84 protein-coding genes and 1 riboswitch (1 of these 85 only partly in view) are annotated in these 105,286 nt (G+C 43.9%); of the genes, 48 read left to right on the top strand and 36 right to left on the bottom strand.

Going from position 1 to position 105,286, the window contains the following annotated elements; translation table 11 throughout:
* The coding region (locus tag FTW16_RS02985; protein ID WP_146489992.1) for an Ig-like domain-containing protein at positions 1 to 1,195 on the bottom strand (1,195 nt) is incomplete at its 3' end.
* Positions 1,196 to 1,640: 445 nt separating this feature from the next.
* Between FTW16_RS02985 and FTW16_RS02980 the strand changes: the two genes are divergently transcribed.
* The 4 genes from FTW16_RS02980 (at position 1,641) to FTW16_RS02965 (ending at position 6,200) form a co-directional block, all read left to right on the top strand.
* Entirely contained in the window at positions 1,641 to 2,906 is a 1,266-nt protein-coding gene (locus FTW16_RS02980; RefSeq protein WP_146490002.1) for a TolC family outer membrane protein, read from the top strand.
* Positions 2,906 to 3,523 carry an OmpA family protein gene (locus FTW16_RS02975; protein ID WP_019824717.1) on the top strand — a complete coding sequence of 206 codons (618 nt, stop codon included), beginning with the start codon at positions 2,906 to 2,908 and terminating at the stop codon, positions 3,521 to 3,523. The genes FTW16_RS02980 and FTW16_RS02975 overlap by 1 nt, the downstream gene beginning before the upstream one ends.
* Before the next feature lie 136 nt (positions 3,524 to 3,659).
* The gene (locus tag FTW16_RS02970) at positions 3,660 to 4,010 is read left to right on the top strand and encodes a DUF2750 domain-containing protein (protein ID WP_017062305.1); all 351 of its coding nucleotides are present in this window, start codon (positions 3,660 to 3,662) and stop codon (positions 4,008 to 4,010) included.
* 162 nt (positions 4,011 to 4,172) lie between these two features.
* A complete protein-coding gene (locus FTW16_RS02965; RefSeq protein ID WP_146489991.1) occupies positions 4,173 to 6,200 on the top strand; it encodes a diguanylate cyclase in 2,028 nt (675 codons plus the stop codon).
* Here FTW16_RS02965 and queC read toward each other — a convergent pair.
* Positions 6,160 to 6,855, bottom strand: coding sequence for a 7-cyano-7-deazaguanine synthase QueC (gene queC, locus FTW16_RS02960; protein WP_146489990.1), 696 nt, complete (start codon positions 6,853 to 6,855; stop codon positions 6,160 to 6,162). The two genes, FTW16_RS02965 and queC, sit on opposite strands and share 41 nt — an antisense overlap.
* A gap of 58 nt (positions 6,856 to 6,913) precedes the next feature.
* On the bottom strand, positions 6,914 to 7,582 hold the full coding sequence (gene queE, locus FTW16_RS02955) for a 7-carboxy-7-deazaguanine synthase QueE (RefSeq protein ID WP_315897538.1): 669 nt from the start codon (positions 7,580 to 7,582) through the stop codon (positions 6,914 to 6,916).
* 185 nt (positions 7,583 to 7,767) lie between these two features.
* On the opposite strand from queE, the gene FTW16_RS02950 reads away from it, so the two are divergent.
* Positions 7,768 to 8,577, top strand: coding sequence for a Cof-type HAD-IIB family hydrolase (locus FTW16_RS02950; RefSeq protein WP_146489988.1), 810 nt, complete (start codon positions 7,768 to 7,770; stop codon positions 8,575 to 8,577).
* A 100-nt stretch (positions 8,578 to 8,677) separates the two neighbouring features.
* Here FTW16_RS02950 and FTW16_RS02945 read toward each other — a convergent pair whose 3' ends face one another.
* The 11 genes from FTW16_RS02945 to FTW16_RS02895 all read right to left on the bottom strand — a co-directional run bounded on the left by FTW16_RS02945 (position 8,678) and on the right by FTW16_RS02895 (position 24,654).
* Positions 8,678 to 10,090, bottom strand: a complete 1,413-nt coding sequence (locus FTW16_RS02945) for a bifunctional NUDIX hydrolase/phosphatase PAP2 family protein (protein ID WP_146489987.1) — start codon at positions 10,088 to 10,090, stop codon at positions 8,678 to 8,680.
* Positions 10,091 to 10,175: 85 nt separating this feature from the next.
* Positions 10,176 to 10,655, bottom strand: a complete 480-nt coding sequence (locus FTW16_RS02940; RefSeq protein ID WP_146489986.1) for a GNAT family N-acetyltransferase — start codon at positions 10,653 to 10,655, stop codon at positions 10,176 to 10,178.
* A 191-nt stretch (positions 10,656 to 10,846) separates the two neighbouring features.
* A complete protein-coding gene (locus FTW16_RS02935) occupies positions 10,847 to 11,248 on the bottom strand; it encodes a glycine zipper family protein (protein ID WP_146489985.1) in 402 nt (133 codons plus the stop codon).
* 231 nt (positions 11,249 to 11,479) lie between these two features.
* Complete coding sequence (locus tag FTW16_RS02930; RefSeq protein ID WP_146489984.1) at positions 11,480 to 11,926, bottom strand: hypothetical protein; 447 nt, start codon at positions 11,924 to 11,926, stop codon at positions 11,480 to 11,482.
* A 147-nt stretch (positions 11,927 to 12,073) separates the two neighbouring features.
* Positions 12,074 to 13,978, bottom strand: coding sequence for a propionyl-CoA synthetase (locus FTW16_RS02925; RefSeq protein ID WP_146489983.1), 1,905 nt, complete (start codon positions 13,976 to 13,978; stop codon positions 12,074 to 12,076).
* A 116-nt stretch (positions 13,979 to 14,094) separates the two neighbouring features.
* Complete coding sequence (gene prpF / locus FTW16_RS02920; protein ID WP_146489982.1) at positions 14,095 to 15,267, bottom strand: 2-methylaconitate cis-trans isomerase PrpF; 1,173 nt, start codon at positions 15,265 to 15,267, stop codon at positions 14,095 to 14,097.
* A 9-nt stretch (positions 15,268 to 15,276) separates the two neighbouring features.
* A complete protein-coding gene (acnD, locus tag FTW16_RS02915) occupies positions 15,277 to 17,913 on the bottom strand; it encodes a Fe/S-dependent 2-methylisocitrate dehydratase AcnD (protein WP_146489981.1) in 2,637 nt (878 codons plus the stop codon).
* Between the two features lie 101 nt (positions 17,914 to 18,014).
* Positions 18,015 to 19,226: a 2-methylcitrate synthase gene (gene prpC, locus FTW16_RS02910; protein WP_146489980.1), complete on the bottom strand. Its 1,212-nt coding sequence runs from the start codon at positions 19,224 to 19,226 to the stop codon at positions 18,015 to 18,017.
* 147 nt (positions 19,227 to 19,373) lie between these two features.
* Complete coding sequence (prpB, locus tag FTW16_RS02905; RefSeq protein WP_108162233.1) at positions 19,374 to 20,270, bottom strand: methylisocitrate lyase; 897 nt, start codon at positions 20,268 to 20,270, stop codon at positions 19,374 to 19,376.
* A gap of 100 nt (positions 20,271 to 20,370) precedes the next feature.
* Entirely contained in the window at positions 20,371 to 21,090 is a 720-nt protein-coding gene (locus FTW16_RS02900; protein WP_146490001.1) for a GntR family transcriptional regulator, read from the bottom strand.
* Between the two features lie 390 nt (positions 21,091 to 21,480).
* Positions 21,481 to 24,654 carry an HD domain-containing phosphohydrolase gene (locus tag FTW16_RS02895; protein WP_146489979.1) on the bottom strand — a complete coding sequence of 1,058 codons (3,174 nt, stop codon included), beginning with the start codon at positions 24,652 to 24,654 and terminating at the stop codon, positions 21,481 to 21,483.
* Positions 24,655 to 25,025: 371 nt separating this feature from the next.
* Between FTW16_RS02895 and FTW16_RS02890 the strand changes: the two genes are divergently transcribed.
* From FTW16_RS02890 to FTW16_RS02790, 21 genes are all read left to right on the top strand, one after another.
* The gene (locus tag FTW16_RS02890) at positions 25,026 to 27,008 is read left to right on the top strand and encodes a type VI secretion system Vgr family protein (protein ID WP_146490000.1); all 1,983 of its coding nucleotides are present in this window, start codon (positions 25,026 to 25,028) and stop codon (positions 27,006 to 27,008) included.
* A 60-nt stretch (positions 27,009 to 27,068) separates the two neighbouring features.
* On the top strand, positions 27,069 to 27,629 hold the full coding sequence (locus tag FTW16_RS02885; protein WP_146489978.1) for a DUF6931 family protein: 561 nt from the start codon (positions 27,069 to 27,071) through the stop codon (positions 27,627 to 27,629).
* Between the two features lie 9 nt (positions 27,630 to 27,638).
* Positions 27,639 to 27,938: a PAAR domain-containing protein gene (locus FTW16_RS02880; protein WP_017110734.1), complete on the top strand. Its 300-nt coding sequence runs from the start codon at positions 27,639 to 27,641 to the stop codon at positions 27,936 to 27,938.
* A gap of 219 nt (positions 27,939 to 28,157) precedes the next feature.
* Positions 28,158 to 29,624, top strand: a complete 1,467-nt coding sequence (locus tag FTW16_RS02875; protein WP_146489977.1) for an ImpA family type VI secretion system protein — start codon at positions 28,158 to 28,160, stop codon at positions 29,622 to 29,624.
* Between the two features lie 32 nt (positions 29,625 to 29,656).
* Positions 29,657 to 30,178, top strand: a complete 522-nt coding sequence (locus tag FTW16_RS02870; RefSeq protein ID WP_017110736.1) for a type VI secretion system tube protein Hcp — start codon at positions 29,657 to 29,659, stop codon at positions 30,176 to 30,178.
* 19 nt (positions 30,179 to 30,197) lie between these two features.
* Positions 30,198 to 30,701 (top strand): type VI secretion system contractile sheath small subunit, encoded by a 504-nt coding sequence (tssB, locus tag FTW16_RS02865; RefSeq protein WP_009846607.1) that lies wholly within the window; start codon positions 30,198 to 30,200, stop codon positions 30,699 to 30,701.
* The gene (gene tssC, locus FTW16_RS02860) at positions 30,701 to 32,179 is read left to right on the top strand and encodes a type VI secretion system contractile sheath large subunit (RefSeq protein ID WP_146489976.1); all 1,479 of its coding nucleotides are present in this window, start codon (positions 30,701 to 30,703) and stop codon (positions 32,177 to 32,179) included. Before tssB ends, tssC begins: the two co-directional genes overlap by 1 nt.
* A 38-nt stretch (positions 32,180 to 32,217) precedes the next feature.
* Positions 32,218 to 33,612, top strand: a complete 1,395-nt coding sequence (locus tag FTW16_RS02855) for a type VI secretion system contractile sheath domain-containing protein (protein ID WP_146489975.1) — start codon at positions 32,218 to 32,220, stop codon at positions 33,610 to 33,612.
* The gene (tssE, locus tag FTW16_RS02850; protein ID WP_146489974.1) at positions 33,612 to 34,034 is read left to right on the top strand and encodes a type VI secretion system baseplate subunit TssE; all 423 of its coding nucleotides are present in this window, start codon (positions 33,612 to 33,614) and stop codon (positions 34,032 to 34,034) included. Before FTW16_RS02855 ends, tssE begins: the two co-directional genes overlap by 1 nt.
* Positions 34,027 to 35,778 (top strand): type VI secretion system baseplate subunit TssF, encoded by a 1,752-nt coding sequence (gene tssF / locus FTW16_RS02845; RefSeq protein WP_146489973.1) that lies wholly within the window; start codon positions 34,027 to 34,029, stop codon positions 35,776 to 35,778. The genes tssE and tssF overlap by 8 nt, the downstream gene beginning before the upstream one ends.
* Positions 35,779 to 35,842: 64 nt before the next feature.
* On the top strand, positions 35,843 to 36,781 hold the full coding sequence (locus tag FTW16_RS02840; protein ID WP_146489972.1) for a type VI secretion system baseplate subunit TssG: 939 nt from the start codon (positions 35,843 to 35,845) through the stop codon (positions 36,779 to 36,781).
* A 40-nt stretch (positions 36,782 to 36,821) separates the two neighbouring features.
* Entirely contained in the window at positions 36,822 to 39,434 is a 2,613-nt protein-coding gene (gene tssH, locus FTW16_RS02835; RefSeq protein ID WP_146489971.1) for a type VI secretion system ATPase TssH, read from the top strand.
* A 10-nt stretch (positions 39,435 to 39,444) separates the two neighbouring features.
* Positions 39,445 to 42,012, top strand: coding sequence for an MFS transporter (locus FTW16_RS02830; RefSeq protein ID WP_146489970.1), 2,568 nt, complete (start codon positions 39,445 to 39,447; stop codon positions 42,010 to 42,012).
* Positions 42,009 to 43,007, top strand: a complete 999-nt coding sequence (locus FTW16_RS02825; protein ID WP_146489969.1) for an ABC transporter substrate binding protein — start codon at positions 42,009 to 42,011, stop codon at positions 43,005 to 43,007. Before FTW16_RS02830 ends, FTW16_RS02825 begins: the two co-directional genes overlap by 4 nt.
* Complete coding sequence (locus FTW16_RS02820) at positions 42,994 to 43,722, top strand: transporter substrate-binding domain-containing protein (RefSeq protein WP_146489968.1); 729 nt, start codon at positions 42,994 to 42,996, stop codon at positions 43,720 to 43,722. The genes FTW16_RS02825 and FTW16_RS02820 overlap by 14 nt, the downstream gene beginning before the upstream one ends.
* A 3-nt stretch (positions 43,723 to 43,725) precedes the next feature.
* On the top strand, positions 43,726 to 44,673 hold the full coding sequence (locus FTW16_RS02815) for a type VI secretion system-associated FHA domain protein (protein ID WP_146489967.1): 948 nt from the start codon (positions 43,726 to 43,728) through the stop codon (positions 44,671 to 44,673).
* Positions 44,670 to 45,158: a type VI secretion system lipoprotein TssJ gene (gene tssJ / locus FTW16_RS02810; RefSeq protein ID WP_146489966.1), complete on the top strand. Its 489-nt coding sequence runs from the start codon at positions 44,670 to 44,672 to the stop codon at positions 45,156 to 45,158. The genes FTW16_RS02815 and tssJ overlap by 4 nt, the downstream gene beginning before the upstream one ends.
* A gap of 41 nt (positions 45,159 to 45,199) precedes the next feature.
* A complete protein-coding gene (tssK, locus tag FTW16_RS02805) occupies positions 45,200 to 46,531 on the top strand; it encodes a type VI secretion system baseplate subunit TssK (protein WP_146489965.1) in 1,332 nt (443 codons plus the stop codon).
* Positions 46,531 to 47,733, top strand: a complete 1,203-nt coding sequence (icmH, locus tag FTW16_RS02800; protein WP_186728015.1) for a type IVB secretion system protein IcmH/DotU — start codon at positions 46,531 to 46,533, stop codon at positions 47,731 to 47,733. The genes tssK and icmH overlap by 1 nt, the downstream gene beginning before the upstream one ends.
* Before the next feature lie 2 nt (positions 47,734 to 47,735).
* The gene (tssM, locus tag FTW16_RS02795; protein WP_146489963.1) at positions 47,736 to 51,128 is read left to right on the top strand and encodes a type VI secretion system membrane subunit TssM; all 3,393 of its coding nucleotides are present in this window, start codon (positions 47,736 to 47,738) and stop codon (positions 51,126 to 51,128) included.
* Positions 51,118 to 51,852: a protein kinase domain-containing protein gene (locus tag FTW16_RS02790; RefSeq protein WP_261383401.1), complete on the top strand. Its 735-nt coding sequence runs from the start codon at positions 51,118 to 51,120 to the stop codon at positions 51,850 to 51,852. Before tssM ends, FTW16_RS02790 begins: the two co-directional genes overlap by 11 nt.
* Before the next feature lie 86 nt (positions 51,853 to 51,938).
* On the opposite strand, the gene FTW16_RS02785 is transcribed toward FTW16_RS02790, so the two are convergent.
* Positions 51,939 to 53,168: a hypothetical protein gene (locus tag FTW16_RS02785; RefSeq protein ID WP_146489962.1), complete on the bottom strand. Its 1,230-nt coding sequence runs from the start codon at positions 53,166 to 53,168 to the stop codon at positions 51,939 to 51,941.
* A gap of 321 nt (positions 53,169 to 53,489) precedes the next feature.
* Between FTW16_RS02785 and FTW16_RS02780 the strand changes: the two genes are divergently transcribed.
* The 7 genes from FTW16_RS02780 (at position 53,490) to FTW16_RS02750 (ending at position 63,222) form a co-directional block, all read left to right on the top strand.
* Positions 53,490 to 54,533: a two-component system response regulator gene (locus FTW16_RS02780; RefSeq protein WP_146489961.1), complete on the top strand. Its 1,044-nt coding sequence runs from the start codon at positions 53,490 to 53,492 to the stop codon at positions 54,531 to 54,533.
* A gap of 32 nt (positions 54,534 to 54,565) precedes the next feature.
* The gene (locus tag FTW16_RS02775) at positions 54,566 to 58,258 is read left to right on the top strand and encodes a response regulator (RefSeq protein ID WP_146489960.1); all 3,693 of its coding nucleotides are present in this window, start codon (positions 54,566 to 54,568) and stop codon (positions 58,256 to 58,258) included.
* Between the two features lie 282 nt (positions 58,259 to 58,540).
* Entirely contained in the window at positions 58,541 to 59,512 is a 972-nt protein-coding gene (locus tag FTW16_RS02770) for a tripartite tricarboxylate transporter substrate binding protein (RefSeq protein ID WP_017055247.1), read from the top strand.
* 247 nt (positions 59,513 to 59,759) lie between these two features.
* Entirely contained in the window at positions 59,760 to 60,260 is a 501-nt protein-coding gene (locus FTW16_RS02765; RefSeq protein WP_029405318.1) for a tripartite tricarboxylate transporter TctB family protein, read from the top strand.
* A 10-nt stretch (positions 60,261 to 60,270) separates the two neighbouring features.
* Complete coding sequence (locus FTW16_RS02760; protein ID WP_048659453.1) at positions 60,271 to 61,791, top strand: tripartite tricarboxylate transporter permease; 1,521 nt, start codon at positions 60,271 to 60,273, stop codon at positions 61,789 to 61,791.
* A gap of 191 nt (positions 61,792 to 61,982) precedes the next feature.
* Complete coding sequence (locus FTW16_RS02755) at positions 61,983 to 62,741, top strand: sulfite exporter TauE/SafE family protein (RefSeq protein ID WP_029405317.1); 759 nt, start codon at positions 61,983 to 61,985, stop codon at positions 62,739 to 62,741.
* A gap of 289 nt (positions 62,742 to 63,030) precedes the next feature.
* On the top strand, positions 63,031 to 63,222 hold the full coding sequence (locus tag FTW16_RS02750) for a hypothetical protein (protein ID WP_055318310.1): 192 nt from the start codon (positions 63,031 to 63,033) through the stop codon (positions 63,220 to 63,222).
* A 146-nt stretch (positions 63,223 to 63,368) separates the two neighbouring features.
* Here the strand turns inward: FTW16_RS02750 and FTW16_RS02745 are convergent, their stop codons facing one another.
* Complete coding sequence (locus tag FTW16_RS02745; protein ID WP_010438513.1) at positions 63,369 to 63,782, bottom strand: VF530 family DNA-binding protein; 414 nt, start codon at positions 63,780 to 63,782, stop codon at positions 63,369 to 63,371.
* A gap of 427 nt (positions 63,783 to 64,209) precedes the next feature.
* Between FTW16_RS02745 and FTW16_RS02740 the strand changes: the two genes are divergently transcribed.
* Positions 64,210 to 65,370, top strand: a complete 1,161-nt coding sequence (locus FTW16_RS02740) for an HD-GYP domain-containing protein (RefSeq protein WP_146489959.1) — start codon at positions 64,210 to 64,212, stop codon at positions 65,368 to 65,370.
* 132 nt (positions 65,371 to 65,502) lie between these two features.
* Here the strand turns inward: FTW16_RS02740 and gnd are convergent, their stop codons facing one another.
* The 5 genes from gnd to FTW16_RS02715 all read right to left on the bottom strand — a co-directional run bounded on the left by gnd (position 65,503) and on the right by FTW16_RS02715 (position 72,022).
* On the bottom strand, positions 65,503 to 66,951 hold the full coding sequence (gnd, locus tag FTW16_RS02735; protein WP_048659456.1) for a decarboxylating NADP(+)-dependent phosphogluconate dehydrogenase: 1,449 nt from the start codon (positions 66,949 to 66,951) through the stop codon (positions 65,503 to 65,505).
* Positions 66,952 to 66,979: 28 nt separating this feature from the next.
* A complete protein-coding gene (gene pgl / locus FTW16_RS02730; RefSeq protein ID WP_048662936.1) occupies positions 66,980 to 67,696 on the bottom strand; it encodes a 6-phosphogluconolactonase in 717 nt (238 codons plus the stop codon).
* Positions 67,693 to 69,195 (bottom strand): glucose-6-phosphate dehydrogenase, encoded by a 1,503-nt coding sequence (gene zwf / locus FTW16_RS02725; RefSeq protein ID WP_186728014.1) that lies wholly within the window; start codon positions 69,193 to 69,195, stop codon positions 67,693 to 67,695. Before zwf ends, pgl begins: the two co-directional genes overlap by 4 nt.
* 410 nt (positions 69,196 to 69,605) lie before the next feature.
* Positions 69,606 to 70,301 carry a response regulator gene (locus tag FTW16_RS02720; protein ID WP_146489957.1) on the bottom strand — a complete coding sequence of 232 codons (696 nt, stop codon included), beginning with the start codon at positions 70,299 to 70,301 and terminating at the stop codon, positions 69,606 to 69,608.
* Positions 70,302 to 70,369: 68 nt separating this feature from the next.
* Positions 70,370 to 72,022 (bottom strand): sensor histidine kinase, encoded by a 1,653-nt coding sequence (locus FTW16_RS02715; protein WP_146489956.1) that lies wholly within the window; start codon positions 72,020 to 72,022, stop codon positions 70,370 to 70,372.
* A 617-nt stretch (positions 72,023 to 72,639) separates the two neighbouring features.
* Between FTW16_RS02715 and FTW16_RS02710 the strand changes: the two genes are divergently transcribed.
* The 6 genes from FTW16_RS02710 (at position 72,640) to FTW16_RS02685 (ending at position 80,070) form a co-directional block, all read left to right on the top strand.
* Positions 72,640 to 72,867: a hypothetical protein gene (locus tag FTW16_RS02710; protein WP_009846577.1), complete on the top strand. Its 228-nt coding sequence runs from the start codon at positions 72,640 to 72,642 to the stop codon at positions 72,865 to 72,867.
* A gap of 213 nt (positions 72,868 to 73,080) precedes the next feature.
* Positions 73,081 to 74,529, top strand: a complete 1,449-nt coding sequence (locus FTW16_RS02705; RefSeq protein ID WP_146489955.1) for a TolC family protein — start codon at positions 73,081 to 73,083, stop codon at positions 74,527 to 74,529.
* Positions 74,530 to 74,532: 3 nt separating this feature from the next.
* The gene (locus FTW16_RS02700; RefSeq protein WP_146489954.1) at positions 74,533 to 75,507 is read left to right on the top strand and encodes an HlyD family secretion protein; all 975 of its coding nucleotides are present in this window, start codon (positions 74,533 to 74,535) and stop codon (positions 75,505 to 75,507) included.
* Positions 75,508 to 75,514: 7 nt separating this feature from the next.
* Entirely contained in the window at positions 75,515 to 76,840 is a 1,326-nt protein-coding gene (locus tag FTW16_RS02695) for an ABC transporter permease (protein ID WP_146489953.1), read from the top strand.
* Positions 76,837 to 78,015: an ABC transporter permease gene (locus FTW16_RS02690; RefSeq protein ID WP_146489952.1), complete on the top strand. Its 1,179-nt coding sequence runs from the start codon at positions 76,837 to 76,839 to the stop codon at positions 78,013 to 78,015. The genes FTW16_RS02695 and FTW16_RS02690 overlap by 4 nt, the downstream gene beginning before the upstream one ends.
* 513 nt (positions 78,016 to 78,528) lie before the next feature.
* Complete coding sequence (locus FTW16_RS02685) at positions 78,529 to 80,070, top strand: alanine/glycine:cation symporter family protein (protein ID WP_146489951.1); 1,542 nt, start codon at positions 78,529 to 78,531, stop codon at positions 80,068 to 80,070.
* A gap of 146 nt (positions 80,071 to 80,216) precedes the next feature.
* On the opposite strand, the gene FTW16_RS24425 is transcribed toward FTW16_RS02685, so the two are convergent.
* The gene (locus FTW16_RS24425; protein WP_186728013.1) at positions 80,217 to 80,381 is read right to left on the bottom strand and encodes a hypothetical protein; all 165 of its coding nucleotides are present in this window, start codon (positions 80,379 to 80,381) and stop codon (positions 80,217 to 80,219) included.
* Positions 80,382 to 80,707: 326 nt separating this feature from the next.
* Positions 80,708 to 81,442: a chromosome partitioning protein ParA gene (locus FTW16_RS02680; RefSeq protein ID WP_146489950.1), complete on the bottom strand. Its 735-nt coding sequence runs from the start codon at positions 81,440 to 81,442 to the stop codon at positions 80,708 to 80,710.
* Positions 81,443 to 82,052: 610 nt separating this feature from the next.
* Positions 82,053 to 82,172: riboswitch (glycine riboswitch) on the top strand.
* Between the two features lie 128 nt (positions 82,173 to 82,300).
* Here FTW16_RS02680 and FTW16_RS02670 point away from each other — a divergent pair.
* The 4 genes from FTW16_RS02670 to FTW16_RS02655 all read left to right on the top strand — a co-directional run bounded on the left by FTW16_RS02670 (position 82,301) and on the right by FTW16_RS02655 (position 87,356).
* Positions 82,301 to 83,671, top strand: coding sequence for an alanine/glycine:cation symporter family protein (locus FTW16_RS02670; RefSeq protein ID WP_017059726.1), 1,371 nt, complete (start codon positions 82,301 to 82,303; stop codon positions 83,669 to 83,671).
* A 391-nt stretch (positions 83,672 to 84,062) separates the two neighbouring features.
* Positions 84,063 to 84,869 (top strand): transcriptional regulator, encoded by an 807-nt coding sequence (locus FTW16_RS02665; RefSeq protein ID WP_146489949.1) that lies wholly within the window; start codon positions 84,063 to 84,065, stop codon positions 84,867 to 84,869.
* The gene (locus FTW16_RS02660; protein ID WP_146489948.1) at positions 84,866 to 85,327 is read left to right on the top strand and encodes a hypothetical protein; all 462 of its coding nucleotides are present in this window, start codon (positions 84,866 to 84,868) and stop codon (positions 85,325 to 85,327) included. Before FTW16_RS02665 ends, FTW16_RS02660 begins: the two co-directional genes overlap by 4 nt.
* 550 nt (positions 85,328 to 85,877) lie before the next feature.
* On the top strand, positions 85,878 to 87,356 hold the full coding sequence (locus FTW16_RS02655; protein WP_146489947.1) for an aerolysin family beta-barrel pore-forming toxin: 1,479 nt from the start codon (positions 85,878 to 85,880) through the stop codon (positions 87,354 to 87,356).
* A gap of 109 nt (positions 87,357 to 87,465) precedes the next feature.
* Here FTW16_RS02655 and FTW16_RS02650 read toward each other — a convergent pair whose 3' ends face one another.
* The gene (locus FTW16_RS02650; RefSeq protein ID WP_048659471.1) at positions 87,466 to 88,101 is read right to left on the bottom strand and encodes a LysE family translocator; all 636 of its coding nucleotides are present in this window, start codon (positions 88,099 to 88,101) and stop codon (positions 87,466 to 87,468) included.
* Positions 88,102 to 88,406: 305 nt separating this feature from the next.
* Between FTW16_RS02650 and FTW16_RS02645 the strand changes: the two genes are divergently transcribed.
* On the top strand, positions 88,407 to 89,885 hold the full coding sequence (locus tag FTW16_RS02645; protein ID WP_146489946.1) for a carboxypeptidase M32: 1,479 nt from the start codon (positions 88,407 to 88,409) through the stop codon (positions 89,883 to 89,885).
* A gap of 65 nt (positions 89,886 to 89,950) precedes the next feature.
* On the opposite strand, the gene FTW16_RS02640 is transcribed toward FTW16_RS02645, so the two are convergent.
* The 3 genes from FTW16_RS02640 to FTW16_RS02630 all read right to left on the bottom strand — a co-directional run bounded on the left by FTW16_RS02640 (position 89,951) and on the right by FTW16_RS02630 (position 95,446).
* Positions 89,951 to 93,040, bottom strand: coding sequence for an HD domain-containing phosphohydrolase (locus tag FTW16_RS02640; protein WP_146489945.1), 3,090 nt, complete (start codon positions 93,038 to 93,040; stop codon positions 89,951 to 89,953).
* Positions 93,041 to 93,410: 370 nt separating this feature from the next.
* Positions 93,411 to 94,415, bottom strand: coding sequence for a metal-dependent hydrolase (locus FTW16_RS02635; protein ID WP_048662195.1), 1,005 nt, complete (start codon positions 94,413 to 94,415; stop codon positions 93,411 to 93,413).
* 221 nt (positions 94,416 to 94,636) lie between these two features.
* Complete coding sequence (locus FTW16_RS02630) at positions 94,637 to 95,446, bottom strand: sulfite exporter TauE/SafE family protein (protein WP_146489944.1); 810 nt, start codon at positions 95,444 to 95,446, stop codon at positions 94,637 to 94,639.
* A gap of 318 nt (positions 95,447 to 95,764) precedes the next feature.
* Between FTW16_RS02630 and FTW16_RS02625 the strand changes: the two genes are divergently transcribed.
* On the top strand, positions 95,765 to 96,742 hold the full coding sequence (locus FTW16_RS02625) for a DUF1852 domain-containing protein (RefSeq protein ID WP_146489943.1): 978 nt from the start codon (positions 95,765 to 95,767) through the stop codon (positions 96,740 to 96,742).
* A gap of 69 nt (positions 96,743 to 96,811) precedes the next feature.
* The gene (locus tag FTW16_RS02620; RefSeq protein WP_146489942.1) at positions 96,812 to 97,840 is read left to right on the top strand and encodes a methionine synthase; all 1,029 of its coding nucleotides are present in this window, start codon (positions 96,812 to 96,814) and stop codon (positions 97,838 to 97,840) included.
* A gap of 84 nt (positions 97,841 to 97,924) precedes the next feature.
* Here FTW16_RS02620 and FTW16_RS02615 read toward each other — a convergent pair whose 3' ends face one another.
* On the bottom strand, positions 97,925 to 98,362 hold the full coding sequence (locus FTW16_RS02615; protein ID WP_146489941.1) for a MarR family winged helix-turn-helix transcriptional regulator: 438 nt from the start codon (positions 98,360 to 98,362) through the stop codon (positions 97,925 to 97,927).
* 84 nt (positions 98,363 to 98,446) lie between these two features.
* Between FTW16_RS02615 and FTW16_RS02610 the strand changes: the two genes are divergently transcribed.
* Positions 98,447 to 98,893 (top strand): hypothetical protein, encoded by a 447-nt coding sequence (locus tag FTW16_RS02610; protein WP_146489940.1) that lies wholly within the window; start codon positions 98,447 to 98,449, stop codon positions 98,891 to 98,893.
* 44 nt (positions 98,894 to 98,937) lie between these two features.
* Here the strand turns inward: FTW16_RS02610 and FTW16_RS02605 are convergent, their stop codons facing one another.
* The 8 genes from FTW16_RS02605 to FTW16_RS02575 form a co-directional block, all read right to left on the bottom strand.
* Positions 98,938 to 99,420, bottom strand: a complete 483-nt coding sequence (locus tag FTW16_RS02605) for a tetratricopeptide repeat protein (protein ID WP_048659478.1) — start codon at positions 99,418 to 99,420, stop codon at positions 98,938 to 98,940.
* A 27-nt stretch (positions 99,421 to 99,447) separates the two neighbouring features.
* On the bottom strand, positions 99,448 to 99,999 hold the full coding sequence (cyaB, locus tag FTW16_RS02600) for a class IV adenylate cyclase (RefSeq protein ID WP_048659479.1): 552 nt from the start codon (positions 99,997 to 99,999) through the stop codon (positions 99,448 to 99,450).
* 116 nt (positions 100,000 to 100,115) lie between these two features.
* Positions 100,116 to 100,415, bottom strand: coding sequence for a hypothetical protein (locus FTW16_RS24665; RefSeq protein WP_230682266.1), 300 nt, complete (start codon positions 100,413 to 100,415; stop codon positions 100,116 to 100,118).
* 109 nt (positions 100,416 to 100,524) lie between these two features.
* Positions 100,525 to 101,001 carry a DUF2059 domain-containing protein gene (locus FTW16_RS02595; RefSeq protein ID WP_053085782.1) on the bottom strand — a complete coding sequence of 159 codons (477 nt, stop codon included), beginning with the start codon at positions 100,999 to 101,001 and terminating at the stop codon, positions 100,525 to 100,527.
* A 580-nt stretch (positions 101,002 to 101,581) separates the two neighbouring features.
* Positions 101,582 to 102,037: a hypothetical protein gene (locus FTW16_RS02590; protein ID WP_146489939.1), complete on the bottom strand. Its 456-nt coding sequence runs from the start codon at positions 102,035 to 102,037 to the stop codon at positions 101,582 to 101,584.
* 490 nt (positions 102,038 to 102,527) lie between these two features.
* The gene (locus FTW16_RS02585) at positions 102,528 to 103,001 is read right to left on the bottom strand and encodes a response regulator (RefSeq protein WP_010438444.1); all 474 of its coding nucleotides are present in this window, start codon (positions 102,999 to 103,001) and stop codon (positions 102,528 to 102,530) included.
* Complete coding sequence (locus FTW16_RS02580; RefSeq protein WP_146489938.1) at positions 102,988 to 104,343, bottom strand: ATP-binding protein; 1,356 nt, start codon at positions 104,341 to 104,343, stop codon at positions 102,988 to 102,990. The genes FTW16_RS02585 and FTW16_RS02580 overlap by 14 nt, the downstream gene beginning before the upstream one ends.
* Before the next feature lie 6 nt (positions 104,344 to 104,349).
* Positions 104,350 to 105,286 carry the 3' portion of an SLC13 family permease gene (locus tag FTW16_RS02575; RefSeq protein WP_146489937.1) on the bottom strand. 482 nt of this gene lie beyond the right edge of the window, so 937 of the gene's 1,419 nt are visible here — the last part of the coding sequence; its start codon lies beyond the right edge, outside the window — the gene reads right to left on this strand; its stop codon occupies positions 104,350 to 104,352.

Below are 105,286 nucleotides of genomic sequence, written 5' to 3'. Positions count from 1 at the left end.
CCATGTCACCAAGGTCGTTGGCTTCTGCTGTGTAGTTACCGTCCGTCGTTGGCGCTAGATTCACCACCACTGGCGTGTCCACCGCCTTATCTAGGCTTACGGAGAACTCGGCCGCTGAGCCTTCACTCACGCTCACCGTTTCTGTGATGCTCACACTCGGAACTGGCCTAACCCCAACATCAACAGTAATAGTATCCGTTCCACCCTGCCCGTCGCTAACAATCACAGTAAAGCTATCGCTACCGTCATAGTTTTCATCTGGTGTGTAGCTCCAATTACCATCTTCATTGACAGTAACTGTACCATTTGATGGATCGGTGCCTTTTGTAAATGATAGGGAGTCGTTATCTTCATCAATAGCAGAAAGGCTACCGCTCACAGGAGTGTCTTCGTCGGTGGTTACTGAAACGTCACTGCCGATGGGAGCATCATTTACTGGGGTTACGTCAACGTTAACCGTAATTGTGTCAGATCCACCTTGGCCGTCTGATACAACAACTGTAAAGCTGTCATTACCGTTGTAGTTTTCGTTGGGGGTATAAGTCCAATCACCATTTTCATCGATAACGACAGTACCGTTTGAAGGTTCTGTCGATTTACTGAATGACAGAGAATCACCATCTTCATCTGAAGCCGACAAAGTGCCACTTACTGGCGTATCTTCATCTGTCGTAAATGATACTGTGTCACCAATAGCGTCATTATTTGAATCAACAAACAGCGGGTTAGTGTTTGTTTGAGCTACGGTAGGTTCAATGAGCGAACGGTAAGCATCAAGTAAGCTTAAACTTTGGGTTTCAGATAAGCCTAATGATTCAAAACCTGTAGTAACGAACTCTGTAGCAGGAATGGTTTCTTCACCATCACGTTCAATAGTCCCGCTAGCAGCCAAACTTGAACCGTTTTGACCAGCTGCCGTTGCAAACTCCTCACCTAGCTCAGTCGGATCTTGACCTTCTTCCAATGCAGCAAAGATATTCGCAATATCTTGATCGAGTTCAATTTCGCCTTCCTCGGATGAGAAGCGTTTTGTAGATACCTGAGGTTCATTGGTTCCATTCTGGGATTCAAGAATAACATCCCCTGCTTGTAGTGGTTGTCCTTCTTCTAAGACTTTAATCGTACCATCTACCGAGATAACAATGCGCTGGCCAAGTGCTAATGCACCACCCAAATTCAATGTTGTCATGTCCATATAAACCCCTAAAAAAGCTTTTTTTGTCATTAGCGTCAAAATAGTGACATTATATTTATAATATTAGTTAAAATATAACACCTAAAGTCATATAATTCCTAGTTATGAATCGAGTATTTAACAACTAGAGTGACAAGCTAATGACAGTGATCACATCACACAACAATCTTAGTGCTCACAATGGCAATATAAGTTATTGTGTTTACGGAAAATAATCAGCAATAAAACTTGAGATTAACGTGTACAAGAACACCATAAAACGCACGCCAATCGGTTAACATTTTTACAACCATTTACGAACGCCAGCTTAGCGATCGTGGTTTTTTTGGCGCTTCATCTAAATTTTGTATATAACGGCATGAATTCAAGACTTAGGTGTGCGCCAATTTTAGGGAGATTTACATTGAACAGGCTTCAAATAACAACATTAGGGTTAGCAATAAGTATTAGCTTACCGGCGACAGCACAAACCCTAGAGCAAGCCGTTGCGTTTACTTTAGAAAGTAACCCTGAAATCAAAAGTGCTTATAATGAATATGTCAGTAAGCGATATATTAATGATGCTTCTGGTGGTGCTTACCGTCCGAGTATAGACCTGGATGGAGGGATCGGTTATGAACACACCGACCTAGCGACTAACTCAAGCACAACAGATCTAACTCGAAAAGAAGCGACTATTACCCTTACTCAACTTATCTGGGATGGTTCCAATACCTCAAATGATATCGATCGTACCGCAGCTGATGCAGAATCTGTACGTTATCAACTGCTATCAAATGCACAGGACATCGCTTTAGAAGTCACTAAGGTCTATCTTGATGCAGTGAAAGCCTATGAAGTACTGTCACTCTCTGAAAACAACCTCGCGACACACAAAAAAATATACAGTGATATCCGCAAACGTGTTGAATCAGGCATTGGATCAACGGCAGATATGTCACAGGTAGAGGCACGTATCGCTAAAGCACACGGTAATTTGCTTGCAGCGCAAAACAACCTTTTTGACACTCACACTCAGTTCAAAAGGCTTGTCGGTCAATCTCCGCTAGGGCTAACCTTCCCTCGAGCAGATGCGGGGGCTATCCCTTATACCGTTGATGGCGCATTGGCAAAAGCCTTTAACCAACACCCAGTAATCAAGATTGCACAAGCCGATGTAGACTCAGCGAAATTTCAATACAAGCAATCTAAGAGCACCAACTACCCGACGGTTTCTTTTGAAGCAGCACAAACCTGGCGTGATGATGCCGGCGGTACCGAAGGAAGTAGTGATGAGTTTTCTGCCATGGTTCGTTTAAGGTATAACCTTTACAACGGCGGAGCGGATCAAGATCGTGCTGAAAGTGCCGCTTATCAACTCAATAAAGCAAAAGACCTACGTGAGAGCACCTATCGTAATGTAGAGGAAAGTCTGCGTCTTTCGTGGAGCGCTCTCGATCTGACCGTCCAACAAAAAGAATTCTTATCAGACCATGTAGATTCAGCATCAGACACCGTGATCTCGTATGAGAAACAGTACCGTATCGGCAAACGTACCCTTCTCGATTTACTTAATACCGAGAATGAACTATTTGAAGCCCGTAAAGGGTATTTGGATGCCAAGTACGACGAACAATACGCAAAATACAGAGTGATGAACGCAACAGGAAACCTGTTGACCGGACTACGCGTTGAAACCCCTCAAGAATGGAATGAAAAGGTAGAATACTAATGAAGCTGATAAAGACTGTATTTCCGCTTTGTATCATGGTTGTCTCTGCCAATGTTTTAGCTGAAACAAGCGATGAAGAATTTGAATATCGAGCTCTTCCTGAGATCACACAAATTTATGATCTCGAAGATGATGATAATGATGGAGTAATCAATGCTAGAGATCTGTGTCCTGATACGCAAATTGGTGCTGAGATAGATAACGACGGTTGTGGTTCATATTTCGAATCTTCAGAAAAGAAAGAGCTCCACATACTCTTTGCTAACAACTCTACGGAGATTAACCCTGTTTTCCTTAGCCAAATACGCCAGATGGCTGCGTTTTTGAAGCGCTACGAGAGTACAAGCATTGAATTGCAAGGTTATGCCAGCAAAGTAGGCAATTCCGAACACAATTTAAAGCTCTCAAAAGAGCGCGCGTTACATGTAAGGCGTGCACTGATAAGCAATGGTATTCAGCCATCTAGAGTTAATATCGTAGGTCATGGAGACTCTGAATTCAGCAGTGATGACACAGAAATCAATCACGCACTACATCGAAAAGTTGTCGCTTCGGTTGTTGGGTTTAAGGGCAATATCAAAGAAGAGTGGCATATCTTCACCAAAATAAAGAAGTAGGATCTACCCTTCTTCCACCATACTGAAACCTTATCTTAAGTTAGCGTTTCAGTATGGTGATAATTCCTTGAATAGCATATACCTAAGCCGTCTATAATGTTAATCTTGCCCCGTTATCAACATAGAGAATTAATCCATGAGCAAACTAACAGCTGATACTCAAGCAAATCTAGAACTTTTCGTTTCTGAAACACAGGAAACTAAACTGGTATGGGGCCTTCGCAACGAAGAAGGTTGGCTAGCATGTGACTCAAGTGAATTCGAAAATAGCGAAGTGATGCCTTTCTGGTCTTCAAAAGAAGATGCTCAGACTCACAATGTTGAAGAGTGGGCTGACTTCGAAGTATTAGAAATTCCACTAGATATCTTTGTAGAAGATTGGTTACTGACTCTTGCTGAAGACGGCGTTCTTGTTGGTACTAACTGGAATGCAACATTAGAAGGCAAAGAACTTGAGCCTTCTGACCTAGCGAAATTATACATCTAATTTCCGATATCGGTCGCGCGAATCGTGCGACCGATATACCTCTGATTAGTATCAATAAATTAGAGACCTACCTCGCATAACCTCGTAGCCGCACCATTCAAAATTTGAAGCAACATCAAACTAATAATAGAATATCGTTCTTTATCTGATTGATCGTCTCTTGTGAATCACTTCGTTTTTGTTACCTTTCTACTATTCATTAGCTTTTGTTCTTATAGCCAAGTATCAACATCAGATCGTGACAACAATTCACCAGTCTATACCTCCAATTTAAGCCCTACTCCAAATGCTGATTGGAACGCACTTTATCTCTCTACTTTAAATCACTCTCCTGAACGCGCATTAAACATGCTGCAAACACGCTACATCGGGTCAACGGTTTACGGAGATAAGCTTTACCTTGCGTCTCTTCTGTATCAATACATGAGCCACCGAGATCAGCCGTTCTACGGGATCGCTTCAAACGACAGCTACTACCAAGCGATAGAAACAGCATTTATTTCTGCTCTGATTAAAGATGGCCAAGGCCAATATGAGGAAGCACAACAAGGCTTTCTTACACTATTGGCAAAAATGCAATCACACAGTGATTTAACTGGAAAAGCTCTATTAAAATACCAGATGTGCCGTTCGCTTAATGAGCAAGCTAAATACCATCAAGCGAACTATTATTGCTCTGCACTTAAGTCGGACTTACACAACATCGCTGACCCAGTATTACCAAAGTTTGCGACTTATCGAGTCATCGCCAACAATCACCATTTCCGCAGTGACTATCAATCTGCTCTAGATACCTACCTATCGCTGATAAACGTATTCCCACAAGGACATGATATTTCGGGGATCTATAACGATGTAGGAAACTTGCTCAAGGAATTAAAGCAATATGAGAAGTCGACAGAGTACCTAAAAGAAGCACTCATACTCAGAGCTGATGCTTCTGATTTAATGAAAGCACAAGTACATCACAGCCTTGCGGATCTCTACCTCAACCAAAAGCAAAGTGACCTAGCAATTAACCACTTTCAGCAAGCAAAAACACTGTTAACTACATCATCTCATAGCTACGGTATCGCACTAATAAGTCTTGGCTTAGGAAAAGCCTACACTCAAATTAAAGACTATGATTTGGCGAGAGGTTACTTAGTCAACGCTCTGTCGGCTTCGAATGAATTAAGTAACAACGTCATTCGTATTAACGCTTACTTGGCGATCAGCGATATGTTCGAAGATCAAAAGCTGACAACAGAGGCGCTCAATTATGCTCAGCAAGCTTTAAAAGTATCCGAGCAAGTCACAAGACACAAGTACATCGCTCAATCACTTCTGCAGCTTTCGGATATACATCAATCACTCGACGATTACCAACAAGCTTTCTATTTATACCAGCGATACTCATCAATACAAATGGAAGCTAGAGACATCGATAATCGACTCGCACTCGAAGCGCTCGGCCTAACGCACGCCAAATATGAACAAGAACTAGAAAGCTCTTTCCTGACACATCAGGCGAAACTCGATCGTGTTCAAATTGAAAAAATGGAACATCAAAGATGGATGTACAACATCGTTGTTATTCTATTGCTTTGCGCTGCAAGCTTTACGGTATTGGTCAACAAAACGGTTCGCGCAAAAGCAGCAATTGATGGCTTGACGAAAGCATACGGTCGAACCGAGATAATTCGAAGAATCAAAAGAGTAAAACGCTGTAAAGAGACGGACAAACAGCATGTGCTCGTGCTGCTCGATCTAGATAAGTTTAAGAAGATTAATGATGAGCATGGGCACCCTACTGGTGATCGAGCCCTGCTCCATATTAGTGAGAAAATTAGAAAACACTTAGTGAATGGTGAATTGTTTGGTCGCTTAGGGGGCGAAGAGTTCGTCATCATGCTAACCGATACCAAACCTGCAGAGGTGCGAGAACGCGTTGAAGAGTTGCACTACGCTATATCCAGCACCGTCTTCTTATCAGAAAGCAAAAAGCCACTTAATGTAACCGCAAGCTTTGCTTATCTAGCAACCTCAAACGCATTAAGTGACTTTGATGACTTGTATTCAGTGCTTGACCAAGCGCTCTATCAAGCCAAAAGCAACGGTCGAAACTGTATTATTGATGCATATAACGAACCGATTGATTTACCTGAGATTATTTATTCTCCGTCTGTTTGCGAACCAATTCAGCCATAATGCTTTCGCGATCACCTAGATAATCGTTAAGGCCAACTTTACGCAGTTCACATGCCGGGCAATCGCCACAGCCATCACCAACAATGCCGTTGTAACAAGTCAGTGTTTTGTTTCTAACAAGCTCAAGTGCTGAGTACTGGTCTGCTAGCGCCCATGTCTCAGCCTTGTTTAGCCACATTAGCGGTGTTTTGATATCAAGCTGCTTATCCATACCTTGCACAAGCGCAGAGTTCATCGCCTTCACAAAATCATTGCGGCAGTCAGGGTAACCAGAAAAGTCTGTTTCACACACACCTGTAATCACTGTTTCAGCACCGATTTGGTAAGCGTAAATACCCGCCAAAGTTAAAAACAGAATATTACGACCAGGAACAAAAGAGTTTGGTAGTCCATTCTCTTGCAGCTCATGAGACACAGGAATATCGTCGCGAGTCAGAGAGCTAATAGCCAGTTCATTCAATAAAGTCACATCCATTACTTTGTGTGCTTTCACACCAAGCTCTTTCGACAATGACTCAGCGACTTCAATCTCGAGTCTATGACGCTGACCATAATCAAATGTAATCGCATGAACTTCATCATACTCTTTTAATGCTTGAACAAGACACGTTGTTGAGTCTTGACCCCCACTGAATACTACCACTGCTTTTTTCATCTTAAATCCTTACGAGAACCTTCTACTAGCGACTTATCTTACCCAGTAAAAATACAACCTATGCGATGCTCAAATATTTGTGAGTTTGTATTGATAAGCGCCAATTGCGCTCAATGCAGATATCAATACAAAGCTGAGTTGCGCGGTCTTTTTGGCTGATTGGCTGCAGAGCGATAACAGTGTCGCTAGGAACCGCAGCTCGCTCCAATAAACCGTCAAGTTGTTCGATGTCTTTGTTTGTACCTACTGGATGCTTAATTTCATTAGCACGTTGTAAGGCGCTATCTAAGATTTCCAGTTTCGCTTTCATTGCCACTTTAGGTGACACCGTAACCCAAGTGTCAGGTGTGGCTTTTACTTCTGATGTTCCGCTAGTCTCAATCTGACAGCGACAACCGTGCTGCTCAAATGCTTCAGTAAGAGGAACAAGATCATAAATGCACGGCTCACCACCTGTAATCACAATGTGCTTCGCAGTGTAACCTTGCTTGATATATTCATTCACGATTCCTTGAGCATCGATTGCTGACCAAGTAGGCGAGTCCTCTGTCTTAACCATGATATCGCCAAGGCTAGTCTCGTCTTCTGGTAAAGCGTCCCAGGTCTGTTTGGTGTCACACCAAGAACAGCCTACTGGACAAACTTGTAGACGAACAAAAACAGCGGGAACGCCAGTAAACACGCCCTCACCCTGAATGGTTTCAAACATTTCATTAATCTTGTACAACTTTCCCTCAGCTCAATCATTGGATGAAATTAATCAACCGCAGACCTTAAAGCACTTCCCCCTTTTGGTCAAACAAATGAGTACTGATAAATGAGTTGATCAAAGCCCTAGCCTGAAGTTTCAAGTTCCCTTATCCTTTCGCCCATTAGATTTCGTTAGCTTTTAATTTTTTAGTAAGGAACAACATGTACAAACTGATTGCTCTTGATATGGATGGCACATTACTCAATAGTGAAAAAGTGATTTCTCAAGAGAACAAAGACGCGATCGCCAAAGCACGAGCTGCGGGTGTGAAAGTGGTTCTAGCTTCTGGTCGCCCTTTAGAAGGCATGCAAAGCAAATTAGATGAGCTATCAATTAACGGCGAAGATGACTTCGTACTCTTCTACAACGGCTCGATGGTTCAGAACGTTTCTACAAAAGAGATCATTCACAGTGAGATCAGCAATGGTAAAGCCGCAAAAGATATCGCTACCCTCGCTGCACAGCTTGGTGGTTATGTTCATGCTTTCAGTAAGGTTTACGGCTTAATCACACCTGAGAACAATGAATACACTGGTATTGAAGCGCGTATTAACGGCTTAGATATAACTGAGTTCGATTTTTCACAGCTAGAAGATAACCACGAAATCATCAAAACTATGATTGTCGCTGAACCAAGCAAGCTGACTGAAATCATCGGCAAGTTGCCACAAGAGCTTAAGTCTCAGTTTACTATCGTGCAAAGTGCACCATTTTTCTTAGAGTTCCTAAATCCAAATTCAAATAAGGGTGTCGGTATTGAAGCAATAGCGAAACACTTAGGCATTAAAGCGGAAGAAGTAATCTGCATGGGTGACGCTGAAAACGATCACCATATGCTTGAATACGCAGGCCTTGGCATTGCAATGGACAACGCAATGGAAGAAACCAAGAAATTGGCGAATCACATCACTGCGAGCAACGACGACCATGGTGTAGCGGTCGCGATTGAGAAGTTTATCTTCAACTCATAAACGCTCACCAGGCTCTAGTGAGAATGACTTCTTGCTTGTTGCAAAAATAACAAAGGCTGCGCACTGCACAGCCTTCTTTTATTTAACAAGTATCGTTCGACTATTTTCTTGCCCAAGGCAGACGAAATGCCACCACACCAAACAGAATCAAGATTGGGAAACGTAACGTTTCAATAATAAATGAAGCAATACCACTGAAAGAGACAAAGCTTCCTGCCCAGCTAATCAGCAGATTTCCCGCTAACAGCATCGCCATCACTCCAACCACGATCTTGAATGAAAACTGACCGACCAAAGGTTTCGAGTCTGTTAACGTCACTAGACATGCAATCGTCATCAAAATGGCCACCCAGAATGAAAATGTAGGCAGTGGCCATATCACCGTGAGAACAATCGACAGTAAGCATAATGCCCACCAGACACCTTTAGAGCTCAATAAGGCACTAATATCCACATCAGGTTTTGCATCTAATCTGACTATGTGCCACGTCGTTAATGCACCTAATACGCCCCCCATTAAGACATCACTAATGAACGCACTGCCTGAATAAGACTTAAACAGCATGATCCAAAGTAAGCCAGCAAGCACAATCAATATAGATTTTTGTTCCAAGAGACACTTTAGTTTCCAAAAAACTAACAAGGTTAAGCTCACCCATAAGGCAGCCAACAGACTCGGAAAACTATAGCCACTACTCATTACCAGCTTCAGTGTTGGCAGGTAAGCATGCGGGCGTGGAAAACCAAAACCTTGATGCGCAATCAAAGTTAGCAGTGTCACCGAAATCAAAGTGAAGCCAAACTTCAACGCGAAGTTACGACCAAAATGCCACGCAATTAGCGGCAATATCACGATGAAAACCCATGGCTTCGCTAACAAGTCAGTCAAAAGAACAGTATTCCCAAACACGCTTGGCATCTTATTGAACGCGTTTTGAAGCGACACAATCCAACTTAATTCAACTTGATGAACTTTCGGTGCCGCGCCCACCAGCTCAGTCACATACGTTACCGGTTGATCTGTTGCGGATAAAAACAGCTCGTTAATCTCTGGCCACTGTTCTGGATAGCGGTATTGGTGATCTTGCAATTCAGTAGGAGGAAGTAACATCGCTCTGCTGACTTCCACGCCGTAATGAGGCGCAAACCAAATCGGCAGCTCAAAGCCACCTAACTCATTTCGAGCCTTGTAGCTGATCACTTCAGAGTCAGAGATACAATCAAACACAACGGCGCTGTCGGTATACCCCAGCACATCGCCAACCGTTACAGACAGCCCTGCCTCTTCCCAAGTCTCACGTTGCGCCGCGACCGATGGCGGCTCACCCGAAACAACAGTTCCTCCCGGTAGAGACAATTGACCTGTGATCAACTCATCAACCAACACGATTTGGTTATCAGCACGTACTACACACAAAGCGCCCGCAATATGGTCGGGCAAAGTGTTGTTAGCCCAAGCGGAAGTAGTACTCAAAAGAGACAGTATGAAAACTAATAAATATCGAATAACCAACGAGTTTACCTAAAAAATAATAGAAGAAATTTAAGACTGCTAATGCATCACGCCTAGTGTAATCAAAGCCGCACAAAATCGCTGTCTACGTTTTGCGCAAAGCCTTCCTCATCCATTGAATGTGAGGTGTGAACCCCATTTTTTGATAGAAGTCCTTGGCAGGTGAATTAAAGTCCCAAACCTCTACAAAGACTTGTTCAACCCCATAATCATCAAAAGTACTTTCAACTTTGTTAAACAGCTTTTCAGCAATTGATTCTTTTCGATAATCAGGCAAGACAAACAGCTCATCAACACTCCCCATCGGCACTGGTTTACTCACCGTTGAGATAAGCTCACAAAAATGCCCAGAGATAAAGCCAACAATGAGCTCACCCTTTAATGCCACATAAACCAAACATTCAGGATCATCCAAGTATCGTGCGATGCTTTTTTCCTGCTCAATCTCTTCTGCCGTTTTAAAGTGTTCTGGGCTAGCAAGGTGGTGGTGATGATGGAGATCGAACATTAACTCGTTAAGTTGTTCCAAATCCGCGTGCTTTGCGGCCCTTAAGGTGACATTCATGACTATTGCGCTTCTCAAACCAAATTAATATCTAAACTGAGTCTAGTTTACTTGGCGTGAGTATCTATACAAGTTATTGAATTAATTCATTGTTTAATGTGTGTGTTTTAGATACAAAAACGGCCACATTACGTGGCCATTCTGTTTGAATAATTTTGAATTAAACGAATATCGAAGCTGTAGCTTTAACTTTATGCACCGTTATCTTCTTTCTCTTCTTTGAGATCTGCAAGCTGTTGTTCTAGTTCAATAAGCTTAATTTCCGCCTCTACTTCAGCAACTCGTTTTTCTGCGTCGGTGCGATTGTCTTGCGCTAGACCATCAGCAGTAACTTGGGTTCGTTGTGCGTTTCTTGCATCGCCCGTATCTTTCATTGAACCCGCAACGCCACCGGTCACACCACCTAATGCAGCGCCCTTCACCGCTAAACTCGCATCTCCAGTTAAAGCTCCTGCTGTTGCTCCTAATAAAGCACCACCTACAGCACCACGATTACGTGCAGCATTCTCATTTTCGTTATCCATTGCTGGTGATGCGCAACCAGAAAGAGTCACAATCAGTGTCGTTAAAAGAAAAGGTTTAGTGAATTTCATAGGAATCTCGCTTAGTTCTTCATTTGGAGTAAAGCTATCTTAAGCAGAACCGTTAATGGGATAAATAAAGCCACGTTTAGACGATACATCATGTTCAACTATGTATTATTCAGCTACTGCTTAATGATATATATCTTTAAGATCACTTTATCCTCACCAACAGAAAAGGCGACCAATAAGGTCGCCTCAATCGCTCTTTTCTCTATAATTCTTGCCTTTCAGATATCGATCTTAGTCCTTGGACCAAAAGTTCTGCATATCCGCCGCACTAGGTGGCGGTCTTACACCGCAGTCTCGGTAGTGGTGTTTATCACCGATCCCCAGTATCTTGCCAGTTTCGTCATCAATCATAGCAGCCACTTTAATCCCATCTCCCACATGGCGAGTCAACACCACAATTTCACCGGCCCTTTCAGACCTTACCGCACCTAAGATTTGATATTCGTAGCGGCCTTTCCTTGAATTGACGATCATCTTCGAATTAATAGGGTCGGCTTCATATCCCACACCGATATCAAAAACCGCTTGATAGAGAGCTACGCCAGTCTTGGATACACATTTAAATACCTTAGGATGACTCAAAGGCTCTAACAACGCTCTACTCGCTTGATCCTTTGAAGTACTAGCACTAGCAGCACCACTAACCAGTAAAGCAATCAACAAAAAGTAAGCTCGCATAAAAAGACCTCAATATGTGGGAATCATAATGAGGTCATAGTAAACGCAATGGATAAGCGGATGAATAAAGTAGAGTTTAGGTAAACCATCACGCTGGCTTATGTATTAATATACGAGCCGACGATCAAATTACCAAAACAACTAAGCCTATTTACCGAGCTTTTCAGCAATTTCCGTTAAACTGGTAGGGTCATCAATCGTCGAAGGCACCACATATTGTTCACCTTCTGCGATCTGTCGGATGGTTCTACGTAAAATCTTACCTGAGCGTGTCTTAGGCAACCTCTCGACCACCAAGGCTTGCTTAAAACAGGCTACCGCACCAATCTCATTTCGAACCTTTCCAATCAACTCCTCTTGTAACTCTATACCATCGACTTTTACACCATCTTTCAGCACAACTAAACCCAGCGGTAACTGCCCTTTTAAGTCATCGTGAATACCGACAACGGCACATTCAGCAATCGCTGGGTGACCACCCACGATCTCTTCCATTTCACCAGTAGACAATCGATGTCCTGCGACATTAATCACATCATCAATACGACCCATGATAAATAGATACCCATCTTCATCGAGATAACCGCCATCACCCGAAACGTAATAACCCGGGAATTGGCTCAGATAGCCAGATTCAAATCGATCATGATTACGCCAAACTGTTGGTAGACAACCGGGTGGCAATGGGCGTTTAAGAGCCACAAATCCTTGTTGATTAGGCTGAGCTATTTCACCGAGTTCATTGAGAATCTCCACTTGGTAACCCGGAACAGGTTTAGTGGAAGAACCCGCTTTTACAGGCAATGATTCAAGCCCTGTTGGATTGGCAGAAATAGCCCAACCCGTTTCGGTTTGCCACCAGTGGTCGATAACCGGTTTATTGGTATGAGACTCGACCCAATCCAATGTTGGCGGGTCTAAACGCTCGCCAGCCATGAAAATCGATTTGAGTGATGATAGGTCATACTTGGTAAGTAACTCGCCTTTGGGATCTTCTTTCTTAATGGCTCTAAATGCCGTTGGAGCAGAAAACAGCACATCGACGTTGTATTCTTCACACACTCGCCAGAATGCGCCGGGATCTGGCGTTCGTACTGGCTTGCCTTCAAACAAAATGGTCGTACAACCATGAATCAATGGTGCATAAACAATATAGGAATGCCCGACCACCCAACCGACATCAGAAGCTGCCCAAAACACGCCATCTTGTGGCATATCGTAGATAGTACTCATCGAGTATTTCATGGCGACCGCATGACCACCATTGTCACGCACCACACCTTTTGGCTTACCCGTAGTGCCTGACGTGTAAAGAATATACAAAGGATCGGTTGCCAAAACAGGAACGCAGCTGTGTGGCAATGCATCGTTAACCGCTTGCTGCCAAAGTACGTCGCGTTCATTGCTCAATTCAGCTAAAGACTGCTCTCTTTGGAATACCACCACTTTTTCAGGCTTCCAACGACTGTCCATGATCGCTCTGTCGACCATGGGCTTATATGGCAAGACTTTATTTATCTCGACACCGCAGGAGGCAGTAATCAACACCTTCGGCTCGGCATCTTCGATACGTACGGCAAGCTCATGAGGAGCAAAACCTCCAAACACCACCGAATGCACCGCACCTAGTCGTGCACAGGCCAGCATTGCCATCGCCGCTTCAGGAATCATTGGCATGTAGATAACAACACGATCGCCTTTAGTAACGCCTTGCATAGCTAACATACCAGCGACTTTTGCCACTTGGTCACGCAATTGATGGTAAGTGTACGAGGATTGATTTCCTGTAACTGGAGAATCGTAAATCAGTGCGGTATTGTCACCTCGCCCATTTTCACAATGATAATCAAGCGCCAACCAACAAGTGTTCATCACCCCATCAGGAAACCAACGTTCAATACCGTTTTCGTCAGTTTGTAATATCGTTCTGGGTGACTCAAACCAATCAATGGCTTGTGATTGTGTTTCCCAGAACGAATTGGGGTCTTCCCTCGCCCATTGATACTCGGTGATGTAATCTGTTTTTCTAGTCATTCGATTCGTAGCAGACATAGTGCCTCCTCCATGATTTATCCATTTTTCCAAGCGCCTAGCTTTTGGCCGTTCACTTGGGTGCACTCTTCTCTCAGCGTTGTTTTCGGAACATTTAACTGATCACGACAATCGCTTTACTTAGAAAAAGGCACACGAATGGCACCTTCCATGATCACTCGGGCACTACGACTCATTATCGCCCTTTCTATTTTCCAACCGCTTTCCGTCTGCAGAGCTTTAGCACCCACCTTTAAGGTTCCCGATGGATGACCAAAAGTCACAAAATCACGGGAACCCTCACCGGCTGCCAAGTTAACTAACGTACCCGGAACACTCGCCGCTGAAGCAATGGCGACCGCAGCTGTGCCCATCATGGCGTGATGCAGTTGCCCCATAGACAAAGCTCGTACCAGAAGATCGGTATCGTCAGCTGAAACCGATTTACCACTTGAAGCTTGATACGCTTGAGGCTTAGCAACAAAGGCGACTTTAGGTGTATGTTGGCGTGATTCAGCTTGTTCTAAAGAATCAATAAGACCCATCGCCACTGCGCCATGTGCTCGTATGGATTCAAACAGAGCCAAGGCTTTTGAATCACTGTTAATATCCGATTGAAGCTCTGTGCCTTGATAGCCCACAGCTTCAGCATCAACAAAAATGGTGGGTATCCCTGCATTAATGTATGTTGCTTTGATGCAACCCAGATCTGGAACATCTAAAAAATCGACAATATTCCCTGTTGGGAACATAGAGCCACTCGCATCGGCGGGGTCTAGGAAATCAACTTGAATCTCAGCAGCGGGGAAAGTGACACCATCGAGTTCAAAGTCACCTAACTCTTGAACTTCACCATCAGCGATAGGCACATGAACAATGATGGTTTTCTCTATGTTCACTTGCCATACTCGCACCTCGACCACACCGTTTTCTGGAATACGATTCGAATCGACCAATCTACTATGAATAGCGAATGGGCCTACTGCAGCGGACAGATTGCCGCAGTTACCGCTCCAATCAACGAACGGCTTGTCTATTGCCACTTGACCAAAGAGGTAATCAACATCGTGATCGGCTTTACTGCTTTTCGATACAATAACGGTTTTGCTGGTGCTTGATGTCGCACCACCCATACCATCGGTTTGTTTGCCGTAAGGATCCGGGCTGCCAATCACTCGCAGAAGTAATGCGTCTCGTGCTTCTCCGGCAACTTGCGCAGCTTCAGGTAAGTCCTCGAGATTGAAGAAAACCCCTTTACTGGTGCCTCCACGCATATAGGTAGCCGGTACTTTGATCTGTTTAGAGTTCATAACCAGCTCCTACTGTGCGAGAAAGTCTTTGGCGAAACGTTGCAATACGCCACCAGCACTGTACACATTCACTTCGTCTGCCGTGTCTAGTCGACAGGTTACTGGCACATCCAGCTTTTCACCGTTTTTACGAGTAATGACTAGAGCCAAATCAGAACCTGCTTCAATGTCGCCGTACACGTCGTAAAGCTCGGTGCCATCCAATTCTAAGGTGTTGCGATCCGTCCCAACTTTGAATTGCAGAGGCAGCACACCCATGCCAACCAAGTTGGTTCTGTGAATTCGTTCAAATCCTTCAGCCACAATCACTTCAACACCCGCTAAGCGCACCCCTTTGGCTGCCCAGTCACGTGATGAACCTTGTCCATAATCGGCACCGGCAACAACAATCAAGGGTTGTTTACGGTTCATGTAGGTTTCAATCGCTTCCCACATTCGCGTAACTTGCCCCTCGGGTTCAACTCTTGCCAATGAGCCTTGCACGACTTCTCCAGCGTCTTTCACCATTTCATTAAACAGCTTCGGGTTAGCGAACGTCGCTCGTTGCGCGGTTAAGTGATCACCTCGATGAGTCGCATAAGAGTTAAAGTCCTCTTCTGGAACTTCCATTTTCGCCAAGTACTCACCTGCCGCACTCGAAGCGAGAATCGCGTTTGAAGGCGATAGATGATCCGTGGTGATATTGTCACCTAAGATCGCCAAAGGTCTCATATCAGAAAGGCTTCGCTCACCAGCCAGTGCCCCTTCCCAATATGGAGGTCTGCGAATATAGGTACTTTGAGGTCGCCAATCATAAAGCGGCTCAGTCGTTACCTGATCCTCGTCTGGCTGGAACATTTTCACGTAGATTTGTTGGAACTGTTGTGGTTTAACATGCTCACCGACAACTGAATCGATCTCAGCATCACTTGGCCACAAATCACTTAAATAGATTGGCTTACCGCTATTGTCTGTACCTAGGCTGTCTTTTTCGATATCAAAGCGAATCGTACCCGCCAAGGCATAAGCAACCACCAATGGCGGTGAGGCTAAAAACGCTTGTTTAGCATAGGGATGGATTCGACCATCAAAGTTTCGATTCCCCGACAACACAGCGGTTGAGTACAGGTCACGCTCGATGATCTCTTGTTGGATTCTAGGATCCAACGCCCCACTCATCCCGTTACAGGTAGTGCACGCATAGCCGACGATACCGAAGCCCAATTGTTCAAGTTCAGGAAGCAAACCTGCCGACTCGAGATAGAGTTTGGCAACTTTAGAACCCGGCGCAAATGATGTTTTCACCCACGGCTTACGAACTAATCCAAGCTGATTGGCTTTCTTAGCAACCAATGCCGCGGCGACCACGTTTCTTGGGTTACTGGTGTTAGTACAAGAAGTAATTGCCGCAATAATTACGGCACCATCGGGCATCTGATCATCGCTGTACTGCTTAGCATGCTGCTCTTTCCAAGATGCTTGACTGATGCCTTGTTCAGCCAGCTCTCTGGTTGGCAAACGGCGATGAGGATTTGAAGGCCCCGCAAGGTTACGCTCAACTTTAGACAAATCAAACTCAAGCACACGTTCGTATTGAGCGGAATCTAAGTCATCAGCCCAAAGTCCGGTTTGCTTGGCGTAACGCTCTACCAATTCAACCTGTTCAGGCTCTCGCCCTGTAAGCTTGAGGTATTGAATTGTCTGTTCATCGATATAGAACATACCCGCAGTCGCGCCATATTCTGGAGTCATGTTTGAGATGGTTGCACGGTCACCAATGGTCAGTGCGCGAGCCCCTTCACCGAAGAATTCCAAGTAGCTTGAGACCACTCTCTCATTGCGAAGGAACTCAGTAATCGCAAGCACAATATCCGTTGCGGTTATCCCTTCTTGTCTCTGACCAGTCAGTTTGACGCCGACAATATCAGGCAAACGCATCATTGACGGGCGACCGAGCATCACTGTCTCAGCTTCCAATCCACCGACACCAATGGCGATGACGCCCAGAGCATCAACATGAGGAGTATGACTGTCGGTACCGACACAGGTATCTGGGAACGCGATGCCCTCTTTGGATTGAATCACCGGAGACATTTTCTCCAAGTTAATCTGGTGCATGATCCCGTTACCCGCAGGAATCACACTCACGTTCTTAAACGCGGTTTTACACCATTCGATAAAGTGAAAACGGTCTTCGTTTCTACGCTCTTCAATCGCTCGGTTTTTATCAAAGGCTTGATTATCAAAACCTGCGTGTTCCACTGCTAGAGAGTGGTCAACAATCAGTTGGGTTTCAACAACGGGGTTAACCTTGGCAGGGTCTCCGCCTTGGTCGGCAATCGCGTCTCTTAATCCAGCCAAATCTACTAGGGCTGTTTGCCCAAGAATGTCATGACACACAACGCGCGCCGGATACCAAGGGAAATCAAGGTCGCTCTTGCGTTCAATGATCTGTTTTAAGCTGTCTTCAAGGGTTTCAGGATCACAGCGCCTTACCAATTGTTCCGCCAACACTCGCGACGTATAAGGCAAAGTTTTGTAAGCTCCCGGGGATATCGATTCTATCGCTTCACAAGCGTCGAAATACTCTAAATGAGTACCGGGTAAAGGCTTACGGTACTGATTTCGTTCAAGGTTCTGGGTCCGTTCAAGTTTCACATCAGACATACATCCACCATTATCTGTTAAATTCTGTTCGTTGATTCTCAAGGCCTTATCATATGAAGATAAAAGTCACCTCGAGATATAAGTCGGCTCGATATAGAGGACTAACGTAAATGGATTGGCAGCCAGTCTTGATGCTCTGGCCCGGTGTAGTCAGCACTTGGACGAATGATGCGATTATTTTCTCTTTGCTCAAATACGTGTGCAGTCCAACCTGTAAGACGGCTCATTACGAAGATCGGAGTAAATAGTTTGGTTGGGATGTCCATGAAGTGATAGGCAGAGGCGTGGAAAAAGTCCGCATTACAAAACAGTCCTTTCTCGCGCTTCATTACCGCTTCAACACGCTCAGAAACGGCGTAAAGCTGTTCATCTCCCACCTCTTGAGCTAGCTCTTTTGACCAGCGCTTGATTAGAGCATTTCGTGGGTCGCTTTCGCGATAAATCGCATGACCGAAGCCCATGATTTTGTCTTTGTTAGCAAGCATCTGCATGATGTTAGTTTCTGCTTCATCAGCGGTTTTCCAATCTTGGATCATTTCCATTGCCGCTTCATTCGCGCCACCATGCAGCGGGCCTCTTAGTGTGCCAATTGCTGCTGTAACGCACGAATGAATATCCGACAGCGTTGATGCACAGACGCGGGCAGCAAAAGTAGAGGCGTTGAACTCATGCTCTGCGTAAAGCGTTAGCGAACAGTGCATTACCTTTTTATGCAGTTCACTCGGTGCTTTGTCCGTTAGCATCTTCAAGAAGTAACCACCCAGACATGCTTCGCTTTGATCTTCAGTATTAATGCGCACGCCATCATGGCTAAAGCGGTACCAATAACAAATAATCGCAGGGAAGAGCGCTAGCATTCGTTCGGTCGCAGACAATTGCTCTGAAAAATCAGACTCTTGCTCTAGATTACCTAGCATCGAACAACCCGTTCTCATCACATCCATTGGATGAGCGTCTGCAGGGATAAGCTCCAACGCTGCTTTCAAAGGTTGAGGCAAGCCGCGCAAACCAACCAACAATGTTTTATAATCGTCTAGCTCTTTTTCATTGGGTAAATGGCCTCTTAGTAGCAGATGCGCAACTTCTTCAAACTGAGCGTGGTTAGCAAGGTCGGTAATGTCATAGCCACGGTAAGTTAAACCCGTTCCTGATTTTCCTACCGTACACAGCGCAGTAGACCCAGCACTTTGCCCTCGTAGACCTGCACCACCGATTGCCGGTGCGCTGGCTGGTTTGTTTGCTGTTTTTTCCCTTTGTTGTTCTACTTTTGAAGCATTTTCGACAGCTGCTTTATCACTCAAAGATACAGACATGGTGAACTCCTTTTCTGTGTTAGCCGCCTGCACTCTTTGGTGCTGCCTATTTATATGTCCGATGATCTTTATCATCGGTACTGGATTTGGCGACTAACCATTTCACGTTATTGGATTAAGTTGATTTTTGACTAATTGAAACTGGTTTTACCCTTCGCTTGAAAACAACTGATCAAGCTTGTTCTCGTAGTCGTGGTAATTCAGGTGTTCGTAAAGCTCTTTACGGGTTTGCATTGAATCCAATAGCGCTTCTTGATTGCCTTCAACTAACAAGTGTTTGTAAACATTCTCCGCGGCTTTGTTCATCGCACGGAACGCACTCAATGGGTAAAGCACCATGTCGACACTTGATTGGGCTAACTCGCTACAGTTGTAGAGTGGTGTTTGGCCAAACTCAGTGATGTTGGCCAAGATAGGCACGTGCTTACCTGTTGCTGATTTAAGCGCCGCCGAGAACTTCACATATTGATCGAGTTGATTCATCGCTTCAGGGAAAATCATGTCTGCGCCCGCTTCAACACAAGCTATCGCTCGCTCAATCGCGCTATCAATGCCTTCAACCGCCAATGCATCCGTACGCGCCATAATCACAAAGCTCTCATCGGTTCTAGCATCGGTTGCCGCTTTGACTCTATCGACCATCTCTTGTTGGCTCACAATCGCTTTATTTGGTCGATGACCACAGCGTTTTTGCGCGACTTGGTCTTCCATGTGAATCGCAGCTGCACCCGCTTTTTCCATAGCTCGAATGGTACGTGAAATATTGAATGCGCCACCAAATCCTGTATCAATATCCACCAGCAAAGGCAGATCACACGCGTTGGTAATACGTTCAACATCCACTAGCACATCGTTCAATGTGGTGATACCTAAATCAGGCAAACCATAAGACGCATTGGCGATGCCTCCACCCGACAAATAGATCGCCTGATGCCCCAAGTTCTTTGCCATCATCGCGCAATACGGATTCACCGTACCAACGATCTGCAATGGGTCGTTGTCTTGCACAGCTTGTCGGAACTTTGCTCCTGCTGATAACTTCATAATGACGCTCCCTGTTAATTGCTTATTTCTAGCTAATCTTTAAGACTTACGGCTTTTGGTTATCGCCAGCACTGATCCGCTGACAGATTCCAATGACCGCTTAATCAAGATCTTTGGATTGAATTTGTTGCTCTATAAGTAATCGGCTTCCCGAGATGTGTCTTCGCATTAGCATTTCTGCTAGCTCTTCATCACGGTTGCGAATTGCTTGTAGGATGTATTTGTGTTCATCGAGCGCCTCTTTTGGTCGAGACTGAGCCCTAGGAGATTGATAACGATACATGCGTAATAAGTGGTAAAGCTCGTCACACAACAACGAAATGAGTTTGCTGTTACGACTGGCTTTAATAATGCGGTAATGGAAATCGAAATCCCCATGTTGATGAAAATAAGAAGAACCTTCGACTTCATCGATGTGCTTTGAGTGTGTCGACAGTAATCCTTCAAGCCCGACAAGCTCTTCTTGTGTGATATGTCGCGCTGCTAAGCGAGCAGCCATGCCTTCCAATGCCTCTCGCACCGCGTACAGCTCGAGTAGTTTGTCTGCCGAAAAGGTAATCACTCGCGCGCCAACATGAGGAATGCGTTCGATCAGGCCAAGCCCTTCAACTCGCATTATCGCTTCACGTAATGGCCCTCGACTTACCTCAAAGCGTTTAGCTAGTTCAGGCTCGGAGATCTTACTGCCCGGTGGTAATTCACCGTTAACAATAGCCTCAACGAGATACTCAGTGAGGTTTTCTGATTTAGTGTTCTCTTTATCGCTCACACGCGTTTTCGTGTTTGCACTTAAGCTGAGCTCTTTTATTGCAGTATTCATATTCACGCTGCTCACTTCTGATTGCTGAACCTTAATTGTCAACAATTTCATAACATGAACATAAAATACACGATCAAATTGTCGACAATCAAGTAAATTGTCGACAATTTAGACTAAGGTAGTATTTTTAATAGACGATAAAACTTACTCAAAAGAACACTATAAATAATTTAACTTTCTGTTATTTATCGATTTAACTATATCAAGGCCCACTAACCCCTTACCTACTCTAAAATTATTTAAAATCTATGTGTCGACAACTTATAGCCGAACTTGTCAAACGTAGCTCCCTCTGTGTCTATCCACCAGCTCACCGATAAACAGATATAAAAAAGGCGCACTGATGTGCGCCTTTCATTCGTCGAACTCGTTCTAACAAGCCAACCTTGGTCAAGCAATCTGACGAGTAACTTCGAGGTATTTGTTGATATCAACAAAATCAATCTGTTCCGGTTTGAGATACTCTTCAGCATAACGAACATGCGTACCACTGGTTAAGAACAATCTAAACAGTTCGATATCGAGATGCTCGTCCAATGCCATTTTATACATGATGTCGACAGCAACACTGATTGGCTTCGCCTTCTTATAAGGCCTATCCGCAGCGGTTAACGCCTCAAAAATATCAGAGATCACCAGAATACGTTCTGGGATTGAAAGGTCATCACCAGTAAGCTTCCTTGGATATCCCGTACCTTTGAGTGTTTCATGGTGCGTCGAAGCATAGCGAGGAACACGGCTTAGCTCTTTCGGAAATGGCAGATTCTCAAGCATCTTAATTGTTCCAAGCATGTGCTCGTTTATCTTGAATCGGTCTTCGGCAGTCAACGTTCCGCGTGCAATACTCAGATTGTAGACTTCGCCTAGGTTGTATAAGTGCTCAGGCACACCCATCTTAATTTGATGTTTCGGGTCAAACTCTAACGGCCTATCTCTTTTCACTATATGCTCCGGCTTATCACTCAGAAGTGGCTCTGTCGCAGGTAAGCTTGAACTCGATGCCCTATTCATCGCTTCAATTGGCGATAGGCCGAGTTGATCGTCGAAATTACGCGTCCAAGTCGTTTCAGCGATAGAACGAATCCGCGCGACTTTATCATCACTCATGAATTCACCACCCACGTTCGATGTCGCGATAAACTCAAAGTCCTCTTGTAATTGCTGTTTGGTTGACGCAAGTTCATCAGCTACCAGCTCAGCCGGTAGAGATCCTTCGAGTTTTTTTGTCAAAGCTGTAATTTCCGCATCACGCCAAAGCACTTCAAATCGAGTTCTCACCTCGTGAATTCGGTTGTAGTTAGCTTCTAGCTTCGTACCTTTATCGACGATGTGTTCAGGTGTCGTGATCTTGCCACAATCATGAAGCCAAGCCGCAATTCTAAATTCACGACGTTCATCGTCGTTCTCAAATTTAAAGTCTTTGAAATGCTCAGACTGCGATTTTTCAGCCGCATCAGCCAACATCAAGCCCAGTTCTGGTACACGGTTACAGTGCCCAGCCGTATAAGCGGACTTATCATCGATAGCTTGAGCGATAAGTTTAATGAACGACTCAACAAAGGCTTCTTGTGTCTGTTCATGCTGCTTAATCTCCTCAGACATGCCTTTCACCGCTACAGACAGCTCCCACACCTCTTTGATCCGCGTATTAAGCACAGACACATTGTCGTAATCACGCTGCCTAATTTTTTGCGTTTCGGCTTTCAATTGACGGATCGGTCGCACAATAGGCGCCCCAAAGATCCAAGCCACAGGCAAGGTTAGACTCATAAGAAGCACCGTCACACCAATAGACGTCGCAACTCGTTTGTTTACCGCACTGTAGATTTCCGCTTCCGGTATCGCAACGGCAAAATATTCAGAGTAGTGCTCGCCCGTTTCAATCTTTTTCAGATAAAGACGCTTAGGTTCTCCATTAAGCACAATCTTAACCATTTCGCCTTCGGTAGTGGCCGTCGCAGTACGTTCATAAAGCTCAGTGTAAGGAATGGTTGTGCCTGTATTGAGAGCATGATGATGGAACCATTTTTGTGACAACACTACTTTTTGTTCGTCAGTGAGTGCGCGAATGGCTTGATTTAGAATTGGTAATAGCTGCTGATGTTTGTTCTGCAACACAATATGGAATTGGTTTGCGTAATTAGCTTTGAGATCCAACAACACTTCATTAACTTTCAGCCTTGCATGGAAAAACTTATCCAATGAGAATTCCAACACAGGCTTAGCGTCGAGTACTGCAAAGCTCTCACCACCATCAACAGCATCAAATGCCAATTCCATACTAGGAAACTCAACAAGCTCAATATTTGGGAAATCTTTTCTGAGTTGAGGAATAACCGACCACCCAGATAAAATCGCCACCTTTTTTCCACTGAGAGCTCCATAGTTTGAGACGGTCTGTACGTTTTCTCGCGTTACAACAGAGAAAGGCAGCTCATAGATAGCATCCGTATATAAGCCTTTTACTCCGTTGCTTTCGTAATTCTGAATAGAGTGCAAACCATCGATGCTTCCCTCATAAAATTTGCCGGTTAACTCGGCCCACGAAAAGCCATTAACAAACTCGAACTTAACACCACTCATCTCGCTGATCATTTTTAAAAGGTCAATAGCATAACCGTGTGGCTGTCCGGACACCGCAAAATCCATTGGCCCCCAATCGCTTTGATTAGAGAGTAACAAAGGAGGCGTGTTCTCAATTATGGTTTGTTGCTGACTAGACCAATCGATTTTACTTGTCTGAGGGAGTGTATGTGTCGTTTCTGTATCTCGATTAGACGCAATAATATTACCCGATTTGGAGTACAAAAAGGACTCAACCTGACTGTCTTCATCTAAACCTAACGCACTCGCAGATAACTTACTCGCCAGAGATGACAACACGATATCAATGCCTATTACATGTTGCGTGTCACCAACGGCCTTTGATTCAAAAGCTAAGGAATAAGTTTGTCCCGTTATCTGAAGATGCTGGAAAAGATAAGGCTGTGTTTTCTCAACCGTCTCTGTATTTGCGGAAACATACCAAGGCCGTGTCGTAGGAAAGTAATTGCTTGGTTCAGTCTTTAAGTCTCTGAGGTTAAACTCAAGGTCGTAATACTTAGTCGTGCGGATACGACCTGCTTCTCTTTCGCTTATCTCGATCACCACCCAGCGGTCTGAGCGATCAGCACCAATTTTTTCTCTAACAAAAGGAGAAGATTCCAGATTGATAATTTGGAAAAAACGTTCGTTAGATGAGCCGATATAAATACTGTAGAAGAGAGGATTATCTTTTATCGCCTCAGAAAGAATCCCACGCGATTCTTCTCTGGATATTTGATGGCTGATAGAGCGATGAACAGCAGAAAGCAAGCGTGCAGTGTTGATCGCATCTGAGTCGACGTTACCTATATAGTCACTTAAGTCTTGAGACACCATCGTCAGTTTTGACAAGGTATGCTCGGTCGCCATTTTTTTACTGAAATAGTATTGAAGTGAAACTGCCACGATTGCCGTTAGCACCGTCGCTAGTAGAAACATCCCTCCAACGGTCACCCGCAACGAGATTTTTGTGTTTGGCATTATTCTATCCTTGAATAACCACTAGCTCAGAAATGTAACATGCTAGCAATATTCATATTATTACTACGTCATGACACCTCTAGCAACACATTATTCTATATATATTTACGATCTCCCTATATCACCTTCTGCGTCGCACTATCTCTGTATTTAAATGATATTTAACAATATAAATCAGCGGCCAATTACCATAATTAATTTAGTGGTATTTATTTTCATAAAATGGAAACACCTCACGCCTTTGTTGTCAGGCTTATTATATTATTTACGTTATGCTATAAATTTAGATATAAAATTTTAACATTAAGTCAGTTCGTTAGTATTGACATAACCTTATGTCAGAACATCTTCGAGCATTATCAGGCAAGCCTATGACGGATAATTTCTCCCCTTCTGCCAGCACTATTGTGGCAAAAGATTCTAAAAGCAACGAGCATACAGTCAGCGATTTTGCTATTTCTGAGTACTTATCGAAGCCTTTTAAAATCGAACTAACCATCATCTCAAAAAACTTTATCATCGATGATCAATTGGGGCAAAAGCTCTCTATCACCCGCTTCATTAATGGCACCGATAATTTGACCGCAACGCGAGTATTCAGCGGTATTGTTACGCAGGTTCAATTATTGGGTATGGACGGTAATCTGCAGTACTCTAGTTACCGCGTCACCCTGCGGCCGTGGTTTTGGTTATTGAAGCACACCCACTCTTTTCGCGTTTACCAAAACCAATCAACGAAAGACATCGTTTCAGACGTGTTAACCCAAGCAGGTTTCAGTGGCTCCTTTAAGGCTGGTACGATGCCCTCATCGAAACGGGAGTATTGTGTTCAATACGATGAAAGCGACTTTGATTTTGTAACACGCTTGTTGGCAGAGGAAGGCGTTCACTACTTTTTCCAACACAGCGATTCCGACCATCTAATGATGCTTCAAGATGCGCAGAGCCCTTTTCAAAAGTCTGATGCCAACAAGCTCGACATGATTGAAATTCCTTCAGGCAGTAATCCACTGATCAATAAATGGATGCCGCAAGGTCAGTTTCATGGTGCCAGCATCGAACTCACCAGTTATGACTACTCACAAACCAAACTAGTGAGCAGCAAAGAGAAGAAATCCAGCCATACAATCGCCAACAACACCAAGTTAACGAAACAGTTTTACCCGAAACTTGGCATCACAGGTGGAATGGAAGATCTCGCCAGTAACCTAGTTAAACGACGTATCGAACAACTAGAGCAAAATTACCAAACTGTCGAGGCCGAAGCACAACACGATTCATTTGAATTAGGTACGTGGTTCTCATTGTCATCCCACTTAGACAAGTCTCAACTCGGCGATTATCTGGTCACGGAACTTCAGATTCGATACAGCACTGAAAACCATTGCGAGACACGCCTCACCCTACTTGATACTTCAATTCCTAATTACCCGACACCGCGAGATAAGGCCAGAATACACGGCCTACAAAGTGCAATTGTCGCAGGAAGCACCGCGGGTGAGATCAATCAAGATGACCAAGGCAGAGTTCGTATTCAATTTCATTGGGATACGGAAGCCTCTGGCGACAAAACAAGTTGTTATGTTCGTGTCGCTCAGATGATGGCAGGCAGTGGCTACGGTGCTCAGTTTATTCCGAGAGTAGGACAAGAGGTGCTGGTCAGCTTTATTGATGGCGATCCAGACCAACCAATTATTACAGGAAGCGTTTATAACAGTAAAAACCCGCCACCTTACAAAGAAGCCAATTCGACGAAAACAGGCATTAGCACTAAATTGAGTGGATTGGCGAATGAACTCTATTTCGATGATAAGAAAGACAATGAGCTCTTGTATATGCGCGCGACCAAAGACTTCACCAAAGAAGTCGAGAACAACCTGACTGAGACCATCAAAGGTGAGCTGCTACAGAAAACAACCAAGCAAGTTACCGTCTCAACAGAAGATAATTACACACTGAGTTCAGACAAAGCGATAAGTGAGAAAGGCAAATCAATCTCACTAGAAGCCGATGACAAGATAGAGCTGACGGTAGGATCGAGCAAGATCACCATGTCTTCATCTTCCATCAGTATCGAAGCCAGTAACATTGATATTAAAGCGAGCAGCGCACTCAACCTTGAAGGCATGAATGTAACAAGCAAGGCAACATCCGCCAACAAGATCTCCGGTGTAACAACGGCTCTCGAAGCAACAAGCTCCAACAGTATTAAAGGACTCAGTGTCGCTATTAAAGCGGATACGACACTGTCAGCTGAAGGCTCATTAAGTGCCGAATTCAAATCTGGTTTGAAAGGCACTTTCGATGGCGGTGTGATGGGTGAGCTAAAAGGTGCGATTGTTAAGGTGAACTAGCATATTCAAGTCGCTAACACTTAAACCACACCAAAGTACAAATTTAGGTAAAACGAAAACATGTATAAAAAGATTCCGTATCAGACAGGTCGGCAGTTACTCGACAGGTTCTCTAGCTCAGACGAAGCTCAAGCCCTGATCGATGAAGATCTCAGCATCAACGACTCCATAGAAACTCTGTTAGAGAACGAGCTTTACTTCGATTTGGTTCAGCTTCTTGCTCACGGACTACCGGTTCGAGAAGCTATTTGGTGGGGCGCACACACGCTCGATGCAAGAAACGACGTCTGGTCTGCGATGCAAAAGCAATGTATTTCCACAGCCAAAGCTTGGGTCAAATCACCATCAGAAGAGCAAAGGCGCAAGAGTGAACTATTCTCTAATAAGCTCAAATTAAATTGTGGCCCATCTTGGTTGGCGCAATCGGTATTTTGGAACGGGTCTGGCAGTATTGTTGCACCAGATTTGCCAACAGTTCTCCCAGATCCTTTTCTATACTCTAAGGCGGTAGCTGGCGCGATTAACCACTCGGCAGCGCTACCAAATTGGGACAAAACAGACGAGTACTACAAAAAATCCATCGGCATAGCGCTTGAGCTTGCCAAGGGAAGCAAAGCATAGGAGTTACCGATGACATTAGCTGCACGATTAACTGACATGCACGTTTGCCCAATGCAGACACCCGCAGTTCCGCCGATCCCCCACGTAGGCGGGCCAATCAGTGGCCCCGGAGTACCAACAGTCCTCATTGGCAATATGCCAGCCGCGACACTTGGGGATATGTGCGTTTGTGTCGGGCCTCCAGATAGTATCATCAAAGGCAGTGCTACTGTGCTCATAATGAGTAAACCAGCAGCACGTATGGGAGATACAACCAGCCACGGCGGTACGATTGTTTTAGGCATGCCAACTGTGATGATTGGAGGCTAAATACCTTACTTTTCATATGGTTTCAAAAAACCGTGACATCGGTCCACTTTCTTAGATGAAGTTCAAAGTTTTAAGTAAATATCTATTTTGCATGAGACTTTTCACGAAAAAGCTCTAGAATTAATAAATGTTAACAAGTGTTTACGAAGCATAAGGATTATGTATTAAATATAACACTTTAGTGCGATCGGGATAACAATAGATTTTTACAGGATGTATATGACAGAAATCGCTCACCTACTTGTTCCTATCTCGGATGAAGAGCCTTCAGGCTCTTATTTGAAGTTAGATCGAAGTGCCTATCGCAGTTTAAGAAACGTTTACAATAGCGCTCAATCCTCATTTCGACAGTTGGTTGAAACGCCTGATGCATCCTCAGACCCCGCAATCGTGGATGCCAATACAGAAAACTGGGCTGAATTAAGAAAGATTTCAGAGGAAACGCTGACTTCACAGTCTAAAGACTTAGAGATATTAGGTTGGTACATCACGAGTCAACTTTTTACTTCTCAACCATTTAATAACCTTGCTAATGCAATCCCGGCTTTAAACCTTTTCATCGACCAATTTTGGGATACGCTAAACCCTATGCTTCCGGAAGCTAAACTCAAAGCTTCTGACGATGCAGGGAAAGCAAAGGAAATCACTGAGTTTAAAACTAAACCCCTACTTCAGCTCGTTGGTGAATCTGTTGATTCAAGCTCCGTTTATATTCCTTTTCAAATGCTTGATTTTTGCGCAGGCATTACTTTTGGTGATTACCTCACTGCAGAGCGTAAAGGCAATATCGCAGAGCTAAAAGAAACAGCATTAAGCTCATTTGATGGAAGTGTTTCAGAAACACTCTATCTACTTGCGAGTATTTTTAGTGAATTAGAGGTTGCTGAAAAAAACTTAGCTGAAAAATGCCAAGCTGCTGGTGCTACCGTAATCAGCTTCAACTTCATTAAGACAAACGTACGTGACTTAATTAAAGCGATACATTTCCTTGTTGGAGAAAAACTCGCTCCTTGGCCGTTGGATGACAACTTCCACGTTATCCAAAATTCAACAGAAGTGCCTCAACAAGACGATTCGATACATTCGGCATCCCGGCAAGCAAGTGATACCCCTATTGACTCGAGTTTAGCCACTGAAACAAGCCAAAATTCAAGGGCAACTAATCCGGTAAACCAAGGTAACGGATGTGTCGCTAGTGACGGGCAAGCCCAAGCATTAAATAACCCTGCCTCTCTAAACCAAACTCAAACGATTGTTCAAAACATCTCGAGCATCAACGGCATTGTTAATCGTGATCATGCGTTTCAAGAAATTAGAAAAATCGCTGAATACTTTAAAGAAACAGAACCTCATAGCCCTATTGCATTCTTACTCGAGCGTTCAATTCGTTGGGGCTACATGAGCTTCCCAGAATTACTCCAAGAAATGGTTGGCAATGAAAGTGTCATCGCCCAAATCAATCAAATGACAGGAATGGACAACCTAGACAAGACCGATTTGTCAGGAAAGTCCGTACCAGTAATGACTTCCGCTCCGGATAGAACTCCGGTAGCAACACCGACTATTGAAGAGCCAGCTGCAGTATCGCCAGTTCCTGATAGTTCAAATAGTACGACAGATACAAACCAAACATCTGAATCGACTTCCAACTCATCATCGAACAGCCTGCAAGATTTTGAGTGGTAAAGCACATTAATGCGTTGAGCAAGGAGAAAGTAATGGCTTCTATTTTTATGAGAATTGATGGTACGACACCAAAAGGTGCAGCAACGGTAGAAAAGATCGGGGGTAAAGATGGATTCTTTGCACTTGATAGCGTTTCTTGGAGTGCAGTACGTGGTGTTGGTATCGATGTAGGTAATGCAAACAATGCGGACCAAGGTATGGTTGCTCTTGGTGAAGTCAACATGACTCGTGGCTGTGATGGTGCAACACCTCATCTAACCACTTTCTTATATGCGCCGGGTCCAGAAGGTCGCACTGTTGAAATCGTTATGACAAAACCAAACCGTGAAGGTTCTGGTGCTGATCCATATCTGATTCTAACGCTTAAGATGGCTCGTATGTCTAGCTACAACATGTCTGGTACAGACGGTTCACTTCCAAGCGAATCTTTCAGCCTAACCTACACAGAAATTTCTAAAGCTTACTACATTGAAGCAGACGGCGGTAAGATCGAGAAAGGTCCTGAGGTTGGCTTCGATGCGACTACAGCTAAAGTTACTTCAACTGCTAAGTAATTAAACAAGGAGAGTTACCGTGGCACTAAATTCCCAACATAAACGCGTAAGTAAGAACCGCGTAAGTATTACCTATGACGTTGAGACTAATGGCGCTGTAGAAACCAAAGAGCTCCCTTTTGTTGTTGGGGTTATTGGTGACTACTCAGGCCATAAGCAAGACAAAGAAGAAGTGGAAGATCGTACCTTCTATAACGTTGATAAAGATAACTTCGACACTGTAATGAAGCGCGTTGGCCCTGAATTATCGCTAAAAGTAGACAATGTACTTGCCGGTGATGATAGCCAGTTTGAAGCGAGCCTTAAGTTTGACTCGATGAAAGATTTCGAACCTGAAGCAATTATCGAACAGGTTGAACCGCTTAAAAAACTCGTCGAAACCCGTAATCAACTGAAGGTACTTCTTTCTAAAGCCGATCGTTCCCGCGATCTAGAAAAGCTTCTTAAAGAAGTTCTACAAAGTGCAGATACGATTAATGCTCTTTCTGATGAACTTGGCATTAAAGAAGAAGGAGCAGAGTAATGAGTACTGAAACTGAGAATCAAGCGCAACCGGAAGTAGCGGAAGGCTCACTGAGCTTCCTAGACCGCGCGATTGAAGCAACCACTCAAACTCCTGCAGACACGACAAAAGAACTGTTTTCTGTACTTACAGAGCAAGCTCTTTCTGGCACCGTGACGTGGGATAAGAACGTTACAAAAACAATTGAAAACGCAATCTCAGAAATAGATAAAAAGCTATCTCAACAGTTATCTGAAGTCATGCAACAGAAAGACTTACAGAAGCTTGAAGGCTCTTGGCGTGGTCTACAAAAACTCGTAAAAGAGAGCGAACTTGGTCGTGATCTAAAGATCAAAATGGTCGATTACACTCAAGAAGAGCTGCTTGACCAATTTGAAGATGCTCCTGCAATTGACCGTAGCCCATTATTCAATGCGGTTTATCAAGGTGAATTTGGCACCGCGGGTGGTGAACCTTACGGCACATTCATTGGTGATTACGAGTTCAGCGCGAAAGATGAAGATGTTGCTCTACTTCGCTACATGGGCGAAGTCGCTGCAGCGTGTCACGCACCATTCGTTGCTGCTGCCAATGCTGAGATGTTCGAGTTTAATGACTTCCAAACATTCTCTGAAGGCAAACCTGTTGCTGCAGGTTTCGACTCTCCTGCTTACGCTGCATGGAATTCATTCCGTGAGAGTGATGACGCTCGCTACGTAACCCTAACACTACCACGAACTCTTGCTCGCCTACCTTATGGTGACAAAGGTTTGAGTACTGATGTCTTCGCTTATGAAGAGCTTGGCACTGATATGGATGGTAATCCTAAGCCAACCAGCAATGATCAGTTAGTTTGGTCTAATGCTGCGTATGATCTTGGTCTTAAAATGACTCAAGCTTACACAGCTTCAGGTTGGTGTACTTCTATTCGCGGTCTGGATAACGGTGGTAAGGTCGAGAACCTTCCAAACCTAACGTACAAGTCTGAAGCGGGCGACCTACTTCAGCAATGTCCAACAGAAGTTAACCTAACGGATGAGCGTGAGAAAGAGCTTTCTGACCTTGGTTTCCTTCCTTTGGTTCACTACAAAAGCTCTAACTACGCTGTATTCATCGGCGGTCAAACAACTCAGAAGCCTAAAACCTTCACTGACCCAGATGCAACGGCGAACGCTGCAATTTCAGCTCGCCTACCTTATATCATGGCAAGTAGCCGTATCGCCCACTACCTGAAAGTAATGGGTCGCGACAAGTTAGGCTCGAATCTTGAAGCTCCGGATATCAAACGAGAACTACAACTATGGATCGACCAATACACCAACGCGGGTGCCATTGGTAATGAGCAGCGTGCAAAAACCCCGCTTTGTGAATCTCGCATCGAGGTGGTTGAGCAACCTGGTAAGCCAGGCGCCTACTCTGCAGTCGCTCATCTAAGACCTTGGTTACAACTTGAAGAACTGACAACCTCGGTTCGAATGGTTGCTAAGATTCCAGGCTAATATGGATTTGGCCGGAGCAATCCGGCCAAAAATTTTGTATGAAGTTAAATACAGAATGGCAAAACAAATTCAATCAATTAGATGACACAGATAATACCTTTATGAAAGAGGCTTTATCTCTGTTATCTGAGCTAGACCAACACTCCTTAAGCTCTAAATCCTCACTAATTTCATTGATATCAACACTTATATCAACAATCGATTCCAAACTCAGTTTACAGCTTGATGAGATCCTCCATGAACCAGAGTTTCAAAAATTGGAACGTAACTGGTTAAGCCTTCAGCAGCTTGTTTCCCTACCCGTCAGTTACCAAAGAGCGCATGTAAAACTGCTCGATATGAACTGGGTGGAGCTCTCTAGCGACGTCAATCAAGCCTATTCAACCAAATCCAGCGACTTGTATAACAAGATCGGCAATAACGAGCTGAATACCTTAGGTGGTCACCCTTTTGGTTGCATCACCTTTAGTCACCCTATCTCGATGGATATCGATTTTGACGCCGACTACGACGATCTATTTACTGTAGAACTGTTAGGTAAATTAGGCGAAGCGACACTCTGCCCTATGTTGTTTTCTCCCGTATCAACGTTCTTTGGTGAAAGCGGAGCCGATTGGTTGTCTGATATCGAACGTATCAATAAGATCCTTTCCGGCCCCGACTTTAAAGCGTGGCAGGATTTACGCAGTAAACCGAGCTCTCGCTTTATTGGTATGGCACTTCCTCAAGTGCGCCTTCGTGATGCTTACAAAAACCGACGAGCTGGCTTCATTTACAATGAGCAAGGTCAGGGAGCTTGGGGATTAGCCAATATGGTGCTTGCTACCACTATCATGCGAGAGTTTCACCGTGTGAACTGGTTTGGTTTTTTGAAATCTCGTTGGAACGATAAGTTTCAAGGCGCCGTCATCAACCTCCCTGCGAATCACTATTTCGACAGTCATCTGCACAAGCCAGTAACGGACATTAGCTTGTTCGGACAACTGTCGAATTTCTACGCGCAGAGCGGTTTTATCCCATTAGCGAAGAGTCCTTTAACCGATAAGTTTTACTTCAATGGTAACAACTCGATTTGGCAGTGCGGGCAAAGTGACAACGACAAAGTGCTTACTCAGATTCAAACCACACTGATGTCTTGTCGAATTGCGCACTACTTAAAAGTTCAAGTAAGAGAGATGATCGGTAGCTTCAACAACGCCACCGAGTGTGAGTTGTTTTTGACGCACTGGATTGACAAGTTCTCGAGCAACGTTTCCTTCGCCAATGAAGAAATCTTATCCAAATACCCATTAAGTTTCGCCAAAGTGAGTGTCACTGAGTCAAGCGCTCAAGCTGGCAGCTTCGCTTGTACTTTACGTATCGTTCCTCAATACCAGTTTGACTATTTCAGTGGTGAAGTGGTTCTAACAACCAATCTAAACGAGGTGATGTAATGAGCTTTTGGAAGACCTTCATCTGTGATTCAAAGCCCTATCAGGATGCTGAGATTGAAGACATCAAGTTCCATCTCACCAAACTATTAGAAGCAGAAGCATCACTGACCGATATCGATAACAGGTTAGTCGAAGTCAATCGTTCTAATTTGAAGTTTGGTATCGAAGATATTCAGTTACTGAGTGCGACCCTTGAAAAGACTCAGCTCACCCTACGCATTGAAACATGGATAAAGAGCTTTGAACCACGATTACACGACATATCTGTAGAGCTTGGAGAACGCAAAGAAGGTGACAACTCGCTTTCGTTCAACATCATCGCCAAGGTCAAAACCAGCCATGGTGAACAGGATCTTATCTTTGATTCCAAAATCGCATTAAGCGACTTAACGACCTCTTTAGAAGAAGATAACTATGACTGAACCTATTATGCGTTACTTCGAGCAAGAACTTGCCTTTGTGCGCCGTTCATTAGGACAGTTTGGTCAGGAATATCCGACGCACGCTGAAAAACTCAATATTCATCAAGGTAAGATCGAAGATCCGAGTATGGCTCGCCTATTAGATGGCGTAGCACTGCTGAATGCGAAAGTAGAAAAGAAACTCTCAGAGCAACTACCTGAGGTAATTGAAGGCATTTTAAGTGTCCTCTACCCTTCTTATATTCAAACGGTTCCTAGTGTTGCTTATCTTGAATTGCTTGCCGAAGATGGCCCGATTGAGTCGAGTACTTTACCAAAAGGTTCTCTGTTTTCGAGCACCAACACCAAAAACGAATGCCTATTTAGAACCGTTGACGAACTCAAAATAGCCCCATTTAATTTAGGTAACATCAAGGCTTTAAGCGCTCCATTTAGCTTTAACAGACCAAAATCAGCCAATCAAAGCTCTGCAGTTGTTCAGATTTCTTTAAGTACCGGCGACCCAGAAGTCCATTTCAGCCATTTGGAATTGAATGACCTCGACTTCTTCGTCAAAGGATTTGAAAACAACGCAGACTCACTAGTCGAGCTTCTTCTCAACAACACTTTATCGATCTCGATTTCAGACAGTGAATGCGCTCGCCACGTCACTGTCGATAGCCACCAGCTTAAGAATCGAATCAGCGACCTAGAATTTAAGTTTCTGCCTGAACACGGTAATCAATTCACGGGCTACCAACTGATTAATGAATTCTTCTTTTTCAAGGAGAAGCGCCAGTTCTTTAGACTTAAGAATTTTGCCGAATACGCCAGTCAGTTTGACGAATCTGAACTCGTCATTAACTTGTTCATGTCATCATTACCGTCTGAGTTTATCCGCCTATTCAATAAAGATGTCTTTAAGCTTAATGTGATTCCCGCGATTAACTTGTTCGAACAAACAGGCGAACCGATCCCATACGATCACAGAACCCTTTCTGTTCCAGTCAATGCCGACGCGCACAGTGACAACAATATCGAAATCATTGAAATTCAGAAGGTGTACGAAATCACGCCTAACGGTGAAATACCGTTAGTTCCTCTTTTCAAAGAGAAATACACCCACAATCAGCAATATGACTACTGGCAAAGTAAACACAATCACTTTGGTGAAATGAGCATCGCAATCTCGCTATCTGAAGCGCCAGAAGCTGAATTTAGCAAGCTACTTGGTACTCATTTACTGTGCACAAATGGCAAGCAAGCGTGTGGCGTAAGCGGCACTCTGGAATGCCTAGAGAGTATTGATTTGCCCGGCGATTTTTCACCGATTTATCCGCCTTCGGCACCCATAACAAAGGAAGTCGACCAAAATATCCATTGGGAATTCATTAGCTTACTGAACACCAACTTTTCATCACTGGTGCAGTCTAGTAATCCGGTTGCTGACCTCAAACATATGTTAAGTTTGTGCAGTCGAGAACAAGTATCGAGTGCCGAAATTCAGATGATTCACTCGATCACGTTTAACTCTCAAGTATCCGCGATTCGCGTTCTGGGTAAAAACGTATTCTCTCCCGGTACTGAGATTGAATTGACGCTTGATGCCACATCACCCTACCTTGCATTTGCCGATGTGCTGAACCGCTTCTTCCAACAATTTTGTAGTTTTGACCGATACATCCAGCTCAAGATCCGTATTTACGGACGAGACGGTATCGTCAAAAAGTACCCGAAAATTCACGGTAGTCAATTGTGCCTATAACGCAGCGAATATCGGTAGCGCCGTCAACTATAGATAGCCCAAGCGATAGTCATAGGGAGATGATATGAAGCCTTTCATCAAAGACCTAGCCGCTCAGCCTGAAAAGTACGACTTCTCTCAGGCAATGAGGCTATTGGAGCAGCTTCAGTCCCAAAGTAGCGCGCCGATACAGATCCAATTGAAATCGGAGGCGATGCCGACTGGCAACCCTCAAGAGATCCAATACTTCTCGTTAAAGGGAAACAAAGCCAAACTCAGATTAGCAAAACAAGCGCTCTCGGGCGTTAAAGGCGTGATACCTAATTACATATACGAAGAGTTGTTAGCCGCGATCCACAATGAAGATCATTCGCTGCAAGATTTTCTGGATGTGTTCAACCAGCGACACTATGAGATTACCTATCGAACCAATGCACGGCGTTGGTTATTAGTAGAAAGCGAGCAAAGCCCGAAAAAAACGGCCTTGTTAAACCACTTTGCAGCGCTTGGGAAAGAGCACTCAGAGTACCTGCAATACTCGCTTCTTTTGAGCCAGCAAAGTCGCAGTCTGACCGCATTGAAGAAGATCCTTAATGACTATTTCCCCTATGCCATCGACGTTGAATGCAAAGCGTTTGAAAGACGTTTATTGCCAGCAGACTCGCTAACTCGGATTGGTACAGATCGTGATTTTAATAGTCGCTTAGGTCAAGGCTTTTTAGTCGGGAGAACCTGTCTCGCTCACTTCAATAATCTGAATATTTTTGTGACTCCGAAAAACCGTACCGAGTTTCTCGAAATACAACAAGATGACCAATTTGCAAAAGCTGTGTTGTCTTTGACTCAGCACTATTTAAAAGACAGTACGCCTGTTGCCATTTATCTGAACGTCAAACGTTCATATTTAACCAAACCCCGTTTATCAAGCAAGGTTTCTATAGCCGCTCGTTTAGGTGAAATTGACTACCTTGCACCTGAGCGTAACCCCAATGAAACCGTAAAAATTTTGCTTTGTAGTTCATAAATACGGAATGTGTAGATTATAGAGATACAAGGAATTGACTATGACACAAGTAACTCTCACTAACTTAGTAGGAAAGCTATCTCCCGAACTGAAGCAAGCGTTGGAAGCGTCTGCGGGCGCGGCGATGAACCAAGGTGTTGGAGCGATAGAAACAGAACACTGGATCCTTCAGCTTGTTTCCCAAAAAGATCCGAAGTTAATGGCGTTGTGCGAATCTCAAAAGCTGTCATTAGACGCCTTAGTGAATGAACTGACAAAGAAAATATCCATGTTGCCTAAAGGCAATGAAGGTCAACCAACATTAAGTCACAGCTTAACTGAGTTAATCAAAGATGCTTGGATGATCGCGTCCGTAAACTACGGCCACGGTGAGATAGTCAGCTTGCACCTTATTCAAGCTTTGATGCAACAGAATGTATTGGGTGTGAGTACCCTACAGCTTGAAGCATTAAGCAGCGTGTCACTCGAATCTCTGCAAGGCCTGATCAAGAAAACCCCGATCGCACGTAACACAGCCGCGCCTTCTGCCAATGGTTCTGTCGATACCACACCCGCAGGTAACGACGCACTTAGCAAATACACGGTCAACCTGACTCAACAAGCGATTGACGGCAACATAGATCCTATTTCTGGCCGTAATGCCGAAGTAAGAAAAGCGATTGATATCTTGTGTCGTAAGCGCCAAAACAACCCGATTATGGTCGGTGAACCCGGCGTAGGTAAAACCGCTGTTGTTGAAGGCTTAGCGTTAAGAATCGCAGCGGACGAAGTCCCTAGTGCTCTGCAAGGCGTTCAAATCCACTCTTTAGACCTTGGTTTACTGCAAGCTGGTGCGAGCGTTAAAGGTGAGTTTGAAAACCGCTTAAAAGACGTCATCAACGAGGTAAAAAGCTCAGAAGTACCGATCATTGTATTTATCGATGAAGCCCACACCCTTATTGGTGCAGGCGGCGCTGCCGGACAAAACGACGCGGCAAATCTTCTAAAACCCGCACTAGCTCGTGGTGAATTCAAAACCATTGCCGCAACAACCTGGGCCGAGTACAAGAAGTACTTTGAAAAAGACCCAGCACTCACACGTCGATTCCAAGTCGTCACCATTGAAGAGCCTAACGCCGAAGATGCAATGCAAATGCTGCGTGGTGTGGCTGCTTCATTGCAAGCTCACCATGGCGCTTTTATTGCTGAATCCGCAATTGAAGCCGCGGTCAACTTATCGATCCGTTACCTTCCAAGTCGCCAGCTACCCGACAAAGCAATCAGCCTGCTTGACACCGCCAGCGCCCGAATTGCCTTAACACAAGGTGCAAAACCCGAAGTACTGGAAACACTTGAACAGACTATTCGTTATCAAGAAAACGAGAAAGCTGCACTAGAGAAAGAAGATGCCCTATTCTCAAACAGCGCTGAAATAATCGAAGAACTGACACAATCAATCGAAGAGAATCAACAGGCACTAGCGGCATATTACACGCGCTGGGAAAAAGAGATTGAATTAGTTGACCAAATTAAAACGGTTCAGCAAGAGATCACGGAAGAGCAGGAACAAGATGCCGTCGATGCCACTAAACAGAAACAACTCGATACTCTGAGAACCGAATTAGCAGAACTACAAGGTGAAGAGCCGTTAGTTTATGCGATGGTTGACGACAACACCATCGCACAAGTGATTGCCAATTGGACGGGTATTCCAGTTGGTAACATGATGAGTGACGAAATCGCTAAGTTGCTTACCTTAGAGGACGAGCTCAATACCCGAGTCATTGGTCAAGATGTTGCTAAGAATGAACTTGCTAAAGCGATTCGTATATCCCGCGCGGGTTTAACCGACAATCGTAAACCTATCGGCGTGTTTTTAATGTGTGGTCCAAGTGGTGTGGGTAAAACCGAAACCGCCATGGCACTCGCGGAGCAACTGTACGGAGGTAGCAACGACCTTACTGTAATCAACATGACCGAGTTTAAGGAAGAGCATAAGATCTCTATGTTGCTTGGCTCACCAGCGGGTTACGTCGGCTTTGGTGAAGGTGGTGTACTAACAGAAGCGATTCGACGCAATCCTTACTCAGTGCTGCTGCTAGATGAAATGGAGAAAGCGCACCCTGGCGTGCATGACCTGTTTTACCAAATCTTCGATAAAGGCCATATCAAAGACAGCGAAGGCCGAACGGTTGATTTCAAAAACACCATTATCATCATGACTTCGAATGCCGCTGATCAAGCTATCTGTGATGTCTGTGCTAAGACTACAGACCGCATAGACAACGACGAGCTACTGGAGGCGATTCGCCCCGACTTGCAACAGTACTTTAAGCCCGCTTTCTTAGGCCGAACCACGATTGTCCCGTACTACCCGCTTAATGATGAAGAACTAGCGAAGATCACTGAGCTATCACTTAATCGCATCAAGAAGAAGCTGGCAGAGCAATATCAAGCGTCGTTCACATGGGATGCTGACTTCATTCAGTTTGTGGTGGATCGCAATACAGACCCAACAACGGGTGGCCGTGCTGTCGAGCAAATCATTAACCGCTCTCTGATGCCGAGGTTGGCTGAAGAGTGTATCGGGCGTCTAAGCCGCAGCGAACCGATTACTCATGTGTCGGTCAGCGCGACAAACGATAGCGCCGATTTCGATTTAACGATTAAATAGGCCTTAGCTAATGAGCAGTAAGACCAGCCAAACCTTGACCAAACCTTCATTACTTAACTTGTCGCTTCGGGTTAAGTTGATGTTTGCCATCATGGCGGTCTTACTGTTCTCGATAGCGTTAAACGCCACACTGAACTATTTCAACTTTGAGAAAAGACTGACTGAAACATCTGATTCTATCTATGAGATAGTCTTGGAGGAGACTCATAACGATATTAACCAAGCGATCAGCCTAGGCTTACCTCTGTCTGCCATCTCCAATATTCAGAATATGCTAGATCGCCGCCTCCAAATTGTTGATGGTATTACTGCTTTGGTGGTTGTCTCTACCTCTGGAGAACAACTGTTTGGTACCGGAGAAGGAACTCAGCAAAGTGATCGTCAGCTATCACTTGATATCACCAACTCTTTTGGCTTAGTCGAGGGTCAAGTAAAACTCTACTACTCCACCACTCTATTAGAGCAGCAAAAGACCTTCTTACTTAAACTTCAGTTTCTCTATTCTGCAATTTGGATTCTGCTTTCGTGTTTAGTGGCGTTTGTCGCGTTGAAATACCTATTGGAAGGTATTGTTGGTAGAGTAAAAAGTGCAACCGCCATCTTTGAGTCTGAGCCCGGTTCAGATGAGTTGCTGCCAACGATCACACAAGCTCACAAAGCGCTTCAATCTCCGAACTCGTTATCTAAGTTTGAGAAGTTTAAAAACAAACACTTTCCCGTGTTTATTATCTCCCTTGCAATCTTACTTACCATCATCGCCAACTTAGGGGTTTCATACCAATCTCTAGATAAGTTTTCTCAGATATACGAAATCAAGCTTGAACAGAAATCGAACCTAATTGGCGATTCATTAAATCAAATGATAAAGGGACTACTTGATAAGGGAGTGCCTGACGACAGGCTGTATGGCTTAGAAGAAGAGTTTGCGTTCTTCGTCGATCATCACAGCGAGATTCTATCTATTAACTTTCAAGGGCAATCTGGAACAACTTATCGCTATCCTGAGGTTTATGTGGAGCACCCTTCTATTCGCGAGTCTACGTTCACGCTTAATAACAGCCACACGATTCAGTTGAATGTCACAACTGACAACAATTTGATCATCAACCTGCTCAAAGAGAGCGTCATGGATATGATTACCGTGTTGGTTGCCTCTTGCCTTGTGGTGGCCGAAATCATTCTGTTCATGTGTAACTTCATGATCATCTCACCTTGGAATCAGGTAAAGCGTGTCTTTATGCTAGTCAACCGAGACATTGTGAATCATCTTGCGAAGATCTCGACTCGAGATGAGATTGGTAAACTGCTCAATCTCACCAACCAAGCGATCATCAAACTGAATCCCAACCAACCATCTCAAGATATTGATAAACAAGATTTTCGATTCATTCGTTTGCCGCTGTTTTTATTGGTGTTCTCTGAAGCGTCTTCGCTGGCCTTTTTTCCCAGATTCGTCTCTTCGCTGGAAAACACTACTGGCTGGATTCCTGAAAACCTTGTCACGAGCTTACCCATCTCCCTATTCATGTTGTGCTGGGCTATCTCACTGCCATTTGCGGGTTATTGGTCAGACAAAGTAGGTAGAAGACATTCGTTAATGACAGGTGGGCTCATTACGTGTATTGGCTTAGTGGCTACCGCTTTCATTCAATCACTAGAATTGTTGTTGATCGCTCGTGCCTTTACCGCGGTTGGTTACGGCATCGTGTTTATTTCAGCTCAGGGTTATGTCTCTGATACCACCAATGACTCGAACCGGACAAAAGGCATGGCGACCTTCCTGTCGTCGTTCTTCTCCGGCTCTCTATGCGGCGCTGCGATTGGTGGGATCCTTGCGGAAAAACTCGGCTATTCAGAAACCTTTATGCTAGCTGGATTGTTAGCCACGCTCAGCGTGCTGTTAGTTTATGTGTTCTTTGAAAAGTCCAATAGCAGTAATTCAAGTAAACCCGTCAAGTTGCAAGACTTCAAACTGCTGTTGAGTAACAAGTACTTCGCGTTAATTACTGTCTTCAGTGCTATCCCCGCAAAGATAGTCCTTACAGGCTTCCTTTATTACATCTGCCCTGTTTACCTGCAGTTTCTTGGAGAAAGTAGCTCTGTATCGGGACGCGTAATAATGGCTTATGGCCTCGCGATCATTCTAATTTCACCGTTGAGTGCCATTTTAGTCGACAGGCTCAAAAACAAAATGGCGTTTATCTTCATTGGTGGGCTACTCTCTGCGCTCGCTCTACTCAACTTCTATTTCTTCCAAGGCACACTGGGGCTACTTCTGATCGTTATTATCATTGGTATTGCACACGGCATCTGTGTTTCTCCTCAAATACCTTTAGTCATCGACCTACTTTCTGGACAAGGCATCGAGAAAGGTAAAATCATCGGTATCTTTAGGCTTACAGAGCGTATCGGGAATATCGCAGGACCAATGTTAGCCGGCGTGAGCTTAAGTATTTTCGGTTACGACCAAACCATTATTATATTTGGCGCTTCCCTGCTCGTAAGTTCATTAAGCTTGATTCTGTTCTTCTCAATTTTTTTAAAGGCTGACAAACATAAGCTAGGAGTTCAATCATGAAAATGATCGTGTTCATTCTAAGCTTTATTTTGATGATTCCTGCAGCATTTGCTAATAGCGATGAAAAACACGTCATTCTTTTATTGTGGCGGGGAGTAACAGATGCTGAGCAAGGCTTCATGGACTATTTATCTCAGCATGTGGATGTGAGATTCACGATATTAGATGCCAACCGAGATAAGGCCGCGCTCAAGCAACACATCAAAGATTTAGAATATAAAAACGCAGATCTTATCTATTCATTTGGTACCACTATCACACTGAATTTATTAGGCACTTACTCCGAACCTAGTAATTTTAGAACAAACAATTCGACACCAGTCGTGTTTAGTATTGTTACCGACCCCGTCGGTTCTAATTTAATTTCTGATTTATCTTCGAAAGATAGAAATTTTACGGGTGTCTCACATATTGTCCCTCATGAAATACAGTTCAAAGCCATTGATAAACTGAATAACATTTCTAGCCTTGGGGTTATCTATAACGCTGATGAAAATAATTCGGTTATCACCGCAAATAAAATGATGGAGTTATCGGAAATTTATAATAAGCGTGTTATGTTGTACCCATTAAACATTGATAAAAGTAAGTCAAACAGCGACTTAATTAACCTCACGATAAATAATATGAAACGTGATGGTGTCGATATGGCTTATTTACCCCCTGATTCATACATCATTACCCAAGGAGGGGAAGTCGTATCAGGGTTACATTCGAAGGGTATCCCAACATTCTCGGCCACTGAGAGCCCGATAAGAAAGCATAAAGCCTTGTTTGGTATTGTGAGTCGTTACTACAACGTTGGTCAATTTTCCGGATACAAAGCGAAGAACATTTTGAAAGGAACTCAAAAAGCTTCAGACATACCAATAGAGTCACTCAGCCAATATTCTTATATTGTGAATATCGAAGCCGCACAAGAGCTCGACTATTACCCGCCAGTGTCCATATTGAAAATCTCTGAAGTGATAGGAAACTCTAATGATGTTAACTAGAGCCTCTACCATCAGATTATCGTTAGCCACTCTTATCCTCTCGGCATCTTGGTCGATGAGCGCTTTCGCTCAACTTAAAATTGGGCCATCAAGGCTATTACTGACAACTCAAGATTGGCCGCCATACCAAAGTTATGAAAACGCTACGATGCAAGGCATTGCTTTAGACAAAGTGAAGTGTGCCTTGGGCAAGATGGGACAACCCTACCAACTCACAATGACCACTTGGTCTGATGCACAGCTGCGCGTTCATAGTGGCAGTCAGCATGGATTTTTCGTTGCGACACAAACATCAGAACGTGATGAGTATGCGACGCTTTCAGCGCCAATCGCTAAACAGACTTTGAATTGGTATTTTGGTCCAGGAGTGGAGCCGAAGGTTGATGAATTGTCAAAGTTAAACCTCAACTTTTCTGCCAAATTTGGCTCAAACAAATGGTTTTGGCTAAAACGTAACGGATTTAACGTCGTTAAGCAGCCACGAGATGCTAAAGTATTACTAAGACTTTTAAAACAAAGGGAAATTGATGTTGTTTTAGAAGATGAGTTGGTATTCAAACGAGAGCTAGAACATGCCTCTCTACCACTCGATTACTTCAATTCGACGAACTTAGATACCAAGGATATGGGGGTCTACTTTTCGAATCGATTTCTTAAAACCTACTCAGGTTTCCTAGACAGTTTTAACACAGCCATATCCAAGTGCAAGGAGTAGCCATTGTCCATCAGTGTCCACATGATTTCTGTACCTGCTGAAGAGGTTGTTTCCTCTAGAGTGTCGTATCTGCCAGAAAGTGGCGGAAGTTTAGGTCGTTCTCCGTCATGTGATATTGCGCTTCCAGACCAAACAAAATGGATTTCCCGTACTCACTGTCAACTGTACCCAACAGACCGCGGTTACGTGATCAAAGACATCAGTAACAATGGTGTTTCGTTAAACGACAAATCACTGGCAAAAGAGAAAGAGTACGTTATTACTGATGGCGACATCATCAAACTAGGAGGTTACACGCTGCTGGTTAGCCTATTAAGTACCCCTAAGGTTGAGTCAACGAACAACAAACAGGATGACACTTTCATAGAACCTTTCAATTTAAAACTGGATGACAGCGACACTGACTTTCTCGATGAAGCACTAGAAGTTGCATCGACAAAAAAAGCATCAAACTTCTCTTCAAAAAATGTGTTGAGTGATGACCCTTTTTCGTCTGATCCATTTGAGGATCTTGACGATGAACAAGTTGTTCCGAACATTGAAGTGGATGAAATCGCTCATAGCGACACCAGCGCCCTATCCTCTGCAGAATTAGAGTATTTACCCGTCAATATCGAGAACAACACTCGAATTGAAGAATCAATCGACAAGCTCATTACCCTAACCGAGAAAAATCAGCAGTATTTACAAAACCCGCAGCTACAGCAAAAAGCCTTGTTTGACGCATTAGAGCAAACGGTTGATCAGTTCTTAAACGAATTTGCACCAAAACAGCTTGAGAACCAATTTAGTGAATACGTAAGTAGCGGCATTTTTAGCAATAAAGATAAAAAGTATTGGAAAATCTATCGCAAACACTTCCAACACCGCCAAGACAACGGAGACTTCAGACGTCAGTTCAAAGCACTGTTTATGGAGAACATGCAAAAGCAAAGTGAGGAGAGAGAATGAAAAGGCTCATACTCTTATCCCTTTGTTTACTCGTCGCAGCATGCTCGTCATCGGACCCTGTTCCGGTTGTGACTCAACACTCGCTGACGGTAAAAGCAGACGCGACAATCAACCAATACAACGACGATCAAGCCAACCCTGTTGTGGTTAGGCTTTACCAACTAACGGATCAACAGCTGTTCAAGCAGCTGCCATTTATTGATTTATACAATAATGACTTGCAGTTGCTCGCGGCAAACTTGGTTTCAAAACAGGTGTTACCTATCGTATTGCCAAACTCTGAACAAGCGGTGACGTTAGATATAAATAAGAACACGCAATACATTGCAGCACTGGTCGAATTTGCAGATTACCAAGATGGCACAACCAAAGCCGTCCTCATGATGCCCTCCGAACCAGAGCAAACTTTAGAGTTAACGATTACAGGGAAGAAAGCAGAGCTAGCCGTAATACAGCCAGACTCTAGCTGGTGGCAAATCTTTTAGTAAAACAGCCAACCAATAAAAATTATAGAAAAGGATTTTACGTGGACGCTTTCAAAAAAGTAGTGTGGCAAGAAGGGATGTTTATTGCGCCTCAGCACTTTCAGCAGCAAGACCGCTATGTGCAAAACTACATTCGTCAGAATATTGAAACACTGGCTGGGTTTGCCCCTTTCTTTGGCATCACCGAGTTAGTACTTAACCATGATCTATTAAAGATCGGTAAACTCTCTATCCCGAGCTGTTCCGGCGTGTTCCCTGATGGAACTCAGTTTAATCTCAAGCAAGAAATCGTTGTCGATATCCCACAAGGCACTATCGAAACCGTGGTCTATCTTGCACTGCCAATCTCTTTGCAAGGTAACAATGATTACAGCGAAGATGGTCAAGAGCAAAGCCGTTACATCACTCGTTCAATCAATGTTTTCGATACCTCAACCTCAGAAAACGCCAGCGTCGAAGTTGATGTCGCACAACTCAACATCGGCCTCAAGTTCGCTGGAGAAGACACCTCTGGTTTTACCCTAATTCCAGTCGCTAAGATCCTAGAAATCAGCGATTCCGACGAAGTGATGTTGGATCGTGCCTTTATTCCAGCTTGTTTGCACTATGGCGCGTCGACGCTGCTTAGCGAACGAGTAAAAGAGATTCATGCACTGGTAAGTAACCGTGCTCAAAACCTTTTGAAACGCATCGAAGCTGGCCAAGAGCAGAAAAGCCCGCAGTCTATGATGCAAGACTTCCTTTGGCTGCAAACGCTCAACACGTGGTTACCGTGGTTCGAACTAACCATTAGTAACACCAAATACCCAACTCACGAGCTATATTCAAAGCTAAAGCAGTTTGAAGCTCAGGTGATGGCGCTAACACCAGCGATCCCCGCTCAGTGTCAGCCTCTAAAATACGATAAGCTTTACGACAACTTTAACCCACTGTTTTCGAGCTTAAGAAACCTGCTGACTCTCGTCCAACAAGATTCTGTCATCGAGTTCAAATGGGACATATCTCTGTTTGAAAAACGCCGCTTACTTCGCACCCTTATCAAAGATCCAAGCAGCGTGTACAACCGTCGATTCGTTCTAAGTGTAAAATCCGATATCAGTAGTACAGAGTTAAATGAACTGTTCCCTATTTCCGCTAAGCTCAGCAGTAACAACAAGATTGTGGAACTGGTTCGAAGCTCCCTTTCTGGTATCTCATTAACCCCACTGCCTATTGCGCCAAGTGAGCTTAAACCGATGCAAGGTGTCGCTTATTTTGAGGTCGATACCAAAGACAGAAACTGGCTCGATATGCTCGACACTCGCGATGCCATTGCGCTGCATGTTGATGCTCGGATACCAACTCTCGAAGTTGTTCTTTACGCGTTGAGATAATGGCTATGGATTATTTAGACGAAGAAACACTGGTCATCGATAAAGCGTCAAAAGGCTCTGCCAATACAGAGTCTGACCAGGCTTTCTCTAAATTAGTCGCGGTGCACTCCACCAGCGCTCAAGAAGAGTTTCTGCGTCACTTTGATAAAGCAGAGAATCAACTGATCAATATCAGCAGTGATTTACTGACCAAAACACTCAAGATCTCAACCTTATCTGAACCAGATGACTTAACCGTTTTCCGTGAGCAATTTATTCAGGGTATTAACGATATCAAAGCTCAAGCGACCGAGTTAACCTACCCTGTTGCTGTTATTGATAAGCTCTGCTTTTTGTATGCAGTGGTGATTGATGAGTTCATCATTTATACCGAGTGGGGAGAGAAACGAGGCTGGGAAAATAAAACCCTACTGAGTGAACTATTTGGTATGCGTAACGGTGGTGAGCTGTTCTTCTCTGTTGCCGAAAAAGCAGCAAGACAGCCTCACAAACTAATTGATCTTCTTGAGATCATTTATCTCTTCATCAATATCGGGTTCAAAGGACAATACCGTGAAGGTGGTGCTGAGCAACTAAAGGCGTTTGTCCATCAATTAGAACAAACCATCAGTCAATATCGCACCGCCAGTGGCGTTCACTGCCGCACGAAGGTAAAGCTTCCTGACGTAAGAAAGCCGACTCGACGTAAACGTTACTTCATTACCAGCTTGTTCTTCTTTTGTTTGATAGCAACCAGTATCGGACTCACTGAGTTTTGGTACACCAAGACTCATACCCAGCGAGCTCGCGATTTCACCTTTTTGCCTAACTTTAGCGAGCGCTACGTATTATCTGGTGAAGTCAAAGACATCGTATTTATTAGCCAAGACAACGATCTTGAATCACCACCTCGTCATGCAAGTAAAGCCCAAGCGGTTGAGACATCACAGGTTACCAGCCAAGCACCAAGCACGGCCAATTGGTTGGTTCAATTAGCGACGTTCTCTAGTAAGAAAAATGCCCAAGCTTTTATCAACAATCTGTCGCCATCAGCTTATGAACCAATCATCTCGCCTTACAAGAAATACTACCGAGTGATATTGAGAGCGAACACCTCAGAAGAAGCGAGAAAAACCAAAGCATGGTATGTCGAAAACGACCAGATAAATGCCATTATCGTTCGCACTTCTGCGCATGACTTAAACAAGGAAGAGTCTAACTGATTATGCCGGATGCAAAACCAAACAAGTCAGGTAACGTAAAGAAAACGGTAGGTATCTCTGCTCTAGCCTCTGTCGCGTTTTTTACTGTCGCTTCTAGCGTCATTCTGTTAACACCCCTCAATGCATATCTGGTTTGGGCGCTTGCCACGGCTGCCATTCTATCAACCTTAGTTGGTGTCATATGCTACTGGATAGTGATTAAGCGCAGCACCAAGTCTGAGGAAGAGTCACTGGACAAAGAACTAATTCAGAAACGACAAAAGCAACTGGCTAACCATTTCAAGCGCATGATCAGTGGACAAAAACGTAAGACACGTTTAACGAGCCGCTATGACCAGCCTATCTATTTGCTGTTAAGCCAAAATCCGAACAAAGACAAAAGCATCATTACGCAAATGGGGTATGAGGCATATAAACTTGACGATTTCGGCAATGACATCGAATTCCCCATCCTATTTTGGGTTAGCGAGCATTCGATTTTAGTCTCTATCAGTATGGGTGAAGACCAACATCCCGAATATTTGAAAACACTGTGCCAATCCCTAACCGCGTGGCGACCAAGACAAGCAGCTAACGGCTTGCTGCTTACGACTGACGTGTCATCGCTATTAGAGAACAACGAGCAAATTACCCAACAGGCTGATGAACTTAAGTCGACCATTAAGACATTTAACCAAGCGTTTGGTGTCAGCCTACCGATTTACAACGTTATCTCAAACATGGGTAGCATCAGTGATTTTTGTCAGTTCTTCTCTGCTTTTGACGAGTCAAAGAGAGACGAAGTGTTTGGCGCCACTGCCCCTTATTCTAAACACGGCGGTATCGACGCCGATTGGTTTAATGATGAATATGACCACTTAATCAGTGAACTGATTGCCAATATGAGCAATGCGCTTGCTGGGCAGTTGAATCAAGATTATCGAAACTCCATCGCGAGCGCCCCATTCCAGTTTGGTTTATTGAAACAGAACTTGTGGTTGTTTTTAAATCGCCTATATCGCGGAGAACAACTCAGTGATGCGCTTCAATTTAGAGGCTTTTACTTCACTCACGATGGTCAAAGCTCCGCACAGTCAGACTTACTAGCAAGCACTGTTTCCTATTCTGTCGGTCACGAGCATTATCAGCAAAATGAGCAAATCCCGGTAAACCAAACCTTGTTCGCTCAATACTTGATGACGCATGTGATCTTGGCGGAGCACGAACTGGTCGGTGTGAACAAACGTAAAGAAAATACTCTTCTGGTTAACCAAGTGATGTTTACGCTCTCTTGGATAGGTTTGCTCGCCGCTGTATTGCTGGTAATTAAGTTTGATTTTGATTTCCAGAATCAGCGTGAGACCAGAGCTGACGTGATGCTAGAGCGTTATAAAGAAGCGATCTCTGCATCGCCGTACGACATTGAGAACATGGCCGATAACATCCCTAATCTGTTCTCACTGCAGAGAATCTACAACCTCTACAATCAACCAGAACCTTGGTATACCTTACCGTTTATGCCTAACCCAAGTATTAAGGCAGAGGTCGAAGAGGCGTATTTCGCCGAGTTACAGCAAGTTCTAATCCCTTCAATGGAAAACACGCTGGAGAAAGATCTCTTCGTCTATGTGAACTTAGAAGATCAGTCACAAACCCTCTCTTTACTTAATAACTATCGCTTACTCTTCAGCAAAGACAGAACCAACGTACAAGAGCTTAAAAACTACTACATTCGTACGCTGCAAGATCAAGGCGAAGCCGACAGCGTCAATATTGCTCAACTCGAAGTGCTGTTGGATGACATCTTTGCCCGTAATCTGACCCCAGTTAAATCAAACCATGATTTAGAAAGTTTAGCTAAGAAAGTCATCACTCAAACCGGTATTGAGACACTGCTGTACGAACACATTCAAAGCTCACCTGATTACTCAAAACGTGTCGATATTCGTGGCGAACTGGGTGATAACTTCAATTCGGTATTTAAATTCTCACCAAGTTTCGCTGGTTACCTAGTTCCGTATATCTATACACCAACCGGCTTTAATGAACTCGACTTATCGGTGAACTCCCCAACGTTAATGTCTGCATTGCAATCTTATGAAGGCGTGGCGGGGGCGTACCCTAGCGCATTGGAGCTTCACCGTATTAGCCGAGAACTCAAGCAGACTTACCAAAACGATTACATTAACTATTGGCATGACCTAATTCGTAATGTTGAAGTCAAAGAAGTTGCCGACCCGACACAGTTAAAAAATGCATTAACTAGCCTATCTGAAGCAAGCAATAACCCAATCGTTAGCTTGTATTCAACGATTGCTAAATACACCTATGTGGAGCTTGAAATCCCCGCTCAGGATGACAAAAAACAAGACCCTGCAAGCATGCCGATTCAAGATCCTGATAAGAAGGAATCCGCTCGTCAGATATCACTCAGCTTCCAAGCCTACAAAAAGCAAGTTACAGCTAATGACCAAGGTAAAAAGCCAATAGACAACCTACTTACAGCGTTTATCAATGCGAATAAGTGGGGAGATAAGTTCTACGAGGCCAAAGAGCCCCAGAAGGTCGCCTTTGATACGCTATCTGCGACTCTACAGGCTGGTAATCCTATTGCTACACTCGCGAACTTATCCAGCAATCACCTAGAAGTCGCAGAAGAACTGGTGAACAAGGTGGTCCACCAAAGCAATGAAACCGTGATGTCACTGGCTCATGACTATTTGAATACTGCTTGGTCGAACGAGATCTATCAGCCTTATCAACAACGTTTGGCTTCGTTTTATCCGTTCAATCGAAAATCAAAATCTGACGTGAGTGTCGCCGACGTTAAAGCCTTCTTCGTGACCAATGGAATCGTCGATAAGTTCCAGCAGACTCGCCTCAATAGCTTCATCAAGAACAGTGATGAAGCGCCCTATTTGCCGGGCTTATTGCCAGGGACTGGGTTGTCGATTACACCAGACGTTTGGACAATGATGGATAAAGCGGCTGATATTAAAAGTGCCCTGTTTTTGGCCGATCCGTCGAATGTGTTGATCAATTTCCAATTGAAAGCCGTCGATATGACACCGAACATTACGGAGTTTTCCATCATCTCAGATAAGCCCATCTTCACTTACCGACACGGCCCTACGCTGTGGAGCCAACAATCATGGCAAGGTGATGCGAAGTTCATCGAAAAACTCGGTGTTCAACTCAATGCACAAGACTCAACCATAGGCCAAGATACTGTGAAAGGTACATGGAGCTGGTTCCGCTTATTTGAGCCAAACGTGAACTTTACGTCTGCTCAAAACACCCAAGTTGAATTCGTCTATGGAGACAGTAAAGTGAAGCTCACCATCAAAACCCAAGGGCAATCAAACCCATTTGTCCCAGGGTTCTTCTCAGGGTTCTCTCTGCCAAGTGGAATTTAGTCGCTATCCGTCTAATAGCTCGCCCTCTTTACCGAGTCGAGCTAAACCCATCGAAGATGATGCCTCTTCTAACCAGACGAGTTCAACTGATGAACAGCTCAGACGTACGCTCCAAAAACATGGCTATACCGACCTTGCTCGCTTAAGCTCGCGAGTATTTAAAGCTCAACATCGTAGCTGGGGATTGGTCACCATCAAATATGCTCATGAGCTAAAACACCGCCACTATCTAAAACAAGAGGCAGAGTTTCTTTATTCCAACACTGATTTGGATACACAAGGCACTTACCCAAAATATCTCGACTACTTCTCTAACTACCAACAAGACTTTCTAGTACTTTCCCACATCAGTGGTCAAACACTGCGGGAGATACTAAACGACTCAAACCTACCTGAGTGTTCGTCTTTTCAATTTATTAGCTCACTAGAAACCGCTATAAACCAAATCCATAGAGTTGGATTCGTTCATGGTGATCTCAAGCCATCCAATGTAGTCATCAGTCAACGAGGACAGGCGCATCTTATCGACTTTGGTTCTGTCACCCAAATGGGAACGGATAGAAAAAAGCTTCGCTTTGATAGCTGCACCCCTCGATATTCTAGAGAGCACGCTATCACGAGTAAATTGGACGATTGGTTCGCACTTGCGGTCATACTGGAAGAACTGTCGGATGTAGGAAGCTTACCGAGTCGCTACCAGCTCCTTCTCAAACAGCACCGCTAAACGAATAACATCAAGCTGATACAAAAAAACGGATGACTAATCATCCGCATTTATTTCGATTTAACAGAAACTGATTTTCGTTATATTTATTCAGGAACCAACAGAGATTCCAAGCCACCAGCCACTGTAGCAGCGAGCGCTTTCGGTGCAAGGCTCTCTTTTACGCTTTCTTTGATCGTCGTACCATTAAAGAAGTTTTTAACCTGTTGTTTTCTTACTGCCTTAGTAAAGGCTTTTTCATCCGTTCCCGGTATAAAGTTAGGCTCACCGCGTGCAGCATTGAGTACCTGTTTCACACCTGGCTTGTTACTTTCCAATGCGATTTCACTATTGGCAATAAACGCCTTCGCCTCTTCTTGTAGCGTAGCGTAAGCACTCAGGGTCGACTTCTGGAAAGACAACTTGATAACAGAAGGATCTGTGTTCACTTTAAAACCAAACTTTCGCTTAATTCTACGCGTTAAACGAGTCTTCATGTTTGGCGGTGGTGGCGTAATGTCGGTTATAGATAAGAAGTTATATGGAGAGCTATAACACGGCATGCACACCATGTATGACGCAATCACAGGGATCTCTTCCATCTTCATTTTGAACCAGTCACGGAAGAAATTCGCACCAATAACGTCTCGCTTTTGATTAAGCATCACACACTCTTGCTTAAACTTGCGAAACTTACGTTCCATTACCCACTTGTCGTATAAGCCGCGGAAAAAATTGAAGATAGAAAGTACGGCTTTAACAATACTGGTCACCGTTGCGCCAATACCTGAGCTCGCTAGGTTAATCGCGATCACGCCACCATGCGCGAGTGCAATCATTGAATCTTGGATAGCAACAGCGCGGATCTCACCACGGATTTTGTCTATCACATCAGCGCCCACACGAGTGGTTGTCATCGAACTCAAGTGACGAGTCTTATGATTGTTTACCGCTTTACCTAAAGCGGAGTAAATTCGGCTGGCCGCCTCTTTGATATCATCAATAGCAGGTGCTAAATCTGCAAAGATCTTCTTCACCAAGCTAGGAATCATACTCAGTATTTGAGCTTTGATATCATCCATAGCGATACTGGTGATGCTCTTTGCATAATCTAAGAATTTCTCTTTGACCTGCTCGGTAATATTTTCAATCATCCCCGCGAGGCTAGTTCCACTCCCCGTCACTCCCTCCGTTATGGTACCGGTTAAACTGTCTACTTCTGTTGCAGCGGCAACTGCAATCTTAACTTTATCTACTTTAGTCACACCCACCAAATCAGCATTAGCAAACAGCGATAGCATGTCTTTCTGAATGAGGGTCAGCCCTGTATTCGGCATCGTACGTTCTCCCTGTAACAAGTCCACGATAGATTTGAAAAGTTACTTGAACGACTAAGTACCTCAGAATCATTCGGTCTTAGCTAACTGAAACCTGAACTATTCAACCTTGATCGCACTACTACACTATCCATGCAGTTATTCTTTGTTAAATAAAGGTTAACATATAAAATATCTATTTATAGAAAGGTTCACCATTATTTCCTTTTAGATTCCAAAACCAACAATTAACCCTCTTGAAATCATGCATTTCCGCCAAATTCCACTACGCTTTATCAATATAAAACATAGCAATCTGATTAAATTTTTTAGGGACGAAAAATGAATCAAATTACGACAGATAAACCGATCATTTTGGTTGTTGATGACATCCCGGACAACATTCATACCCTCTCAGGGATCCTGAACGACGACTTTAAAATTAAGGCTGCGACATCCGGAGAAAAAGCGCTAAAAATTGCTTCTACCCACCCAAAGCCTCATCTCATTCTTCTCGATATCATGATGCCTGTGATGGATGGTTATGAAGTATGCCGCCGACTTAAAAGTAACCCTGTCACTTCTGATATCCCCGTTATCTTTGTGACAGCTAAGACGGATGTGGTCGACGAACAGAAAGGCTTTGAACTCGGCGCTGTTGATTACATCACTAAACCAGTCAGCCCGCCTATTGTGAAGGCTCGCGTTGTCACGCATATCTCTCTCTATGACCAAAACTTGGCACTGTCTCGCAAGGTAAGACAGCGAACAGAAGCTCTAGCCATGAGTCGATTGGAAATAATCCGTAAGCTCGGCCGCGCCGCTGAATACAAGGACAATGAAACCGGGATGCACGTTGTAAGAATGAGTTACTACTCCAAGATTCTTGCCCAGCAGTTAGACGTCAGTGAAGAATGGGTGGAATTGCTATTCCAAGCAGCTCCGATGCACGATATTGGTAAAATCGGCATTCCTGACCGCATATTAGGTAAACCCGGTAAGCTTGATGCAGATGAATGGGCAATTATGCAAACACACGTCACCATTGGCGGGGATATTATCGGAGACAACGACTCTAAATTGCTAAAGCTCGCTCAAGAGATCTCTCTTTATCACCATGAAAAATGGGATGGCAGCGGCTACCCTCATAAGCTATCAGGCGAAGACATCCCTCTAAGCGCGCGTATTGTTGCAATAGCAGATGTATTCGATGCCCTCACCAGCGAGCGCCCATACAAGAAAGCTTGGTCGATTGAAAAAGCAATTGAATTGATACAAGAGCAAGCTGGCCATCACTTTGATCCTAACTTGGTTCCTATTTTCATTAGTAAGCTCGATGAAATGCTCACTATCAAAGACTCTTTTACTGATGAACAAAAACAGTAAGTTCGCTGGTACTTTATCAATACAGGCACTTTATGAATACTGTTTCAAGATTTGCTACTGATTCAAAATTAATCTTAACCTCTTTTCTGGTCGCAGCCATCGTTGTGTTTTCTGTCGCGGTAGGCGCTTGGATCAATCTCAACGATCGCTTCATCGGCGTCGAACAATACGCTTCCAGTACTCGCTTATTGACTTCACTCGATAAGCTCCGAGTTTATGAGTTGTCTTTCAGTAACGACTACAATGAAAAAGTCATCTCTAGCTTTGATCAAGAAGCAGAACAAACCGTGGGTCTAGCTAATGATTATGCCGACCGATATGCAGCGTCCCTTCCTATCAATTTACTCACGGAATATTTAGTTCAATTCAAGCAATATGTCGACATTGTTGAGTTGAACCAATCAACTCGAACGCTTATGGACGAGCGCTCCAATGCCGCGACAGAGTTATTGCGAGAGATGAGGGATCGACACAATCAAGCGATCAATCAAAACAATCAGAAAATTCGCGGTCTGCGACTAAACAACGAAGAACTGACCAACGTCGCACTAAAAACCAGTCAACTTGCCACTCTCGCCGTTAACATACAAAACCTTGAAAAAGAGTATTTACTCGACGGCGACCTAAAGACTCACTCGTTGGTCAAACTTGAGATGCAAAAGGCTTCACAGCTCATTTCAGAGTTGCAAGAGCAGATTTTGGATGACAAAGGACAACAACTTTTAGAGATTGTAGATAAGGCAAAAAATCGCTATTACACCAACTTAGTTCAGCTACAAGGCATACCGGCGTCTTCGAAAAAGTTAAGAGCTTCCCTTATCAATCAAGTCACCCTAAGTGGTTCTGAATTTTCGCGTTCGGTTGGGTTACTCTATCAAGCCAAGCAGAGCCAAGTCGCGGAACTGAGTCATCTCGTTTCTCAATCTCAAGCAGAACTCTCTTCCCAATTGCTCATAGGGCAAGACCTACTGGCGATTCGCACGCTACTAAGTCGTTCAAATCGATTCAACCGAGATTTTCTGCTCGCAAATTCAAAGGAACAGAAGCTCATCGCTGACAAAGTGTCACATGTAATTAATGAGATGCAATCCAAATCTAGCAACGCGCAGCGACTTATTACCTTGTACGCACCAAACGTAAAAATTACTGCCTTTGACGAGCATATCAGCGTTTATGAGTCGCAATTTATGGAGTTAGTCAGTTCAGAGATGCGAGGTCACCAACTACTCACAGCGATGGATGAGAGCTTCTTAAAATTTAGAGATTTCGTATCCCAACGTCACCTTTCAGAAAGCGTCAATGTAAAAGACTCTTCTAGCGTGACGTTCCATTTAGCCATCGGTGGGATGATTTTCTTTGTGATTATTTTGTTGATGGGCTTGCTCGCTAACAAAGCGCATTCTGCTTTAGAAACTTTCGCACACAGTCTAGCTGCAGCAAGAGATGAAGCCGATGCCGCAAACCAAGCAAAATCTGACTTCCTCGCTAACATGAGCCATGAAATCCGAACCCCAATGAATGCCATCATCGGCATGAGTTATCTGGCATTAAAAACCGATTTAACCAAGGCGCAGCGTAACTACATTCACAAAGTGAAGCTCTCTTCCGATACCCTACTCGGGTTAATCAATGACATTCTCGACTTCTCGAAAATTGAAGCTGGAAAACTCGACATTGAGAAAGTGGACTTCCAACTTGAAAATGTACTCGACAATATTACTAACTTGGTTGGCTTACGAGCCTCAGAACGCGACCTAGAGCTGCTCATTCAAGTCGACAGAGACGTGCCGACTAACCTGGTTGGGGATCCGTTAAGAATTGGGCAAATATTGATTAATCTAAGTAACAATGCTGTCAAATTCACAGAGAAAGGCGAAGTAAAGATCTCTATCTCAGTTGCTGAAAGACAAGGCGACGACATCAAGTTGAACTTTGCCGTCTCAGACAGTGGTATTGGTATGACGCAAGAGCAAGCCGCCAAATTATTCAACAAGTTCACTCAAGCCGATAGCTCAACCACGCGAAAATACGGTGGGACAGGCTTGGGCCTCGCCATTAGTAAAGAACTAAGCCAACTGATGGGCGGCGATATTCATGTCTCAACGGAGCTTGGTAAAGGCTCAACCTTTTCATTTACGATTGCCACTCGCGTCAGTCATTCTATCCAGCAGCATCGTGTAGTAGTGCCTGCATCGATTAACAACTTGAAAGTGTTGGTCGTCGATGACAACTCCAGCGCACGCTTGATCATTGGTGACATTCTAGAGTCGTTGAAGCTAACACCAACACTAAGTTCATCGGTAGATGACGCTCTTGTCGAGTTACATACCGCTGACGCTCAGAACAAGCCATTTGATTTGGTTATCTCCGACTGGAAGATGCCTAAGCGAGACGGCGTAGACTTATTAGCAGAGATCAACAATGAGCAGCAGCTAAACACAACGCCTAAGATCATGATGCTGACCGCTTACGATCGAGAAGAGCTTGCAGAAGCGATTGATCAAAGGGGCTTTCAAATACCAAGTATTCTGGACAAACCAATTACCCCCTCTCACCTCTATGACTCTATTGTCTCACTCTATGGACTCGATTCAGAACGCGTCTCACGCAGTGAACTTGAGCAGCAAACCCAGTTAGCCAACGTTCAGCACCTTGCCGGAGCCAAATTACTCTTAGTTGAAGACAATGAAATCAACCAAGAACTCGCGACTGAGCTATTAGAAGGACAGAAAATTCGGGTTTCAGTAGCTGAAAATGGCAAACTCGCGATTGAGCTTTATCAACAAGCCATTGTAGACGGACAACCGTTCGATGGTATTTTGATGGATTGCCAAATGCCGGTGATGGATGGTTATGAAGCAACAGAGTACATTCGTCAGCAGATCAACGATCAAGAAATACCGATCATCGCGATGACAGCTAATGTCATGGAGCGAGACAAGGAAAAGGCGCTCGGTTGTGGCATGAGTGACATTATTGCTAAACCTATAGATGTCGGTTCAATGTTTGCCACTCTCGCGAGTTGGGTGTCACCTTCCCGTCCCATTGCGTTTGTTAACCCAATATCACACCAAGAAGAATCCGTGAACTCTAGCTCTAACGAGTCAGAAGACAGTAGTGCCTTTAATACAGCGCTTTCTAAAGTTGAGGGGCTAGACATTACGCTTGGCTTAATCAGAGCCAACAATAATCACCAACTGTATAGCAAGCTTTTACACCGATTTGTCGAGGCCTATTCTGACAGAGATAAGCTACAAAGCGAGCTAGCAAGCGGCAGTGCACCGCGCTACCTTCACACACTGAAAGGGGTGGCAGGCAATTTAGGGGCGAAACAACTGCATACGTTGTGTGAAAACCTAGAAGCACAGCCAGACGATACCAATTTGAAAGGCAGTGTGATCAGCACATCGCTAGAACTAAGCCAATCACTAAGCGAAGCATTCTCTCAAATTGAAGGATCAAAAGACTCAATAGCGACCAGTTCTAGCAAATCAGCAGAGAGCTCTGAACAGCAGCAATCGACTACTGATCAGCAACTCTACCGCCAATTATTGGAGGCAACGGCGAATGATGACACCGATGCACTCACCATAATTCTTAATATTGAAGATGGCGCTAAAATTGGATTATCCTCTTCAGAATTCAAGCGACTGGAAGTTTCTTTGGAAGAGTTTGATTTTGACAAGGCAACTGAGATCTTGAAAGGCTCGACCTTACCCAGATAAGCTTATGATAAATAAAAGAATTCATTACAAACATTCCAAATTTTATAGAGAGCCCGACATGGCTCTCTTTTTTCGCCTTCGCATAACACCCCGCCGTGAACTTTATGAACAATATTAATCCAATGTTCTTTATTCTCAATATCGCCGCATTACAGACATTTCATTAACACATCGTTAACTTTAACCTCATCTACTAAACACCCGATTCGTGTATTTAGTAGCTGGATATAAAACATAAGTTTCTCTCCATTGAAGAGATCCCCTACATAAGGAACGTGAACCATGTTCAAGGCACTGAAACCTACTCTTGCGGCTTCTATCATCGCAGCAACCTTTTCTTTTAACACTTTTGCTGCTGACGTAGAGAAAATCCACTTCCTAATCCCTGGCGGCGCTGGCGGCGGTTGGGATATGACAGCTCGTGGCACGGGTGATGTATTAGTGAAATCCGACATCGTAGAAAATGTCTCTTTCCAAAACCTATCTGGTGGTGGCGGCGGTAAAGCCATTGCACACCTAATCGAGACGGCTCAACGTCAAGAAGACACGCTGATGGTGAACTCAACACCTATCGTAGTGCGCTCGCTGACCGGTATCTTCCCTCAGTCTTTCCGTGACCTAACTCCGGTAGCAGCAACCATTGCCGATTACGGTGCAATCGTCGCGTCTGCGGATTCTAAGTACAACACTTGGGAAGATGTAGTTAAAGAATTCGAAACCAACCCACGTAAAGTGAAAATTGCTGGCGGTTCAGCTCGTGGCAGCATGGACCACCTTGTGGTTGCTGCAGCATTCAAAGGCGAAGGTTTTGATGCAAAGAAAGTTCGTTACATTGCCTACGATGCTGGTGGTAAAGCGATGGCGGCATTGCTTTCTGGCGAAACACAGCTGCTTTCAACGGGCCTTGGTGAAGTACTAGAGATGTCTAAATCTGGCCAAGTAAAAGTGCTTGCTGTGACGGCTCCAAAGCGTCTTGACGCTGCGCCTAACATCCCAACACTGACTGAATACGGCAACGAGACAGTATTTGCTAACTGGCGTGGTTTCTTCGCGGCACCGGGTACAAGTCAAGCGAAAATCGACGAGTGGAACGAAGCGCTTGGCAAAATGTACAAAACCGATGAGTGGCAAGTGGTTCGTGACCGTAACGGTTGGATCGACAACTACAAAGCTGACAAAGATTTTTACGCCTTCCTAGAAGACCAAGAAAAACAGATGGGCGACCTAATGCGTGAGCTTGGTTTCTTGAAATAACCAACAATCATAGAGGGTCTTTGTGCCCTCTTACTCTTTCCTGTTTCGCCGTACATGGGTTAACTAAAACTCCTTTGTTTATTCGTAGCGTATTGCTAAAGCTTGCTGATTCGTTGTAGATGCAAGTGGCTTACTTTATCCAAGCCATGTCATTCGCTCACCTTTAGTTAGTGATCCCAGACATTCTTCATTAACTCGCTCATGTACGGCTTTTTTACTTTTTACACCACCCCAAATGGAGTTGGACATGTCGGACTTACCAACCAAATTTCTGAGTAAGGAATCTTTGCTTTCGAAGGATCGCATCGGAGCCATGATCTTTATGCTGGCGTGCTTGTGCTATGGCTACCAAACCACGCTGATCCCTTTGTTTCCCGGCGACGAGTACGAACCCTTCACAGCAAGAACCTTACCTACCCTGTTGACGTTTATCGGCATTGGCCTTTCGTTGATCCTGCTGATAACAGGACAACCGGATAAGAAAGTCATATGCGACACAACGCCGCTGAACTGGAAACTGCTGATTGGCTTCTTGGTGTTAATGGCGCTGTACGGTATTGGGCTGACTTATCTTGGCTTTGTTCTAGCAACCAGCTTCTTCTTACTTGCAGGCTTTTACCTACTGGGTGAGCGTCGTAAAGCTGTTTTATTTGGCGCGTCGTTTCCTTTCGTTATCGCGTTCTTTCTTCTTTTAACTCAAGGCTTAGATATCTACCTAGAGCCTGGTTTAATCTTCACTCTTTGGTAGGGACAACATTATGTTAGACGGAATTTTACAAGGACTTTCGACCGCCGTGATGCCAATGAACATCATGATGGTCATCGTGGGCTGTTTCGTTGGTACCTTCATCGGTATGCTTCCAGGATTAGGTCCAATTTCAGCCATTGCTCTGATGATTCCTATCACTTATGGCCTAGACCCTTCTTCAGGCTTAATCTTGATGGCTGGTGTGTACTACGGCGCTGTATTTGGTGGCTCAACGTCATCAATCTTAATCAATGCTCCGGGTTGTTCTTCAACGGTAGTAACCGCGTTTGACGGCTACCCGATGGCTCAAAAAGGTCAAGCAGGTAAAGCACTTGCACTCGCGGCTTACTCTTCTTTTACTGGCGGCACACTTTCAGCAATTATGCTTTTGATTGCAGCGCCGGCTCTAGCGAGCGTATCACTGAGCTTCCAGTCTTCTGACTACTTTGCACTGATGCTACTAGGTTTATCCGCTGTAGCGGCGTTTGCAGGCCCAGGACAGGTTATCAAGGCGTGGATGATGACTATCTTAGGCTTAATGCTTTCAACCGTAGGTATCGACAAAGGCGTTGGTGTTGAACGTTTCACATTCGGCCTAACAGATCTAATGGATGGCTTCAGCTTCCTATTGCTGGCTATGGCGACGTTCGCACTGGGTGAAACCTTAATGGGCATTCTTAAGCCTGAGCAAGACAACAGCGCTGAAGAAAGCCAAAAGATGTCTGATATCGGCAGCATGAAGGTCACCAAAGAAGAGTTCAAAGAAGTCGCGCCGGTGTCGATTCGCTCCTCTATTCTCGGTTTTTTTACTGGTGTTCTACCGGGCGCAGGTGCCACTATTGCGGCATTCCTAAGTTACGGTATGGAGCGTAGCCTAGCGCCAAAAGACAAACAGAAAGAGTTCGGCAAAGGCAGCATTCGTGGTCTTGTTGCTCCAGAATCGGCAAACAACGCAGCATCAAGTGGTTCATTCGTTCCGTTACTAACGCTGGGTATTCCGGGCTCTGGTACAACGGCTATCATGCTGGGTGCATTAATCGCTTACGGTATTCAACCGGGCCCGCGCCTGTTCGTTGAACACCCAGATGTATTCTGGTCGGTGATTATCTCTATGTACTTTGGCAACATCGTACTGGTTATCTTGAACCTGCCTTTGATCCCATACATTTCTAAGCTGTTAGCGGTACCAAGAACGGTTCTACTGCCAATGATCATCTTCTTCTCAATCACAGGTGTGTACTTGGTGTCTTTCAACACGATGGACATATTTGTGATGCTGCTGGTTGCGATGGCAGCAATAGCACTAAGGCTAGCCAGCTTCCCATTGGCACCACTGCTGTTAGGCTTCATCTTGGGCGGTTTGATGGAAGAGAACTTGAGACGCGCATTAATGATCAGCGATGGTGAACTCAGCTTCCTATGGGAACGCCCAATTACCATGACCTTCACAATTCTGGCGGTATTAGTTCTGTCTAGCCCGATTCTAGTTAAGCTATTCAAGAGCTTTAGAGCAAAGCCAGTAGAAGTGTAATACTCTGCTAAATCAACTAAACCTCAACAAAAGGAGCTATTGGCTCCTTTTTCATTTAGAGCCTCTATTCGAACCAACGATTAAAGATGGTAGCAAACTCACAAACCTATCTTTACAACACACATGGCGCTGATATTCATAACAAATTCAAGTAAGGTAACCAATTAGTTAACGTATTGGATTCTAAAACTATGGATTGGTTGATTCTATTCTTATCAGGCGTGATTGGCGGTGTGCTTAACTCCATTGCGGGTGGCGGCAGCTTTATCACCTTCCCTGCTCTATTATTTGCTGGCGTTCCACCAATAGCAGCCAACGCGACCAATACCTTTGCTTCGTGTGCTGGATACATTAGCGGAGCCTACGCTCTGCGCCACGAAATTCAATCTGGTACTAAGCAACTAAAGTTGACCATTGCTCTATGTGTAATTGGCGGTGGTATCGGGGCCGTCTTGCTACTTCACACACCAGAAGCTCTGTTCACTCAATCCGTTCCTTGGCTACTGCTGTTTGCGGCTCTGCTATTCACGTTTGGCGGCACGCTTAATAAATGGCTTAAGCAAGCTACAGCCAAGCATAAGCACGCCACCAGCGCAGGCGCATTCTTTTCCGCTTTATTGCTTTTGATTGTCTGTATCTACGGTGGGTATTTTAATGCAGGTTTGGGCATTGTGACATTGAGCTATTTGGCGCTTGCTGGTTACACCAACATCAACGTGATGAATGGCATCAAACTGCTCGTGTCCGCATGTGCTTCCCTCGCTGCGATCGTGTTTTTTATCGTCAATGGTTCGATTGATTGGCCGTCTGGCATGGCTGTATTATTGGGTACATTGGTTGGTGGTTATTATTCAGCAAAAATCTCTCGCCGCATCCCTCAACAGTATGTTCGTAACACAGTGATCATCGCGAGCTTTTTGATCACCGCTTACTTTTTCTATACCAACTAGGTTTCATGCTGAGTAGGTTCTATACCAGCTAGGTTTATGCTAACTCAGTTTTAAACTAACTAGACATTCGGTTCAATAAGGCTTTCAACATGAAAGATAGACCGAACAGACTACCCTCTTCTCATACCTATTTTGTTATTTTGTTGCTTATAAAATAGCCAGCCCAAAATATGTGAGACGAGTCCTTCAATTAGCAAATTTGATAACAATTTAGACTGTTTTTTAGCCTTTACTTTGCCAAAGGTGGGATAATTCTCCTGTCGAAAGTGAGACTTCATTAGGAGGCGTTATGAACACTAAACTCGGTCATGTCATGTCATCAAGTCGACTCATTTGCTTTGTCGCTTTTCTTGCTGCCACATTCGCGTGGATCCTAAAAATGCCCGCTCTGTTTTCTGTGTCAGCGCTATTCTTACTGGTCAGTGCGATCGTTTATCTGACCGATCTTTGGAAGAATCAAAGAAAGAACCGCGAAGCTTAGCCATTTACGGTTTAAATCGAATGAATTAAAAAAGGAGCTCATAGGCTCCTTTTGTGTTTTTCGCTTATCTACTTAGGTGTATTAGTTAACAACACCTAATAACGACGCTTTGTTAACGACGCCCTTTTACTAGCGACGCCTTTCTATTAACGACGAAAGTTACGACCGTTACCGCCGCGGCGCTCTTTAAATGCAGACGCAGCTTTAGCTTGTGAAGCGTGGATAGACTCTACCGTCAATTCCATTGGTTCGCGAGGCTCTAGCCCATGGCGGAATGTACGTGAACGCGGAGGCATTTGGTATTCAATGTCCGACGCTTTAGGCATACGCTTGAAACGGTAAAGATAGAAGTTCTCAACCTTCTCACGAGCCCATTCCGTTTTCTTCAGATATTTAACAGCACTTGCCACAGTCGGCTTAGTGTTAAAGCAGTTCATACGCATTGCCGCATCTAAAATTTCCCAACCATAATGATCCACTAATTCAGTGATCATGGTTTCAAGCTTTAAGCCATGTAGCGGGTTATTTTGTTGCAGTTCGATTCTTTCTTCTTCAGTCATAACATTACCTTTTTCAAGGCAACTAAAGGCCTTGAATTTACTCTAGAACACCGTCATCACTGACCATTTCTAGCTCAATCACTTGGGCATTACATCCATTGCCCTTATTTATGCCTTTATGATGGCATAAAGCATACTCGTTATCCTATTTATCTTTGAAATTAATTTCGAATTGGTCACTTAACACCCTACCTTAGCTCGCTATACAGACTAGACATTCTGCGAACAAAACTCCCCCTTAAAGATTATGAAACTGGTTTAACTTAACAAAACTTGTGGTAACCGTATGCAAAAGCCATATATTTAGTGATGTTATTAAAATTTTTCAGTACGCAGTGTTACATCTTAATAACACAGTGTTATGGTTTTATTGAATATCGAAACGGTAAAAGACCGCATTAAACAATGACATAATTATAAGTAAAGGTTGGCTTGCCACATGTTTGACTACTCCCATTTCAGTAGAGCAGCAGCCCAAGACAAGGACATCGTCGCCATAGTCGATGATCTCTTCCAGCTAGCTCGCGAACACTACCCCATATTATCTCGGCTATCCGTGGTGCTGTGCAGTGAAAATAAAGCATCCAACTATTTTGTTTCAGATTCACTGTGCCAAAACGCTAAGCATCACTACATCGAACAAGAGATCAAACCCAACTCTGCTTTGAGTCGTCTGGCTGAATCATTAGAAACAAGAATTGTTGATGACCTCTCTTTGATGAATCCGACTAAGCAAATCTCTCATCTACTCGAGCTTGGTCACCAAAGTAGCTATACCACTCCAATCCACTACCAAGAGAGTAACCTCGGGTTCGTTTTCATCAACGCATCATGCACTGACTTTTTTGCTACGCAGACAATACAAAGTGACATCGCGTACCTCACTCAAGCGATTTCGAACCTGTTTGTGCAACTCTTCGAACGTCAGAGACATTTTCAGTCCTCATTAGCAATCGCCCTAAACATGGGGCACGCACGTGATCCTGAAACCAAGGAGCATCTGATTCGCATGGGAAAATACAGCGAGCAGCTCGCACGTACGCTTTCGCACAGTAACAATGAGATTACCCACCAATTCGTTCACCGCATTCGCTTATATGCCCCATTTCACGACATAGGTAAGTACCGAATCCCAGACAAAGTGCTCTTCAGTACTGAGCGTTTTTCGGAAGAAGAAAGAAACATCATGAACAATCACACGATATATGGCGAAGAGATGATTGATGACGTGGTTGCCCTTTCCCACCACAGCTCAATGTGTAACGAAGAAGTTCAGTTCATCAAGAATATTGTACGTCACCATCATGAACGGTTTGATGGCTCTGGGTTGCCAGATGCGCTCATTGGAGAAGCTATTCCACTAGAGGCAAGAATTGTCACGCTAGCGGATGTGTTCGATGCTTTACTGAGTAAACGAGCTTACAAACACGCATGGTCAGCATCTAAGGTAATGGACTACATTGAAGCGCATACAGGGCTGATGTTTGATCCAGAGTGTGTGTCTGCACTGAAGCACAACCTAGATGACTTCATGTCGATACGAGAGCAATACAATGATGTGCAAAGTCCACAAGCTGCGCTCGCTTAACGGGTTGTATTAAATTTACTGTACGTGACTCTCTTTCAGAACCTACAAAAAAGGATGCCAATCGGCATCCTTTTGTTTTCTAGTTTACAGCTGATAAGAACAACAAGGTTCTTAACTGATTCTAACTAACGATTATACGTCGTAAGTTGTAGAAGCAGTGTCGCCGCCTGTACCAGTCCAGTTTGTGTGGAAGAATTCACCACGTGGACGGTCAGTGCGCTCGTAAGTGTGAGCACCGAAGTAGTCACGTTGAGCTTGAAGCAGGTTCGCTGGTAGACGTGCAGTTGTGTAACCGTCTAGGAAAGATAGCGCAGAAATCGTACATGGCATTGGGATACCAGACTCTAGAGATTTCGCTGCTACTTTACGCCATGCTACTAGGCTGCCTTGTAGGATGTTTTTGAAGTACTCGTCAGAACCCAGGAACGCGATGTCTGGGTTTGCTTCGTACGCATCACGAATGTTGCCTAGGAATGCAGAACGGATGATACAACCACCACGCCACATTAGCGCTACGTTACCGTAGTTTAGGTCCCAGCCGTTTTCGTTCGATGCTTCACGCATTAGCATGAAGCCTTGAGCGTAAGAGATGATCTTAGAAGCCAGTAGAGCTTGACGTAGTGCATCAACCCACTCTTGCTTGTCGCCTTCAACTGGAGTGATTGTCTTCTCAAACAAAGCTTCAGCTTCAACACGTTGGTCTTTAAGAGCAGACAGGCAACGAGAGAATACAGACTCAGAGATTAGAGTCAGTGGGATACCTAGGTCTAGTGCGTTGATACCAGTCCACTTACCCGTACCTTTTTGGCCTGCAGTATCTAGGATCTTCTCAACTAACGCTTCACCGTCTTCATCTTTGTAGCCAAGGATGTCAGCAGTGATTTCAACTAGGTAGCTGTCTAGCTCAGTCTTGTTCCAGTCAGCGAATACCGCTTGCATCTCGTCAGCAGACATACCTAGGCCATCTTTCATGAACTGGTATGCTTCAGTGATAAGCTGCATGTCACCGTATTCGATGCCGTTGTGTACCATCTTAACGAAGTGACCAGCACCGTCGTTACCAACCCAGTCACAACAAGGCTCACCAGCGTCAGTTTTTGCAGAGATACCTTGGAAGATTGGCTTAACCGCTTCCCAAGCTTCAGCCGCGCCGCCTGGCATGATTGAAGGACCGAAACGAGCACCTTCTTCACCACCAGATACACCAGTACCGATGAAGTGGATGCCTTTCTCACGACAATGCGCTACACGACGGTTAGTGTCTGGGTAGTTAGTGTTACCACCATCAATGATGATGTCGCCTTCGTCTAGAAGTGGGATTAGGTTTTCGATGAACGTGTCTACAACGTCACCAGCACGAACCATAAGCATCACTTTACGTGGTGTTTCTAGTTTCTCAACTAGCTCTTCTAAAGAGTAAGCACCAACAATGTTAGTACCTTTAGCTGGACCTTCTAGGAACTCGTCTACTTTAGCAGCAGTACGGTTATGAGCCACCACTTTGAAGCCGTGGTCGTTCATGTTTAGGATAAGGTTCTGACCCATTACTGCTAGGCCAATTACACCGATATCACCTTTCATTATTTTATCTCCTTGCGGCTATTCGCACTTATGCGATAGCACTTGCTGCATTTGAATCTAGGAACCACTCTGTTTCGCCAGTTTTAGACTGGATTTTCGCTGCCGGGTAAGGCAACTCTGAAGCAGGAGTTGTATGAATTTCTTTAACGATCTCAACTTTACCTGCACCCAGTACTAGGTAGCTGATTCGTTTTGCTGCTTCTAAAACTTTTGCTGTTTTAGAAACACGGATTTGACCAGACTCAGGGTGAGAAGCCAGTACAGATAGGTTCTCATCTTGGTAGTCAGTTACACCCGGGAATAGTGAAGCTGTGTGGCCGTCTGCGCCAACACCTAGCAGGATCCAATCGAAAACAGGTGTGCCGTTTTCTGTTGGAATCACGTCTGCCATCTCTTTTGCAAAACGCTCTGCTTCTGCTTTTGGCTCATCTTCACCACGGATGCGGTGGATGTTTTCAGCAGGAAGGTTTACTTGTGTAAACAACAATGCGTTTGCTTCACCGTAGTTACTTTCGGCGTCGTCTGGTGCCACGCAACGTTCGTCGCCCCACCAGAAGTGAAGGTTATTCCATTGAATACCTTCCGCGTAAGGCGCCTCAGCTAAAAGCTTGAAAAGCATTTTTGGCGTGCTGCCACCAGACAGTGAAATGTGAACAGGTTTGCCCTGCTCGCTGTATGCTTTCATTTCATTTGCTAGGTTTTCAACAACCAGTTCAGGCGTTGCAAAGATCTTGTGATTGATCATAGTTCGCAGTAATCCGTGTCTGTTAAGTTTTTGCATGGGAAACGCCATGCGCGGCCATCACGTTGCAGAAGTTCATCCGCTTCCTGTGGGCCCCAAGTACCACAAGCATAGCCAAACAGCGCTTGAGGGTCTTGCTTGAAGTCTAAGATTGGTTGAACGTACTTCCAACATGCTTCTACCGCATCGGTACGTGCAAACAGAGTCGCATCACCGTTCAGTGCATCAAGAAGAAGACGCTCATAAGCCGTCAGCATCTGAGTTTCAGGCAAGTCAGAGTAAGAGAAGTTCATTTTCACTTCTTTTGCTTTGAAGCCTGCACCTGGCTCTTTTAAGCCAAAGCTCATCTGAATACCTTCATCCGGTTGGATACGGATAATCAGTTTGTTTTCTGGTGCATCTTGACCAAATACTGGGTGCGGCGTGTTCTTAAAGTGAATCACGATTTCCGTTACGCGCGTTGGTAAACGTTTACCAGTACGTACATAGAATGGAACCCCATTCCAACGCCAGTTGTTGATGTGAGCTTTTAAGCCGATGTAAGTCTCGGTACGAGAATCATCCGCTACACCATGCTCTTCACGGTAACCTAGTAAGTGCTGACCACGAACATCTGATGCTGTGTACTGACCTAATACTAAGTTTTTACGCAGATCATCTTCTTCTAATGGTTTCAGACACTGAAGCACTTTAACCACTTCGTCACGAATAGAATCAGCATTGATTTGAGCAGGCGGTTCCATACCAACCATCGCTAACACTTGTAGCAGGTGGTTTTGGAACATGTCACGAACTGCACCAGAACCATCGTAGTAGCCGCCACGCTCTTCAACACCAAGGAACTCAGCACCTGTGATTTCAACGTATTCAATAAAGTTACGGTTCCACAGTGGTTCAAACATCGCGTTTGAGAAACGAAGCACTAAAAGGTTTTGAACCGTCTCTTTACCAAGGTAATGGTCGATACGGTAGATCTGGTGTTCTTGGAAGTGATGATGGATTTCTTCATCCAACGCTTGAGCTGATGCTAAGTCGTAACCAAATGGCTTCTCGATGATCAGACGGCGCCAGCCATTCGATTCATCGTTAAGGCCATGCGCAGCAAGGTTTGCTGGGATCACACCGTATAGGCTTGGCGGGGTTGCCAAGTAGAACAGTGTGTTATGGTTTTCGAATTGGTAGTCTTGCTCAAGCTTGTCTAGACGTTGTGCTAAACGAGCGTAGTCGTCTACATCTGAAGTGTTGATCGCTTGATAATGCAGATGTTCAATAAATGCATTCAGCGTCTCTGGCTCAGTTTTTTCCATTTCCTGAAGAGACTTCTTCAGCTTCTCACGGTAAGACTCATCGCTGTACTCAGTACGGCTCACTCCAAGAATCGCAAAGGATTCTGGTAGTTGATTGCTAGCATACAGGTGGTATAGAGCAGGAATTAACTTGCGGTAAGTTAGATCTCCCGACGCACCAAAAATAACGATGCTGCTGTTTTCAGGTATTACCATCATCTTTCCTATAAAAACAAGGTTTTTAGTATTCGCCAAAGGTATCAGCGACATACGAAAATAGATAATAGGTCTTAACTATTACATCAATAGTAAGCGCCTATTAAATTTGAGAATGCGTTTGGTAAACGAGGGTGAAAGCTATCACCTCTATTCGGGACGGTATTGTCTATGACTATTTGATTTACATCAACCACTGTGAAAGCAATCGATTAAATATTGACTCATTTCGAACAAATTCTAATCGATAGCTCCGTTCATTTGGCCCGAGGGAGAAGCAAATCAGCATTCTCAAACATTGTAGTCAAGAAAGAACGGTATCTGGTCGGTGGAGTGAGCAATAGGAAAGGAAGAGAAAGATAAAACCAGCTTATTCAACTGGCTTTATATTTATTTTGATGATGTCGTGTTTATCTTTGCGCTTTGTTATAGCAGCGCTCTGGGCGCCCTACGGTACCGTAATTTAAGTCCGCGACTAACTCGCCAGTCGTAATCAAAAACTCTAAATAGCGTCTGGCGGTGGTTCGGCTAGCACCAATTCGTTCTCCGGCTTCATCGGCGGTAATATTAACAGCATCAGCTTGTTGAAAAATGGCTCTGATCTTATCCAACGTTACGCCATCAATTCCTTTGGGTAAGGTTGATACTTTACCTGAGTCCGCTTTTGCATTGGCTTGCAGCATCTTGTCGACCAAGCCTTGGTTAAGGTCAGACACACTTTCAAACTCTTGCTGTTGAGATTGATACTTTTTCAGTGCCGCTTCCAACCGAGGAAACATCACTGGTTTCAGTAGATAGTCCACTACTCCACCGCGCATTGCCTGCTGTAACGTATCCACATCTCGGGCTGCCGTAATCAAGATCACATCACACCCTTGGTTGCTCCCTCTTACATGATTAAGAATATCGAGCCCACAACCATCAGGCAGATACACATCCAATAGCACCAAATCAGGCTTTAAAATGTCTAATTGCATTAGAGCCTCAGAATGTGTTGTCGCAATCCCGACCACATCAAAGCCACCCATCTGTTCTAAATAACGATGGTGCAGCTCTGCAATCGCAATATCATCTTCAATAACCATGACTCTCGTGATTGCATTCATTTATGTTCTTCCTTTAACCATGCTTTTCCCGTCACGATGATCTTAGTAAGATCGCTCGTGCTTAATTGTTATTGTTCTTCTTTTGGTAGATAAACCGTCATTCGCGTACCAAAATCGTGGTTGTCGACCATTTCAAGCTGTCCCTGGTACCTGTCTGCCAGTTGTTTAATCAGATACAAACCAACACCGCGATTTTGCTTCGCTTTGCTCGATACACCTTTTTCAGTGAGTGCTTTCGTCGCCAAATCTTTCGGTAAACCACACCCTTTATCTTCTACTTCTACAATAATTTCATTACCAAAATCACTGATTGATACTTCAATAACCCGACGTGCTGGGGCAATTTGTCCCTCTTGCTTAATGGCCGTCATGGTGGCATCAAAGGCGTTATCAATCAGGTTGCCAAGAATTGTGACAACGTCATCCGCGTTCAACCAGCTAGGTAGCGCTTCAAGCCTTGAGCCTTCTTCAACTTTAAGCTCTAAACCAATTTCTCTCGCTCGCTCCGTTTTCCCAAGGAGCATGCCTGCGATGAGCGGATCTTTAACAGTTTCACGCAAGAACTCGATAAGGCTTTGATAGTGTGCTGTTTCTTGGCCAATCAGTTGTTGTACCGAGTCCAACTCGCCCATCTGGATCAAGCCACTGATGGTGTTGAGCTTGTTTTGATGCTCGTGGGTTTGTGAACGCAGTAGATCAGCATATTCTTTGGTTTGTGAGAGCTGGTCTGTCAAATCGTTGATTTCATCTCGTAATCGGAAACTCGATACCGCCCCGACCACCTCACCAGCCACTATAATCGGGCTGCGGTTGGCAATGATTCGCTTATTGTTTAAATACAATTCAACATCGTGGTCTGTGTCGCCGGTTGATAGCAGTTGTTCTAAATCACTGCCTGGCAATACATCAGAAAGGCGCTGTTGGTTGAGTGCTTTATCCCTGTCTATCGACAAAATATCGCAGGCACTCTTATTAATAGAACGCAAAATGCCGTGCTTATCGATGCTCAGAATACCCTCTTTCACAGTACTCATGGTTACGTCTAACTCGACATACAGTCGGCCTATCTCTTCAGGTTCAAAGCCTAAAATAGCGCGCTGAAAACGGCGAGATACATAGCTAGAAATCAAAGCATTGACGGCAACCACCAGCAACGCCATCACAATTAAAAAAGCTAAATACGGTTCGATTCGATCTTGTAAAGAATCCAATAAGTAACCAACTGACACGACACCAATGACGTGCCCTTGCGTGTCTTTAACCGCGGATTTACCACGAACTGAAAAACCAAGCGATCCTTTGGCCGTCGATACATAAGACTCACCCAATACCAGCGCTTTTTGATTATCACCACCACGCATTGGTTTGCCGAGCCTGTCATCATAAGGGTGAATCAGGCGAATTCCCTGTTCATCTCCCACAACAATAAACGCTGCCCCAATGAGCTGGGTAAGGTTACGAAATTTAACTTGAGTTTCTTCAGACAAAACGTAGGGAACGCCATTAGCGTCCACACTTTCATTTTCTTGAATAATGGTGGTGACAAGTGGTGATTCAGATAGAAATTCAGCAACACCTAACGCTTTCAACCCCATCTCTTGCTCTTGAGATTGTTTGATGTAGTAAAAGCCAGCCGCTGAAAGTATCAAAAGTTCAACGAGGCCAGTGACCGTCATGATAATCAGTAACCTTTTACGGAAACTGATACTGCTCCATTTCATATACCACCGTCCCTAGTGTTAGACGATCAATGTTAACACCAAGTTAACTAGATGACATTTCTACTTAAGCGAATTTGTGACTGTTACTCAACTAAATAATTGAGCGGATTATTAATTGATATTCCTTTACGTTGTGCAACTCGGACAATCGTGCGCTTTTAGAACGGATTAGATAAAAAAGACAAATAACTGAATATATATTGAGCTAGATCACTAAACTTTTAGCTGTTTTTTAGGTTGTTCAAAATAAATACAATTATAATAGTTGCATATGAAGGAGTTTATTGTTGCCGGGCTATACGTTGCAATTTTAAGACAGCGCTTTAAACCGAAGTTTCGGTTAACAAAACGACAACAACTCTTCACTAACTGGACGTATCGATAAGTAAAAGTTGCGCGCTCGCAGTTACGAATGATGATCAAACGGATTAAGTTTCTCCCCTATTCATCCATCGCCATTTTCAAACTCGGCTAGCCAAACAACGAAGAGGTGACTGATAAAAGCAGCACCCAATAATGAAGCATTGATGAGCAGGAAGTATCGATCAGTGGCAACGTCCAATAGAAACAGGATAAAAAACATAACGTATAAACATTGTTGAAAAGGAAACCAGGCAATGAAACGCGATAACTTTGGAATTTGTCTTACTAAGACTATGCTGTTCAAACACTTACAATCGACTTTTACTCACGTAAGAGCCTATGAGAAAGACGGTACCTCCCCTCTCGATCTCAAGGTATTGTTAGCGTTCCCGCAAATGTCAGGTAGAGATTTATTACAAACAATGCAAGGATCAAGACAATTAGTGTGGCGCGCCGATCACCATTGTCCTAGCTTTAAATAAGCCACTTCATTTTGTAAAAACACTTCTATACTGAACTTAAAGAGCACGTCTGTCGTGCTCTTTTCGTGTCAGTGATCTTTGTCTCCTGCATCACGTATTTTATTACATATACTTAACGAGTTATGCGCGTTTCTGAACATATGAGACAATCAACTCAAGACAAATGACTATCACCCTGTTAACATTAGAGTTAATACTCTAATTTGGTATTTAATGCAGATGACCAAACCAAAATTCCGATACCTTGCGATCGCCAGTATGCTTCTCGGCACCATGACTTCGCCAGGCTATGCAGCTCCGCTCACTTTTTCTGAAGCGTGGCAAATATTACAAGAAAACAACAACTCACTTGCGGCTCAACAAGCTAACGTTGAGCGTTATCAACACCTGCAGAACTCAACAAGTAGCCTTAATCTACCTTCTATCACTTTGGGGGCTAACTACACGCACCTTGATAGTGACGTGACCATCAATGGTGAACAGTTTGCAGGTAGTTTAAGTGGAGTACCTTCAATTGGTCTTCCTGTGCCGCCTCAAATTATCAGCGCGCTTGGTGGGATTACTTCCACGATTACCGAACAAGATATCTTTAGCTCTTCTATTCGTGCGGTGTGGCCTATCTTTACTGGCGGACGAATTACCGCTGCGCAAAATGCTGCGGAAGGTAAAAGCGAAGAAGCACAAAGCCAGCTATTGATGGAGAGACAAGCTCGCTACGAAGACTTAAGTAAATATTACTTCTCAGTGATCTTAGCGGAAGACGTAGTAAAGACGCGCCAAGCCGTTGAAGCGGGCTTAACTCAGCACCGTGACTTCGCCATCAAGCTTGAGCAGCAAGGGCAAATCGCACGAGTAGAACGCCTACAAGCCGATGCTTCTTTAGATAAAGCGATTGTAGAGCGTACTAAAGCTCAGAACGATCTCAAAATTGCTCAATTAGCACTGACTCAGATCCTTGGTCAAAGTGAAAGTGTAGAACCGTCAGAGCAACTGTTTATCAATAAGAACCTGCCTCATATGGACGTGTTCATTGACCAAACATTGATGACCTACCCTGGCCTTAAAATTCTTGATGCAAAAGAGAAACAAGCAAGCAGCTTAATTAAAGCAGAGAAAGGTAAATACTACCCAGAAGTTTACCTTTACGGTGACTACAGCCTGTATGAAGATGACTCTCTAGCCAGTGAAATGAAACCCGATTGGTTAGTTGGCATTGGTGTGAATGTGCCACTGCTTGACACTTCTGGCCGTTCCGACAAAGTCGCCGCCGCTCACAGCGCCGTATCGCAGGTTCAATATCTAAAGTCACAAGCAAAGCAAGACTTAACCGTATTGGTACAAAAGACTTATCTTGAAGCAAACCAAGCAATTGAAGAGGTTCAAGGCCTAAACTCAAGCTTGTCATTGGCTCAAGAAAACCTCTTACTTCGTAAAAAAGCCTTCACTCAAGGGCTTTCTAACTCGCTAGAAGTGGTTGATGCCGAGCTCTATCTTGCGAGCATTAAGACCCAGCAATCTGCTGCGAGATTCAAATACCTAATCTCTCTCAACAAGCTATTAGCGCTAACCAGCGAAATGAACGCTTACTCGAGTTACTTAACCTACTCTGTTCCGTCTGATTTCGACTCAAAAACAGACACCGATAGCCAGTCAAAAGGATAATTCATGAAACCTATTAAGCCCCTTCTTCTATCTTTAGTTGGTATCGGCGTTATTGGCTGGGTCGGATACAGTTTCTACCAAGCTTATCAACCTCAGCCGGTTAAGCTTCAAGGTCAAATCGATGCGCAGCAATACAGCATCTCATCGAAAGTACCCGGCAGAATTGATGAAATATTCGTGCGCAAAGGCGATTCAGTTGAAAAAGGCGAGTTGATATTTTCTCTTCTTAGCCCTGAGATTGATGCGAAGCTAGAACAAGCAAAAGCGGGACAAAAAGCCGCTGGCGCACTAGCACAAGAAGCAGAAAATGGCGCACGTACTCAACAGATCCAAGCCGCTAAAGACCAATGGTTAAAAGCCAAAGCGGCGGCTGATCTGATGGACAAAACTTACCAACGCGTAAACAACCTTTACAACGATGGTGTGGTTGCCGAACAGAAACGTGATGAAGCGAAAACACAGTGGCAAGCAGCGAAGTACACCGAAAGCGCTGCATTCCAAATGTATCAATTGGCGCAAGAAGGTGCTCGTGACGAAACCAAAGTGGCAGCCGCTCAAAAAGCATTAATGGCAGCAGGTGCAGTAGCGGAAGTTGAAGCTTACGCAAAAGACACACAGATCCACAGCTGGTTTAATGGCGAAGTCTCTCAGGTTCTATTGAGCAGAGGAGAACTCGCGCCACAAGGCTTCCCTGTTGTGACTGTTATCGACACCAAGGATGCTTGGGCCGTACTCAATGTGCGTGAAGACATGCTTAAGCATTTCAATAAAGGCAGCCAGTTTGAGGCATATCTACCGGCTCTGGATAAATCATTAACTTTCCAAGTAACTCACATCGCCGTAATGGGTGATTTCGCGACTTGGCGTTCCACTGACGCAGCACAAGGCTTCGACTTACGTACTTTTGAAGTAGAAGCTCACCCTGTCGACACGGACGAAACATTGCGCATGGGTATGAGCCTTGTGGTTGAGCTTTAGGTGACTTATGTCTGCTAACTTTCGATCTACAGGAACGCGATCTACAGGCTCACAATCTAGAAGCTCGCAATCACCAGAGCATCATAGAGTGAAGAGTACCTTGCTTAGGCAGTGGGCGATTGTACGTAAAGACAAATGGTTGTTGTCTTGCCTAACTTGGCTCCCTTTGATGCTTGCTGCCAGTATCTGGCTGATTTTTTCACAAGGAATCGCTCGTGACTTACCGGTTGCAGTTGTCGACCTTGAGCACAGTCAAATCTCGCAACAGTTCACACGTCTTGTTGATGCATCACCAACGCTGCAAGTCACTCACAAATACAGCTCGGCGAGTGAAGCGGCGAAAGCGATGATTGAACGCGATATCTATGGTTATGTTGTGATACCAAGGCACTTCGACCGAGATCTTCTGCTCGGTTTGAATCCACAAGTGTCTGTGTTCTACAACAGCCAATTTATCTTGATCGGTAAGCTGGTGAACTCAGCGTTGCTGCAGGCTCAAGGGACTTTTAACGCGCAACTTGAAGTCGTGAGACAACTGTCACACGGCGATACCACGGTGCAATCAGCATTAGGCCAAGCAGTAACAGTGCAAAGCCAGATCACGCCACTGTTCAACAAGAACACCAGTTATGCTCAGTTCTTAGTGTCTGCGGTTATTCCTGCGCTGTGGCAGATTATGATTGTGGTAGGCACGATACTGATCCTAACAGCGAACGTTAGAGCTCGTGGCCTTCAAGCTTGGTTATCCAACGCCCCTATGAAGTCACTCGCATCAACATTAACGCCCTATCTTGTCTTGTTTTTGATGTTTGGTATCGCGTTTAGTTTTTGGTTCTATATCCTCTTAGAGTGGCCATTTAACGGCAGCTTTGTGGCATTGACCATTGCCCAACTGCTTACCGTGATTAGTTGTATCATCATGGGATGTTTGTTTTTCTTCTTAACACTTGATCCAGCAAGGGCAATGAGCTTCGCTGGCGCCTTCACGGCACCAAGCTTTGCGTTTATGGGAATCACTTTTCCAGTGACTGACATGAACACGGCAGCTCAAATCTGGAGAAGCTTATTGCCAGTGAGTCACTACATCGAAGTACAAACAGCACAATCAAGTTATGGCGTGAGTGCGGCACAATCGCTGATCAGCCTCTCTACTATGTTGTGGTACGCGGTTCCTGCTTTCGTGGTGATGTTGTTGATTAAGAAACACTTGGCGCAGTCAGCTCTGTCTGCACAAGCGGCTCTATCTGCAAAAGCAACGCCTTCAACACAAGCAACACAAGCAACACAGCAAGAGAAACCAGAACTATCAGCACAACAAGGAGTAAAACGATGAGCTTTACTCAACTGCTCAAGCAAGAACTCTTAGCGGTACTGCGTAACCCTGTCGTGCTTCTTACGGTATTCGGTGGTGTGGTCTTCTATTCATTCTTGTATCCATTGCCTTACGCGAACCAAGTTCCTCAACAGCTCAAAGCTTCCGTTGTAAACTTGGACAAGAGTCAAAGCAGCTATCAATTAGAGCGAATGGTGGATGCCACCTCTCAAATCGAGTTGGTACGTCGAGACTCCAGCATCGCTGATGCAAAACAAGCCGTACTTAACCAAGAGATTGGCGGATTCCTCGTCATCCCAGAAGACTTCTATAAAGACTTACTGCTCGGTAAGAGCCCGACGCTTTCTTACGCGGGCGATGCTTCCTACTTCTTGGTATACGGAACCATTGTTGAAGGGCTTGCCAAGGCCGGAGGCACGCTAGCTGCGCAAGTTAAGGTCAGTCACTTATTAGTCGAAGGTGTACCTTTGGAATCCGCAGCCAAAGGCTACAGCGCATTCAGCTTGAACCTAAAACCCACCTTCAATAGCCGCATGGGATACATCGATTACGTAGTTCCAGCCGTCTTTGTGTTGATCCTGCAACAAACCTTAGCAATGGCTTCTGGTTTAGTTGGTGCAACCCAAAACGCTCAATCAACGTTTGGCTACTGGAGTAAAACCTCTCCGGCGAAACTGATTCTTGCTCGTTGTTGTACCTTAGTTGGCATTTATTACCTATTGTCGATGTACTACTTCGGCGCCAGCTTCTCAATGTACGGGATTAACTTGCTCGCCTCTATGACTAAAATTCTAACTCTACTGCTGCCTTTCTTATTGGCCAGTTGTTTAATCGGAATTTTTATCGGTGAGCTAGTACCAAGAAGAGAGCTAGTCACGGTTGTGGTGTTAATCAGTTCAATGCCACTGATCTTCTCTTCAGGTTTTATCTGGCCCGTTGAAATGATGCCTGAGTGGTTAGTGCTGTTATCCCAGTTATTCCCAAGCACACCAGCAATTCAAGGTTTCTTAGCGCTTAATCAGATGGGTGCATCTTGGCAGGAAGTAGCGTTTCAATGGACATTGCTGTGGGGACAAGTTGCGTTATGGGCTTCGTTATTAGCACTTAAGCTCTACCACAAATCGAGCAAAAGTAACGTTAACAATAGTACTGGCAGCAGCCATCGAGCGGCTTAGTCCTAAGTCTACAAACTAAGCATTAAGACTTCCCTCTCATCGAAAACCATTAAAAAGCTCTGATATGAACAGGGCTTTTTTAATGTCCTCAGATTTACGTCCTCAGCCATCGAATGTCTAAGACTTTCAAAAGTACATCAACATTCACCAGTCGTTATAACTGCCACTGCATATGCCTTTTGCTACCTAAAAAAAGCCCACTTATACCCAAACAATGACGAAACTCGTACAATTGTAAATTTATTGTAAAAATTTCTTTGATGACATTATTTTTATGTATAGGCTTATCAGTAAGACTTAGTAGGCCGAATACCATAGTCTTATTGGTGCACATACCAAAAGGATATACATATAAAGCAAGATCAGTACTTATATTTATTTCGTTTTTCGACCCAGCTACAACCGTTTATGTTGCCGTCGAATGAAGTGGATAAGTTACTGAAATATACAAAGCAAATAGAAAACAAACACAACAGCAACAAACATAATTTAATAAAAAAGACAGGGAAAACCATGAAAAACTTACGTGAATTATTTTTTGGGTTTATATTATTATTTAGTTCCAGTGCATTTGCAGAAGAAGGATCATTTAATCAAGCTATCAGTAACTTAAGTCAAAGTGTTGATGGATTTTTCAACGAATACACAGGTTGGTTCGTTGGACTGATATTTAAAAGCGTCCCTGTAGGTGAAGCAAGCTTTCCAATAATTGTTGGCTGGCTATTGCTCGCTGCAATTATCTTTACTGTTTACTTTGGCTTTGTTCAATTTAAACGTGTCGGGATGGCAATAGACATTATTAAAGGTAAGTACACAGACCCTAGTTCCAAACACGAAGGGGAAGTTTCTCACTTTCAAGCGTTAACAACCGCGCTTTCTGGAACTGTTGGGCTTGGTAATATTGCCGGTGTGGGTGCTGCACTTGCGATTGGTGGTCCTGGCGCGACATTCTGGATGATCTTGTGTGGCCTTCTGGGTATGGCTTCTAAGTTCTGTGAGTGTACCTTAGGTGTGAAATACCGAACTATCCTACCTTCAGGTGTTGTTTCGGGTGGTCCAATGTACTATCTAAGCCAAGGCCTTGGTGAAAGAGGTTTAGGTGGACTAGGCAAAGTGCTCGCTATTGGCTTCGCACTGATGTGTATTTTAGGTGCATTGGGTGGCGGTAACATGTTCCAAGCTAACCAAGCACACGCGATGCTAACTTACGCATTTGATGTACCAAGCGAATACGGTGTGATCACTGGCCTTGTACTCGCCTCTTTAGTTTTCTCTGTGATTGTTGGTGGTATGCCTTCTATCGCATCGGTAACGGAAAAAGTTGTTCCTTGGATGGCTGCTCTGTATATCGGTATGGCTCTGATTGTAATCGGTTCTAACCTTGATCAAGTTGGTCCTGCGTTCAGCGCAATCTTTACAGGTGCATTTACTGGTGAAGGTGTCGTTGGTGGCTTCATTGGTGCGTTAATCCAAGGCTTGAAGCGTGCAACATTCTCGAACGAAGCAGGTGTAGGTTCAGCAGCTATCGCTCACTCAGCGGTTAAAACAAAAGAGCCAATCACCGAAGGTCTAGTATCACTATTAGAACCGTTCGTTGATACGGTAATCATTTGTACAATGACAGCATTGGTTATCACTATCGCTGGCTTAAATGTAGGTCCATTCGATGGTTCTGGTTTAACGGGTGTAACACTTACTGCAGCATCGTTTACTGAAACTGCAGAAGTATTTAAATACACACTCGCTCTTGCGGTAATCATGTTTGCGTTTTCGACAATGATCTCTTGGTCGTACTACGGTCTTAAGGCGTGGACTTACCTATTTGGTGAAGGCAAAACAACGGAACTGATTTTTAAAGTGATGTTTTGTGTGTTTGTTGTTATTGGTGCCACGATTCAGTTTGGCGCGGTAATCGACTTCTCTGACGCGGCTATCTTTGCAATGTCTATCTTCAACATTCTTGGTCTGTACTTCTTGATGCCAGTTGTGAAGAAGGAACTGCAATCATTTGTTGCTCGCGTGAAATCTGGCGAAATCAAAACTTACGAGAAATAACTTCTCTTCAGTGCTTATCGTCAAATAACACTGTTCTAAAAATTTTTGTAATACCCTTTGCTTGAGAAAGCGAGAACAGTACTGCAATTAACCTAAAATCCCTACCAGCTTTGCTTGTGGGGATTTTTTATGTTTGAATTGTTAGGCTAGCAGCTATCCTCAATGCCTTGCTTACTCTTTTCACTATCGTGCTCAACGTCGATACGACGAACCAACTCTTCTACTTCGATCATCTCTTTTTGTGCTAGTGACAAACGACAATCATCGAAACAATAAGCCATGGTGCAGTTCTCACAAAGATACTCTTGCATCACTCCATCCCTATATGTAGTCAAAGCAGTCCAAATGCAATCGAGCAATCGACGGCGTGTTCGTCCTGAACACCACTATTATGCAGCGACACTGATCTGAAAAGATGCATGCAAAGTCATTTAATAGGCAACAAGTAACACATCATGTTGTTATACGTAACTATTCACAAATATCTAAGTAAACAATGAAAACACTTAAATCATCAATAGTGAGAAAGAATCGGCTCTACGCTCTCGAGAAAACGCAAAACGCCCACATCACGTGTGTGATGTGGGCGTTTCAATATTTACTGCAAAACTAACGCTAGGTTGGTAAAGCCTTCGACTTATAAACCCATCTCTTCAGTAAGTGTTTTGATTTGCTTGAGATCCATGGTGTGGACTTCAATCATCTGTCTGATATCACTCAGTCTAGAGTTGGCATTATCTTGTTTCTCACACGCGTCAGATTTCGCATCCCATGATGTGCCATCTAAGAACACATCACACGCTTTCTTAAGTGAACCAAGGTTCTGTTCAAGCTCGTCTCTTTCTTTCTCAAGCTTTTCAAGTTCTTGAGATATTTGTAATTCTTTACGGAACAGTTCACGAGAACGTTCAAACAAGGTCGACTGCATATCCGCCTGACGGTTTAGCTTTTGATTATCTTGCTCAGTTTTATCTAGCGTTTGCTTTTGTTCGTTTAACTGCTGCTCTAACGAGTAGTTCGCCTTTTCTAAAACCGCAGATTGTTTCGCTAACTCTTGAAGCTCTTTTTGATGCTCTTCCACTTGCTTTGCTAGCGCAACTTCGACTTTGGCGTCGATCTCGGTATCAACTTTTGCCACTTTAGCTTCAACCGACGTCATCAATTCTGTTTTACTGTCGCGCAATTCTTGATAACGGGTTTCGAGTACCTGATAAGTGGACTCCCACTTCGAAGCCGTGACTGTAGAACCGATTAAGCCACCCAGCGCTAAACCTATAACCGCAGCAATGCCGATATAGAGCTGACTGCGCTTATCGCGTTCTTCAATAACAACCACTTCATCTTGTTCGCTTTGTCCAGATTGCTGGTTCACTAGCGGGTACTCCCAAAAATTTGTTTAACGTTACGCGGTCACTGGCACTGATGCCAATACTGATAGTGTAGGCTCAGTTAAACCTATCGCTCAAGCCAGAAGCACTTAAGCTTTGCTAACACATTCATCCCAACTGTTTACAGAGAGGTTTAACGAGTTAACTCCGAAATCATCAAGCTGGCAGTATACAAAAGGAAGCTGCTAACGATAACTATCACAACCCCTTTTTGCAGTTTTTCGTTTGTCCGGTAACGAAATAGTACAAATGCCAAAGCCAATAAAAAAACAATCGCTATTAGTCGAGTCATAACTCCTCCTTGTTTCTCTATTTTATACCATTTAAATAAGCAAGTTACGTCAGAGACTCGTTGTTTGATCATTTAGTTGAACAACATTTGTGCAAACAGATATTTTGTAGCTGACATCACATTTTATATGATCTAGGATACGCCTACAGATTACCTAATTATTTAGGTAATTGTTCCGATGAAGACTGCAGGAGAGTGGTTTTTTAACTAAATATTAACATTTAGTTAGATTTACCCGCCGAAGAAGTAAATCTTTCAGGTGCTTTATGCTGGAGAAATCCAGAAAAGTGAGGACTGTCGTTGGAGGAACCTCTGGAGAGAACCGTTAGATCGGTCGCCGAAGGAGCAAGCTTAGTGCCCGTTACTTATCTATAAGTGATTCGCTAAGTGAAACTCTCAGGCAAAAGGACAGAGGAGTGGAAAGCAACAGCCTTAATTAACAAAAGAATTCTATCTAGAAATCCGTATGTATTAAGTAGTGCTCCCGATCCCTGTGATCTGCACTGCCTTCCCTCTTCTCCTTAAATTTTTAATTTATTAAGGGGAATCTATGAACCACCTACAAGCTACACTACAAACCATCAACCAATTCGTTTGGGGACCACCACTGCTTATTCTGCTAGTGGGTACAGGTATCTACTTTACTTTTCGCTTAGGCTTACTCCAGTTTAGACACCTCCCAACCGCGCTAAAAATGGTATTCAGCAAAGACAAATCCGGTACGGGTGACGTATCAAGTTTTGCCGCTTTGTGTACCGCGCTTTCCGCAACCATTGGTACAGGTAACATCGTTGGTGTAGCGACCGCAATCAAGATTGGTGGCCCTGGTGCCCTATTCTGGATGTGGCTTGCCGCTGTATTTGGCATGGCGACCAAATACGCAGAATGTCTACTTGCCGTTAAATACCGCAGAACCGATAGCAATGGCGAAATGGTTGGTGGCCCAATGTACTACCTGCAATACGGTGTCGGCTCACGAATCTTGGCGGTAATGTTCGCTGTCTTCGCGCTCGGTGTTGCCTGCTTCGGTATTGGTACCTTCCCACAAGTAAACGCTATCTTAGACGCAACTCAAATTTCATTTGGTGCTTCTCGTGAGATGTCTGCTGTCGTTCTAACGATACTAGTGGCAGTGGTAACCCTTGGTGGTATTCAATCTATCGCTAAGGTGGCAGGGAAAGTTGTTCCTACGATGGCGGTTATGTACGTTGTCGCATGTTTAAGCGTTCTGATTTCAAATGCAGACCAACTGTTGAATGCTATTACCCTTGTTGTTACCTCTGCGTTTACCAACACAGCAGCAACCGGTGGTTTCTTTGGTGCAAGCATCATGCTTGCTATCCAATCAGGCATCGCTCGTGGTGTGTTCTCGAACGAATCTGGTCTAGGTAGCGCACCAATGGCGGCGGCGGCTGCAAAAACAGATTCATGCGTGAAGCAAGGCCTTGTCTCTATGACAGGTACCTTCTTCGATACCATCATCATCTGTACCATGACAGGTTTGGCGCTTATCTTAACGGGCGCTTGGCAAACGGACCTGTCTGGTGCTGCGATGACCACTCATGCATTCGCCGTTGGTTTGAATGCAGACACCCTTGGCCCTATGTTGGTTTCTGTTGGCCTGATCTTCTTTGCGTTTACAACAATTTTAGGTTGGAACTACTACGGTGAGCGCTGCGTTGTGTTCTTGCTAGGTACCAAAGCAGTATTGCCTTACAAGATAATATTCATCGCATTAGTGGCTTCTGGAGCATTCCTAAAGCTCGACATGATCTGGATAATGGCCGATATCGTGAACGGCCTGATGGCAATTCCAAACCTGATCGGCCTTATTTTGCTACGCCACGTGGTTATCGAAGAAACTAAGCTGTTCTTCAAACCTTTAACGTCTTCAAACGATTGTGAAGCTGTAAAAGCATAATCAGAATTGATTGAACCAAAGCCCGCACTCAAATGCGGGCTTTTTTATACCCATTCGATACTTAAACTGACTGAATTATTACTATCGTATACCCACAAATAAAATAAGATTTTAATTAGAGCACTGTTCTAATTAAATTAGAGACAAAGATTAAGCCAATACTCTCTAATTAAAAGCTCCCTAATAAAATCAAAACTTAATTAGATATTACTTATATTTAACAGATTGTGACTAGATCGCAGAGTTTCTTTCATAAAAAATGAAGAATGCTTTTGTTTGAACCACGCAAAAACACACCAGAATAAAACATGTGACTTTAATTCATATAATAGTCAGTTTATAGTCATCTAAATTGTTGAGAGGATTATAATAAAAATAAAACGTTGGCTATATGATCAGATTTGACCCGATTAAAAACCGTATTTATAACGACGAACGTTCTATTAAAATAGGATATCGTGAAACTCGCGTTTTAGAGTTATTACTTAAAAACTCACCCGAGATTGTGAACAAACAAGATATTATTAGTTTCGCATGGGGAAGCGAGTTCATTGGGGATACGTCACTTGCGAAATGTATCAGTTTGCTTCGCCAAGGATTTGTTAAACTTGGCATCAGAGAAACACCCATCGTCACAGTGCCAAAGGTCGGTTACCGACTTATTGATGAATGCGTCTTTATTGACTCGCAACCACAAAGCGAAGTGACGATTCCCCTCACGCCTGTCAGCGAGCAAGTCCCGCTCGGTCAAAGTAATATTGCGGCCTCTATTGCGAGCAACGATACACCTGAATCCAAATCGACTTCACTTACTTACTCTCAGGTCAGCTTATACAAAAACAGGCTGTGTTATTTCATAACGGGTTGTTTATTGTTGTCCTCGGCATTATTGGCTTTTGCTAAGGTTCACGATAAAAGCCTTGGGGATATCACGCCCTTTAACCGGCTTAATGAACAATGGGTTGGGCAGGTCCAAGTTTTTCAGGAAACAAAGGTGTCCTTAAGCCCAGAACTAGAGGCTATTCTCTACAAATACCAATGTGATTGCGTGGCATACATCAGCGATGAGCCCGGCTATTCAGAACTCTCCATACTCAACAAGACGACACGTCAGTCCATCAATATCTTTTACACGGCCACGCAATTAGACCGAGCGAGTGAAGAGATAGAATTATTCCTAAAGAGAGGCCAATTATGATGCCATTTGTAGCTCTGTTTTCCTCGTTAGCGTTATTGATTGGTATATGGAGTATTCCTTCTTCTCCACCCCAAGAAGAGCACCGTTATCAACATAGCGTGGTAGATCTTGTGTTAGATGGAAATGTATTACGAACCGATGGACTCACCAAAATAAGCGATAACGAGGTTCTACACCTAATGTCCGTCCAAGATGACAGCATGCCCGACCCGATTGTTCTACGGTTTAGAGGTGAGGCCGGCCCTTCTCAATCCCTATTCTTTTCAATAGCTGGCACTATCGACTTACTCTCCGTGCAAAAAATAAATAAAGCGATGAATGACAGCTTGTTGTCGCCCTACCTGCTTATCAACAATGACCCTTTAACACTTAAGGTTGATATATTAAGTTCAAATGATCTGTTTGCCATCATTCGGACATGTAATAATGGAAGAACACAACTTTTGGCTAAACGATAATTTGTCGCCGTTTGGCCACCAGTTAAATTCACTTTATTTTAATTAACATCGTTCTGAATATTACACATAAAAAATGGATGGTTAAATTTATTACTGCATCAATAAACACCTCTTGTATTTTGAGCATTCAATTAATCGAGTGTTTAAAACACTGGATTAAATTTAAACATCCAAATCTGATTTATCGCTTTCCTGTTGATATTTACATCAAATAAAAACGATGTGAATAATATGTCTCCTCTCGTACTTAACCATTCATTTCACTCGCGATAGACCACGTCAAAAACTATTTGACGTTAATGTATCAATCATAACTTCTCATTTTTCTAAAAACGGTTTGAGCCTCATCAAACATTTTCTTTTTAGTTACACTCTCTTTCACCAAAAAACAAATTAAACAATACAAACCGTTGAATTTAAAAGGTAAATTAATTCAACCCTTTTCAGTATCTATCTATTTATCAACATGAAAAAGTGAACTTGTCTTGTTAACTGCATGGCACAAAAAAACATTATCAAAATAGAAAAATTACAAATGAGGGAATTGTTAATGATCCGAATAAACAGAAGTCTCTTAGCAACCGCAGTGTTGTCTGTTCTATCTACTGGCGTAAACGCGAAAATTTACCCAGACCAAATAGTCCATGACCAACTTGGTGACGATGTATGTCGCTCTGGCTATCGCCCGTTAGACCGCTTTGAAGCCGAAGAGCAAAAGAGTGCTTTGCTGGCTAGAATGGGCACTTGGCAGATCACAGGCTTAAAAGGAAACTGGGTGGTCATGGGCCCGGGATATAATGGCCTTATTAAACAAGATACAACCAACGGCAAAACGTTCTGTTATCCGAACAATGACCAGTCTGAGATTCCAAACTACTCTGCTAAATCAGTTCCAGAAGGTAGCGAGTTAGATGTTCAATATGAGTTGGTAAATAACCGTAACGATTTTGTTCGCCCACTAAGCTATCTAGCTCACAACCTTGGATACGCATGGGTTGGCGGCAATAACAGTCAGTACGTTGGCGAAGACATGACGATCAACCGCTCTGGCGACAGCTGGGTGATACAAGGAAACAATGGTGGCTCTTGTAGTGGTTATCGCTGTGGGGAAAAAACTAAAATCACCGTCGACAACTTTGCCTACACCGTTAACGACGACAACTTTTGGCATGGCGATGTCGTCGAGTCCGATCGTGAACTGGTGAAGACGGTTTACGCGACGGCAAGAAACAACAGTAATATCGCTCAGCAAGTGGTTGTCGACCTGAAAGTGGATGAATCAACTAACTGGTCAAAAACGAACAGCTACGGATTCTCACAAAGTGTTCAAACAGAGAATACGTTTAAGTGGCCTCTTGTTGGTGAAACCAAGCTCACCATTAAGTTCGAAGCGAACCAAAGCTTCTCTAAATCAAATGGGGGCTCCACTAGCGAGCAAGTGACACTTCAAGCGCGCCCGATGGTCCCAGCCAACTCAGAGCTTCCGATTCGAGTTGAGTTGTATCGTTCAAGTATCTCCTACCCGTACCGATTCAACGCCGACATTAGCTACGATGTTGAGTTTAACGGCTTCCTCCGTTGGGGTGGCAACGCATGGCATACACACCCAGACAACCGCCCTTACAGAGCTCACACCTTCACTATGGGTCGCGGCAGTGATAAATCTGCAGACATTCGCTACCAATGGGATCACCGTTACATTCCAGGTGAAACAAAATGGTGGGATTGGGGCTGGGCAATCAAAGAAGCGGGCTTATCTAGCATGCAATACGCAACTGGCGGAAGCTTACGTCCATTCCACTCTTACGTATCGGGTGATTTCTACGCAGACTCTCAATTTGCAGGCACCATTGAGATTGGCCAAGCAACACCGATTACCAACAATCTACGCAGCAAAAGAAGCACAGATTCCGTCAACGAAACGACTGAACGCATTGGCGATATTGAAATCACCACCAACTTCAATGCTGATGAGTTGAGTGACTTAGGTTTCGAAGGTGCTGAGATGAACATTAGCGTTGTTGAATAACACAATGACTCACCTTTAACACTTAATTTGCCAAAACACTCGATTCACCCTAAAGACAAAAGCCCACGACACGTCGTGGGCTTTCATATGTTCTATTAAAAACGAGGATCTACACAGGCTCTTCCATTAGAAGCTTAACGCCTAGCCCCACTAGTACCATGCCAGTCACGCCTTCCATCCACTTCATAAAACTCGCATTCTTGAGCAAGTTTTTAGCCGAGTTCAATGCACCAGCTAAACCACATTGCCACACCATCGCAATCATAAAGTGGACTGAAGCCATCAACATAGATTGCAATAAAGGCGAGCCTTCAGGGTTTACAAATTGAGGCAGAAAAGCCAAATAGAAAACCGCCGTTTTTGGGTTAAGCACATTAGATAAGAAACCTTCACGCAAAGAACGTTTTGCACTGTAAGCTTGATGAGCTTGCTCGCCAACCTTCAACCCGCCACCATTTTTCATCAAAGCGCGTAAACTGCTTAAACCAAGCCAAATTAGGTAAACCGCACCCACCATTTTTACGGCTTGAAAGAGTTCAGCTGATTGAGCAAGAATCGCAGAGATACCCACCGCAGAGAAAAAAGCGTGCACATAAAGACCGCTACAGATACCAAAGCTGGTCATTACACCGTCAGATAAGCCAGATCGACTGGTATTGCGAATTACCAATGCCGTATCTAAACCCGGCGTTAGCGTTAAAATAGTGATGGCAATTAGAAATGCCTCAAAGTTCAAAATATCCATATCATTGTCATTCTTGTTCAGCGATCTATCATCAATACCGTGTATCTGAACAATTCGCAAGCAACAATTGCCATCAGCTATACAACTCACTGATTTTGTGCACAATGGTACAGTTTAATTTGTTAACAAATAGTAAATTACTGGCATATCACTGCCCTACCTTGTTTAGGCTATATCTTCTACTGAGAAGAACAGCCTCAGAAACAAAGTGAAGTGACCAACTTCAAAGTACTTAACATCGAGATGCCCCTTAAACTGATGCAGCCTTATGGGTCATTTAAAGAAACCAAATTAAGAGTAGTCAAATGAGCGCATTCAAAAAACTAGTCGAACACTCTAAAAAATGTTCACGCTTTCAGCACCTAGCCTCTATTTGTGGTTGGGACCAAGCTTCCATGATGCCGACTGGCGGCAATCAAGCACGTAGTGAAGCGATGGCCGAGCTTTCTGTTCATATTCACGGTCTAATGACTCAGCCACAACTCGGCGATTGGATTGCAGACGCTGAAAACGAAGCATTAAACAACGAGCAACAATCGTCCCTACGTGAAATCAAACGCCAATGGCAACAAGCTAACCTACTTCCAGAAAAACTGGTTGAAGCGAAATCTCTAGCGGGTTCAAAATGTGAACATGCGTGGCGTAGCCAACGTGGAGAAAACGACTGGGTTGGTTTTGAAAAGAACTGGCGTGAAGTGGTTGAGCTATCGCGCGAAGAAGCACAAATCCGCGCAGACGCCGCTAACTTAACCCCTTATGATGCGATGCTGGATATCTACGAACCGGGCACCAGCTCTGCTTCGCTTGATATCTTGTTTGCAGACGTTAAAACCTGGCTACCAAACCTGATTGACGAAGTCATCGAAAAACAGTCGAGCGAGCAATTTAACGCGCCATCTGGTATCTACTCGACAGAGAAACAAAAAGCACTTGGTCTAGAAGTGATGAAGCTTCTACAATTCGATTTTGAGCACGGCCGACTAGATGAAAGTGTTCACCCGTTCTGTGGCGGCGTGCCTTCAGATGTGCGTATCACAACTCGCTACGATGAAGCTGAATTCGTTCAAAGCTTAATGGGCATCGTCCATGAAACGGGCCATGCACGTTACGAACAAGGTTTACCTAAACACCTAGCGGGCCAACCAGCAGGTGAGGCTCGCTCTATGGGTATCCATGAATCTCAGTCTCTGTTCTTCGAAATGCAAGTTGGTCGCAGCGATCCATTCATCGGACACTTAGCCAACCTAGCAGGACAACAGTTCTCAGGCTCAGAATTTGAGAAAGATAACTTCCAGAAGATCTACACTCGCGTGAAGAAAGACTTCATCCGTGTTGATGCCGATGAGCTGACCTACCCAGCGCACGTTATCTTACGTTACGAAATTGAACGTGACTTGATCAACGGCAAAATCAAACACACTGATGTCCCAGAACTTTGGCACACTAAGATGCAGTCTTACCTTGGTTTAAGCACTCAAGGCAACTTCACAAATGGCTGTATGCAAGACATTCACTGGACAGACGGCGCATTCGGTTACTTCCCATCTTACACACTAGGTGCGATGTACGCGGCTCAGTTCATGGCTTCAATGAAGAAAACGGTGGATGTGAACGCTGTGATTGAAAGTGGTGACCTATCGCCTATCTTCACTTGGTTAGAGTCGAACATTTGGAGTAAAGGTAGCCTGCTTAACACCGATGATTTGGTGAAAGGAGCAACGGGTGAAACGCTCAATGCTGAGCACTTTAAACAGCATTTGATGAACCGTTATTTGAAAGGTTAAGCATAGCGGCCAGTAGACGTTAGAACGATGATCTACTGGCTCGTTTCTGGACAAACCTTTTGGGATTATGAAAGCTTGTCTATATATCCCTCGATATCAACATCATCAATTAGCCCGTCTGGTAAGTAACGCTTAGCATAACTTAGGTAAGTTCCGCTAGTGAGCAATAATTTAAACACGTCTTTATCAATGTGCCCGCCTAATGCCATTTTAGACATGATGTGGATAGCCTCACTTAGCGATTTGGCTTTCTTATAAGGTCGGTCGGCAGCGGTTAGCGCCTCAAAAATATCGGCTACTGCAAGAATACGCTCAGGAATCGACAACTCTTTCCCAGTCAAGCCTCTCGGATAACCAAAGCCTTCCATCGCCTCATGGTGAGTCGTCGCATAGCGAGGAACGCGCTCAAGCTCGGGCGGGAATGGGATGCTCTCCAACATTTTGATTCCACTTATCATGTGTTCATTAATCTTAAAGCGCTCTTCTGCCGATAATGTGCCACGCTGTACAGCTAAGTTATATAACTCACCATGGTTATAGAGAATATCGGGCACCTTCATATTGATACCAAACTCAGGGTCGATATAAAACGGCTGTTCACGTTCAATCACATGTTCAGGGCGATCGGTCAGTAATTTCTCTACTGCTGGTGTCGCTTTAAACTGATAACGCGCTTCCTCTAATGGAGATAAACCCAATCCACGATCGAAGTATCGCACCCACTCTTTTTCAGCCAGTTCATGCAGACGTGCAATATCTTGATCAGACATGAATTCTGCCCCCACGTTAGCGTTGGCAATAAAATTAAACTCTTCGGTAAGTACTGCAAATTCTTGTTGTAATGCTTGTTCTGGCTGCCCATCAACGCCCAGTTCTTGCAATTTTTTGAGTAAGTATTGGATTTGTATATCTCGCCACAGCACCTCAAAGCGCATACGAACTTCGTGGATTCGGTTATAGTTGGTTTCTAATTTACTGCCTTTATCGACCACAAACTCTGGCGTCGCAATTTTGCCACAATCATGTAGCCAAGCGGCGATACGAAACTCACGTCGTTCTTCATCATTTTCAAAAGCAAACCCTTTAAACAAAGCTTGCTCGGATTTCTCGGCGGCTTCCGACAACATCAGAGCAATCTCTGGTACACGGTTACAATGGCCCGCTGTATAGTGAGATTTTTCATCGATCGCGCGCGCGATAAGTTGAATCACAGACTCAAAAAACTCATTTTGACGCTGCTCAAATTGCTGTAGCGAATGACTACCTCTCATCAGAGATAAACCAAGCTGATGAATTTCTTCAATACGGGAATGAACACGCTGCACTTTTTCGTACTCACGATCTTTAACGAACCTGACCTGTTTTCTTAATGCATTAATTGGCTCCGAAATAGGTTTTGCCATTGCCCACGCAATTGGGATTAAGAGAGTAAGCACAAGGAATGACGCACCAACTGCGTAAACTACCGTTTCATTTACGCCTGCCATTAAGTGGGCTTTAGGAATCACAACAGCAAAATAACGCCCCTCTTTATGTGTCAACTTAGCAACATAGACATATTTCTCGACACCATGGACTGATACCAAGCGCACTGAATTAACAAATGTTGGATCTTTTGCGAATTCAAGAAGTTCCTCGTATGGCACAAAAGTATAAGTTGACTGGGCTGTACTACCCTTAAACCATTTTTCACGCAGCTCAGTTCTCTGCTCTGGCGTAATAGCGCTGACCGCAAGATTAATTATCTCAACTAAAGCTCTTTGATCTTCATTTATTAAGTAATAAAAGGCGTTCGGAATATTGGGCCCTTTAAGCAAATTAATTACCAAATTTTGGCGGAACGTTTCGCGTATCTTGTTTGTCAAAATTTTTTGAATATCAAGCACAGCAACAATATCGCCATTCAATACACCATCAATCGCGTCGTGCAATGAAGCGTAACTAATGATGGTCATTTGGGGATAAGCTTCTTCCAAATCATCTTGAATGCTCCACCCTTTCAGCAAACCAATCCGAGTTTGCTTTACTTGCTCTAGGGTATTGATGTGTTGGTTTTCCTTCTTCGTCAGAAAAGCAAACTTAGCGTGATATAAAGGTTTACCAACCACACCAATACTAGAAAGATCGTCTTGATCGGCAACAGAGTGAAGAATGTCAATATTTCCGCTATCAAAGTCTTTCACAAGCTCATTCCAGCTACGGCCGTTCACAAACCTAAATTTTAAGCCTGTCATTTCCGATATCATTTTGAATAAGTCTATTGCGAATCCATTCGGACGCCCACCCACGGCAAAGTCGACCGGGCCCCAGTTGTCTTGGTTTGACACTGTTAGTTCCGGAGCTTGGTCGACTAACATTCGCTGCTCATCGGTCAAATCCACTGGAGAGACTGATGGTAACCGCCCTTCAACATCCACCACCTTATTCGTTGCAATCAACTGCCCATTTTCTTGATAGATAAAGGCTTCAGCCTCTGGGGCCTTCTTGTTTTTAACAAATCGATTAGTCAATTGCGCTTCTAAAGAGGAAAGGAGGATATCTACACCCACCACAGTTTTTGAACCCGGTACTTTGATTGAAAAAGTTTCACCTGAGACTTTTAGCGTATTAAACAAGTAAGGCGATGTGTTATAAGTTTCATCATATTCAGCATTTTCAAACCAACTACGCTGAGTGGGGATAAAATTACTCGACTCATTCGAGGTATGTTGTGAATTAAAATTCTCATCGTAATAGATACTCACCTTACTACGTTCTCGATTCACTCCGCGGTGAACTATAAGCAACCACTTATCACCGGGTTTCGCCTTCACACGCGAACGAACCTCCTTAGAAGAAAGATTAATCAGCTGGAAGAAATCGTTATTTTCTTTAGCCACAAAAATACTATGGATACTAGACTCTCTCACTAACAATTGAGACAAAGGGACAATGATACTCTCTTCCGGTGTATCCACGCCGATCAGAGATACCAGTTGAGCGCCCCTACGCGTTATGTTATCAGCTAAATTTTGAAGACTAGACAAATGGCTCGATACACCAGTTGCAATGGTTTGATATTGAGTAAGGGTGTGTTGCAGCTCTGTTTTTTTCGCAAAATGGTATTGCAAGAGAATAGCAACACTGGCCGTCACGAGAGTGCAAAAGACAAACATACCCCCTAACACTGTCCTTAACGATATGCGTGTGTATTTTTTCTTCATTTTTATTGGCTCAGCTCAGTGCCTTAATATTTCAACTGACTACAGTATCGTTCAAGAACAACTTTGACGCCAATGATGAGTATTCCCATGCATCAACAAAAATTCGTTCGTAATGAGGCACCTATATCCTGACAACCAAGCAAAATTGCCAACAATGGAATCAAGTCTTTCTGCTTCTATTAATTTGAGTATCGTGAATATTGATATTCAAGAACTAATTTTAGGTCGTATTAAGTCTTAAACGCTCGGTAGCTTAGGAATAAACGAATAATAAAGGCTGAGCAGATTATCTGACTCAGCCTTTTTACTTTTTAGACCTAGATCATTTATCGCCAGTAAGCATATCTAAGAAGATCTGTCTCGACTCAGGTGTGTTGTCTCTATGAGTTTCGTATCTTACATGCGTGTTTGCATCAACTGCTTTTGATAGTTTGATGCTCCAAAGCGCTTTCATTTGGTTAGGTACAATTGAATATCGGACATCGATAATACGTAGATCGTCTGTTGGATCCTGAGTAATATAACCATTCGAGAACCAGCGGAAACGTTCAATGTCTTTGGCTTGTTGAGAGTCAGGGTCAAGCCAAGGCAAATCCCTGCCAACGTTCAGCTTAACGATCGACTCTCCGGGATACGTGCTTACCGATGTACCAACCCGCACTGCGTCTACATGATAATGAGCCTCTGTTTCGTACACTACTTTCCAAACCAAGATATTCGCAAAGCTCGGCTTAGCCTCTAAGCGAATAGGCGTATGTTGGCGTTCTTGTGCTAATTGCCATCCTACCGCTTCTGCTCTATCCCTTTGTATCATCCCCAATGTTGGATAAATCAGTGCCCAAGCAAATGCAGCGCGTGCTAGCCATGGAGTTCGCTTCCATGTCGCCAACACCAACAATATTAAGATAGGAATGGTATAGACAGGGTCGATAATCGAAATGGTATTCCAAGCATAACGTTCATTGGTGAGCGGCCAGAACAGTTGAGTGCCATACGTAGTACAAGAATCGAGTAAAGCATGTGTGCCATAACCTAACGCGCAATAGAGCCAACTCTGTTTAAACGAGAGCCCCCGCCTTTTCGCAATCAAAGGATACAAAACCAGAGCGCAAATCAAGCTGCCAATAGGAATAAACAAAAGTGAGTGGGTAAACTGTCGATGGAACTCCAATGCGAGTAAAGGATCACTCTCCGAACGAATAAATGCATCTAAATCTGGCGCCATTCCAGATAGCAAACCTAGAACCCCAGCGACCACCAAATGTTGTTTTTTACTCGCCGATTGTGACAAAGAAGCGCCTAGCACGCCCTGCGTTAACGGATCCATAAATCACCCACTTTTAGCATTCCCTTGATCTGAACAAGTACATTTAGCTATAGCAGTGAATCCAGTTAAACAACAAGATTTTGTCAACATACTCATAGACATAATCGTATAAATGTAGACAGGCAAACAAAAAAGAGCAGCCTGATGACTGCTCTTTATTCGTTTATGGACACCTCATCAAGTGTTCATATTTACGAGCGGGGAAAGGTCTCTAACCATCATTAACGAGCCACCATGCTTGCCGCGATAACAACCAACAGCACTGAGAATATCTTCTTGATGGTTGGAACGGGTAAATGGTTTGTCGCTTTTGCGCCTAACGGGGCCGTAAACCAAGACGTACACACGATACCCAATAACGCTGGTAAATAAACAAAACCTGCAAAGCCATCAGTTAGAGCAAAGTGACTACTGCCCGAGGTGATGTAACCGATAGAGCCAAATAGCGCGATAACAATGCCACACGCAGATGCACAACCGATCGCCTTTTTCATATCGACCGAAAAGAACGTAAGCAATGGAACGAGTAACGCACCGCCACCAATCCCTATCATTGCAGACAAGCCGCCAGTAATGGTTGTCAGAACCGTTAATACACCTTTATTTGGTAGCTTTCGCTCTTTAGGCGCGTCACTTTTGCTGCTTAAGAACATCTTAATCGCGATAAGAACTACGCTCACAGCAAACACGATACGAACCACCTTTTCAGGTAATAACGCCGCCATAAAACCACTAACCAAAGCGCCAAGCGCGACACCTAACATGATCCAAGGTGCAATGTTCCAAGGCACGTTGCCGTTCTTGTGGTGAGCGAGCGCAGATGAGGTTGAAGTAAATAGAATCGAAGCCAGTGAGGTCGCAATCGCAGCGACAACAACTTGGTCAGATGGTAGAACGTCTAAATAAAGTAAAATGCTGCTTAACACTGGAACTATAATCAGCCCTCCACCAATGCCCAAAAGCCCGGCAAGAAAACCAACACCACTGCCTAGTAACGCACAGTAGAAAATCAACAACAGCAATTCACTCATTTCATCCATCTCTTATTCAATTAATTATCTTAAATAACACAGTATTAATGTGGTTATATTTCCATTAAGCTAATTAATATAACTGACACCGACTTGAATATTCAAACATATAGATCATGAAGATTCTTCATGATGAATGTGAAGTAATACCATTATTAATCCCACTCCCATCAACGTATAAAAACCTTAAGCAAATAACTTTATACGACACTTTTAGTGAAGACAGCCTCGATTCTTAATCCGGTCACACGCAAAAATAAAGCACTTAAATATTAAAGACCGAGAGAATCAGACAACGAATTGGGATACTAGATCAACATGAACAATGAATTTAACTTTACGATTAAGAGCATTAGCCTCGACGAAAACTACCAGCCTGCAGACAGCACGCGTATCACAACTAACTTTGCTAACTTGGCTCGTGGCGACAGCCGTCAAGCGAACTTACGTAACGCACTCCAGATGATTGACAACAGTTTCAATGCCTTAGCACATTGGGACAACCCAAAGGGCGACCGCTACTCAGTAGAGCTTGAAATCATTTCTGTTGATATGGACATTGAAAGCAACGACGAAGCCTTCCCTTCAATTGAAGTGCTGAAAACAAACATTCTGGACCACAAAACGAATGAGCGCATTGAAGGTATTATCGGTAATAACTTCTCGTCTTATGTTCGTGATTATGATTTCAGCGTATTACTATTAGATCATAATAAAGGCCAAGACAAATTCAGTATTCCAGCCGATTTTGGTGATTTACATGGCAAGCTGTTTAAATATTTCGTTAACTCTCAAGCGTACAAAGAGAACTTTAAGAAGCCACCGGTTATTTGTTTAAGTGTTTCAGATAATAAAACCTATTACCGTACTGAAAATCAGCACCCTGTATTAGGCTTTGAATACCAACCGAATGAGTCTTCTTTAACTGAACAATATTTCAAGAAGATGGGCTTACAGGTTCGTTATTTCATGCCGCCAAACAGTGTTGCTCCTCTGGCTTTCTATTTCTTTGGTGATCTGCTGAACGATTACTCTAACCTAGAGCTTATCAGCACCATCAGTACCATGGGTACTTTCCAGAAGATCTACCGCCCTGAGATCTACAACGCGAACGCTGTTGCGGGCAACTGCTACCAACCAAACTTGAAAAACTTGGATCACTCACTGACTCAAATCGTGTATGACCGAGAAGAGCGAAGCAAGCTAGCTGTTGAACAAGGTAAGTTCGCAGAAGAAAACTTCATTAAGCCATATCAGTCGGTACTAGAGAACTGGTCTGCCAACTACGCGCTGTAATCGCTCTACTTTACGCGCATTAGGAAACGTACGATCCACTTTGGGAATCTAAGGACAGGCAGAATTATTATGAAAACACTATTACCGACTTCAACAGCAGGCAGCTTGCCGAAACCGTCTTGGCTAGCACAACCAGAAACACTTTGGTCTCCGTGGAAACTGGAAGGCGACGAGTTAACGGATGGCAAGCAGGACGCACTACGAGTGTCTCTGCATGAGCAACAGCAAGCCGGAATTGATATCGTGAGTGATGGCGAACAAACACGTCAGCACTTTGTTACGACCTTCATTGAACACCTGAATGGCGTCGATTTTGAGAAGCGCGAGACCGTTAAAATCCGCGACCGCTACGATGCGAGTGTACCGACAGTTGTTGGCCCAGTTTCTCGTCAGAAATCGGTGTTTGTTGAAGATGCGAAATTCTTACGTCAGCAAACCGACCAACCGATCAAATGGGCTCTGCCGGGGCCTATGACCATGATTGATACACTTTACGACGCACATTACCAAAGCCGTGAAAAACTGGCGTGGGAATTTGCAAAGATCCTCAACGAAGAAGCGAAAGAACTTGAAGCTGCGGGTGTTGATATTATTCAATTTGATGAGCCCGCATTTAACGTGTTCTTTAATGAAGTGAACGATTGGGGTATCGCTTGTTTGGAAAGAGCCATTGAAGGACTGAAATGCGAAACGGCTGTACATATTTGCTATGGCTACGGCATCAAAGCAAACACAGATTGGAAAAAGACATTAGGCACTGAATGGCGCCAATATGAAGAAGTCTTCCCTAAACTGCAGCAATCCAATATCGACATCATCTCATTAGAGTGTCACAACTCTCATGTACCTCTTGAACTACTTGAACTGGTGCGAGGCAAGAAAGTGATGGTCGGTGCGATCGATGTGGCTACCGATTCCATTGAAACACCGGAAGAAGTGGCCAGCACTCTTAGAGAAACACTTAAATACGTTGATGCAGACAAGCTCTACCCTTGCACTAACTGCGGCATGGCTCCCCTGCCTCGCGAGATCGCCTCAGCTAAGTTGAATGCACTCAGCGCTGGCGCAGAGATCGTTCGTAAAGAGCTTTCAGCGTAACGGCTGATCTGAATAAAAAGCTCAATCTGAAGCCTAAGTATCGAATGATACTTAGGCTTCCGTACTCTTCTCAACTGCCATTCTCTATTTGTCTAAGAAGGTAGCCATCTTCTTCAGAGTAATTAGTGCCTTATCCAGCTCGTCTCTTTCAATGCCTTCAGCGCCACTTTCTGCCCATATTTCCTGTTTTTTATCTAATAGCGAATACGCTTCCTTGCCCTTTTCAGTCATATTAACCAACTTTGCTTTTTTGTGATTCGGGTTATCAAGCCAAGTTAGCAGGCCATCTTTCACCATGATGTCGGTAACACGCTGTGTCGCTTGTCTGCTTTGCCCCATAATACGAGCAATTTGAGAAACGGTGACCAGATCATCAGACTTTTCGATCGCCCCCATCACCTTCCATCTGGCACTGCTTAGCCCTAACTCTTCAGTTAATTTGTCACCCTCAGCATTCAATAAGCCACTGACCTTAAAGATCTCTAGTGCGATCTTTGTGAAAACTTCTCCATTCGTATCCATAACACCCACTTTGACAACATGCTGTCATTAAATTAGACTTAAACCAAATTGACAACATGTTACCAAATTAATGGAGAGAATGATATGAAACCAATAATCCACAGAACAGCGGCATTAACAGCAACACTGTGTGTCGCTACATTTTTTACTAGCACATTGCTTGTGGAGCTGTTTGGCACTTTGGAATCAGTGAAGCTAGTTAAGTCGATGATCGTTTTTCCAGGCTTGTTTATTCTTGTCCCAGCCATTGCTATTACTGGTGCGACTGGTGCAGCTATGGCAAAACAACGTAAAGAGAAAATAGTTGAGCGTAAAAGTAAACGCATGCCAATTATCGCGTTCAACGGGATCGTTATTTTGATTCCAGCCGCGTACTTTTTGAATCAGTGGGCAAGTTTAGGAGAGTTCGACTCTGTGTTTTATGGCGTTCAGATTTTAGAACTGATAGCAGGCGCAACCAACCTAACACTGATGTCTTTGAATATTATGGACGGCAGAAAGTTTCGTCCTAAGAAAGTAAAGCTAAGCTAAGCTCATCGTTTTTAAGCAAGCAGATGAGCTTTATAGTTGGCAGCTTACCAAGTTTTATCTAAATCTTGAGCGTATAAGGAGATCGCTCTTTGGTACTCTTTGATCGCTTCGCTATTAGTCGTAGAAACCAACAACTCAAGCAGCAGAGACGTTGCCTCTTTATGGCGACCCAAATTATACAAGCACATCGCGTAGAAAGGCTGAACTTCAAGGGAATCAGGATACTCAGCCATAGTCTGTTCGAAATAGCTTAAAGCCTCTGCATAAAGGCCTAGGCTTCGATAAGTGCTCGCCAAGCCGAACAACGCATCAAAACGCTCTACTGAAGAAAGCACGCCAGACAGAGACAATACATAGTGCTCAATCGCCTGTTGCTCTTTTCCTTGATTGTCGTAAGACCAAGCTATATGCAAGTGCGCTTTCGCAGCATACTTTTCATCATCGAGCAGTGTCGCCAACAAATCTCGTGACTCTTGATACTTGGCTTCTTTTCGCAACTCGATGGCTTGTTTGATAATGGTGTCCATAACTCTCCCTGACGCTTAAGCGCTGTGCTATGCGTTCATTTCCTCAAACATCTGTTTATAAGATTGAGTTTGTAGTGCTGATTGAGTCAGCCCAAACCGACTGGCTAATAACTCCAATTCATCTTTATAAACCGATAACTTAGACTCATCATCCGTCATGATAGCGAACTCTGCAAAATCACCGATACCCGTTAGTGAGTCGACAGTAATATGAAATTCGCCCACAAAGTAAATACTGCGAGTTTTTTGCGCTTTAAGAATCACGTCATATCCCAAGTTCTCTAGCATGCTCTTGGCATTCGCCGCATCGGTGATATTTGTCGCTTCGCATCGATCAGGCTCAGGGCCTTTTACAATCCATAACTTGATACCCGACGGCTCCATAGTGCGAATACACAAGCTTTTGTTCTGAGCTTGTAAGCTTCTATCAGGGCTATCGAAATACCAATCACGTTCCTGATTGTCTTGCAGCATCACTTCATGGGGAATTAGGTTCAAAGTTTTTAAGAACTCAGACTTAGAGCTAAGTCGATACTTCAGCTCAACCTCATATTTACCTTTGAAATGATCGTTAGTCATAGATTAGCTCGATGCAGAAAAGGCGATACTAGCACACGAACCGCATCCGAAATACAAACTGGCGCACAACACAAACTAAAGCCGTGGAACTATATTCGACACGCTAACACACGCTTTCATTCTTCTTGGCTCATTGCACCTTTCGTGTATGAAAGTTTGATGAATGAGCCAATTTCAAACGGAAGCAAGCTGCGCTGTAAAGTCACATCACAAGCAACTCCATTTAAACGTACGTGACTATTCGTGATTTCAAATGAGCTATCGCGAAGCTTCCACCACAACATTAGAATTTTTATTAGTGGAGGAACACAAATTATCAGCCCTATGGTTAGTAGCGATGAACGATCACCGTCTGATATCCAATAGACAAGACCTAGTGCAATAATAAACAGTAACTCTAAAAATAAGTATTTAATAAAATTTAATTAGATACGACTGTCCATGATTTCTCTCGGTAATACAGCATGATGAAGATGTGAACACCTTAGTTGTTCAACGAAAACTAACGTGATAGTAGATCACCAGTTACTTAGCACTATGCTCCTTTATGAAAGGAGTGATTCTTTCAAGTAATTGTTGTTGCTTATCTTGAGCTTCTGTCATGCCAATTTGCGCTCCAAGCTTTGCTAACTCTGGCGATTTTTGTATCAGCTTTTTCCCAATTGGCGTGTCGTAAAACTCTATTATTTGGTTCATTTCCGTAACGGTAAATTGATTAGAATAGAGCTTTGCAATTTCGACACGCATTTTTACTCTATCAATATCATTTTCAAACCAATCTTTATAAAGATCTTTTAGTTGGTCAGTTTCTTGAGAATTAAGCTCAAGCTTACCCGCTATCTGATTAACGATTGGCAACATTGCGTCGAAACCACCTAACATTTGTTTATCAACGTCCATCGCCGTCAACAATTTTTGTGCAGTTTCAAACTCAACGGAAGTATTAGCTTGTGCAAATGTACAAATGAAAACTGACAGGACTAGACTAAACCCTTTAAACATGCTGATTCCTTTTATTTGATAGAATGCTATGGCGTATAACGGTTATTAAGCAGACGGCGTCTGATTTCTCACCCTAAGCTTTCTGCTCCGCTCTTAAGTCACTAATCTTACCTGACTTACTTTATAAATAACAATAGGTTATATAACTTTCATCTTAATTCACTGGAGGTATACAACATTACGCAAACTTTCGCAGGTTTATTAACAAACAACTCAGTTTCGTTTTGATTGATACATGCTAAAAATCCTGAAAACTGATAGAAATAACAATATTAAAAATCCAAAAATATCATTACTGATATATTTTTAATTAAATAAAATCAGTACATAAAATTCAAACAGCAATGAATTTAATAACGAATATACTCTCATGCGTTTACGATAAACAATAATATTTAATCTCTCAAAAACTTGTCATAACACATGATATTAGAGTGCTGCATATGTATCTTGTTCGGCTAACCCATCAACGTAGACCAACTTTAATTGAGAACGGTAAAAGGCAGAGTTCCCTAACGTAATAACCTTCTGCAAATGCGTATCGAAAGTGCCAAATGTTGGATGTCATGAAAATTGTCCTTTATTCGTCAACGCCAAGATTGTCACCCAGCTTTTCTATAAACCAAGTTCCTTTACACGGGCCATTGGTTAAGTGCCAACGACCATCAAATCGCTTGCCGCTACCAGTTGCTGAAAAGCGATAGTCCCACTGGCGATGTTTCGCATACAAACGTAAGCCGCCGCTTTCTGTCACCCAACCTTCTAATGGTGTTCCGTTGTAGGTAAGCCTTAGCGTGGCTTTACCCTTTCGAATGATTCCGGTGATGGTTGTCCGTTCACACATATTATTGCCAGTGGTGTTAATACGACGACCTAGCCACTCACCGTCAAAATCAGTAGATGGCACAAATTGGGGACTATTAGGAAGTTTAGGGAACGACTCGGAATTACTGGACCCGAACCATTGAAGTTCACGTCCAACGAGGAAGAACACAACAAAGCCGATTGATATCGCTATCACAAATCCCTTTTTCATGAGCCTCTTCCCTAATCAGCTGGCCTTAAGAAAAGAACCCTAACATAATGAAAAATAATAACTTACTATCAATTTAATTAATTTTGATATATTCCACAAATTGCATTCAAATGTTGAATATAGAGAAAGCGGCATCGTACGAAGTTCTGCTGCATGCTCAGGGATTCGTTCGTAAAAAAAAACACAAGGCATCCGCTGGCGTTACCTGGAGGCAGGCACGGCACTAGTGGGATGTATAAAGATATGCATTAACTTAGTTCTCGTTGGCATTGGCGTTGGGCGTTGGCGATGCGTATGAGTTTTATACTTAAGCATGCAATCAGTGTGTTAATAGCTGAGTACTAAAACCTGAACGACTAAAAAAGATAGGTAATATATGCACCGATAGATTGCATCTTTCACAGAAAAAATCCTTCAGAAAGCGTCCTTCGGTGCATATAATTTCAAGCGACTGACATCAATGACTAGCGTAAGTCGCTAACATAAGAGACTAGCGTAAGCGTCTCAACACAACCTGCTGGTCGAGTTCATTCTGATAGTCCGTGTAATCAAGCCCTTGATCAAATATGTACTCAGTGACAAGAGTACGAATGCACTCAACTAATGTGCTTGCTTGCCAAGGCTTTTCAAAGTAACGGTCGATACCTGCTGCATTAATCGCATTGATGGTATCAGTATGAGTGGCCTGCCCCGTAAGAAGAATTTTCTTTGTATTCGGAAAGCGGCTGTCATGGAACACGTCAGTGAGTAACTCCACCCCCGTTTTCCCTGGCATCACATGATCAGACACGATGACGGTAATGTGTTCGCCTTCTGCGTCAAGTTCATCAATGAGATCAAGCACTTCTTGCGCTGATTCACAATCTTCAATATTCAGCCAACTCGCCAGCGGCTCTAAATCTTGTACCACTGCGCTCAGTACTTCCCTCTGGTCATCGACACAGATTAAATTAAGCTTCTCCATGTTCACCCTCTACTGGTAACTTGATCCTAAATACAGTTTTAGAAGCATCACTTTTCACAATGATACTTCCGCCATAACCCGCCACAATCCGCTTAACGATTGATAAACCCAAGCCCAATCCAAACGACAAACCACCTTTTTTAGTGGTGAAGTTGGGCTGAAATACCTTTCTACGAGTCACCTCGTCTATCTCAGGGCCGTTATTCGCGATCGTAACTAATATTCTTTTCTTACTTAATCTGGTTTGAATTTCTATTGCGGCATCGTCTGAATTCGACATTGCATCACAAGCATTCTTTACAATGTTGACCCAAATCTGAACGAGCTCTGTTTTCGAGCCTTTAAAAGGCGGCAAATCTGCGGGGCTCAATCGCACAGATACTCTACGTAACTCACTTTGTAACAACGATAAGGCATGGTTAATGGAGTCATTAATATCAACCGCTTCTTCGGTGTCAATATCAACTCTGCCAAGTTGTTTAACCGATTTTACAATGCCTACGGTGTGTCTAGATGCCAAACGTAAATCATGTAAATCACAGCCCATCTGCCAAAAACGAATCGCTTCTTCTGGGTTTTTCAGCCAATGTTTTGAAATAACGTCTGTTGCAGATAGAACGTCAATTGGAATCGCCTTTGCAAGAGAGCGAGCAATGTTTTTGTCTAAACCATATTTTCTTTCAAATTGTCGCCCACGTGTTCGTGCTTCTGACGACGACGTTTTCTGACCATGCATTAACCCAAAATCGAAAAATTGACTGGCTTCTGGATGCACTTCTTCAAGTAGATCCATGATGACCGTTTCAAGTCGGCCAGATTTACTATTTACGACGCCAATAGCGTTGTTAAGTTCATGGGCAATCCCTGCAGCTAATTGACCTAAGGTCGTCATTTGCTCAGCAGTATGTAACTTCTCTAGCGCTTTTTGCTTCGCTATCGCTTCTTGTGTTGCACGGCGTTGACGACGCGACAACTCATTGACAATCACAGGTGTGAACTGTGCGGTAAGAGGACCAAACTTACGTTCATCTTCTGCAGGCGTGTCTTTATCGATCCACGCTAACTCAACATCGGTTTTAGCAACAACCGTTGAAGATGCTGTCCAATTACCTGAAAAGAAGCTATGAACGCCTATAAAAGCCCCACTACCCGCGCTAAATACTCGCACTTGAGGTGTATTCTCTTCGGAATAAAACCCTTCCAGTTCCCCACTCAACACATAATATAAACGAGTGTTTAACGCTGATTGTTCAATAATGGTGTTACCGGCACAGCACGTCACCCGACGTTCTGCGTGATTAAAATAGCGATCGATAAGTGCTTCTAGCTTTTGTTGATACACGTATCGTTACCCTATGTGACCAATTGAATGTAGCAGCCACACCATAACAAAGCTCAATAGCACACCAACTACACCCAAGATAATACCGATTCTGGCCATTTGATTACTTTGCACATGACCAGTGGCATGAGCCAACGCATTCGGTGGCGTACTGATTGGCAGCGACATACCTAATGAAGCGGCAAAAGTCACAACCAGAATTAACGTTAACTCGCCGCCTAGTGGCGTGAGTGAAGCCATAGACGAACCTAATGCAGCCATAATTGGCATTAACAAGTTAGCCGTTGCGGTATGAGACATAAAGTTTGCCATTACCAAGCACAAGAACGCCGCTCCGAACAACACCACATAGGGTGAGTAGCTATCAAACGGAATACTGTGTACCACCAGCTTTGCTAAGCCCGTTTTATCGAGAGCCAAACCAAGTGCAATACCACCTGATACAAGCCACAGTACGTCCCAAGAAATCTTTTTCAGGTCTTCTTTATTGATGATCCCTGTGAGTGAGAACACAGCGACAGGAATAAGAGCGACGGTATAAGAGTTCATGCCATGGCTTGAGCCCATTAACCAAAGAATAATGGTTAGCGCAAAAGTGACGTATACCGCAATGGCTTTGGGCGTTTTAAGGAATTTACCTTTGATGCTTAGCTCGATTTTCTTTTGGTCAGCTTTGTACATAAAGCCTATTAAAAACCACGCTAACGCCATCATAATAACGACAAACGGCACACCAAATGCCATCCATTCACCGAACGTAATGAGGTTATCGCCAACTAAATATTTAAGTGCGATAGCGTTCGGCGGGGTACCGATCGGGGTACCAATGCCACCGATGTTAGCGGCAACAGGGATACAAAGCGCAAACGCTACACGACCGGGGTCTTTCGGACCAAACACAGCCAGTACCGGCGTTAAAATAGATAGCATCATTGCCGTTGTT

Source organism: Vibrio sp. T20 (assembly GCF_007858795.1).
GTDB lineage: Bacteria > Pseudomonadota > Gammaproteobacteria > Enterobacterales > Vibrionaceae > Vibrio > Vibrio satsumensis.
The sequence above is the reverse complement of the archived record's forward strand: the minus strand, read 5'-3'. Positions and strand labels throughout refer to the sequence as shown.

What these genes read in the sequence shown, in the direction of transcription:
- FTW16_RS02975 (WP_019824717.1), top strand. Translation starts at nt 2,906, where the DNA reads ATGAAGCTGATAAAGACTGTATTTCCGCTTTGTATCATGGTTGTCTCT.
- FTW16_RS02970 (WP_017062305.1), top strand. Translation starts at nt 3,660, where the DNA reads ATGAGCAAACTAACAGCTGATACTCAAGCAAATCTAGAACTTTTCGTT.
- queC (WP_146489990.1), bottom strand. Translation starts at nt 6,855, where the DNA reads ATGAAAAAAGCAGTGGTAGTATTCAGTGGGGGTCAAGACTCAACAACG.
- FTW16_RS02950 (WP_146489988.1), top strand. Translation starts at nt 7,768, where the DNA reads ATGTACAAACTGATTGCTCTTGATATGGATGGCACATTACTCAATAGT.
- FTW16_RS02940 (WP_146489986.1), bottom strand. Translation starts at nt 10,655, where the DNA reads ATGAATGTCACCTTAAGGGCCGCAAAGCACGCGGATTTGGAACAACTT.
- FTW16_RS02935 (WP_146489985.1), bottom strand. Translation starts at nt 11,248, where the DNA reads ATGAAATTCACTAAACCTTTTCTTTTAACGACACTGATTGTGACTCTT.
- FTW16_RS02930 (WP_146489984.1), bottom strand. Translation starts at nt 11,926, where the DNA reads ATGCGAGCTTACTTTTTGTTGATTGCTTTACTGGTTAGTGGTGCTGCT.
- FTW16_RS02925 (WP_146489983.1), bottom strand. Translation starts at nt 13,978, where the DNA reads ATGTCTGCTACGAATCGAATGACTAGAAAAACAGATTACATCACCGAG.
- prpF (WP_146489982.1), bottom strand. Translation starts at nt 15,267, where the DNA reads ATGAACTCTAAACAGATCAAAGTACCGGCTACCTATATGCGTGGAGGC.
- acnD (WP_146489981.1), bottom strand. Translation starts at nt 17,913, where the DNA reads ATGTCTGATGTGAAACTTGAACGGACCCAGAACCTTGAACGAAATCAG.
- prpC (WP_146489980.1), bottom strand. Translation starts at nt 19,226, where the DNA reads ATGTCTGTATCTTTGAGTGATAAAGCAGCTGTCGAAAATGCTTCAAAA.
- prpB (WP_108162233.1), bottom strand. Translation starts at nt 20,270, where the DNA reads ATGAAGTTATCAGCAGGAGCAAAGTTCCGACAAGCTGTGCAAGACAAC.
- FTW16_RS02900 (WP_146490001.1), bottom strand. Translation starts at nt 21,090, where the DNA reads ATGAATACTGCAATAAAAGAGCTCAGCTTAAGTGCAAACACGAAAACG.
- FTW16_RS02895 (WP_146489979.1), bottom strand. Translation starts at nt 24,654, where the DNA reads ATGCCAAACACAAAAATCTCGTTGCGGGTGACCGTTGGAGGGATGTTT.
- FTW16_RS02890 (WP_146490000.1), top strand. Translation starts at nt 25,026, where the DNA reads ATGACGGATAATTTCTCCCCTTCTGCCAGCACTATTGTGGCAAAAGAT.
- FTW16_RS02885 (WP_146489978.1), top strand. Translation starts at nt 27,069, where the DNA reads ATGTATAAAAAGATTCCGTATCAGACAGGTCGGCAGTTACTCGACAGG.
- FTW16_RS02880 (WP_017110734.1), top strand. Translation starts at nt 27,639, where the DNA reads ATGACATTAGCTGCACGATTAACTGACATGCACGTTTGCCCAATGCAG.
- FTW16_RS02875 (WP_146489977.1), top strand. Translation starts at nt 28,158, where the DNA reads ATGACAGAAATCGCTCACCTACTTGTTCCTATCTCGGATGAAGAGCCT.
- FTW16_RS02870 (WP_017110736.1), top strand. Translation starts at nt 29,657, where the DNA reads ATGGCTTCTATTTTTATGAGAATTGATGGTACGACACCAAAAGGTGCA.
- tssC (WP_146489976.1), top strand. Translation starts at nt 30,701, where the DNA reads ATGAGTACTGAAACTGAGAATCAAGCGCAACCGGAAGTAGCGGAAGGC.
- FTW16_RS02855 (WP_146489975.1), top strand. Translation starts at nt 32,218, where the DNA reads ATGAAGTTAAATACAGAATGGCAAAACAAATTCAATCAATTAGATGAC.
- tssE (WP_146489974.1), top strand. Translation starts at nt 33,612, where the DNA reads ATGAGCTTTTGGAAGACCTTCATCTGTGATTCAAAGCCCTATCAGGAT.
- tssF (WP_146489973.1), top strand. Translation starts at nt 34,027, where the DNA reads ATGACTGAACCTATTATGCGTTACTTCGAGCAAGAACTTGCCTTTGTG.
- FTW16_RS02840 (WP_146489972.1), top strand. Translation starts at nt 35,843, where the DNA reads ATGAAGCCTTTCATCAAAGACCTAGCCGCTCAGCCTGAAAAGTACGAC.
- tssH (WP_146489971.1), top strand. Translation starts at nt 36,822, where the DNA reads ATGACACAAGTAACTCTCACTAACTTAGTAGGAAAGCTATCTCCCGAA.
- FTW16_RS02830 (WP_146489970.1), top strand. Translation starts at nt 39,445, where the DNA reads ATGAGCAGTAAGACCAGCCAAACCTTGACCAAACCTTCATTACTTAAC.
- FTW16_RS02825 (WP_146489969.1), top strand. Translation starts at nt 42,009, where the DNA reads ATGAAAATGATCGTGTTCATTCTAAGCTTTATTTTGATGATTCCTGCA.
- FTW16_RS02820 (WP_146489968.1), top strand. Translation starts at nt 42,994, where the DNA reads ATGATGTTAACTAGAGCCTCTACCATCAGATTATCGTTAGCCACTCTT.
- tssJ (WP_146489966.1), top strand. Translation starts at nt 44,670, where the DNA reads ATGAAAAGGCTCATACTCTTATCCCTTTGTTTACTCGTCGCAGCATGC.
- icmH (WP_186728015.1), top strand. Translation starts at nt 46,531, where the DNA reads ATGGCTATGGATTATTTAGACGAAGAAACACTGGTCATCGATAAAGCG.
- tssM (WP_146489963.1), top strand. Translation starts at nt 47,736, where the DNA reads ATGCCGGATGCAAAACCAAACAAGTCAGGTAACGTAAAGAAAACGGTA.
- FTW16_RS02785 (WP_146489962.1), bottom strand. Translation starts at nt 53,168, where the DNA reads ATGCCGAATACAGGGCTGACCCTCATTCAGAAAGACATGCTATCGCTG.
- FTW16_RS02780 (WP_146489961.1), top strand. Translation starts at nt 53,490, where the DNA reads ATGAATCAAATTACGACAGATAAACCGATCATTTTGGTTGTTGATGAC.
- FTW16_RS02775 (WP_146489960.1), top strand. Translation starts at nt 54,566, where the DNA reads ATGAATACTGTTTCAAGATTTGCTACTGATTCAAAATTAATCTTAACC.
- FTW16_RS02770 (WP_017055247.1), top strand. Translation starts at nt 58,541, where the DNA reads ATGTTCAAGGCACTGAAACCTACTCTTGCGGCTTCTATCATCGCAGCA.
- FTW16_RS02765 (WP_029405318.1), top strand. Translation starts at nt 59,760, where the DNA reads ATGTCGGACTTACCAACCAAATTTCTGAGTAAGGAATCTTTGCTTTCG.
- FTW16_RS02760 (WP_048659453.1), top strand. Translation starts at nt 60,271, where the DNA reads ATGTTAGACGGAATTTTACAAGGACTTTCGACCGCCGTGATGCCAATG.
- FTW16_RS02755 (WP_029405317.1), top strand. Translation starts at nt 61,983, where the DNA reads ATGGATTGGTTGATTCTATTCTTATCAGGCGTGATTGGCGGTGTGCTT.
- FTW16_RS02750 (WP_055318310.1), top strand. Translation starts at nt 63,031, where the DNA reads ATGAACACTAAACTCGGTCATGTCATGTCATCAAGTCGACTCATTTGC.
- FTW16_RS02745 (WP_010438513.1), bottom strand. Translation starts at nt 63,782, where the DNA reads ATGACTGAAGAAGAAAGAATCGAACTGCAACAAAATAACCCGCTACAT.
- gnd (WP_048659456.1), bottom strand. Translation starts at nt 66,951, where the DNA reads ATGAAAGGTGATATCGGTGTAATTGGCCTAGCAGTAATGGGTCAGAAC.
- pgl (WP_048662936.1), bottom strand. Translation starts at nt 67,696, where the DNA reads ATGATCAATCACAAGATCTTTGCAACGCCTGAACTGGTTGTTGAAAAC.
- zwf (WP_186728014.1), bottom strand. Translation starts at nt 69,195, where the DNA reads ATGGTAATACCTGAAAACAGCAGCATCGTTATTTTTGGTGCGTCGGGA.
- FTW16_RS02720 (WP_146489957.1), bottom strand. Translation starts at nt 70,301, where the DNA reads ATGAATGCAATCACGAGAGTCATGGTTATTGAAGATGATATTGCGATT.
- FTW16_RS02715 (WP_146489956.1), bottom strand. Translation starts at nt 72,022, where the DNA reads ATGAAATGGAGCAGTATCAGTTTCCGTAAAAGGTTACTGATTATCATG.
- FTW16_RS02710 (WP_009846577.1), top strand. Translation starts at nt 72,640, where the DNA reads ATGAAACGCGATAACTTTGGAATTTGTCTTACTAAGACTATGCTGTTC.
- FTW16_RS02705 (WP_146489955.1), top strand. Translation starts at nt 73,081, where the DNA reads ATGCAGATGACCAAACCAAAATTCCGATACCTTGCGATCGCCAGTATG.
- FTW16_RS02700 (WP_146489954.1), top strand. Translation starts at nt 74,533, where the DNA reads ATGAAACCTATTAAGCCCCTTCTTCTATCTTTAGTTGGTATCGGCGTT.
- FTW16_RS02695 (WP_146489953.1), top strand. Translation starts at nt 75,515, where the DNA reads ATGTCTGCTAACTTTCGATCTACAGGAACGCGATCTACAGGCTCACAA.
- FTW16_RS02690 (WP_146489952.1), top strand. Translation starts at nt 76,837, where the DNA reads ATGAGCTTTACTCAACTGCTCAAGCAAGAACTCTTAGCGGTACTGCGT.
- FTW16_RS02685 (WP_146489951.1), top strand. Translation starts at nt 78,529, where the DNA reads ATGAAAAACTTACGTGAATTATTTTTTGGGTTTATATTATTATTTAGT.
- FTW16_RS24425 (WP_186728013.1), bottom strand. Translation starts at nt 80,381, where the DNA reads ATGCAAGAGTATCTTTGTGAGAACTGCACCATGGCTTATTGTTTCGAT.
- FTW16_RS02670 (WP_017059726.1), top strand. Translation starts at nt 82,301, where the DNA reads ATGAACCACCTACAAGCTACACTACAAACCATCAACCAATTCGTTTGG.
- FTW16_RS02665 (WP_146489949.1), top strand. Translation starts at nt 84,063, where the DNA reads ATGATCAGATTTGACCCGATTAAAAACCGTATTTATAACGACGAACGT.
- FTW16_RS02660 (WP_146489948.1), top strand. Translation starts at nt 84,866, where the DNA reads ATGATGCCATTTGTAGCTCTGTTTTCCTCGTTAGCGTTATTGATTGGT.
- FTW16_RS02655 (WP_146489947.1), top strand. Translation starts at nt 85,878, where the DNA reads ATGATCCGAATAAACAGAAGTCTCTTAGCAACCGCAGTGTTGTCTGTT.
- FTW16_RS02650 (WP_048659471.1), bottom strand. Translation starts at nt 88,101, where the DNA reads ATGGATATTTTGAACTTTGAGGCATTTCTAATTGCCATCACTATTTTA.
- FTW16_RS02645 (WP_146489946.1), top strand. Translation starts at nt 88,407, where the DNA reads ATGAGCGCATTCAAAAAACTAGTCGAACACTCTAAAAAATGTTCACGC.
- FTW16_RS02640 (WP_146489945.1), bottom strand. Translation starts at nt 93,040, where the DNA reads ATGTTTGTCTTTTGCACTCTCGTGACGGCCAGTGTTGCTATTCTCTTG.
- FTW16_RS02635 (WP_048662195.1), bottom strand. Translation starts at nt 94,415, where the DNA reads ATGGATCCGTTAACGCAGGGCGTGCTAGGCGCTTCTTTGTCACAATCG.
- FTW16_RS02630 (WP_146489944.1), bottom strand. Translation starts at nt 95,446, where the DNA reads ATGAGTGAATTGCTGTTGTTGATTTTCTACTGTGCGTTACTAGGCAGT.
- FTW16_RS02625 (WP_146489943.1), top strand. Translation starts at nt 95,765, where the DNA reads ATGAACAATGAATTTAACTTTACGATTAAGAGCATTAGCCTCGACGAA.
- FTW16_RS02620 (WP_146489942.1), top strand. Translation starts at nt 96,812, where the DNA reads ATGAAAACACTATTACCGACTTCAACAGCAGGCAGCTTGCCGAAACCG.
- FTW16_RS02615 (WP_146489941.1), bottom strand. Translation starts at nt 98,362, where the DNA reads ATGGATACGAATGGAGAAGTTTTCACAAAGATCGCACTAGAGATCTTT.
- FTW16_RS02610 (WP_146489940.1), top strand. Translation starts at nt 98,447, where the DNA reads ATGAAACCAATAATCCACAGAACAGCGGCATTAACAGCAACACTGTGT.
- FTW16_RS02605 (WP_048659478.1), bottom strand. Translation starts at nt 99,420, where the DNA reads ATGGACACCATTATCAAACAAGCCATCGAGTTGCGAAAAGAAGCCAAG.
- cyaB (WP_048659479.1), bottom strand. Translation starts at nt 99,999, where the DNA reads ATGACTAACGATCATTTCAAAGGTAAATATGAGGTTGAGCTGAAGTAT.
- FTW16_RS02595 (WP_053085782.1), bottom strand. Translation starts at nt 101,001, where the DNA reads ATGTTTAAAGGGTTTAGTCTAGTCCTGTCAGTTTTCATTTGTACATTT.
- FTW16_RS02590 (WP_146489939.1), bottom strand. Translation starts at nt 102,037, where the DNA reads ATGAAAAAGGGATTTGTGATAGCGATATCAATCGGCTTTGTTGTGTTC.
- FTW16_RS02585 (WP_010438444.1), bottom strand. Translation starts at nt 103,001, where the DNA reads ATGGAGAAGCTTAATTTAATCTGTGTCGATGACCAGAGGGAAGTACTG.